This is a genomic window from Neobacillus massiliamazoniensis (genome assembly GCF_001048695.1).
GTDB lineage: Bacteria > Bacillota > Bacilli > Bacillales > Cytobacillaceae > Neobacillus > Neobacillus massiliamazoniensis.
Window position 1 is genome coordinate 576717 of record NZ_CVRB01000003.1, and the last position, 115343, is coordinate 692059.

The following is a 115343-nucleotide window of genomic DNA, read 5'->3' on the forward strand; positions in this document are numbered from 1 at the left end:
GTATTATTGGGGCAATCCTTTGGTTCTTCACAGGAGTTATCTATCTACGCAAAACCAGTGGAGCTTGTGAATATTGTGGAAGGACAGAGACTGAAAAAGTTCCCTTCCTTGTCCGTTGGGGATCTTGGATTACCATTATTGCTGCTGTAGCCCCACTTCCTTATGCCTTATCCCGGTTTGCATGGGCATTGAATATTCCTTTTGGAGTAGATAAACAGTTTTTCAAGGATTTTTCTACCATAAATCCGGGGCATCATTTAACAGAATGGGTATTTGGATCACTTTGCATAATGGGAGGAATCCTTACACTTGGATTGATTCAGAAATGGGGAGAAATTTTTCCTCACTGGTTCCCGTTTATTGGCGGTAAAAGAGTCCCGATTTTATTAGCGGTAATCCCTGCATCTATGGTTTCCATTGCTGTTACCTCTGCTGGTTTTGTCTTTACCTTCGGTTTTTTAGCTGTCACTCTTCATCTAATATCAGTAGAAAATATTTTAGTCAACAATATCTGGGGAACGATCGGGCCGATGATTTTTTGGGTACCTTGGGGAGTCAGCCTCGGACTTGCAACTATTGCTTATTATTATCGCAGGAGAAATAAGTGTTCGAAATGCAGTAGAGGAGGGGCTTAAATATGGTACAGAATGAAAAAGAAATGAAAAACATCCTAACTAACGAAAAATTACCATTAGAAAAATTAAATAAATTTGAGCGCTTTACCATGACATCTGTTTGGCCGGGTTATCTTGGTTTCCTTTGGGCTCTATTGTATGCAGTGTTTGTTAGGTTTTATCAAGCTGCAGGTGGATCGGTAGGAATGCCTGGTCAATTAATGGACCCTAAATCAGGATACATGGCAAGTTATGTTGCAGGTGTTGTCATTATGTTCTGTGGATTTGCCTTGCTTTTACTAATCAAGCCCTGGGGGAAAGTTGTTCCAAATTGGGTGCCGGTGATTGGAGGCAGAAAAATTCCTTGTCTACTGTTATTGTTCCCAACTCTAGCAGGGACTGCGTTCTTAATTGCTCATGGTATTAGTGGAATCATTACAAAAATCCTTCATTTGCTAAGCATCATTACCATTGACATTCATGGGTGGAGTGTACTCAATATGAAAAGTTTAGTTTTATGGGATCTTTTATTTTATGAGCCGTGGTTCATCATAATGGGAATATTAGCTGGGTTGACTGCTTTTCATTATGCGCAAACATCAGGTATATCAATATCTATGTTAAGAAGGGGTACAAAAATTTATCTAACATTTCTATTTCTCCTAAGTTCGCTTTTTGTATATGAGATCATTTCTACTCTAACAATTTAAAAGCTTTTCAAATAATGTGAAGAAGTTAAGGGAGGGGATGTATTTGTCTGAATTCGGCGAAATCATTCCAAGTAATTATGAACAGAAAATCGTAAGGCACTTCCATTTTCGCTTGAGGGCTTCACTAGGAATTTTCTCTGTAATGTTCGTGTTAATAGTTTTGAAGTTCATTTTACCTGAAGGACCAAATTATACGAAGGGGTTTGCCCCGATTTGGGTGACGATTTTTGCTTCTTTGTTAGGATCGATTGTAGTTATGCTTGAAAAGAGGTGGCTTCGTAACCAATTTTCGCAAAAAGGGTTCGTGAAAATCATTGCATGGGGATCCTGTATATTACTAATCTGGTCATCTGCAGGAATCGTTTTCGACTTTCTCCGAGCAGCTGCGGTAATGGGAATCCCAGGATTGCCTCCAGTCGTAGACTGGTTAGGCTTCGTTTTTCGTACAGTTAGCCTCATTGCGGCAATCCTTATTGCTACAGCAACTATTACTTTTCAACGAATTTCTCGAGGTGCATGTGTTCTATGCGGTAAAGGGCCACAATTCACAATGCGATCTAAAAAATGGTACGGTTATGCAGCGTTTGTACTCTCATTTCCATATCCTTTGCTAAAAATTTATTGGTCGCTTGGAGGACCATTATGGGGTGGTAATAGTTTCGCCCATAATTCCGCTTATGGGGAAATAATTGTATTTGGCATAAGTGCCTTGCTTTCCCTTGCACTTGTACAAAAATGGGGTAGAGTTTTTCCGAACTGGTTTCCGATTTTTTCGGGTAAAAGAGTTCCACGATGGTTACTTATTACAGGAGGTTGGATTGCTGCAAGTATGACGACTACATTGGGAATATTAGCGATTTTCGGTTCCATCCTACAGGCATTAGGATTGGAGGAAGGACCAGTGGGTACAGGTGGAAATCCGTGGATCGTTTCCTTTGTGTACGTTAACTGGCTTTTATTAGGAATTTCAATGGGAGCTGCTACATGGTTCTATCAGCAATCCAGTCGAGGGAAATGCCTAGAATGTAAAAGGTGAATGTATAAATGACATTAGATGTATGCATCATTTGGAGAATTTAAGTAGGATGTTTATTGTCCAAGAATAACAAAAATAAAAAGATGAACATTTTAAAGACACGGCAGGTTATCAATACCTTTATAAAAAAGTTAGATTTTTGATGTATTCTTTCATAATAGACTTGTATTTAAAGTATGAATTAAAAATGACTACCTTTTTAAACAATACAGGAAGATAAGGAGAGATTAAATTTGTTAAAATCGGAAAAAAATCCACTTTTAATTGCGATGGAAGAATACTTGAATGCAGGTCTTGAAATGGATCTTGAGAAATTGGAGACTATTTATGCTCCTAATTTTGAAAACATTCGCTTCGATACAAGTGGGAGAACTATTAATATAACTAAAGAACAGTTCATGCAACGATTTCGCAACATGAACGATCAAGGTAAAAAATTGGACAGTATTGATGATGTCGAGTTTCTTACGACAACCATCTATGATAACCACGGATCGGTTATTATGCGACGGATCAAAGACGGATCTCCAGTCCTTTATAACTTTGTTTGGATTATGAAAGATGGATTACCTTTTTCACTTGTTCGTGAATTTACTTTTGTTGAGGACCTCTCATACCTCATTAACATGATCCATAAAAGTGATTAATTCCCATTCATGGGGTCTAAACCTACGCGCTTTAGCCGGGCAGCCTCCATTGACACAATTAGAGGTGGTTTAAAAAGCTATCATCGTCCGCATATTGTCATTCTTCAAGACCGTCCAAGGAATGAACCTTAAAATAAACTTAAATTTCTCAACAAATGGGCGTATTTCTGGGGCATGAAATGCGCTCTTCTTAATGAATGGGGGATTTTTGTTCGGTACCTCTTTGCAAGAGTGAAGGAGGGAATGGAGTTTTTAAACAGGTTAGCTATTTTTTCATAACTAATTTTGAGTCAAATTCAGGTAGTTGAAATAAGACTATTTCCTCATTTTACCAATAGGTAAAATGAGGAATAGATGAATATGTATTATTTTTCCATTTTTGTTATAATTCCTATGTATCAAAATAATTTTTAAAGGGGAACTTTGATAGCAAGAAAAGTAATACCTGTTCTAACCTTTCCTGTAGTGGCTTTGGCGTAAGTATTTTCTTTATCTTATGGTTTTGAAGAAAAAGCAAATGCAGCTAATCCAACATTAAGTTCCATTTAAAATCTAAAAATTGACACAATAGAGGGAATAAATACTCACGAGATAAACATAAAAAAATTCAATGGATTGCAGTTATTACTTATTTAGCAATCTAACTTCGTGGACCAACGGTAAATAATAGAACGATTACTCTATTAAATCTGGATATTTAAGGAGTGAACAAAAATGTTAAGTAGGTTTCGAAATCTAATGAAAGTATGTGTTCTTACTATAGCGGGTATTGGGCTGATATTTGGTTTTCATGGGAATGCACTTGCTGTTTCCGATTTAAGTAGTTACTATGATGGGAAAAATCCAACGACAACTAAGGTCTATGGGGGGAGTACTACATGTGATTCTGATGCATTCAATGCCAAATCTGCTGTAGTATACGAAAAAGGCAAAAGAGTGGGGATCATATACCTCAGGTACAGTAATCAATGTCATGCAGCGTGGGCTAAGTTGGTTCTTGATAATCCTGCCCCTTCGGTAGCTGGAGGCGTATATGCCTATGCTGTTGTAAATAAGTATAAAAATGGGGTATTCCAAAAGTCAATTGATTCTAATAACGGTAACGGAGCAATTAAAACCGGACAGACAAGTTGCTATACTGGTATGGTGTTTGATGAAACTCCAACCTGGGGATATACGGCTACGGCTGAAGGTGTTACTTATCCCGGAACCGGATACGGGAAGACTGCTCCTTACTAAAGAGGTAAAGGTAGCATCTATAAAATTGGGGGCCTTGTTATTGTTAGCTAATGAGAGATGTTGATGCAGATAAAGCAGTTACTCCTCATACATAAGGAAACCTCCAAGTTATGATGTATTTAAAACCTAATCGATAAATATATTAGAAGGAAAACTTATTAAGATTCTTACACTCGTTTGTATACCACACGCTTCATGAACCACCAAACAAATTCCTTTATGGAGAGGAAGATTTAAAATGACAAACCACCAAGAAAATCTGATAGCTATCGGCATATTGTTTGCAAAGCTGATCGAAGCTTGGAACCAGGGTAACGGAGAGCTTTTCGGTAGCTGCTTTACGGAGGATGCCGATTATGTAACGTTCATGGGACAGCATCTGAAGGGAAGAAAGCAAATTGCCGATGTACATCAAATGCTGTTCGCGGGTCCGCTGAAGGACTCCGTCATGGTATCAAGCACCACTGCCGACTTGCAGCTGCGCTTCATCACGCCCGATGTAGCCGTTGTACACGCGATCGGTGAAGTACACCTCCCCGTGCCTTCCGATGACCCTAACGACAGAGGATCGATTAATACGAATGTAGTAGTTAAGGAGAATGAAGAATGGAAGCTGACCGCTTTCCATAATTGTCGCATTCAAGAGATGCCAAGAGGAGCGCGGTAAGATAGATTATGGTTTAAATGGAAAAGTGGTCATGATTACTGGCGGATCGCGCGGTATAGGCAAAGCAGCCGCCCGCAAATTCGCAGGCGAAGGAGTGCATGTCTTCGTCACGTATTCCGGCAACCGGAACCACCAGACTGCCTAAGAAATTCATCGGCAGCCCGGTGGTTCTTGCAGCAAACTGCTTGATTTTGTAGTCCACAGTCGAGCAATACTTCATGAAGAGTCAAAGAAATTAAGATAATATGGAAATCATTTAACTAGAAACCCTACAGAACAATTCAGAGTAAGCATTCCATCCATTTGGAAAGACATGTGGGTAATCCAAAATAGCCAAAAACACTCTTCCACAAAACGGGCGCAATTCCGCAGCAAGAATTGTGCTCTTTCTTTATGTTAAGGGCCATATTGTTGAAAATGAACAGGGAATATTCACACATTCGCTGAAAAATATAGATATGGACTTTAAATAAGTTGGGTTTCAGAATTAGGGATAGAATTTTTAAGAATTACGAAGATTGTATAAGTATGAGGTATTGAGAGCAGAGCTTTTCTATGCATTTGTTAATATTAATAACTTTTAGGATGCAGATCATTTGAGTGGTTTGTGAGACTAACTAAGCAGTATTACCTCAAGGAATAAATTGAAATCAAAAACGCGTGGGAGGATAGCTTATGAAGAATAAAGACTTTAATTATTATCAACCGTTTATTATGGTTGTGCAGGACAGCCCTATATCGGAGGGAGGCTTCATATATTGAAAGTCCATCGTCTCCTTTCGATCGTCATGCATCTGTTAAGCCGCAAAAGAATGAGTGGTCAGGAGCTTGCCAATTTGTTCGAGGTATCACTAAGGACCATCTATCGTGACCTGGAAGCCATCAATAGCGCCGGTATCCCAATTGTCTCTTATTCAGGTGCGAACGGCGGTTATGAGATCATGGAGCAGTATCAAATCGACAGACAAATCGTCACTTTCGAAGACCTCCATTCCATTATGAATGCGTTAAAGGGTATTCAATCTTCTCTTGACGATCCTGATTTGGCCGATCTGATGGTGAAAGTCGGCGCACTTTTGACCAAATCTGAGCAAAGCCAGCTTGAGGAAGCTGGCGAAACACTCATATTTGATACGAACATCTGGCGAGGCGGACATGTTGACAGGTCAATGATTGCAAGGCTCCGGCAAGCAGCCAGAAATCGATTCGTCGTTCTCTTCGTGTATACGAATTCTGAAGGGATGGTTGAGCTGCGGACTGTGGAACCCATCGGCTTGGCATGGAAAGGCTATGCATGGTACTTATACGCCTATTGCCAGCTTCGAAGTGATTATCGAACCTTCAGACTCTCCAGAATGAAAGAAGTTGTTGTATCGGATGAAAGCTTTATACGCAGAGATATGAGCTTGGAGGACCTTAATGCCAGATGGGGAAAAATAGATACGGCCAATCTGATCAGAATGGTACTGCGCTTCCACCCTCGGGTGCAGATCAAGGTCGAAGAATACTTCCTCCCTGAGGAAATTACTATCGCAGAGGATGGCTATTTCATTGTGAGAACCGATCATGCCGAGGATGTATGGTTATATGGAACCTTACTAAGTTTTGGTACAGACGTTACGGTCCTTGAGCCGAAGCATTTGGCCGACAGCATCAAAGAGCGTGCACTACAGATTTATAGCCTTTACGAATAAAAATTTTACGCCTCTGATGACACTTTGCCATATCTTCGGATCTGAGTCGATTCTCCGCTTGATCGTCCGATACATACACTGTTACGCTTCACTAATACCATTTATATTCACTCTATTTTTATTTTAAAGTGAAGAAAGCGCGCATCTTTAACGTCACCATAGAGAGCGCGCTTTCATTTATGTTTAAACAGGGGCTTCCATCCCCATGCTAATCCACTCTTCTTTGGAAGGACCGTATATTCCGATAACTGGAAGTCCCGCTTGGCGCATCAACATGGTTAACTGTCCGCGGTGATGAATTTCGTGCTTGATAAAGATCGCTAACGTGAAACCGTTCTTCCATTGTTGACCGAACATATTTACGGATTCCTGAAGCTTCTCATCTGTCCACTGTGTCTGTATCGCCTCGATGAGAGCAGCGGAAGTGTTGCTGTAGACTCGAACAATCTCATCTGCGGATTCAGGAGCCTTGCTGTCCTCGGGCGGTGCTTCGAAATCGAGACCGGTCGGTTTCAGAAGACCGCCAGATGGCACCAAATGCCACGCTAATGTTCCAAGCGTACGGAAGCCTGGTGCGATCTTTTGCTTCAATGACGCGTCCGTCAAGGAACTCAGAAGTTTCTGCGTAAACTTGGACTCATTCTGGTACTCGGTAATGAAGCTTTGAACGGATTGATACATGGGGGAAAACCTCCTAATTAGTTGTTAGTTGAGTTATATTTGAACTCATTTACAATTCCTATTATAGGAAGCACCGACTGACAACTGTGTGTCAGCAAATTTTAAATCAAACAAAAAAGATGACAGAAAATGAAAAAGTTCTTATTACACTAAATGATACGATAGCTCAATAAAAGCAGCGACATCCTAGGTCTTTCGGGTACCTAGTCCCTCGCTGCTTTTTTTTTAACGAGTCAATCTAGTAAGTGGAATTTGACATTCGACTTGTCGGGTGACTCGTACCGGATCAACATAGGGTAAGAGAAAACGCCAAACCCGACATGTTCATGGGCTTAACGTATATTTTCGTTAATATGTTGGCATGACTCCTATAAGGAATGTACTTAAAGTAACTGGGGTTTATGTTGAATAAAGGGGTCGCAGCTGCGAACCCCATTTTTATTGAACTTAACCAGTTAATATTTTTTCAATATTTTTCAAAAAAACTTAAAGTGTTTTATTTTATATTCATTAGGAAAGTAATTAAGTAAGAACGAAGTAACCCACTAAAATATGAAAAACTTTACTTTTCTTTTTTTCTCCAAGATGATGTAGAAACCATCACACAAGTTTGTTTTTTTCCCTCTTATTTTAAAAATAAAAGATAGATTCTAAGAAAATTCTAATAAACAGTTATTAAACTTAATCATGAAATTGACATTAATTTTTGGAAGAAACAAAATGCAAAAACACAAGGAGATGAAATGATAATGGAAAAAAAGATAACAAGTCAATTAGTTCTACCTCTTCTGATTTTGGTTATCGCTTATCAATGGTTAATTGCTTTCTTTAATAAGGTTGTAACCAAACACTATTTCAACGAATTACACAAACAAATGAAGGATTCTTTATCAAGTATTACAATTCATCCGTATGCAACTTTATTCAAAAATGTAGGTATTCCACACTTTCATTTATTTGGAACATTAGTAATGCTAGGAGAGTTGTTTGTGGGTGCTATTTTCCTTCTTTATGCAATTCAAAAACTGATGGGGAAAAATAATAAGGTAATCGCAATATTGGGTTTAATTGCAACGGTCATTGGTGCTTTTATGAATTTGAATTATGCCCTTTTAGGCGGGGATACCCTTTTTGTTGATCCAGGTAATGCTTTTCAAGAAGCTATTTCTGTTGACTGGTTCATGTTTCTTATGCAAATCATTTTAATCGTTTATTTTTATACCGTATCCTTTAAAAGAAATGAAGAGGCGGAGTTAAATAATCAAGCAGCATAAAAAATTGTAAAAACCTAACAAATTCCTTTCTTATGGAAAAACTCTATTTTTGCGGGAAAAACTACTTAAATAAACGCCCGTAAAAGTACCGTAATCGAAGAAAGAAGGAGAAGTGAATGCAAAATAGAAAAGAGTTCTATGCTGATGATAATAAACGGTTTCCAATTGAACGAAACAAACGGATGACGGCAATTGCTGGAACTGTGCTTTTTGTACTCATCATAGCGGAACTTGTCATTACTGCGAACTTAGCTGCACTAAGGTCTGAACATATTTTCGTTGGTGTCCTATTAGCTGGACCCTTAGTCGTCAAAATGTGTAGCACCGGATACCGATTTTTTCGTTATTATACAAAATCCCCTGAATTTGTCAGGGCAGGTCCACCTAACATATTACTTAGGCTTTTAGCCCCGTTCCTCGTTGTAATTACCATTTTGGTGTTTATTAGCGGGTTTGGACTCGTGTTGGGTGGACATGCCCATGAGGAATTGTTTATTAAGATCCATGCCGTTAGCGTAACTTTATGGTTGCCGTTGCTCGCAGTCCACATATACGCCTATATTCGCAAGGCTTCAGGTCTAATTGCAAATGATTGGACCGGAAAATCCAAATACCGAGTACCAGGTCGCGAAGGGCGTCTCGGTATTAACGTTGCAGCAATAATAATGAGCGGGATTGCCGCTATCATCATGACTCCGTGGAAGGCTGGGGAGGGTGATCATGGAATACCAAGTCCACTTATTGTAGGAATTATGGCTGCTGTAATTGCGGTCTTGATCTTTAAACTGCTATTACGTAAAACTAATAATAAACCACAGTTATGAAGAAACTTTACCTCCTTTGGAGCAGGTATAATGGTGTGTGCTGAGGTACACTGACTCGATATTAGCAGGAAAGCTTTCAGGATTGGCGCCGTTTCATCTTGATTCCTGAGAAATTTAAAAATTTTATTAACTGAAGAAAACAGTCCTTCTGTTTTACCTTTTAATAAAAAGAAGAAGCTCCGCAGAAATTTTCTCTGCGGAGTCTTTCTTTTAATTGTAGCAAACTTCGGGTTTAATGCTAATTGAGCGGTTGTTGTTAATATTAGATTTATTTAAAATATTCCCCGAGGATAATTAGTTTAGTAAAAGATTTGCGAGCTATTTCACTCAAAGCTTCGATCTTTTTTCTTATTCGACTAACGTCTCAGGTTGATGAAGGATATTACAATAGGAAATAGAATTTGAACCTCACACGGCTAAGGACACGTGATTCTTTGACGAGACTACGATGTGATTCTGCTTACCAGTAGAAATCAGTCGTATTCTCGTTGGGAACGTCAAAATCCCCTTAGCCACTTCTTCCAAATGGAATTCGTGGTTACTTTTTCGCAAAATATTAGCGGCTCCGTTAACATCTGCATTTATTTTAATAGAAGCTTTTGTTTGATATAGACCTCTTTTTATTCGTTTTCCAGAGAACAAATGTATTTTATCCTCTTTTTCGTTGTAGGCTGGTAAATGGTCTTTATCGATAAAAGAAGCTTTAGATGTATAGGATTCTTCTTGTTTCACAAGCTCAATCCCGTAACGTTTACACATTGACTCGATTTTATCTATCAGTTGACTATGTGGGATTTGAACAAATTTTTGATTGCTTTGTTTTCCTAAATTTATGTTTTGCTTCCAGCCCTGATTATAACCAATAACTATTTTGCCGATATTATGATCAAGGCAATAATTAATAATGTAACGAGTAGTTTTATTTAAATAATCTCGAACAAAGTTCCTCCTCTTTTCCAATAGACGAATCTGACGATTCGTTAAAGTCTTAATTCCTTGTTTATCTTTAATAGACTGTAATCTTGCATTTTGCTGGTTATACCGTTGGTTAACAGATTTTAATTTTCTCCCATCAATAATAAATGATGTCCCAAGGGTAGTGACACAAGTGGCTAGATTATTAATACCAAGATCGATAGATAAAGCGTGTTTGTGATTCAGTTTAGGTTTGATGGTTTTTACTTCATAAACATATTCGATTTCAAAATAAGAAGCATTGTATTTTGGTAAAATTCTAATTTCGCAAATATCATTTGAGTTTAAATTACTTGGAAATTTAATATTGATTAATCCAAATTCTTTTTTGAATTTTGGTGACATTGGAACATTAAAACTTCCATCAGCCTGAAGTTTAAACTGGGGATAGGAAATTTCGAAAAAACCATCTTTTTTAAGATAGCGTGGAATTCTAGCTTTTTGTCCTTCTATTTTGATTAAACTAAAAAATGATTTAAAAGCTTCTTCTACTTTTTTTAATGTTTGTTGAGAAGCAGCAGATCCTAGTAATTTATAATTTTCGTTTTGTTTAGCTATTTTATAATTTTCTTCGTAACAAAGATATTGCTTTGTTTCAAAAAAATGTTGTCTGACTTGATACAAACCAACATTAAACATATTTTTGGATAACCAACACAATTGTCGCAAAGCCAAATATTCTTTTTTATTCAAGTGAAGTTTTTCTTTTTGAATACCGTATTGTTTACTCACAGTTTTCACCTCCTTGTAAAATAATTTTACCAAATATATGTTCGCCTTTCATTTAATTACTCCAAAATAGAAAACGGCGAAACTGTATCCCATCACTAAAGAAAAGGGTGTTAGTTTCGCTTTTCATAAATAAAATATTTAATAAGGAGGGATATAGTTGTCAATTTTAAAAACTATTGGGAGTTATATTGTGCGTACTGGAAAAATAGAAGATGCAGAAGTAACTTTAGACATACAAAGGTCAGTAGTTAGCGAAGGTGAATATCTAATTGCTTATCCAGAAGAGTTTACTAATACTCTAAACCAACAGAGAGAATATATACAGAACATATTAGAAAATGAAAATGAAACAATTAATGTAGCTGAAAAAGATGGTGAGGTTGATGGGTGGATTGTATTTGAAAGTACCCAAAACAGAAAACGAATGTCACATACAGGTTCTTTTGGAATGTTAATCAGAAACAATTACAGAGGACTAGGGATTGGAAAAATGCTGCTACAAGTTTTATTAGATTGGACAGAAAAGAATCCTTTAATTGAGAAAGTAAGTTTAGGAGTTTTTGCAACAAATCATAGGGCAATATCTTTGTACAAAAAAATGGGGTTCATTGAAGAGGGACGTAAAATTAATGAATTTAAATTTGATGATAATGAATATGTGGATGATATTCTTATGTATAAATTAGTTTAGCATTGATTTATCTTTTTTCTGTTAATGCGTTTCTACATTAAGTTGAAACGCATTTTTTTATTAAACGAAAGGACAGGTTTATTAAAAAAGGAAAATAGAAACTTTTGTTGAATTATTAGGATTAATTTAATGAAAGGAGAGATTCATTTAGTCATGGAATTATCAATTGCCCAATTATTGGCTTTAGAAAATATTACAAAGTATGCAAGGAAATATAGACAAGAAGCGAATAAAACAATAAATCACATACTTAAGATGTCTAATATCTCAGATGAAATTTTTGAAAATGCTGTCTATAAAATAAAGGCTCACTCAAAGATAGGATTACATTTTCATCCAGATAGACCAGATTCAACTATGAAAAGCGTTGCTGAAGCACTGCTAGAGGATGGAATATATAAGAGCCAATTTGAAACTTTAATATCTAATGGTAGTGTATCCGCTTACCCTGGTGGTGAACGCGACATTTGGGAGGAGAGAATTTTTGGTGGGGCATATCAACTAGAGGGAACAACCGATAATCAACGTCCTAAATATGGTGCTCTAAATTTGATGTTGCACTCAGATGGACCTGCTCCACGTTTTGGATCATGCTATTTTCTTCTATCCCCCAAGGTCTCATATCGTTCTACATACACTTACTTAGATTCGCATCAAGACCCAAAAGAAAAGGGTACCTATAAAGAGTTTGACCTCATTTTAAGTGCACTCTTAGAAGAGGCGTTCTTAAGAGATTTTGCAATTGGCGAAAGAAATATTACGCCAGCAAGTTTAATCAATCATTTCCTGGTTAATCTTGAAAGGCCGTATACTAATCCAGCAAACAAAGAGCCAAACCGCAATCTTAATCACTATATTGAAGCTCAAATTCATGGAGAAATTTCACTTAAAGAAGACGTGGAAGTGCTTGTTGCAGATCCTTCTTTCAAGGAAACTTATGTAGGGAGAATCTTAGAACAACTATGCCTTAAGTATTCCATTGATCTGTATTGGCACAAGGGCTTTGCACTTATGGTAGACGAAGTTCCTTCTGATTTTAGAGGTCCATCTATGTCCTCCTTAGCAAAACGCATTGGACAAAATAATTTTATCGATGCAAGCATAATTGGATCTGCTGTAATGGACTTGAAACGCAATCCAGCTTCTTGGTGCGATCGAGGAACTTATAAGGAAGTATTTCAAGAATTAAAACTATTGTGGCACGTTTTAGTAAGGTATGGAAAGCCATTTAGTAGTTGAACGAACAGGTGTTTTAGTTTTAGATCAGAGCTATCATCGAGGTAGCTTTTTCTTTTTGAACTACTTTTTGAACTACTATGTGAGAACTTAACTTTTTTACATTATCTGTTGTATGCTCTACTTCATAGATGGCTAACTGGAAGCAGAGTCCAGTTAGCAAGCCGTGAATATTGCTACGGAAAAAGGATGGCTCTAATAAAGGGTGGAATACCAAAATTTTATAAAACTCGATAGTGGGAATCAATTGACTTAGATATGTATAAAGAAACTCCTTTATCTTTTAAATGATCAACTGGTTAAAAGGGATTTCGCCTTCCTTAACATAGTTTTTTATCAGTTGAATAAGTTTAAGATGATTAATTAACTTCAAACTATATGTCTGTATTGAAAAGAGGCGAGACGTTGAACTTTGTTGCATGGATGATTGTCACCTGTGAAATTATGTTCTGGATCGTAATTGTATTAGGGTTGGTAACACGGTATGTGTTCAAGCTGAACAGATTAGGAATATTCCTTTTAGCATTAACCCCAGTAATTGATTTAATTTTATTAATTATAACTGGTATTGATTTATACCTTGGTGCGACTGCAACACAAGCGCATGCGATCGCTGGAGTTTATATTGGTGTATCTATTGCGTTTGGAAAAAGTATGATTCAATGGGCAGATCAGCGGTTTCAGTATTATGTAACAAAGCAAGGTGCAAAACCAGCAAAGAGGTTCGGAATGGAGCATGCAAAGCATTATATGAAAGGCTGGTTAAGGCATGTCATCGCATATCTTATTGGCGCTGGATTATTAGCCGCGATGATCTATTTAATAAATGATCCAACTCGGACTGAAGCATTAAGCGGGATGATAAAAATTTGGTCAATAGTTCTAAGCATTGATTTGATTATTACAATCAGCTATTTTATTTGGCCGAAAAAAGCAAAAAACCGTGCAGGTTGAAGAAGGATATTACAATGGGGAAAAGAATATAAATAAAATATTTAATAAGGAGGGATATAGTTGTCCATTTTAAAAGCTATTGGGAGTTAGTTGAAGAGGGACGTAAAATTAATGAATTTAAATTTGATGATAATGAATATGTAGATGATATTCTTATGTATAAATTAGTTTAGCGTTGATTTGTCTTTTTTCTGCCAATGCGTTTCTACATTAAGTTGAAACGCATTTCTTTATTAAAAAAGGTTAGTTCAAGAAGGACCGACCTACTTGGAAGGAGTAAATTGGAGGAATGTTAACCAAACAAAATCCCAGCTTTAGGTCATAAAGGGGATTTTGTTTAGAAGACCTTGGGAATAAGTTACTTATAAGTGTGAATGGTATAGCTTCTATTTTTATGTTGAATATCTGTTAGTCTTCACCTAATCGAAAAAGCATAGACAACTGTTTAGCAAGAAATTGCGGTGTATAAGGCATATCCCTGCGCAACCAAGCTGAAATCGTTCCGATTAAAGCTGAGGAACCGTACCAGATCGCAATATCCTTTTGAATGTCTTTCGCAGCGGGTAAGGAGACATTCTCCGATCTCTCTTTTATTGTTGCAGAAATGATATTTAACAAACGCTCCATAAAAATTGATGTTCGTTTGGTACTAAGAACTACTTTATAGAATTTGGCATTCTTGGCAATATACTCAAGCAAGGTTTCAAGCTTCACCCCTCCTATATCCTCAACGGAATTTTGATTCGTTGATGTACTCATCAAGATAGACTCAATATCCTCGGCCATTTCCTGCGCCATTTTCTCCAGCATATCTTGAATGTCACTATAATGGAGATAAAACGTAACACGGTTAATTGTTGCGCGTTCTGCGATTCGATTAACCGTTATTTTATTGATTTCCATCTCCTGTAGCAAATCTATAAATGCATCTTTGATTAATTGGCGTGTACGAAGAATCCGAGGATCTATTCGTTGCTTTTGATTGTTCATACTACTAATCCCCCTTCTATTGGAAAATTTACAATTATTATTTTTCTGTCTATTATCCTCAGTATTTACTACAAAATTGAAATAAATGATAACTAATATACATTTTTTCAGAAATTGTTGGTTGTAAGAACCAACTTTATATCTATAATTTAATTTATACAATGTTAATTATTCAACACATTGTAAAATAAGTCTACATTAAAATTAGAAAGGATAGAAGAGAATTGATTCATAATTCTAAAACTGTTAACAAAGCTATCATAATAGGAGGATAATTTATGAGTAATAAACGTTTATTATTATTAAACATTATTATTTTACTTGTTTTAGTCGGTGGAGGTTTCGGTGGTTATGCCTATTATAATAGTTCTGTAAACTATTTATCGACAGATAATGCTCAAATTGCCGGACAACAAGTAACAATTGCTGCAACTGCCAGCGGGAAATTAACAGATTGGAATGGCAAAGTTGGTTCCACATTATCGAAGGATTCTACAGTTGGGACGATAGTAACAACAGATGCAACAGGAAAACCTGTAAATATCGATGTTACTGTTCCAACCAACGGAACAATCGTACAAAATAATGCAGTTCAAAATTCATTCGTTGCTGCAGGAACACCACTAGCGGTAGCATTTGATCTAAATAATTTGTGGGTAACAGCAAATATTGATGAAACAAAAATTAACGAAGTAGCCGTAGGACAAGACGTTGATATTTACGTTGATGCATTCCCAAATAATACGTTAAAAGGAAAAGTACAACAAATCGGCTTAGCAACTTCCGGGACATTTTCCTTGTTACCTAGTTCAAATACTACAGGTAACTACACAAAAGTTACACAAGTTGTCCCTGTAAAAGTATCTATTGATGATAATAAAGGTATTGCAATAGTTCCTGGTATGAACGTAACCGTGTGAATTCATAAGTAGGTGATAATATGTCATTATATATCACGGTATATGTTATTTTAGCCATTTTGCTGTTACTTTTGATCAATTTTAGGTTGATCAATCAAAAGAATTCTAGCAAGGTTCGGGGAAAGAAGAATATTAAAAGGGTTAAAGAAGTTCATTCCAATAGTGGAGCCAAGGAGAATCTTGCTAAATCTGAAAAAGAGGATATAAAGATTCAGGAGAACCCTTCGCCGGATTTATCTAATCAAGAGGTGGAAATGCTGAGAGATTCAGCTATTACTAAACCGACATTGGAAAATGCAGAAGCTGATGTTCAACCGAAGGAAAGCTTAAACAGACGGGAAAAATCTACTGCTACTGACAATGAAAAAGTTTCAGGAACAGGAAAAATTTTAGTTGCTATTATGCTTGGTGCGTTTGTTGCCATTCTTAATCAAACCTTATTGAACGTTGCCATTCCACATATAATGAATGATTTGGGCATTACCGCTAATACAGTCCAGTGGCTTTCAACTGGTTATATGTTAGTAAACGGAATTGCTATTCCAATTACAGCCTTTCTTACTGAAAAATTAGGAACAAGGAAGCTATTTATTTCTGCGATGTCCCTATTCACTTTAGGTTCGTTAGTATGTTCCTTATCACCAAATTTTAGTTTATTAATGACTGGGAGGATTATCCAGGGTTGTGGTGCTGGAATTATTATGCCTCTTTTAATGACCGTTTTTTTCACGGTGTTTCCTCCGGAAAAACGAGGAAAGGCCATGGGGATCATGGGTACTGTCATAATATTTGCTCCAGCAATTGGTCCAACCTTATCCGGTTGGCTAATAGGACATTATTCATGGAGATTTTTGTTTGATATTGTTATTCCATTTGGAGTACTTGATTTAATTCTTTGCTTTTTATGGTTGAAGGACGTTACTAAAGTGACGAATCCTAAATTTGATTTCCCAGGATTTATATTTTCCACTTTAGGATTTGGGTTTTTATTATATGGATTTAGTGAAGCAGGGAATGATGGCTGGACTAGTACCACTGTAATCATTTCATTTGCTATTGGAATCATTTCTTTAGCAGCCTTTGTCTGGCGTGAATTAACTGTTGACAAACCAATGCTTGATTTGCGGGTCTTTAAATATGATATTTTTACATTAACAACCATTATTAGTATGTTGGTTAACATGGCTATGTATGGTGCAATGATCATGCTTCCAATATATCTACAAAATATACGGGGATTTACGGCATTACAATCTGGCTTATTAATGCTTCCCGGTGCTGTAATAATGGGAATTATGTCACCAATCTCTGGAGCTCTTTTTGATAAAATTGGTTCAAGATGGCTAGCAGTGATTGGGTTAACGATTACGGCACTTACCACATGGCAATTTACTACTCTAAGTATGACAACGAGTTTTAGTAGAATAGTATTTCTATATTCCATGCGGAGTTTTGGTATGTCATTTATCATGATGACGATCATGACGGAAGGTCTTAATCAGCTGCCCCGTCACCTTGGTTCCCATGGTACTGCGGTATCCAATACAGCAAAGCAGGTTGCAGGCAGTATTGGGACGGCACTTCTTGTTACAATCATGAGTACAAAACAAGGGGTCCATTATGGTGAGTTTACGAATACTGTCACAAGTACCAACCCATTTATATCCGGAAATTTTTCTCATATTGCTCAAACCTTATCCGGTTACGCACACTTACCGCCAGCAGCAGGAAGAGGGCTTACAACCTATTTGATTTATGGTCAAGCTATGCAGCAATCTACAATTGATGGGATTAATGATACTTTTATTTTTGCAACAGGAATCGCAATCGTAGGCTTAATTCTATCATTCTTTATTAAACGCGCAAGAGTAAAAGAATAGCTTTAACTATAGTGTGTTTATAGTGTGCTTGGCATGGGTTATTTTAACCACAGTGGACGTTTCTGTAATAAACAGGAAGATTTTCTCTAACGGATCAGTTTAATAAGGATATTGACGAAAAATTATGATATGAAAAGTTTTGTATAAGTAGAAAACAAATGGGATCATAAAATAAAGCTGTTAAAATATGAAACCAATAAATGAGGGAATCCTAAAAGTTTAACTTTTAGGACTCCCTTTTTTGTACATTTTTAACCAGAATATATATAAAGAACACACTAAAACTAAGGTTAAGGTGGATTCGAAATGGATAAAAGAGTTCTATTCGACTTTGAAATCAAGTTTACGAATGGCGGTGGACTTCACGGACAGGAATTACGTCTTGATATTGCTGGTTGTTAAAGTAGGGGATCTATAGGTAGGGATAGCAGTAAATGTTTGGTAGCATTCTAATAACATTGAGAGAAGTTTGGGAACAGATGTACTAAAGCTATTAGGGGGGCGATGTATAAATAAAGTATTGCCTTTTCCCATGTTCGACTATTATGGCTTCGTTTTAAAAAAATCTGGCTAACCTTATATTATGAACGGGTACAAGAGTTGAAGATGAAAGGTTGACTCATCAACCCAATTTTTTTCTTAAAATTAAATTATTTTGGCATACTATACACATCCTTCAAATAAAAGGAGTAGTAATATGAGCGGAAATACTAATGCACCTAATAAAAACTCAGTATCTGCTAGTGACTTATTGGCAATGGAAAGAACCAAACTAACCAATATTCAGACACTCTTATCCTATATTCGAACATCCCTAACATTCTTTGCGGTTGCTGCAGCCCTAATAGAATTTTTTAATAAGAACATAAAATTCGAAATTACAGCGTACATATCCATCACATTAGGAGTAATTCTCCTTTTGATAGGGTTTTATAATTATTACCGTTCAAAAAAATTGATCAAAGCAGTGCAATGGATTAAATAATATGTAATACTTAAAATATTCTTTCTATATTTTTTCACCATTCGATTTTTTAGGTTTATGCTTCATTTAAAAGTTTTCTAAATATACTATAAATATTCTTGTTTACCCAATTTCACGAACCGTTTGAAAGTCATTTCAAAAACCACAAATTGATAGTTTTTAACTGATATATAGTATAAAATAAAATGGTAAAAAGTGTTTGACAAAGAATATTTTGTGAAATAGATTTATAAATGTAATGAATTTATTGTTATCTTATAATAGTAAATTTACAAAAAATCATGGATCTATTTATAAAATATAGTATAGAAAATGTCGAAAAAGGTTGGCATAGAGTATGAAAACTATTAATAGGCTGAATGTAGATTTGAATAGCTCAAAGTATTATAACAATAGAGAGCTAAGCTGGCTTGCGTTTAACGAACGTGTCTTGGAAGAAGCGATGGACGACAGAAATCCATTATTGGAACAATTAAAGTTTTTATCTATATTCAGTTCAAATCTCGATGAATTTTTTATGGTCCGTGTTGCCGGGCTTTTAGATCAGGTTAAGGCTGGGTTTAACAAACCAGATAATAAATCTGGAATGACTCCTTCGCAGCAATTACGTGAAATTGCCAAAAAAGCTCATGACTTAGTTGAACTACAGTATAAAACATTAAAACATATTCTGTTGCCAAAACTGTTGGATGAACAAATTGAATTACTAAGTATAAAGGATCTAACCAAAAATCAACTAAACAAACTGGAGGAATATTTTGACGAACAAATTTTTCCGGTTTTAACTCCGATGGCTGTAGATGCATATAGGCCATTCCCTATGCTTTTAAACAAAAGTTTAAATTTAGCGATTATCCTTGAAGACAAAAAAACGGAGGAAGAAACGAGCTTTAAAATGGCAATTGTACAGGTTCCTTCGGTATTGGAACGATTAGTCCTATTAGAGACGGAAACCTCTCTGAAAAAAGTCCAATTGATCCTGTTAGAGGAGATCATCAGTTATTTCATCCATAAATTATTTAAAGGATATAAGGTCGTTTCCGTTTCTGTTTTTCGCATCACAAGAAATGCGGATTTAACCATCCACGAAGAGGGAGCACGTGATTTGCTTAGTGAAATTGAAAAAGAATTGAAAAAACGCAAATCCGGTGCTGCAGTTAGATTAGAAATTCAGCAAAGAGGTTTAGATAGCAATATTTTGCAATATTTAACAGATGAATTAGAAATTCAGGAAGAAGACGTTTATAAGATTGATGGACCTTTAGATATAACCATGTTTTTTCGTTTTTATAAGAGAATGAAAAAAAAATACGAACATTTAGTCTATCATCCACTCGTTCCACAGCAACCCACTGCCCTTGGTGTAGATACAGATTTATTTAACAAGATTACTCATGAAGATATACTGATTCACCACCCATACGAATCGTTTGAAACAGTTATTGAATTTATTTCACAGTCAGCAGATGACCCGGAAGTTTTGGCAATCAAACAAACGCTATATAGGGTAAGTGGAGATTCACCCATTATCGATGCATTAAAACGGGCTGCTGAAAATGGAAAACAAGTAACCGTTTTAGTGGAGCTTAAAGCGCGCTTTGATGAGGAAAACAATGTTCAATGGGCAAAGGAACTTGAAAAAGCCGGCTGTCATGTTATTTATGGAATGACCCATTTAAAAACACATAGCAAAATAACTCTGGTTGTACGGAGAAAAAATAATCACATTGAACGATTTGTCCATCTGGGGACAGGCAATTACAATGATCAAACGGCGAAAATTTATACGGATATGGGCTTATTCACCTCAAAACGAAAGTTTGGCATAGACGCTACCAATTTTTTTAATTATTTAAGCGGATTTTCAGAAAAGCCGGAGTTCTTTCACTTATCCGTAGCGCCTTTTGATATCCGAGAAGACCTGATTGAACTCATCGATAAAGAAATCTACTTTCATAAAAGATTTACCCATGGTCGAATTATTGCTAAAATGAATTCCATCACGGATAAGAAATTAATTATGAAATTATATGAGGCGTCGATTGCAGGTGTGAAAATTGATTTAATTGTTCGTGGGACTTGTTGCCTCCGCCCTGGAATTCAAGGAGTTAGTGAAAACATTAAAGTACGCAGTATTGTAGGTCGATTTTTGGAGCATAGTCGAATCTTCTACTTCCATCATAATGGGGAAGAAAAAATTTACCTTTCTTCTGCAGATTGGATGACAAGAAATATGGAAAAACGCGTAGAAATTTTATTTCCTATTTTTGAGGGGAGTATCAAAATCCGGGTGAATCATATTTTACAGAGTTATTTAGCAGATAATGTAAAATCTCGGGAACTTGACTCGAATGGCAAATATCACTATGTACCTATTGGCGAGAACAAACAGGAAATAGATAGTCAATTACGATTGTTCAACGAAGCATATGAGAAAAATCAAACTTTAAATATTTAATCATCAATAAAATAAAAACGGGGTGAATTTGTATGGAAAATCAAAACCAATTATGCTGTATTTGTGACAGTGAACATTCTCTCATTGAGGTTAAAGAAAAGTGGATATGTGAAGACTGTTTACATGCCGGAAATGAAAAGCTTGTTTTCCCTTGGAAGAATGTATTAGAAAAACTAATGAAGGAATATTCAGAATCCTGTTCGAAATTTATTGCATCATATGACCCAAGGGAGATTCATAAAGCAAAAATAGTTGGTAAAAAAATTAGTACCATTTTTGAATTTTTAGGGGTTCCTAAAAAACAATCTATTTTTCATGCATTTAGAAAAATGAATCAAGTTTTAAGTAAATTAAGGGTATTAGATGTACTACTCGATGAAATGTTGGGACAAACCGAAGAAAAGATTGTTTACAATGAGATGGTAAGATTAATAAGAAAAAATCAAAAAAAATTGCATAAATTAGTAACAGAGGAATTCCCGGCAATCATGAATGAATCCTTTTTTGAAAAAATAGAGCTTTTTCTACACAAAGAACTCAAAAGCTATGTTTTACCACTGGAAAGGAAGACTGGATTGGTGGAGTATGAAGAACGTTTTATCCGTCTCCAAGAGCACTACCATCAGTCTGCAAAGGAAAAGGGCAAAACAGCACTCGAAACCGTAGAATCCATACAATCAGTTCGGAAAATTGCAAAGTCATTGCGTTATCTTTTCAATATATTAAATGAGATATTTGGTGAAAACTATCAGGATAAAGAAACTTATTACAAAAGTTTACAATTACAGTTGAGCAAAATTAGAGATGTTGAGGATTGGCTACAGCAAATTAAGAAATTTCAAAACAAAATCGATGCTCCAAAAAAGGAAATTCAAAATGTTAAAAAGGAATTAAAAGCTAGACTTAAGCAACTTTTAGAAGAAGTGGAGTTACCTGAAATGTCCGTAGATGGTACGGTGGAAAGTCACTGATACATCTGGTGGATTAAAACGATTCAATGGACTACAAAGCTCTATGGAGGTGTCTTCATAAACTCTTTCAGGGCTTTTTTGTTTTTTCTAAAATGATAAAGCAGTTAATGAAAATAGTTCTTTACACACATATAACTTTTCATCATAGGAAATAGAGTTAGTTACTTGTATAATTTAAATTAAGGAATGGATTTGGAGGTTAAAAATGCAAAATGCCAATAGAAAACTTGCCATTATAGATATAGGTTCGAACACTATACGTCTTGTTATATACTGGAAAAATAAATTTGGAAAATATAAAGAAGAAGAGAACATTAAATCTGTTGCCAGGTTACGTCATTATTTAGTTGATAACGGGAACCTTCACGATCAAGGTATTTCGATACTGGTAAATTGCCTTAAGGGCTTTAAAGAAATTATTGAATTTCACAAGGTGGAAGTAGTAAAATGTGTTGCTACAGCAACGATCAGACAAGCATTAAATAAAGAAGACGTCTTAGATATTGTTAAAGAACAAACGGGTTTTAAAATTGATATTTTATCAGAAAAAGAAGAAGCATATTATGGCTACTTTGCTGTCATTCAAACTACTCCTATAACTGAAGGAGTCACGATCGATATGGGGGGAGGAAGTACAGAAATTACTTATTTTCAAAATCGCGAATTGAAGTACTCACATAGCTTCCCATTTGGAGTCGTATCGTTAAAAGAGCAATTTATAAAAGGAGATACCATATCCTTTGAAGAAAAAGAAAGCTTAATAAAGTATATCCAAGAAAGCCTTCAGCAATTGCCGTGGCTAAAAAACTTGCAAGTACCAATTATTGCTATTGGAGGTAGTGCTAGAACGGTAGCGCAAATTGATCAAAATTTAAAGAAATATCCGTTGGCCGGAATCCATCAATATACCATGTCTACCAGAGATTTAAAAGAGATTCTTGATATGGTAGAAAGATTAAATCCCCTTCAAATAGAAAAATTGGAAGGTGTCTCAAAGGATAGGGCTGATATTATTCTGCCTGCTTTAGAGGTATTTTTCACGATTAGCGAATATGTCCGAACAGAAAAGTTTATGTTTAGCAAAAAAGGACTAAGAGAAGGAATTTACCTTAAAGAATATGAAAAAAATCGAGAAATTACTGAGATCGAGGTGATTGTGTCATCTAACATACAAGAACTGGTGCATGATTATGGAATAAGTGCCCAGCATTCAAATCATGTAGCACAGCTTGCAAAACAAATCTACACCCAATTAGAAATTGTCAGAGGCTTACAATTGAGTAGCGAAATAAAGAAAATGATTGATTTGAGTTCTAGGCTTTATTATGTGGGGCAAATTGTTGATTCCGATGTCAGTAGTCAGCACACTTTCTATTATTTAGCCAATACATCGATTGATGGTTTGGAACATAAAGACCGTTTAAAGTTAGCCTTAATCGCTTCCTTCAAAAACAAAGCTTTATTAAAACAATACTCCGCGCCATTTGAAAACTGGTTTACCAGAGCGGAATTGCAAGAAATTAGGATAGCAGGTGCCATAACAAAAATTGCCTCGGCCTTGGATGCATCTAAAAGAGGAGTTATAAAAGATGTCTCGATTCAAAATGAATTTCAAAATAATAAATTAATCTTTACCATAGATGGCTCGGGAAATCTCTTCGCTGAAAAATATCAGGCAGAAAAACAGTTAAGACATTTAGAAAAAGCAATCAAAAAAAATATTCAGTTAGTCTTTATCCACTAAGAAATAACTGCAAAATATTTTTAATTTAATTAATAAAATATTTACACTTCCTTTACAATAAATTTACATTTTAATGGTATTTTAATAAATATAAATAATACATTCGTAATGGTGTGAAGGAGTTGTAAATACGTGGTATCGACAAGAAAAGACAACCTGACAATCAATCTAGAAGCACCATCTTTTTATAATAATCGTGAGTTAAGCTGGTTGTCTTTTAATAAAAGAGTTTTAGAAGAAGCAGTAGATGAACAGAACCCTTTACTGGAGAGATATAAATTTTTGGCGATTTTCAGCTCTAACCTGGATGAGTTTTTTATGGTCAGAGTAGCTGGTTTATTAGACCAGATGAAGGCCGGCTACAATAGACCTGAAAATAAAGCAGGATTGACACCAAAAGAACAAATCGCTGCTATTAGCAAAGTTACAAGTGAACTGGTTGAGGAGCAAGATCGAATTTTTTTAGAACTTTCCTCTTTATTAGCAAAAGAAGGGGTAAAAATAATTTCGATTACCGAAGTCAATACTTCACATCTATCTTTTTTAGAGACCTATTTTGCTGAACAATTATTTCCTGTTCTCACACCGATGGCGATAGATGCCTACCGTCCTTTTCCTATGTTATTAAATAAATCTTTGAATTTAGCCATTATACTGCAAGAAAATAGAGAAGGGAATGCCACCCCGTTCCCTTTTAATGGGAAATTAGCAATTGTACAAGTTCCGTCCATATTTGATCGCTTCATTGAATTGCCTTCAGAAAACGGGGAAAGAGTATTTGTCTTGTTAGAACAAATAATCTCCCATTTTATACATAAATTATTTAGTGGACAAGTTATTCATTCTGTCACTCCTTTTCGCATCACAAGAAATGCCGATTTAGAGTTTGATGAAGACGGAGCTGAAGATTTGTTACATGAAATTGAAGAAGAACTAAAGAAACGTAAGAGTGGTGCAAGTGTAAGGTTAGAAGTCCAACGTCATTGTTACGACGGTCAAGTGGTCGATTATTTAAAAGAAGAACTTGAAATCGACAATAAGGATGTATATTTTATAGAGTCTCCTCTTGATTTGACGTTTCTCTATTCATTTTACAAAGTCATTCATTTTACACATGACCATTTGGTTCTAAGATCCTTCATTCCCCAGCCTCCACAAGATTTAGATCGTCGGGAAGATATTTTTTCTAAAGCACTTAAGGAAGATATATTGCTTCATCACCCATATGAATCGTTTGAGCCGGTTATTCAATTTATTTCCGAGGCCGCCAATGACCCAGATGTACTTGCTATTAAACAAACTCTCTACCGGGTAAGCGGAAATTCTCCTATTATTAAAAGCCTTAAGAGAGCAGCAGAAAACGGAAAACAAGTAACTGTTCTCGTTGAATTGAAAGCCCGTTTTGATGAAGAAAACAACGTCCAATGGGCGAAAGAATTGGAACAGGCCGGCTGTCATGTCATTTACGGTATGACACACTTGAAAACCCATAGCAAAATTACGCTTGTTGTTCGGCGTAAACTTGGAAAAATTGAACGTTTTGTGCATTTGGGAACAGGAAATTACAATGATGCCACAGCTAAAATTTACACAGACATGGGATTAATTACCTCAAATCGGGAAATTGGCATAGATGCCACTAACTTTTTTAATTATTTAAGCGGGCATATGGATATGCCGGAATATAATCAATTGTCTGTAGCGCCGTTTGAAATAAGAAATACTTTCTTAGAGTTAATTAACCAGGAAATAGATTTTCAAAGCAAAAATGGGAATGGGTATATCATTGCTAAAATGAATTCCTTGTCCGACAAACAAATTATCCTGAAGCTGTATGAAGCTTCCAATGCAGGGGTAAAAATTGATTTAATTGTCAGAGGCATCTGTTGCTTGCGTCCTGGCATAAAAGGAGTTAGCGAAAATATTACCGTCAAAAGTATTGTAGGGATTTTTTTAGAACACTCGCGAGTTTACTATTTTCACCATAATGGGGTAGAGAAGTTATTTTTATCTTCTGCAGATATGATGACGCGGAACATGGAAAATCGAGTGGAAATCCTATTTCCGATCTTGAAAGACCATTTAAAGGAACGAGTTAAGGGATGGTTTAAACTAATGCTTGCAGATAATGTAAAGGCGCGTGAACAAGATTCTGAAGGGGAATATCATTACGTTAAAATAGCTGACCATGACGCTGTGGTTAATAGTCAACTTCTATTATGTAAGATGGCTTACGATAACAAAAATGAGAGGCAAGTAGCCAAAAATAAATTGACCAGGAACGGATATGAACCATTCGGAAAAAGTGATATTTTAGAATAACAAAATAACGACAAAACATGAAGGAGCCTGTCATCGAGGGTTAAAATGCCCTTTGGTAACAGGCTCTTTTTGTGTTCAATGGGAGAGGTGATGAAAAAAGAAATAACGATTATTTGTTTGAATTAACCCTTAAATAAAGAATCTAAAAAAATAACCCGTATACATTGAGGGGATTAAGATACCTTTGGATTATCGGAAGTGTAAGAATGTTTGTATCTATCTATTCCGATGCCTCTCTCGAAATCTATCGCGATAACTATAGCGTTCTCTGTCATTTTTCTGTGCTTTTATAACCTCCATGGGGCGCATCATTTCATAATCTTCATGCTCCAACAAATGACAATGCCACACATAACGCCCAGTGTAGGGTCCAAAACGGCTTATAATGGAGGTAACGTATCCAAAGGGACTCTGAACTGTATCTTTTAATCCCATTTCATAAGGTTCAGGAGGAATAGAAGGTCCTGTAAAAATAAGGTTTCCGGTTTTTTGAAAATGGGAAACATCAAACGGCTGGCGACCGAGAATTTGAAAGCCCACCAAATGAATATGGATAGGGTGGGGAACATCATTGATCACATTGATAATTCGCCAAACTTCTATACTATCTACTTCAATATTTTCAGTTATTCGGTCCATCCACAATTTTCCATCCAATAAATTCAAGGAACGACCATACTGATCCTTAATTCTGACAAGTGTTAAATCTCTCGTTCTCTTTGCCATACTTATTGGAAAACCTTTGATTTTCCTTAAAAAGTTAGGTATGGAGCTCGTATCTTTCCTTTTTAATGGTACGGTTACCCTGAATTGCATGACATCTCTTGTTTCCGGGGATGCACTTTGGGTGACATTCTTTAGAATAATGGTTTTACCGTAGTATTTTGAAAAATCAATGATCACATCTACCCGCTCGGCGCTCATAAGTATAAACTCATTTATTTTTACCGTTCTCTCAAGAAAGCTACGATCTGTACCAATTTGATAAAAAGGTTGATTGGAGTCCATTCTTAAAGTAAGGATTCGGCTATTCGATGCGTTTAAAATGCGGAATCGATATTTTCTCGGTTCAACTTCTAGATATGGATAAACCTTACCATTTACCAAGATCGTATCCGCATCAAAAGGAGGAACAATTGAAGGATGGGGAAGAGGAAGATTTGCATTACTTTGCTGAGAATGACCAGCATTGTTTTGTTGAGATGTAGCCTCACTATTTTGATGAGGTTGACCTGCATTACTTAGAGACGGTTCACTAGGGTAGTAAAGTGATCCATCTGGGTTAATCGAACGGTCTACAATTAAAAGAGGGATTTCATATTTTCCTCTTGGAAGATTAAGGATTTTTTCATTTGCGTCTCGTATGAGATAGAATCCCGCGAGTCCAGCGTAAACATTCAATCTTGTAATTCCTATCGTATGGTCGTGATACCATAACGTTGTAGCTGGTTCAATGTTTGGATACGAATAAACCTCTTGTTTGAATAAAGGTCCCGTTTCTTCAAAATTTCTTGTAAACCACGCTTCAGGGTAACCATCACTATTGGCAGGTGTTCTTCCTCCATGTAAATGAACAACGGTTCTAACCTCTGGAACCGTTAGTTCTGACCCATGAACCGTTATATCAACGGGAAGAAAATGCTTATTCGGTAGATCATTTATCCATTTAACAAACACTGTTTCATTACGCATCACATCGAATGTGGGACCCGGAAATCTTCCTTCATAACCCCATAAACGGGTTGGAGGAAGGTCCCTGTGTAGCTTCTGATAAAACTCCTTCATGGTCACTTTATAATATGAGCCTTGCTCGTCTCGTTTGATTGGTGAAATAGTTTTGGGAATCGGTAGTTTATCAACGAATTTTATCAGATTTACTTTTGCAGGCATTTGAGTCAGCCCCTCCTTACAATTAATACTCTAAGTAAGTTTATGAAGGAAAACTTGTTCATTATGTTTTTAACCAAACACTAGGGATGAATTTTTCCTTATTCCCTTACCGTGGTAGTTGAAGAGAAAATTTGAATTTTATGGTAAAGGTTATTTGCGAGATGGAGTGGGAATCTCTTATTTTTAGCTTTTGTGAATCTGATAAGGTCTTACTGGCATACGTATAATAAGAGGTGATCGGTATGCCAAGAGTAAAATATACAACTGATGACGTAGATTTATTGGCAAGAATGATCAGAGCCGAAGCAGAGGGTGAAGGCGAACAAGGAATGCTAATGGTTGGAAATGTTGGTGTAAATCGTATAGTGTGCAATTGCTTGGATTTTAAAGACATTAGAACTGTCCACCAAATGGTTTATCAAATTCAAGGTGGAAATTATTCCTTTGAATGTGTTGAAAAAGGCTATTTTTATCAGCGAGCTAGATCACAAGAAAAAAGATTAGCCAAAAAAAATTTAGATTATTATAGATTATATCCAGCAACATATTCATTATGGTATTTTAACCCTCCAGGGGAGGCAGGACAATGCCCACCACAATGGTATGATCAAAAATTAGTTGATGGTTTTAAAAACCATTGTTTTTATCAACCAAGTCAACAAGATTGTCCAAATGTATTTAATGGATAAATTTTAGGCTTTATATCAAACTCTTTCCAAGATCATTTTAAAAAACGAAGGATGACTTTTATTTTTGTTAAAGATATGTTGAAATATGAATCCAAAAAATGAAAAGCACAGTTGTACTGTGCTTTTCATTTTTCCATTCAATTATTTTACCTTGTACTTATTAAATCCCAAATCAATAAATAATTGTTAAAAAATTATGAATAAAAAATTAATAAAATTGTAAATATTCAGGAATTTATTGTTTGATATGTTGAATTTTGCTAATGTATTTACAAAAGTGGAAATTATTATTTTTTATAATTTATCCTGAAGGAGTAATTTATGAAAATCAGGTTCCTTTATCAATTAGTTTTAAGTCATTTAGGTGTTATCTTGGTTGCATTTTTATTATTAAGTACCTTATTTACACATTATATTGAAACGGTAGTTTATCAGGATAAATCTAAAGAATTATTATCGTATGGAAAAAATATTCTGCTTGCGTTAGAAAATAATGAATTCGGTCCAGAAAAAGTAATAGGACAATATGAAGAGGTTTTAGCTGGTAGAAACATTAATTTTTCTCTATTTAATCAAGATGGAAATATCCTATATCCTAAAGGACTCCTAGTTCCAGATGTAAAACTAACGGATGTTGCCCTTGGAAAAATTAAAGGTGGTTCACCACTTGTAGTTAAAGATAGGATTAGAGGTTCTAATAACGAAGTTACCCTTGTGGCATTACCTTATTTAATAAATAACAAGTTAGTTGGGGGAATATTACTAACGTCTCCTATTAGTGGCTCTAATGTGATGATAAATCAAATTAATCATTACTTGATTTATGCCATTCTTATAGCCTTATCAGTATCTTTATTATTGAGTTGGTTACTATCTAGAATACACGTTAATAGAATTAAACGTATTCAAAAAGCAACATCAATTGTTTCTTCTGGAGATTATTCTGTAACAATTCCGACTTCCCACTTTGATGAGATAGGTGAACTAGGAAATGACTTTAACCAAATGGTAGACAAAATTAATCGTTCAATGGAAGAAATCAGTGCCTTGGAAAGCAGAAGAAGGCAATTTATGTCTGATGTTTCACACGAATTAAAAACCCCACTTACTACTATATGTGGAGTTTTAGATGGATTAAATCAAAATATGATCCCCGAAAAAGAAAGACAAAATGGGATTGCACTTGTTACTAAAGAAGCAAAAAGATTAATACGTCTTGTGAATGAAAATTTGGACTATGATAAAATCAGGTCCAATCAAATTAAGCTATTTATACAAGAAATTCAAGTGTTAGAGATAATTGAGGTAATTAAAGATCAATTATACATTCAAGCAGCAGAAAAAGATAATGAGATCATTATTGAAGCCGATGAACACTTAATAATTTTTGCTGATTTAGATAGATTACTACAAATTCTCATTAATATTGTTAAAAACAGTATTCAGTTTACAAGTGGTGGAACAATTTTCATTCGAGGGAAAGAAGATGAACAGGAGACAATAATAGAGGTTGAAGACACCGGTATTGGAATCGAAGCAAGTGAAGTGGAAAATATTTGGGGAAGATTTTATAAAGCAGATGTTTCAAGAACCAATAATCCATTTGGAGAATTTGGACTGGGATTATCTATTGTTAAGAAACTTGTAGAACTGCATAATGGTAAAATTGAGGTATTTAGTGTTAAGAATGAGGGTACAAAATTTGTTCTAAGATTTCCAAAAATGAATTTAAATTCATAAATGTAGAATTCATTTGTATAGGTTGATTTTGGATCACATTTGTGAAACTGACTTTGTGACACAAACGCTTATGTATCAACGTTTGTGTCACAAAAATAATAAAAAAAATTGATTAATAGTGTACCAGTGTCATTACAACAACCATATATTAAATTTTTTTACTAAATCAATATGTTTTTTATAGTCCAATTAAAGATATTGGTACAAGCAAATTCTTTGATTTCCCATATTTTAAAATAACAACAAATATGAGGTGATAAAAATTGAGTTCCCATTCCACTCGAAATCGTGATCATCACTGTAAATGTGGACCTGATTGCGATTGTGATTCTGAATATGGTTGTGACTCTCGTTGCAATTGTGGACCAAATTGTAAATGTGGCTCTCGATGCAATTGTGGACCAGACTGTAATTGTGGTTCTCATTGCAAATGCGGTCCAAGCTGCAAATGTGGCCCAAATTGTAAATGTGGCTCCAGCCAAGTCTGGCTCAATTTATAATTGTCGTGCTAACTATAAAAATTGGTATAAAAGAAAGAAGGACTTAAATGCTAGAAAAGAATGACTGGAGACTAACTAACCAAGAATCATCTTTAATCGGTGCACAACTTTACCTTAAAAAGTTTATATCTAGATCAAAAGACCATGAGCACTGTGTGTTTTGTTTGAGAAAGATTATGGATGATAACAGTAAAGATGATTTATACAGAGAAGCGTATACCACACAGGATGAACAGCATTGGGTGTGTAAATATTGTTTTATTGACTTTAAAGATATGTTCAAATGGAAATAATGAAACCCATTCAGCTGAATGGGTTTTGTATATAATGGTTGTTTTTAAGATAGATAGTCAAATCCATCACACTTTTCTTATAATTCTTTTCTCATTGTATAAGTTAACTAACTGTTATGAATCAACCTAAAATAATTTAAAATTAAAATTTACAAGTAAAACCAATAATAATAAAAGAGCAATGAAAACAATGAGATTGACTTTATTTTTTTTATGTGAGTATTCTTTGTGGTTTTTTATTTCTTCATCCATTATACGAAGTAGTAAAACACTTATCGAAAAATCAATTATGTCAATAAAGTAAACTGTGACTTCTGCAGATTGGGGTGACAACATAACTCCTAACATGGCACCCATCATACCACCCATTATTCCTGCAGTTATTCCCTCTAATGAAGCCATTAAAGAAATAGGTCTTCCAGTTACATATCCCACAAAAATGCCTATTAATACAGAAAAAATTGTTGGTATGGCTATATCCTTTTCTTGAATCAGAACACCTATAAAAGTACCTATTGCAATACTTGTCATCATTGAGTTTGTCATACTTCCAATCATGGTTGAAAGATATTTTCTATTTTTGTAAGTATAGTAAGCTACAAAACTTGACAAGAGAAATATTAGCAGAAAGCTAATCGGAAGCAACATTTTGGTACAATCACCTGCTTTCCAAAAAAAGGAGCATTCTTGTTACCCCTTAAGTCAATTTCGTAACTATTTTCCTCATTAGCGAACCCCTAATTATATATTTAATAAATACGTCCCTTACTAATATGATAAATAAAGCTTGTTAATGCATAGTGCATTATTTTGTGTAATAAATTGTGATATGTTGATATTTCTTAACACATATTTCACATTTTCATTTTGTTAATCAAAATATAACGATTAGTGCTAAGTTAGTTTATTTTCTATTGGATCCAGGTTTTTAGTTAAGTTGTTGCTAACCGCAGGTACTAGCATTTGAAACATCAAAATATGTGGAACAATTTCAGAAAGGCTTTGGTGGTGTGATCTCCAAATATAATGAAGCAGATGAAATCATCAATAGAATGAATGGTGAAAGAGGTTGTATATGCCATAGATAGGAGGAAGAGTCGGCTTGAATAATAGAAAGTGCTTTAGCATAGTAATTTCAGTCATATGTTTAATTCTATTTTCATTTCCTCCTTTAATTTATGCACATGCTTACATAATAAAATCCAATCCATATAATAACGAGGTACTCAAACAATCACCACAGAAGGTTTCCATCCAGTTTAATGAGACCATTCAATCAGTAAATAACTCAATTCAAATTTACGATGAAAAAGGTAATCGAGTTGATCAGAAGAATGGGGGTATTAATCCTAAAAACTCAACTATTCTTGAATGCGGGTTAAATCACAACCTTCCTAATAGTGCCTATCGAATCCAATGGAAGGTTATATCAAACGACGGACATCCGGTTCAAGGAGTAATTTCTTTTCAAATAGGTCCTGGAAATAAAGCCAAAGATGGAACGACGGTAAGCCAGAAGTCAAATGGATATACACCTCTTTTAGACCTCATCATTATTCGTTGGATTCAGTATTTTAGCAACGCTTGCTATGTCGGAATCCTTTTCTTTTATCTATTGATAATGCCAAATGAATTAGCACAAAATGAATTTGTTAAAACAAGATTTTTAAGAATAATAAATTTTTCATTTTTATTTTTACTTTTTAGTATTTTATTGAATTTACCCTTAATGGCATCCATTGAATTAACCACATCCTGGAGTAATGTGTTAAATGTCCAAACGTTAATGGACATGGTCAGGAATACAGCGCTCGGAAAAATATGGATTTTACAAGTGGATGATTTGTTTTTCCTATCGATTTTTACTTACCTTTTAAATGCAAAAAAGTTTAATAAACCATTGTTTCCTTGGATTTCTTTCATTTTCGGAATAGGTTTGTTATTAACAAAGGCTTTGACAGGTCATTCTTTTTCACGGCCAAACCCAACGTTGCCAATTGGCATGGATTTTTTACATTTACTTGCAGCATCGATATGGATAGGGAGTTTGGTTGGTATAATCGCTTTCTTTTCATTGAGCAAGATGATGGAAACCAAGAATCTTTACTTTGAAATACTCAGAAGGTTTTCTAAATGGGGAACCGTCATCGTATTAGTTTTAACGACTACCGGTGTTTTTGGAGCTTTTTTAAACATTCCTAACCTTTCTTCACTTGTTTATACCGATTATGGAAATACATTGTTAGGTAAGGTTATACTGCTTGTGGTCATGATCATTATTGCAGCAATAAATTTTTTAAAAGGAAAACGCAAAAAGGAAAAAGGACTATCAACATCATTATGGAGTGAATTAATAACCGGGATGATTGTGTTACTCCTTTCAGTTATATTAACCAATTTACCAACAGCAATGGCGTCTCCGGGACCGGAAAACGTAACGAAAATAGTTGAACATGCAGGTAGCATAACACTGAATATAACACCCAACGCAATTGGTGAAAATACATTACAAGTATCCTTGAAAGATCAAAATGGGCAAGCAATGAGTAATATTGAGCAGGTTACCTTAACCTTAACTTCTATGGAGAGGGGTATGGGAGATGACACCATTACCTTACACAAAGGAACCGATGGTATATATAAAGCGAAGGGTATGGATTTAAATATGGCAGGTCGATGGAACGTCCATGTACACGTTCTAACAAAGGAATTAAATACCATTGATACAGACATTCGAATTATTGTAGGAAGCCAATAAAAATAATAAATTTTGTTAACCCATTAAAAAATTTTTTGATAGCCCTGTCCAATAAATCAACATTGAATATATGAGTGTGCTTACTAATTATGAAGTACGTCCATCATAAAAGAAAAAAATAAAAGAAATACAAAAATTTAGGATGAAATCAAAGCGTTGGGCTTTTAAATACCCGAAAAAATAATCAAATGAGGACATGATTGCTCTCTTGTTTGTTTTATATTTCGATTCAATTAAATCCAAGAAAGAGATTTATCAGGTATTAAGTAGAATTTTTTAGTTATCATGGAACAATTTCAAAAACAGTACCTTGGTTAAAATCAGTCACTTTCATAGAGCCATAAACACCTAAATATAGTCTGGTTTGATCCAGATTCGTTCCCAAACTAACATAATAAGCTGATTGAGGCCCAAAATTATAATCGGTTTCAATAACACTAAAATCATTTAGTTTACCATCTGTTCTTACCCTGCTATAAGCTAAAACCCCTCTAACTGGAGATTGAGATTCTTCAACTCGGGCAAAATCGGTAAACACAACACTTCCCGTTAAATCAGGGATTCCATTCCCCATATATGGCTGCACTCCTGTAAGAGCGGTTCCTCCAAACTTATCAGGCCTTTGATCATTATGAAAATAACTAGTTAAAGGCTGAAGACGCCTCACTGAAGTTTTTAATGCTTCATCGTAATAAGCAATCGTTTTCTCATTCAAAGCCGGATTCTCTGAGCAGCCCCTTATAAACGAAGTAGGAAAAGCACCTTCCCATCCTCGCCATCCAAAGTTAATAAATCCTTCTTCTTCAGATTTCATTAAAGAAGCTTGAATAAGCTGAGTAACCGGTATTGATTTATAATGAAAAAATGAATAAATCGACTCTACCAAATCCTGTCCGACATTTCCCACATATTTGATATATTGATTATAAAACCTTTGAAATGAAATGCCTGGCATATTGCGAACCCCTTTGGCAATTACCGTAAGCGTTTCCTGAATGGGTACGGGAAGTTCATTAAAACGGGTGACCACGGGTGGATTATTGATAAATGTATTCTTAACTACGTCAATTTCAATTATTTTACCGGCTATTTCCATAATATCCTGGCTTAAATTAAATGGATCATAGCCTGATCCACCATCTCCGGTTGTTAAAACAAGTCTTCCTGTTTCAGGTGAAAAGTTTAAGCTATTGACACCATTATGATTTAAAAATGGTCTTCTTAAGTTAAGTAATGTCCGTCGTTTTTGAGGTTGACCATTCGATTGTAAAATCCATTCTTCAACTGTATCAATATGATCATATTGAGTTTCTCTATTTATCCACTTCAGGTTTAAGGTTCTGGGATCACACGGGTTAGGCATAAAAGGTTCAGAAAGAGCACCTGGACCTTGTGTTCCAGCCATTGAAAAATGAAGATAAAACAGACCGTTATAATAAAATTCGGGATGAAACGCTAGACCTAGCAATCCCCGTTCATCATATCCACCCCCAAAATCATATCCACCACCAGAAACACCTAGTTTTATGATTCGCGGGCGAATATCTAAAAAAGTCCTTAAACTTGAGTTTCCTATGTAAAAGATCTCTCCTACCTGGGTTGCAATAAATAATCTTTCAATTGAGTCACCCGGAAGTATAGTTGTTTTCAAAACAGTGGGTAAATTTACCCTACTAACAATGGGCCGTAAACTAACCTTAACTTTTATCAACTAACTTTACACTCCCTCTTATTGTTTTCTTTTACAAGAATATGTTTAGAACTGTTCTATTAGTACCAAAATAGCACCGAGGAATCTGACAAGGCATTACTCCATTTGCCGCACCAGCGTATTTAAAACTAAACATACTTTTCGGATGTGCCCCCCAAAAAAGCTATTTGTTTCGATTGATGAAATGGTACATGAAGATCACCTTCTTCGTATGATTGATAAATATATTAATTTTTCTTTTCTTCTTGAGAAAGTCCGTCCTTTTTATAGTGATGATAGTGACCGTCTCTTGAGGACAGCTTTTGCTTTACCAGACGCGGTTCTTGAACTCAAGAATGCCACATGAAGGCAGTTTTGCATCTAATTGACGTCATACAAATCAAAAGAAAAAATACTTGATATATTCTAATAATTAGACTAGTATGGTAATTATCATAAACTTGCAAAAAATTTAATAGTGTTTTGTTACATATTAGTTAAGATGCCTTTTGGGCTTAATAGGGAATCTGGTGAAAGTCCAGAACTGTCCCCGCAACTGTAAGTGTGGACGAAATAGACAAACCACTGTTTCGTATATTAATAGATATACGAAAACGGGAAGGATCTAAAGTAGGAAGATACACAAGTCAGGAGACCTGTCTTAACTTGTAAAGTTTCGATTTCTTCGGGGGTTGAGAAGATGGAACGTTCGCGGTCAAAAGTACTGTTTCATTAACTTTTCTTAACGCTGACGTTTTATCCGTTCAACTCTTGTTGAACGGATTTTTTGCTTTTCAGATTGTTAATGAAAATTGAATACGTTTAGGATAGGTGCGCATCAAAGGAAAGAATTGCGCTGAAAAGGGAAGTACGGTTAAAATCCGTCACGGTACCCGCCACTGTATGGGGGAGTTTATTGCAAATGTCACTGAAATTTTTTCGGGAAGACGCAATCGAACGATGAGCCTTAGTCAGGAGACCTGCCTGTGCCTAATGACTTCATGAACCTACGGGACCATAGGTAGAAGTGCCGGGAAATATATCATTATTTTATGTGTATTTGCTCTGCACCCCTATGTGTTCATAGGGGTGCTTTTTTGCGTAATAAAAATAGAAGGAGAGTGTTTTATGACAACCTGGAATTTAAATGGGACGAAACACCATGTGCTAATTTGTAACGGCAGCAGCTGCATGAGAAAGGGAGGGGAAGAAGCGACACAAGCCATTCGGAATGAAATCGCTAATTTAGATTTGGATTCATTCATTCATACAACACGGACACGGTGCAATGGAAGATGCAATGATGCCCCTGTTGCCATTGTTTATCCAGAAGGAACCTGGTATAAGAACGTGACGCCGGTAGTGGGAAGTCAGATTGTTCGTCAGCATTTGTCAGGGGGATCCTGTCTTCCGGAATATGTCATCTATCAATATGACCAGGAAGGGTTTATCGCGCCAGAAAGTACTGAATCGATTGAAGGGGTGTTAAAGCCTGTAAAAAGTAATGTCTAGCACCGAACTTTTTTAGATTCATAGGCGACAATTGGAAAGAAATTTTTCGAAGGAGGAGGAACAAGAGTGAAAGGGAAACTGTTGGTTATTGGCTTTGGCCCTGGTGATGAAAAACATATTACCGGACGGGCAAAAGAAGCCATCCAGGAAAGTGATATCATCATCGGTTACAAAACTTATGTCGATTTGATTAAGGGATTAATTGGAGGAAAGCAAATCATCAGTACTGGAATGACAGAAGAAGTAAGCCGGGCTCAAGAGGCAGTGAAACAGGCCGAACTCGGTTACACGGTAGCCGTGATTTCGAGTGGTGATGCTGGTGTTTATGGAATGGCAGGACTTGTCTACGAAGTGTTAATCGAAAAAGGCTGGAAAAAAGCGTCGGGCGTAGAAGTCGAGGTAATCCCTGGTATTTCCGCTATCAACTCGTGTGCCGCATTATTGGGAGCACCAGTGATGCACGATGCCTGTACCATCAGTTTAAGTGACCATTTAACCCCGTGGAATTTAATTGAGAAGCGGATAGAAGCGGCGGCTCAGGCTGACTTTGTGATTGCTCTATATAACCCAAAAAGTGGAAGAAGAACGAGGCAGATCGTGGAAGCGCAAAAAATCCTGTTAAAATATCGCTCTCCAGATACGCCGGTGGGATTGGTAAAGAGTGCCTACCGAGACAGTCAAAATGTCGTCTTAACCAATTTACAAGACATGCTTGAACATGAAATCGGGATGTTGACGACTGTCATCATCGGAAACTCATCTACCTTTTTCTACGATGGCTTAATCATAACCCCGCGCGGTTATCAGAGAAAATATACATTAAATCATGCGATCCAGCCATTGAAACCGCATCAACGTCTACAAAAGGAAGCGGAACCATGGTCATTAGAGCAAACGGAAGATGTTCTGCCATCGAAAAACAAATCAGTGACGGCGATTGCCGTTAAAGAATCACCAAGAGCTCTTGCAGAGGAAGCCTTACAAATGATTCTTGGTGAAATTCAAGTCCATTCTTCCGATCAAGTGGTTAAGCAGGACTTTCAATCGATTTTTGAGATTGCGGTCAGTCCTGGTGTAGCCAATAAAAAATTTACAGCGAAACAGATGATGACCCTTTCCGAGATTGTCGGAGAAGAAGGGTCCATGGAATACACGCAGGACCATTTTATGAAGCTGCAAATTCTAACTACCCAGCCAGATGACATTGTAGAAAAACTAACTTCAACCAATTTTTTGATTGCTCCAGTTGGGGACGTATTAACCGTCAAAGCGTGTGACTTTTGTGACGGAGAAAAAAAGGATTCTATCCCTTTTGCAAAGGAACTGCATGAAAGGCTTGGAGGAATGGAACTTCCAAAGGAATTAAAACTCGGCGTGAACGGCTGCGGTATGGCCTGCTACGGAGCAGTAAAAGAGGATATTGGCCTGGTCTACCGCAAAGGGGCTTTCGATTTATTTTTAGGAGCAAAGACAGCTGGTAGAACGGCCCATCCCGGCCAAATCGTAGCGGAAGGGATCGCACCGGATGAAATCGTCGAAGTAGTGGAGCGGATTGTCCAGGAATACAAACAGAAAGCCTATCCAAATGAACGGTTCTATAAATTTTTTAAGCGGGTTAAGCAAGTTCAAGGTTTCATGCACCAGGACATAACACCGAATATAAAAATTGAAGTTCCAATATGTGGGGAGTAACCGGGCAATCATTAGGATTAGCACAACAAACAAAGGGGGAAACATTTTGAAAGCCATTTTATTTGTGGGTCATGGGAGTAAAGATCATGAGGGGAATAATCAGGTTCGTGAGTTCATCGAAACGATGAGAAGTACATGGGACGATAGCATCCTGATTGAGACGTGCTTTTTAGAATTCGAAAGACCAACGGTGAACCAAGGAATTGAGGTTTGTGTCGCGAAGGGGACCGACCATATTGTGCTGATTCCAATTATGCTCTTACAGGCAGGGCATTCCAAAATTCATATTCCAGCGGCGATTGATGAGGCCAAGAAGAAATATCCATTCGTACAATTTACTTATGGCAGACCGATTGGTGTCCATGAGGAAACATTTGAAATTTTAAAAACGAGATTAACAGAAATTGGGGAGAGCTTGGATCTTCCAGAGGATGATACCGCCGTCCTTTTGTTAGGGCGCGGTGGGAGCGATCCGGATGCTAATAGTGATTTATATAAGATTGCTAGATTATTATGGGAAAAAACAAACTATAAAATCGTCGAACCTGCTTTTATGGGTGTTACCAATCCCCTTGTCGATGAAGGGATTGAGCGATGTATAAAGCTTGGGGCCAAGAAAGTGGTTATCCTTCCATACTTTTTATTTACTGGCATTTTGATAAAACGGCTGGATGAGATGATGAACCTCTTTCAAACTCAATATTCAGCGGTTGAATTTAAATTAGCTGACTATTTTGGTTATCATCCGAAACTGCAGACGATTTTAACGGAACGGGTGGAAGAAGCACTCCGCGATGAGGTGAAGATGAACTGTGATACGTGCCAATACCGCCTGAATGTGATGGAACATATCCATCATCACCACCACCATGATCATGACCATGACCATGATCATGACCATGACCATGATCATGACCATGACCACGATCATCATCATCATCATGACCACGATCATCATGATCATGATCACCATGAACACGCAGTGCAGAAGGTTGGGGATAGAGGATGATTTTAGTATTAGCCGGAACAAGTGATGCACGAGCTCTTGCTTTGGAAATAAAGAAGGATGGCTTTGATCCCCTTGCTACGGTTGTCACTGAAAATGCGGCAACTGAATATAGGGAGACCGGGATCAAGGTTCAAACAGGAAGATTAACCGATGAAGAGATGGTGCGTTTGATTGAGACGAAAGGAATTCAAGCCATCGTCGATGCAAGTCACCCTTTTGCCGAAGAAGCTTCCAAAAACGCGATTCATGCGGCTAAAACGGTGGGAATCCCCTATATCCGTTACGAGCGGGAGTCGCAAACGTTCCAATATGAAAAGATGCGAGTTGTCGATAGCTATGAGCAAGCAGCGGAGATCGCAGCCGCCAAAAAAGGTGTTGTGATGCTGACGACCGGCAGCAAGACCCTTCAGATCTTTACGGAAAAGTTATTAGGCGACCCTGAAATCCGCTTAATCGCCCGGATGTTGCCGCGCGTTGAAAATATGGAAAAATGCGAGCAACTAGGCCTGCCACAAAAAAATATTGTCGCTATCCAGGGCCCATTCTCAAAAGAGTTCGACCAAGCGCTTTATCAGCAATATGGCGTGACTTTAATGGTGACAAAAGAGAGTGGGAAAGTCGGATCGGTCGATGAAAAGGTCGAAGCGGCAAAGGAACTGGGAATTGAGATCATCCTGATAGCCCGTCCAAAACTTAATTATGGAACGGCATATGCCAATTTTATCGATGTCATTCAGGAATTACATAAAAAGGTTGGTTTCACCCCAACCGTCACAACACAACATTCATTTTAGTATAGGAGTGAGAGAAATGGATTTTCGTACCGAATTTAAACCGTTAACGGTCCAACCTGAACAGATTGAGGGAAGAAGTTTTGAAATGATTAATGAAGAAATTGGTGAGCACCCTTTTACTGAGGAGCAATATCCGATTGTCCAGCGCATCATTCATGCGTCAGCTGACTTTGAACTCGGAAAAAGCGTCCTCTTCCATCCAGACGCCATCCAATCAGGAATCCGGGCAATTCGAAGCGGGAAAAAAGTGGTCGCGGATGTTCAAATGATTCAAAGCGGAGCCAATAAAGCACGGATTGAAAAGTACGGTGGAGAAATCAAAGTGTATATTTCCGACCCCGATGTCGTGGAGGAAGCCAAACGCTTAAATACTACAAGGGCGATTATCTCGATGCGCAAGGCGATTAAAGAAGCGGACGGCGGGATCTTTGCGATTGGAAATGCCCCAACAGCCCTATTGGAACTAATCCGCCTGATTAAAGAAGGGGAAACGAAACCAGGTCTTGTCATCGGGCTACCGGTTGGATTTGTTTCCGCCGCTGAATCAAAGGAAGAACTAGCCAAGTTGGATATCCCATTCATCACCAATATAGGCCGGAAAGGCGGCAGTACCGTTACCGTTGCGGCATTAAATGCTATTTCCATTATGGCGGACCGGGGATAACCCATGCAGGAAGTACCAAAAGGAAAGCTTCGTGAGGGATATACGACCGGGGCATGCGCAACGGCTACAACCAAGGCGGCGCTTACGGCATTAATTACCTGTGAACCGCAGACAGAGTCAACCATTTACTTACCAGTAAAGCGGTTTGCTACTTTTCATATCGAAAGCTGTGAGGTCACAGAACAAGAAGGGACAGCCAGTACGATTAAAGACGCGGGGGATGATCCTGATGCCACCCACGGGGCCTTAATCGTTTCAACCGTGTCGTGGTCAGACGTACCCGGCATCGTGCTTGACGGGGGTGTCGGGGTTGGCCGGGTCACAAAGGACGGCTTGCCCGTTCCCGTCGGGGAGGCAGCGATAAACCCTATGCCACGGAGGATGATCCGTGAGACGGCGGAAGGGGTTTTAAAAGAATTTGGCATTACGAAAGGGATTAAGATTGTGATTTCTGTACCAGACGGTGAAGAAATTGCCAAAAAGACCCTCAATGGACGCTTAGGAATTATCGGCGGAATCTCAATACTCGGGACTCGCGGGATTGTCGTCCCCTTTTCAACAGCAGCCTATAAGGCCAGTATCATTCAGGCCATCAGTGTCGCCCGGGCGAGCGGCTGTGAGCATATCGCAATTACGACGGGTGGTCGGAGCGAGAAATATGCGATGAAGCAATTCCCCGAACTCCCTGAGGAAGCCTTTATCGAGATGGGAGACTTTGTCGGCTTTACCCTTAAACAGTGCAAAAAGCAAGGGGTAAAAAGAGTTTCGATGGTGGGTATGATGGGGAAATTTTCTAAAGTTGCGATGGGCATCATGATGGTTCATTCGAAAAGTGCACCTGTAGATTTTGAATTTTTAGCTGAGGTTTCAAGCCGTTCAGGAGCAGATGCCACTCTTGCCGAGGAAATTAGAAAGGCGAATACCGCCTCACAGGTTGGAGATTTGATGGCAGCACAGGGCCATCTATCCTTTTTTGAACTGTTAAGCGATAATTGCTGTCTTGCTGCCTTGAAAGAAGTCGATGGCGGGATTGAGGTAGATACGACCCTTTATACGATGAAGGGGGAATTATTAGGAAAGGCGGTGCGAAATGGTGGTATCGATTAAAATGATTGGCATTGGGGATGAGGGGAAAGAAAGCTTGCTCCCAATGTATGAAAAATGGATTTATGAAAGTGATGTATTAATAGGAGGAAAGCGTCAACTTTCCTTTTTTTCTGAATTCCAAGGCGAAAAAATCGTCATTGAGAGCGGACTTTCAACACTCGTGGAACGGTTGCAGTCGGAGACAAGAAACGTTGTCATTTTGGCCTCTGGCGACCCTTTGTTCTATGGAATCGGAAGCTATTTATCTACAAAAATTGATTTGGAAATCTATCCTTACTTAAGTTCTGTCCAGCTTGCCTTTGCCAAAATGAGAGAGAGATGGCAGGATGCTTATTTCACTAGCGTTCACGGCAGGAGTATGAAAGGACTGGCCCAGCGGATTGATGGAAAAGAGAAAGTCGCGATTTTAACAGATACGGAAAATTCCCCGAATAAAATCGCTCAGTATCTCCTTTCCTTTGGTATGACTGAATATCAGGCGTTTGTGGGAGAGAACTTGGGAAGTGAACAGGAACGATGTCGCTGGTTCAGTCTCGACGGAATGAAGGATGCGGAGTTTTCACCGCTCAATGTCGTAATACTTAAGAAAACAGGAGAAAATCCTAAGTGGTCCACCGGCATTGACGATGAGGAGTTTTATCAGCGTAAACCGGATAAAGGTTTAATCACAAAAAAAGAAATTCGTACGTTAAGCATCAGTGCCTTACGGTTAAAGGAAGACAGCATTGTTTGGGATATTGGTACGTGTACGGGTTCTATCGCGATTGAAGCGGCTAAAATCGCCCGGGAAGGACAAGTCTTTGCGATTGAAAAGAACGACGGAGACCTAGAAAACTGCAAACAAAATTTGGCTAAATTCCGCGTCGATGCCACAATCGTTCATGGGAAAGCACCAGAGGGATTAGATACCTTCCCCAATCCAGATGCAGTCTTTATCGGCGGGACAGCTGGCGGGATGGAGGAAATTTTGGATATCTGCTGCAGCTGCTTGAAGGAGGGTGGACGCATCGTCTTAAATGCCGTCACCATCGAAAATCTTTCGGAGGCCATGGCGGCGTTTAAACAGCGGAGTTATCACACCAATATTACGCTCGCACAAATTTCCAGAAGTAAGCCGATTTTGAATCTTACAAGATTCGATGCGTTAAATCCGATATACATAATAGAAGCTTGGCGTCAGGAAGGGGAGTTAAGATGTTAGGGACATTATACGGCTTAGGGGTCGGCCCGGGGGATCCGGAACTGATCACCGTAAAGGCGTTTCGAAAATTAAAGGAATCACCAGTCATTGCCTATCCAAAGAAACAAAGGGGTAGCAAAAGCTATGCCCATCGAATCATTGATGCCTATATTCAGCCGAATGAAAAGGAGATGCTGGGCCTTGTCTTTCCGATGACAAAGGATCCGGTGACATTGGAAAGAAAATGGACGGAAACAGTGGAAAGTGTCTGGGAGAAGCTGCAGGAGGGGAAGGATGTTGCTTTTGTAACAGAAGGAGATCCCCTGCTTTACAGTACTTTTATCCATATGATGCGCCTCATGCAGGAGAAACATCCGGAGGCCCCGATTGAGGTAGTCCCTGGAATTTCTTCAATAAATGGAGCGGCCTCAAGGCTCGGGATTCCATTAGCAGATGGTGATGAGCATGTGGCGATTGTTCCGGCTCGGGATGACTATGAAACAATGAAAAAAGTAATCGAAGAGAATGATTGTGTCATTTTTATAAAAGTAGCGAAAGTAATCGATTTAATGCTGGAAGTTTTACGTGATTTAGGTCTGCTTCACAAGGCTTCGGTCGTTACAAAGGTGACATCGGATGAAGAGATTATTTGGCGGGCTGACGAGCTGGAAGGAGCCGAGCTTGAATACTTAACGTTAATGGTGGTGAGGAAATGAAGTTATATATCATCGGAGCTGGTCCCGGGGATCCGGATTTAATTACGGTAAAAGGACTGCAGCATCTTCAGGATGCAGACGTTGTCCTATATGCAGACTCCCTTGTCAACGAAGAATTGATTGCCAAAGTGAAGCCGTCTGCGGAAGTGCTGAAAACTGCAGGTATGCATCTGGAAGAGATGGTGGACATTATGGCCGACCGCATCAAGCAAGGTAAAAAGGTTGTCCGGGTTCATACCGGAGATCCAGCGGTCTATGGGGCAATCATGGAGCAAATCGTTCTTTTAAAAAAGAAGAACATAGAAGTAGAAATCGTTCCGGGTGTTAGCTCCGTTTTTGCCGCAGCTGCGGCGGCACAAGCCGAGTTGACGATTCCCGATTTGACGCAAACCGTGATCCTGACAAGAGCCGAGGGCCGGACCCCGGTGCCGGAATTTGAAAAGCTTGCGGATTTAGCGAAACATCATTGCACGATTGCACTCTTCTTAAGTGCGACGTTGACGAAAAAGCTGGTTAAGGAATTGACCGGGGCCGGTTGGAGTAAGGATACCCCTGTTGCGGTCGTCTATAAAGCTTCATGGCCGGATCAAAAAATTGTCCGGACGACACTTGAACGGTTGGACGAAGATATGCGGATAAACGGGATTCGCAAGCAGGCGATGATTTTGGCCGGCTGGGCCTTAGACGAAAACATTCATGACCGAGATTACCGTTCAAAGCTCTATGACAAAACGTTTACGCACGGATTCCGCCGGGGGGTGGAGGCTTGATGATCGAGCTTCAGGAAGCGCAAAAAGCCCAGATTAAGCAGAAGGGTAACTATGCTGTTGTCGCGATTACAAAGCATGGGGTAGAACTGGCCCGTAAGCTGGGAAATACGTTTCAAAATGCCGACGTGTACTATATGGGGAAATTTGAAAAAGGGGATGAGAAGGAGAAGGAGATACAATTATTCACGGGCAGTGTCCGCCTCCTTCTGCCTTCCCTTTTCGAGGCATACAAGGGACTGATCATCATTATTTCCCTTGGAGCTGTGGTGCGTATGATCGCTCCCCTGTTAAAGGATAAAAAAACAGATCCTGCCGTCGTCGTGATCGATGATAAGGGTGAACATGTGATAAGCGTGCTGTCAGGACATATCGGGGGCGCTAATGAACTTACGAAGGAAGTAGCAGCCGCGCTTAAGGCTCGTCCCATCATTACGACGGCTTCGGATGTCCAGGAAACGATTGCTGTTGATTTGTTCGGGAAACGGTTTAGCTGGGTCTGGGACTCGGCAGAAAAGCTGACTCCGGTGAGCGCTTCAGTCGTGAATGAAGAAAAAATCGCCGTCGTTCAGGAGTCGGGTGAAAAAGATTGGTGGCAATATGGCCGCCCGCTCCCAGAAAACATCAAGTCATATCAATCAATTACCGAAGCGCTTGCGGCAAAGCCGGATGCGGCACTTGTGGTGACTCATCGGAACTTATCAGATGACGAAAAGCAAATTTTACATAATGGTGTCTTATATCGGCCAAAGGTAGTTGTCCTTGGGATGGGCTGCAACCGTGGTACTTCCACAGAAGAAATTGAAGCAGTGATCGACGAAACGCTTGAAGAATTAAATTTTTCGAAAAAAAGTGTCAATGCACTATGTACGATTGATTTAAAAAAGGATGAAGCAGGGCTGTTGGAAGTGGCGAATAAAAACCGCTGGGAGTTTATTTATTACATACCAGATGAACTAAATTCCATTCCAATTAAGAACCCTTCAGAAACCGTCTTTAAATATACCGGTGCATACGGCGTCAGTGAACCAGCTGCACTGCTGTACAGCGGCGCAGAGACCTTAGCGTTAATGAAAAAGAAATCAGGTAATGTAACCATTTCAGTAGCGGTCATTCCCTATTGATTAAGGAGGGATATGGAATGTCAAGTCGCCGACTTGTGATTGCAGGGACAGGTAGTGGTGTCGGGAAAACAACATTGACGATTGGGCTTATGTCGGCTTTAAGGAAAAAGGGGTATACCGTCCAGGGCTTCAAATGCGGTCCGGATTATATTGACCCCACCTACCATACAGCAGTAACCGGGAGAATTTCGAGAAACATAGACAGCTGGATGCTCAACCATGAGATGGTCAAGGAGATTGTCATCCGTGCGAGTGAAGGTGCGGATATTTCCATCATTGAAGGAGTTATGGGATTCTTTGACGGAAAAAATCCATTGAATAATACTGGCTCGACAGCTGAAATCAGCCTTATTACGGAAAGCCCGGTGATCCTCGTGGTCAATTGTGCCAGCATGGCCCGAAGCGCCGCCGCCATCGTCAAGGGTTTTCAAGAGTTTCTCAAGGAAGCAAATATTGTCGGCGTGATTGCCAATCGGGTAGGCAGTGAAGGCCATTTTAAAATCGTCAAAGCCGCGATTGAACAAGAGTGCGGGATATCTGTCCTTGGGTATGTGAAAAGAAATGATGAACTTACGATCCCGGAACGGCATTTGGGGTTGATCCCTTCCGTTGAACGAGGAGAATTGGATCCATTTTTTGACCAGCTCGGCGATTCAATTCTTGAAACCATAGATGTTGAGACTTTATATGAGTTAGCAAAAGCCACTCCTCTGAAAGTTAAAGAATCACAGTTTAGGAGAAAGGAAAGGGCAACCGTAAGAATGGCGGTTGCAAGAGATGCTGCCTTCAATTTTTACTATCAGGAAAATCTTGACATGCTTGAAGCTTATGGAGTTGAACTGATCGAGTTCTCCCCATTAAAGGGGGAGACGTTGCCGGAACAGGTCGATGGCTTATATATCGGAGGCGGATTTCCCGAGGAATTTGCTCAAGAACTGGCTGAAAATACACGTGTAAAGAACTCGGTTCAATCCGCGATTGAAAATGGGCTGCCAACCCTGGCCGAATGCGGCGGTTTTATGTACTTAACCGAATCGTTGGAAACAACTAATGAAAAGAAATATGAGATGGTCGGGATCATTCCCGGTGCTGTGAAAATGCAGCCTAAGCTGGCCGCCCTCGGATATCGTGAAATCACAGCAGAGGAAGGAAATTTCTTGTTAGCAGGAAATCTGACAGCCCGAGGACATGAATTCCACTACTCCACCTTTCAGCCAAGAACCGATTTTCAGCCTGCCTTCCAAACGAAAGGAATGCGCGGCTTTAAACAAGAAGGATATCGAAATGGCAATTTAATCGCTGGTTATACCCATTTTCATTTTGGCTCATGCCCTGGTCTTGTCGAAAATTGGGTGAACAAATGTAAGGAGTTCAAAAAAAATGGCTAAGGCGCTTCCACTAATGTTCCAAGGAACTAATTCCGATGTCGGCAAAAGTGTCGTCGTCACGGCCTTTTGCCGGATTTTCGCCCAGGATGGACATAAAACGGTCCCGTTTAAATCACAAAATATGGCGTTAAATTCCTATATCACCATAGACGGAAAAGAGATAGGAAGAGCCCAAGGAGTTCAGGCAGAAGCGGCAGGGATTATGGCAACTACGGATATGAACCCGATTTTACTCAAGCCGAACAGGGATAATCAAGCACAGATTGTCGTCCATGGAAAACCGTACAAGAATATGGAAGCAGGTGCGTATCGCAGGGAATTCTTCCAAACAGGATTGGAGCTCATTCAGCAATCGCTTTCCACCCTGTCAGAAAGATATGAACGGATCGTCATTGAAGGGGCGGGCAGTCCGGCCGAGATTAATCTGAATGACCGGGAAATGGTCAATATGAGGGTTGCCAGAATGGCGGACGCCCCTGTGATCTTGATTGGGGATATCGAAAAAGGCGGGGTGTTTGCCAGTTTAGTAGGAACCCTTCAGCTGATGGAACCGGAGGACCGCGATCGGGTAATTGGCGTCATCATCAATAAATTCCGCGGCGATATCCGCCTGCTGGAATCCGGATTAACGTGGTTTGAGGAATATACAGGAAAACCAATTCTCGGTGTGGTCCCTTATATGGAGAATTTAAACATCGATGCCGAGGATTCGGTGATTTTAAATCAATATACCTCTGTCCGAAATGCCGAAAAAGAACTCGATATTGCTGTCATCCAGTATCCGAAAATCTCCAATTTCACCGATGTCGATCCGTTTTTTGCCGAGCAGGATTGCCACGTCCGTTTCATCACAAGGGCGGATCAATTGCACGAGCCAGACTTGGTGATTCTCCCCGGCAGCAAGAATACCATTGAGGATTTACTGTTTTTACGAAAAAGCGGCATCGCCCAAAAAATAGCGGAATTACAGAAAAAGAAACATACCATGATATTCGGGGTTTGTGGCGGCTATCAAATGCTCGGTGAAAAAATCGCCGACCCATTTGCGATCGAATCACTCAATCAAGAAGTCGAAGGACTTCGCTTCCTGCCAATCAAGACGGCATTTACGAAAGAAAAGAAGACCGTATTATCGAATGGATCCTTAAACCTCTACGGAAAAAGTTTCAACGTGACAGGTTATGAGATTCATATGGGAGAAACGCGTGTGACGGTAGAGTCGCGGGGGTTAATTGAAACAAAGAACGGATGGGATGGCTGTAAAGCCCTGGACGAAAAAATCATCGGCACCTATTTTCATGGGATTTTCCATAATGATGAATTTCGGAAGGAACTGCTCAATCAGATTCGCCAAATAAAGGGACTAGCACCGATCTATCAGCGCGTATCGTTTAACCAATTGCGCGAGGAAGCGTTTGATCGGTTGGCGGACCATGTAAGAGGAAATGTAAAACTCGATGTCATTGAACAATTAATGAAAGATTACCAAAAAAGGGGGATTACCCAATGAATGGTTTGAAAACGTCTATTCAGCCTCTGGATATAGAAATGGGGCAACAGGTTCGCAATTATCTCGATACCTTAACGAAACCACCCGGGAGTTTGGGCAGATTAGAGGAGTTAGCGATTCAACTAGCAGAAATCACTTCTGAAGCATTTCCTGTCGTGTCGCCAGCAGGCGTGATTGTGTTTGCCGGGGATCACGGAGTGGTTGAAGAAGGAGTCTCCGCTTTCCCGCAGGAAGTGACCGTGCAAATGGTAATGAACTTTTTAAACAACGGTGCAGCCATCAATGTCTTTAGCCGACAAATTGGAGCAATGTTTGAAGTAGTCGATATCGGTGTTGCTGCCGATATTGCGGCTGAAAGTGTCGTGAAACGAAAGGTTCGCTATGGTACAAATAATTTTTGCAAACAGGATGCGATGACGAGAGAAGAAGTCGAACTTGCCATCTCTGCCGGATATGAACGGGCTGAAAACATGATTCAGCAAGGATGCAAATGCTTAATACTTGGTGAAATGGGAATCGGCAATACCACTCCGAGCAGTGCGATCTTAGCAGTTTTAAGCGGTCAGGACATCAGTAAGCTTGTCGGAAAGGGAACAGGGATTGCCACAGAAAAAATCATCCATAAACAAGAGGTGATTGTACGGGCACTAACGGAAAGAAAGCCTGATCGGAAGGATCCGATCGATATTTTAGCCAAAATAGGCGGCTTGGAAATAGCCGGAATGACAGGAGCGATGCTGGCGGCAGCAGCGAACCGGATCCCGATTTTGGTCGATGGGTTTATTTGTACGATTTCTGCCCTGTTGGCAAGGGGAATTTGCGATTCCGCCAGTGATTATATGATTGTCGGGCATCGTTCCGTTGAACCGGGGCACGAAATTGCCCTTAAGTTATTAGGAAAGAAGCCACTGCTAGATTTAGATTTGCGTCTAGGAGAAGGAAGCGGGGCAGCGGTCGCCTTTCCAATCTTACAATCGGCGACATTGATGCTGAAAGAAATGGCCACCTTTGCATCTGCTGGCATTTCAAAAGAGTAATAGTAAAAGGAGAAAAATTATGACTAAAGGAAAAGTGTATCTTGTCGGTGCCGGTCCGGGAGATCCCAAGCTAATTACAGTCTATGGGATGGATTGCATCCAGCAGGCCGATGTGATTTTATATGACCGCCTAGTGAATGAAGAACTGCTAAAATACGCAAAACCGCATGCTGAGCTGATTTTTTGTGGCAAACAGCCGGGAAAACATCACATCATCCAACAACAAATTCATGAACTGTTACTTGAGAAAGCCACGGAAGGGAAGACGGTTACTAGATTAAAAGGGGGCGATCCCTGTATCTTTGGCCGCGTTGGGGAAGAAGCAGAATTACTCGCTGAAAACGGCATCAGCTATGAAATCGTGCCGGGGATTACATCCGGAATCGCCGCACCTGCCTATGCCGGAATTCCTGTTACCCACCGCGATTATGCTTCCTCTTTCGCCATCGTCACCGGTCACAGCCGGGCGGAAAAGGAACAGGATGAATTGAATTGGCCAGCCCTCGCCCAAGGGATCGATACGATTGCCTTTTACATGGGGGTAGGGAATTTAAACTATATATGTACTAGGTTAATAGAAAATGGAAGAAGCCCTGAAACGAAAGCTGCGATTATTCAATGGGGGACGAGTGACCGTCAGAGGACGATTACCGGAAGTTTAAAAGATATCGAAGAACGCGCCCTTGAAGCCGGCATCGCCCATCCAGCGATAGTCCTTGTTGGCGATGTTGTTGGTTTAAGGGATAAGTTGCGGTGGTTTCCAGAAACGGAAGTAAAACATGCAGCAGGTATAGGGAGGGAGTAAGATGTCGATTATAGCGGAAATCAAAAATCGGAGAGCGATTCGTGATTATGCGGCACGAGAAGTCGAAGATGAAAAGATTCACACCTTATTAGAAGCCGCGACATGGGCTCCAAATGACCGGATGCGAGAACCATGGGGCTTCTATGTGATTAAAGGGGAAGCCAAAAAACGCTATGAGAATTTGGCCAATGAATATTTGCAGGAACGCTTTCCGACGAAACCAAATTTGATAGAAAGCTCATTAAAGGTACTGGAAACGACACCAGTTCACATTGTTGTGACAGCCGACATCGTTCCAGGGGATGAAGAAGCCTCAATCGATAATGAATATGCAGTATGCTGTGCCATCCATTCGATGTGGCTTGCCGCAAAAGAATTGGGCTTGGGACTGGTCTGGCGGACAAGGGGTGTAGGTCTGGTTCGGGACGAGAGAATGTACGAGTTTATCGGATCACCGCAAAATAAAAAAATCATCGGAAACCTGTTTATCGGTTATCCGGATGACGAAGCGCTAAAAAAAGCCAAAGCACCGGCCCGCACTTCATTTGAAGAAAAAACAGTCTGGCTATAACGAGGAGGAAATGAGATGACAGGGTTAGTAGAAGACAAAGCCAAGCGCGGATTAACTTTAGTATATACCGGCGATGGAAAGGGAAAAACGACGGCGGCCCTTGGGCTCGCCATCCGGGCTGTCGGAAGAGGGAAACGTGTGCTCATAATTCAATTTATTAAATCACATGAAAGAACGTATGGGGAAAAAATCACGTTCGAAAAATTGGGGATTGAAATTGTTCAAACAGGAGTGGGCTTTACCTGGACGAAAACACCAGAGGAACATCGGGAGGCCTTAAAAACAGCATGGGCCTTTACGAAGGAAAAGGTGCTGTTTGGCGGATTCGATGTCGTGATTTTAGATGAATTGAATAATGCTCTGGCTATCGATAAATTTCCGATTGAGGATGTCCTTCCATTAAACGAAGTCCTTGAGTTGATCCATCACCGACCAATGGGGATGCATCTGGTGATTACGGGACGGTCTGCCAAGGAGGATATCAAGGCATGCGCTGATTTGGTAACCGAAATGAGGCCAGTGAAGCATTATTATAATGAAGGAATTCCTGCGGTGAAAGGAATTGAGTTTTAATGTCCTACATAGAAAAGTATGGACATGGCGGAGACCTGCTTACTGCCCGTCAGCTTTTTCACAAAGATACCACCCATCTGTTAGATTTCAGTGCCAATATCAATCCACTCGGCCCGCCTCCTAGAGTAATAGAGTTGTTAAAGGAGGGAATGGATTCCATTGTCCATTATCCCGATCCTGCCCAGCGAGTCCTAAAACAAAAGCTGGCGGAGAAGCATTTAGTTTCACCGGAACAGATTTTGATAGGCAATGGAGCAGCTGAGTGTATCGCACTGGTCATTTTGGGTTTGCAGCCAGAAATAGCGGGAGTGAGCTATCCTTGCTTTTCGGAATATGAGCAGCTGTCAGCAGCCTATGGCGTAAAAATTAAGCCATGCTATGGTAAACTTGCAAATGATTTTAAGCCTGATCATTCGGAGCTTCTCCAGTTGATTGCTGAAACCGATATTGTTTTTGTTGGACATCCCAACAATCCCACTGGTGTCACTTTTTCAAGAGATGAACTGTTCGAGATGGCAGAACAGGCAGAGAAGACAAGTACATATTTAGTAATAGACGAGGCATTTATTGATTTTCTTCCGATAGAAAAACAAATTACCCTCCTTGGGGAATTAAATCGATGGAAAAAGGTTATCATCATTCGCTCGATGACAAAGTTCTATGCGATTCCCGGTCTACGGCTTGGATATGTCCTGGCTCATCCAGACCTCATTGCTAAAATGCAGGAGAAACAAGTAACGTGGAGCGTAAACCAAATGGCCTTGATCGCCGGAGAAGCTGTCCTTAATGAAAAGGAATACGAGGAAGCAACGATTGCCCTGATTGACGAACAAAGAAGCTATGTAAAACACTACATCGAATCGAATTTAAGGTGGAGGGTATTCCCGGGACAGGCTAATTTTCTGTTAGTAAGAACGACAGATGAGATCACATCGGCTGATTTACAGTGGCTCATGGGACAAAAAGGAATCTTAATCCGTTCCTGTGCGATGTACCCGGGATTAACGAATCACGATTTTCGAATTGCGATTCGAACGGAAAAAGAAAATCAGTGCCTTGTCCAAGCCTTAATCGAAGTAAGCAAAGAGGGGAGTAGACTGTAAAGGTCATGAAAACAACTTCCTTCATTTGTCTCATTATACTGACGGACATTCCTATATGTTGATGGGCAATGGCCGGATGGGAGCCTATGAAATGAAACTTGGCAAAGGATGTTGTCATGGCACATTTGGTGAATTGGTACAAGGGAGGATGGGAGACCATTACTTTTTAATCACCCTACCGATCCCAAGTTTAAGAAGCGAGGCGAACTTTATTCCAGAACCAGCCGTGTCGGGTTTAAGAGTCACAGATTGCAAGCTGAAAGCAAAGAGAGCAGGAGAATGGTTACTCCAATTGTTTGGGGTAAATGGAGGCGGTGATCTTGAGATACACTCAAATATTCCAGTTGGAAAGGGACTGGCAAGTAGTTCTGCGGATATTATTGCTGCAATAAGAGCCATTGCTGACGGCTATTCGCTTCCTATTTCAAATGAACTGATCTCGATGATTGCTGCAAAGGTCGAGCCCACAGATGGGGTCATGTATGACGAGATAGTGGCCTATGACTATATTCATGGGCAGCTTATCGAAAGCTTGGGGACGTTACCTCCATTTATCATTGTTGGCATCGACCTCGGAGGCACTGTCAATACAATCGAATTTAATAAAGCTCAAAAAGCATATAGCCGTCATGATCTAAAGCAATTTTTAAAAGCCTATGATTGCGTCAAAAAAGGCTTCAAGGAAAAAAGTTTAGCTTATATTTGCCAGGCAGCAACGATGAGTGCCCGGATAAATCAAAAAATACTGCCTAAGCCTATTTTTCATCTATTAGAAAATCTGGCTCAGCTCTACCAGGGAGGAATCGTGGTCGCCCACAGCGGAACCGTCGCTGGAATTTTACTAGATAGGAAAATTCCGAATCGTCTTGAGGTGGTTTCACACTTATCAAGGGAAATGTTGCTGTTTAGTAAGGGCTTGAATACCAATCTTTTTCTTTATGATAGCGAAGAGAGAATATTGGTTTGATAGAGTTATATTGAAGAGTTGATGTACGTGCCCGAGATACAACGAGAAGAGAAATAGTGGTCACGTAGAAACGGTCTACGTGACCCGAAACAGACTAGAAAATAAAATTGTATAAATTAATCAAAAAGACAACTTGTTTAAATTCAAACACAAAGACTAACAGGTACTGAAAAAAGGCTAGATCAGAATATGTTATGACTAATCCTTTTACTTACTTAAAATAAGGCTTTGTTAATAGATAAAGTTGATATTAGAGAAGGCGAATATGAGGTGAGAACAGCATTTGCTGAATATTTGATGGACAACAGGTAATTGAAGCAGTACAAAAGTACTAAAAATGAAAACGTCTAAATTATAACATTTACAATTAAATATTAAGTACTTTTGTGTCAAAACTAATGACACAAAAGTACTTAATCCCTTGCCGATTGACACAAAAGTACTTAATACCTTGTAAAAATACTAATGAATGTGTTAGTAGTAAATGATGACAGTTTTATCGATTTTACAACCTCATTTAGTTACAGAGATTGTTATTGGGAAAATGAGAGGCATATACAAGGTTAGGGTGCTAAAGAAAAAAGTTATCCTTACATAAATTGTATTAAGTTATATAATAATCTAATACAAAATGGTATTGATTTAGTTAACATTTTAGAACGATTGCCTTTTACATATAGCCTCTATTGCTTAGAGGCTATTTTTATTTTGTTCGTTAAAATATGGTCATCATTGTAAAAGTTTTCACTTAAACTAACGTGGCAGTTTAGTTGAACAAGAAATTGACTAATTAATGACGCATTGGACCCATAATGTACATCAGAACAATGTCGCTGGATCTTACATCAGAAATTAACTGGAATATTAGGAATTGAAAATAGGTACCCAGGAGGTACCTATTGTATGAGCACCTAAATTTAAAGGGAAAAGGTGGCTGTTCAATATTAAATATATGAAAAAGTTTATTATTTACTTGGGTATTAACAAATGGATAAAAGTAGGAAAATCCATCCCTGGAGGTTAGTTCTGGGATGGACTTACCGTAATCCACCAAGTATTAAGAGGATACTGGGCTAACTCAATATATTCTAAAGGTTAAAAACTTATTCGGCTATTTTTGTATTTGATCATAATGCGAAGGAATAAGCACAAAATTGTTCCGTAAAAAAGTACCGTGTTAAGGTACCAAAGAGTGGTCTAATAACTCAAGCTAATATCCCCGATGATGTAGTAAATGTATTAGTAAGATATTCGTGTGTACAAATATACACAATAAGTAAATAAAATCAAGGATATTCATAAGTAATACACATTACGAACTAAATGTGTACCAAAAAGGGTCCTTGTGTAGAAGATTCAGCGGCCATTTGGGGGCTTTTCTTATTAAGTATCAGGTTAGTTAATAAGGGATATCGTGAGGACACTAACATTTTCAGCAACATGCTAATTTATTGGTGTCCTCTTTTGTTTTAGAGAGGGAAACACACAATTGAACTGAAAAGGAATAAGATTAACAAAAGAAACACTTATTGATAAAGGTGTGATTTTTTATTTTCTATATCAATTACCAATTGGAATAGTTTATTTCAAAATAATTTGGGATCGACTAAAAGTTCCGGGAGCTTTATTTTATATTCTTAATTTTTAATTGCCGAATTTCTGTGTATCAAAGTTTTTTATCTTAATATCTACATCGATTAATTTGGGAATTTACTAGGACTGTCGTATACGATGTCAATCTTTGTATAAATATCAAACATTTTAAAAAAACTATGGGTAAAATGAATTCCTTTAGGTGGGAACGATGACAAATCAGAAAACATACATTGAAAAAAGTATCGATAAAAACATGCAGAAAACCATGATGCTTTTTTCCCATGTATTTGATATCAAAACAAGAACACTTCTTTTCAACAACAAACGACTATGTGTCGTGTATATCGAAACCATAACCAACAAAGATATCATCAATGAAAGAATTATAAAAGTGATATGTAAAGTAAGAAAAGGTAACATTTTAACCGACATCCCCGTCTCTGACATTACATTAACCAATCATTTTGAAGAAATTGAAATGGCGCTTGCCAATGGGAATGCCGTCCTTTTTTTAGACAGTGAAAGAGAAGCGTACATCGTAGGGACGAATCAATTTCATCCTAGAAACTTTTCTGAGCCTTCGGCTGAGAGAACCATTATCGGATCCCATGACGGATTTGTAGAAAGTCTGAATCTCAATATTTGTGCCATTAGGAATCGAATCCGATCATCGAATCTAAAAATAGAAATCATACCAGTCGGCAAAGAAGTCACAACAAATGTTGGCATTGTCTACCTGGAAAATGTGGCGAACGAAGAAATTGTTCGAAAGGTAAAGGAGCGTGTCGATTCAATCCGTATCGATTTCGGACTCACTTCGGGAAAAATAGAAGAATATATTGAAGATAGTTCCTATTCGCCGTTCCCTCAAGTCCTTAAAACGGAACGGCCGGACCGTGTAGTCGCAAATATAGTCGAGGGTCGTATTGCGGTATTGGTCGAAGGGGATTCATCCGTTTCTATCATGCCTGTTTCCTTTTTTTCCTTTTATCAATCACCGGATGATTTCGATGTAAGACCACTCATTTCTTCCTTTTTACGAATCATTCGAATTATTGGGTTTTTCTTGAGTGTTACCTTGCCTGCTCTTTATATTGCCATTGTGTCATTCAATTATGAAATTATTCCCGTTGACTTGTTAACGGCACTCAAAGGAAGTGTCGACTATATCCCTTTCCCTCCAATAATAGAAGCCATCATCATGCAGTTAATATTGGAATTATTGAGGGAAGCATCCATTCGCCTTCCCAGTTCCATCTCACAAACAATAGGTGTCGTAGGAGGTCTCGTCATTGGAACGGCGATTGTACAAGCAAACTTAGTCTCCAATCCAATGGTCGTTATCGTGGCGCTGACAGCCATATCCTCCTTTGTCGTTCCTATTCACGAAATGAGTTTTTCCATTCGGATTTTAAGTTTTCCAATGATTGTTGCAGCGGCACTATTCGGTATCGTGGGGATTGCGTTTGGTTGGGTATATTTCTTTATGCACTTAATCAAACTTGAATCTGTTGGAGCACCTTACTTTTCACCTGTCGCACCCATTCGACTCACTGATTTAAAGGATACGCTTATCCGAATTCCTATTTGGAAGATGAATACATCGCCAAGCACATCAAACTCGCCAAAACGTATATTATCCAACAGAAAGAAAGAGTGGAAAAGAGATGAATAAAGATTCTTATTCCATCTCTTCATTTCAGCTATTTTTCTTTGTTGTTAAGGCTCAGCTAGGCGTGGGGGTCATCACATTACCGGCATCCGTTTATCTATATTCAAAACAAGGTGCCTGGATATCCGTCTTATTGTCAGGAGCCATTTGCGTTACCCTTGTACTGATGTATTTTGTTTTATTTAAACGATTTGACGGGATGAATGTGTTGGAGATTTGCAACTTGGTGCTTGGAAAGTGGATGGCGAAGTTTTGCGCAGTGGGATATCTTATCTATTATCTATATGCTTCATTCTTGGTCGATTATTCTTTTACAGCGACAATGAGAAGATGGATACTGCTGAAAACCCCTCACTGGATTATTTTATTTTTGATGATGCTATTTGGAATTTATTACGGGAAAGAAAAATTGCAAAACATAACACGTTTTTGTCAACTTACATTTTGGATTGTTATTCTTCTTTTCTTCTTTAGCTTTGGTGCCTATAAAAATGTGGATTGGGATTATTTATTCCCTGTCCAAGATGTAAAAGTAATGGGGATTTTGCAAGGGGCAAAAGCATCCGCATTATCTTTTTTGGGTTTTGACAGCATCTTGATTATTTTTCCGATGGTGAATGCAACGTTAAAAACGAAAGTGAAAACCACCATCGTGTCTATTTTATTCGTTACATTTGTGTTTCTTTATATGACTGTTCTTTGCACGGTCTATTTCAGTCCAAAGGAACTTGAAAAAATTATTGAGCCCACCTTATTCTTGCTAAAGACAGTGACATTGTTTGGAATTATTGAAAGGCTCGATCTAATCTTCCTTTCCATTTGGGTTTTCATGATCGTTGCGACCTACGTTATTTATTTGCATTTAGCCAATTCGGTCATCGACCATTTACAAAAAGAAAAGGAAAGGAAAATAAATTTAAACTTTCTGCTTAATTTCATTATTTATTTATTGGCTGTATTTGTTCCGGAGATAAAAGAGACGGCAGACCTTTTATTTGAAATCTTAAGCTATGTCAGCGCTTTGTTCGTTGTTGTTATCCCTTTGTTTATCTTACTGTTTTCATTGATTTCAAAAAAGAAGCGAAACGGGGCGAATCAAACATGAATCAAAGACATTTGTTTCTTTTTTTGCCTCTTTTCTTATTAACGGGATGTTGGGACCAGACTCCCTTGCAGAAAGAGGCTATGATCATGGCAGCGTCAATTGATAAAGTGAAAAAAGATTCTATTTTAAGCACCGTTGCCATTCGAGGCAGTGAGCAAATGATGGGAGGTCAAACCCGGCCGATCAATACCATTATTAGTGAAACAGGACATAATCTAAAAGAAACCCGTTTGAAAGTCAATAAAATAACCGTCGGAGAGTATTCATCTAATAAATTGCGTGTCATTTTATTGGGCGAAGAATTAGCGAAGGACAGTATTGTTCCATATATCGATTCCTATTTGCGCGACCCAAAACTCACACTGTCTGCAAAAGTGGCAGTCGTAAAGGGAAAAGCATCTAAAATTATCAAGGAAAAAACCTATCAACACAAATTAATTGGAGAGGCGCTGGCAAAAGAATTAGAAACAATGGAGAAAAATTCAGTGATTCCTATTGAAAATCAACAAACCATACGAAATAAAATAAGTGATGAGGGGAAGGATTTAGTCCTTCCTTATATAGAGAAAAAGAGTGATAATACAATTGGGGTAACAGGAGTCGCCTTATTTCACGGGGACCGGTTCACAGGTGCGACATTAAAAAATTATGAACCTGAACTTTTGATCTTACTGCTGGGTAAAAAAAAGGAAGATTCAAGGATGACCGTAAAATATCGCAATGGGGAGAATATGAAGGATTTCCTTTCTTTTAACGTACATCGATTCAAAAGAAAGATGAAAATAAACCTCCGTGATGGAAAACCGCAAGTGGTCTTGAATACAAAAATGATGATTGAAATCAATGATTATTCAGGTAAAAGCTTACAAGACAAAAAAGAGTTGGATAAGTTCAATCAAAATCTATCTTATATCATCGAAAAAGATATGAATAATGTCGTCTATAAATTACAAAATGCAAATTGTGATGCTTTAGGAATTGGAAGAAAGTTAATCGCTTATCATCCTGACACATGGAAAAAAATGAAATGGAATGAAGAATACCCCAAAATCCCTATCACCGTACACCTCGAAGTAAAAACCATTAATAGAGGCATTATCTATTAAAGACAGCGGATGATTCCACTGTCTTTTCTTTTATGCCTCTTTTTTATAAAAATGTCGTTTCCGGTGTATCCATATGCTGAGGATTCACCGCGGTAAGGTTAAGTTACTAAGGTTTTATTATTGCTAATTTAAAGATTGTGAAGCATTGCACTTACATTTAACGGGTGAGTTGATCCAAGAAGGATTAACGCTTATTTTACGAATTAACGCTTATTTTTGTGGAAATTCTTCAACAACAGTCAGTTTAGTGAAAGAATCGACTGTAGCTCTTATTCAACAATCGGGCCATATTGCTGAATAACATTTTTAATTGTTTCGTGAAGATTGTGAAGAAATGTACTTAAGCTAACGGTCAGGTTACTTGAAGAAGGAAACATCTCCAGTCTAATTGTATAATCATAAAAAAGGGGTGATTGGGCATTGAGAAGCATTCCGAAAAAAGAGGAAATATTACTCGATGTAGAAATTGATGAACAAGAGTTTGTTAGCATAATCAATAGCATTTACAAGCAAGATTGTTATATCTATGCGATTATTCCTGAATATGAACAAGACCTATTAAATGAACTTTCAAATGACTTTATTGAAGTTAATAAATTCCCGTTACCACATACTTTTCCAAGGGAAATGGGCTATATGGGTTATGTAAAAGACAGTCAAAAACGATATATTTATGAATTTTATTTACGGTCTACTACAATGGATTATCTGATTTTTTCCGAGACTGATGTATCAGAACAATTAAGTAAATTATCCAAGAAGAATTTGGACATTTACAAAATGTTTCAATTAAATAAGGTTCCTCATATAACCGTTGGTCCCGATGGTCAATGGCTAAATATAGTTAAGTATTGAGTAGTTTCGTCTTCAAAGGGTGGAAGAGTAAAAAAGGAGTTGCGGCAGCAACTCTTTTTTTATTTGAATAAACTCGATGGTAGGTTAAGGGGTGAAGGAAATATCTAATATTATCTAGAATATTTTTATTAATGTAATGTAATGAAATTATTAAGGTGTTGATTATTTTGGATGAAAAGCTGATTTACAAACCACTTGAAGAGTTTTCTAATGACCAAATAAGAGATATTCTCAATAGGAATGTAATTGATGAACTAATTACCTTCCTCTTTCTGTTGGAGAGTATCATATAAACTGGAAGTATGCACAGGACTTATGTGCTAGGTTATCTGAACACGAGAATCCACTAATAAGAGCAAACGCTGTGTTAGGATTTGCATATATCGCAAGAACAAAATGTATGTTAGAAAAGCACATTGTTAAACCAATCGTATTAAAAGAACTTCGAGAAAATCAGAAATTCAACCGGAGAATAATTGATGCAATAAAAGACATAAACCCTTTTATGAATTGGAAAATTGGAGCTAAATCAATTTTTGAATAGAAATTGTGTTTATTTTGCAAGCAGGGCAATAATTCAAGATCATAGTGAGTTGCGGCAGCAGCTCATATTCTTATTGTGCTAACAGGGCAGTTTAATTTAAGTGCAATTATTCACAATCCGTATTATTAAATGTCCTTTTCCTCCACACAAAAAGACTCCCACCGAAGAAAAAGGAGAATGAATTCATTATGAAATCATCCCCTCAAATAGTTTGAAAATGCTTATACTGATATTACTCATCAATGACTCGCTAAACGTTTTTCAAAATCCGCCTTAAACAACAGAATAGCATCAATATTTACAGCAAAATCGTGGTCACTGATATTAAAATTAGTTATAAACTCGTCAGTCCTCTCACGAACCATAATTGTCGGACGGATATTGTCTCCAATAGTGTCCTGAGTTACACCGCTTCCATAAATATACCAGTTAGTTTCAGTAGGCTTATTTGCTGCATTTTTAGATAAGTCATTTTTTATTATTTCGCATAAATTATTCATAAAATCTTCATTAAGATTAATGGTTTTTCCATACTTACCATCAACTGATATATCAGCATCTCCATACCAAATATTCCTGCTTGCTCGCTTTCCGTCATTTGAAGTGTATGTTTCATCAAACAAAATCTTCATTTTTATTACCCTCCGTTAAAATAAAATTACTTCACACTATTATACACCAATTAGAAATTGTAAAGTTATTGACCTAAGATAATGAACAATACGACCATATTGTGAAGAAATATACTTAAACTAATGGGTGCTTGAGTTAGATAAAATTTTTAAGTAAAACTGAACATGATAATGTTCGATTACGATAACAAAAATTTAGGAAGGGAAAAAAATTATAACTAAAATGGAAAAATATCATCTATGTTATCAAAATATTCTTGGTCACTAACTGTCAACAAATTGTTCTCTTTTTCTAACTGAACTGTAAAGAAGCTTGGATAACATAAATACATAATATTTTTGTTATTCCATTATACGGCGCGATTGTGGAGCAACATGGATATGAAATGATCAAACTTTTTTATTAAAGAATGAGCCAATTAAAAATATTAAGAGCGTGTTTTGATCAATCTATTTTCAAAACACGCTATTTTCTATGATCGTTTATCAAGGTTATTAGTATCAATTTGATCAAACTTTAATTTATAGCAACACCGACTGTTTTCCTCACATTAATGCCAAACAGCTCCTCCAAGGTCTTTTTGAATAGTTTCGGTGACGGATACATTCATGTATCCGTTTTTTCTTCAGCTCTACATACCATCCCCATATATTTTTATTTATCAACTCGATTCACATATTAGCTCGAATGTGTTCTTTCAACTTCCTTCGCAATATTTTTTGTATTTAATTGACTAGAGTGCTTTTCTTAAAGAGGTATCTAAAAGTATAGAAAATACAGTTTTTGATAGATATGTTTACATGTGGAAATCTGCAATAAATACCAAATGATGGATATCATATAATCAGGTTTACTAATTGGAGGAATTGTATGTGACAGAAAAGGAAACGGTGATTCAGCTATATTTAGATGTATTAAAGGGGAAAAAAACTCGATTTCCTAACCATTTTTTTGTAGGGGATCAGGGGAAAAAATACTTGGTCTGTATTACACGTTATTTATTAGAAGAGTATTTAGGTATCTCTAAGGGACAAATTCCATCTTTAGTTAGTGCAAAAACATTATGGGATTATCGTTTACGCCCCCCAGCTAATGTACATGGATGGAACTTTATCGATGTGATACAAAACGCGTATCCCGGAGAATTTCACCCTCTAGAGTTTAAACAAGTTTCGTATGGGTACTGGCAGGGAGAAGAGGGGCGCAAAAAAGCATTAGAAGCTGTTCGGTATGTCATTGAAAAAAAACAATCCATTCCCTTTCAGGAAATTCCTCTGAAGATCAATCGTCAATTTTTTGAACAGAATAGGCTCATGGGCATCCTAGAGATCTTTGGGGATTCTCCCTATCTAATTATTCAGACTCTTTATCCTAACCAATTTAAACCGTGGGAATTTACATCCGTTCCAATGAATTTTTGGGAAAGTGAGGACCATATTAAATGGCAATGGAATGGCTCCTTTTTCAAAAAATGAGTTATCTTCATATCAAGAAGCCCTTCAAGTATTATCTCGCAAGCATTTTACCATCTATCGAATGACAGGGCTATATCAAAGAGCCTTTAGTCAACGATTATATAAGGTGAAACTATGGATAGAAAAACAGATTGAGCAGTGCTCTTCATATACAAAAGAAAACACAAACCAATGTATTATTTAGAAGGTTGAATAAATTTCCAGTTATAAAGAATAATGTTAATGGATACAACACAACCTAGGAAAAGTTAATTACATAACGAATTTCCATTCGACCTTGAAAAAATAAAGGAGTTGCATATATTGTTTCGAAAAATCCGAAAAAAGTTCCAAAAGGAAGTTCAACCGCTGCAAGTACCTGGACAACAAGAACAGCTTTCATCTGACTTAGATGAAAACTTAGATGTTCTTCGCTCAATGTATCAGGATTGCTTTGATGTAGTTTTCAAAACGTTTTTAATTGGTGGACAAACAAACGCTGTGCTTGTTTATATAGATGGTTTATCTAATATCATGGAAATTGATGCTCATGTGCTAACTCCACTTATGTCAGAAGGGAAGGATCATAGTTTATTTAAATTGTTGAAGGAAAAAATTCATATTTCAAAGACAAAAGAAGTTAAGACATTTGTAGAGTGTATTGAAAATATCTCCATCGGAAATCCTGTACTTTTAGTGGATAAAGAAGAATGCGGAATCGTCTTGGGGTTGCCCAAGTTTGAAAAGCGATCAATTGAAGAACCATCTGCAGAGAGTGTTGTACGTGGACCAAGAGAAGGTTTTGTGGAAACAATAGCGATAAATACCTCCCTACTACGGAGAAAGATTAAAAGTCCAGAACTTAAAATGAAACCGATGAAGATCGGACGATATACGGAAACGTTAGTTGTGATTGCTTACATAAAAGGACTTGCTGATCAAACCCTTATTGAGGAAGTCGATAACCGCTTAAGGCGCATTGAAATAGATAGCATATTGGAAAGTGGTTATATCGAGGAATTGATTGAAGACAATCCACGTTCCCCTTTTCCTCAACTCGTTAGTACGGAACGTCCTGATGCAGCCGCGGGTAGTCTCATGGAGGGGCGAGTGGTGATTCTAGTGGATGGGACTCCCTTTGTCCTAATTGCACCTGTTACTTTTTTTTCCTTACTACAGTCTCCGGAAGATTATTATCAACATTACCTGATTAGTTCCACCATTCGCTTATTACGTTTTGTATTTATGGTGTTTTCTCTTGTTTTGCCTTCACTCTATGTAGCGATTCTTACCTACCATCACGAGATGGTGCCGACGACCTTACTGATTAGTATATTTGCTTCACGGGAAAGTGTTCCCTTTCCAGCGCTGGTAGAAGCATTAATGATGGAGATTTCATTTGAAGCACTTCGGGAAGCCGGAGTGAGGCTGCCGAAACAAGTTGGAGCTGCGATTAGTATTGTCGGCGCTTTGGTTATCGGTCAAGCTGCCGTGCAAGCTGGTCTGGTTTCTGCTCCAATGGTTATTGTAGTTGCGATTACTGGCATAGCATCCTTCATGGTGCCTCACTATACGCAAGGGATCGCACTAAGGATGCTTCGCTTTCCTATTATGTTACTTGCTGGTTCGCTAGGATTACTTGGGATTATGCTTGGCGTGATAACCATCGTCATCCACTTATGTACGTTACGTTCTTTGGGTGTACCCTACCTCTCACCAGTCGCTCCGATGAAAGGTTATGAATTAAAAGATGCCTTGATTCGTGCTCCATGGTGGAAGATGAACAAACGGCCGCATTTAACCGGTGAATTCAACCCATACCGACAGTCAAATGGGCAAAAACCGGGTCCAAACAAAGGAGACGAATAGTAGAACAAAGACACGATAAGAAGGATATGAACAAAAAAATGAATCCAATTCTAGTCCGCTTCACAAAAACGTTTACCCTTCTTTTCTTTTTAGGGGCTTGCTTCCTGCTTTCAGCTTGCTGGGACAGAAGGGAAGTGAATGATACGGCACTGGTGTTAAGCGCCTCCATTGACAAAGCAAAAGGAAAAAATATTGAGCTTACCACTCAAATTTTGATTCCTCGGGCTGTTAGCAGCGGACAGCAGGGAGGGGGGGGAGGCGGAGGAGGAAGTCCTGAGGTCACGACAAGATCAGCGATTGGAGAAAATATGACAGATGCTGCATCAAAACTCCAGTTAAAACTTTCACGCAAAATCTTTTGGGGACACTGTGCAACGTACATAATCGGAAAGAATCTCGCTAAAGCAGGAGGTATTCATAAGCAAATTGACTTTTTGCTTCGTCACCCAGAACCTCGAGAACGAGCTTATTTGTATGTTAGTGATGGAAAAGCTGAAGAATTTCTAAAAATTATGCCAACAAAAACTGCGTATATAGAGCCATACGAGGGAGAAGCGCTTCGAAAGTTAACTGAGATGCGTATTGGCACGATTGTAACAGTGAAAGATTTTGAACAGATGTTAACAGGTGATGCGGAGGCGGCGATACTGCCTTTGATTGGAAAGGTACCGTCCATAGCTGGGCAAAAAGAAGATATGATTACTAGTATCACTGGGTCTGCTATTTTTAAGAAAGATAAAATGGTTGGTCAAATTGCTACCGATGTAACAAGAGGATTGATGTGGTTACGAAATGAAATCGAAGTGACTAGCGTTACAGTAAGCCCAAAAAAAGGAGATACTTTAACCTTAGATCCTATTCGGGAAAAAACGAAACTACTCCCTACAATCAAGAATGGAAAGTGGAATATCCTAGCGAAGATCACATCGGAAGGTACGATTGTGCAAAATGGAAGCAATCTTGATATTATGAATCCTAACATTACGAAGAGGATTGAAAAAGCCCTAGAAAAAGACATCAAACAACGAATTAATCTGTCCTTGACACAGGTGAAGAAAGGGATGAATGTGGATGTGTTCGGTTTCGCAGATGCGTTTCATCGCAAATACCCGAAAGAATGGAAGAAAGAGAAAGATCATTGGGATGAAATTCTCACTCAGGTGGATGTGAAAATCGATATTAAAACAAAGGTCCTTCGGCCTGGTTTGACTACTACTCCAGCGGGATTAAAGGAAGAAGAGGTAGAAAAGAAATGAAATGGATAATGCTCTTAGGAATAACAGTATGCCTGGTTCTTATTAGTTTGTTCGAATGGCAAAAATTGACTCGAAATCAGAAAAAGGAGAAAGCAACCCTAGTAACCTTAACAACAATGGGATGGTTCCTTGCCATCCTCCTTGTTTTCTTTCCAGAAATGCCGGGTCCTACGCAGATGATAGATAAGCTTTTCAAACCGTTTGGGAAGCTCCTTGAGAAATAGGTAGGGCCATAATGTGGTTATTAAAAGAAGGGGACAAGAGAATGATTGAAAAAGAAAAAATTTCTGCATATCAAATGGCGCTTATGATATATCCAACGATATTAGCAACGGCAATTCTCATGGTGCCAGCCATAACTGGAAAGTATGCTGAGCGCGATATGTGGATTTCTCCGATTCTAGGTTCTCTCAACGGATTTTTTACAGCGTTTATCCTTTATCAATTACATAAGATCTACCCAAAGGAATCCATTATTCAATACAGCAGACATATTATTGGTCCGATTCTAGGAAAGATACTTGGATTTGTCTACTTGTTCTTTTTTCTGCAGACGGGTGGCATCGTATTAAGAGAGTACGCAATTTTCATTAGTATTTCCTTTTTACCAAAGACTCCTCCAACAAGCGTAATCATTGGAAGTATTGTTCTTGTTTGTGCGTTCGCTGTACGTGGAGGATTAGAAGTTTTAGGTAGAGCTGCTCAATTGTTCGTTCCAATATTTATCTTCCTTATACCGATGACACTTATCCTGCTGCTAAAGGACTTAGACCCGAAAAATATGGTTCCGATCATGGAACATGGTTTGATGCCTTCGATCCTAGGAGCGGCTACACCACAGGCTTGGTTTAGCGAAGTCTTTTTTATCTCTATGATGCTTCCGTTTTTAACCGATCGTGAAAAAGGGATGAAATGGAGCATGATCACGGTACTAACCATAATGTTTAGCTTGGTTAGCCTTAATTTGCTCGCTGTTTTCTTATTTGGAGAAACTGCAAACAGTTATATTTTTCCAATATTTACTGCAATTCGATACATCAGCATTGCTTCTTTTTTTGAACATCTTGAGTCATTCATCATCGTTATTTGGGTTTTGGGTGCGTTCATTAAAATATCCGTATTTTATTATGCGCTTGTCTTAGGAACGACCCAATGGTTACATCTTTCTGACTATAGGCCCCTTGTATTCTCGTTAGGTTTTCTGTTGGTTTTGTTCGGTAAATGGGGATTTTTTAATCTACAGCAAATGACTGAATGGCTTGGAACCATCTACCCTTTTTATGCAACATTTCTTTTAACTTTAATTCCAATGGTCCTATTATTTATTGCTATGATTCGAAAAAGAATTTCTCAGAAGAGGGGGTAAGAAAAAGTAAGAGCAATTGTAGGATTCTTAGATCACGCTTGATGATAAAAAGTTGATGAAAGAAGTTTAGTCCTTTTTTGTTAGAAGGAGGTTTTCGTTACATGTATATTTTGCTACCTTTTCTTAAAGATCAGAAAAAAGGAAGAAAATGGGGAATCCTTTCCGTTATGGCTGTTACACTGACCATGGTGATTTCCAATTTGGCCACAGTTTCGGTATTCAACGGAACAAGCTGGGATTTAACTTATCCGGTGATGACCCTTGCAAAATATGTCAGCATTGCTCATTTTTTCGAGCATATTGAATCAGTTATAATGGCGGCATGGATTACTGGGGTATTTATAAAGTTTTCGGTATTTTATTATTCTCATGTACTTGGAACAGCACAGAGGTTAAGAATATCAGATTACAAAACAGTTATTCTTCCGCTTGGTTTTCAAAAAAGTAGTATTAAGCATATGGTTAGCTTCAAATTTTCAGCAATTCTCATACTTCATGCCTGCAATTACAGCTTTTCCCTTTTTATTCGTACAAATTATACTTCCTCTATTGCTTATGCTTATTACTTTTAAAAAAGAAAATGGGACGGTAAAAACCCTACTTCTTCAAACGTTCGGTAACTTTTCAAAATGTAAACTAAAGTAACCGTTCCATAGCCCGGAATGGCTTTCAAATTGCCAGTATTTGATTTTTAAGGAGTATCACGGACACAAAGTGGTGTTCGTAAGCACCAAATAAGTCCTCAGCTTAAAAAGCTAGAAAAATTTTTAAGCAGTTGCTGAGGATTATATTGAACAGCAAAGAAGGTTTTGTTGAACGAAATTGGAGGTCAATGAGGAAGACTTACAGGAAATTATTGAAGATTATTTACGAAGGAATGCTGATTTTGATTTTGATGAAGTCAAAATCGTTAATAACCGTCCAATGAACATGTGACTCTATGCTAAGTGGAGGACAAATATTAATCAAGAAGATCCATAACAACATGAAGAACTTCTTGATGGGAAGTGGAGATTACTGGGAGACTTTGATGGAAATCATTGATAACTTTCCCACACGCTTAATGAACCTTTTCGAGGAGATGTGTAAAAATATCTACAATGTGAATAAGAAATAAAAAACTAACATTATGTATAGAAGTAAATTTCCAGTGATCTAGAATATTTTTGATTAATAAAACAGAAAATACGGATGGGTTTTCCATGATTTTCCTGCACATTTGCTTTCGCTTTACTTATGAAAATTCAAACGAAGAGAGAGGCATAATTGGTTATTTCATCAATTAAATAACAATTTGCGGGTGCGTTGAAATCCATTGCTCTATTTGAAAGTGTTATTATCTTAAAAAAAGGAATGAAACTTAATGATTGAAAAAGGGAAAATTTCTCCTTTCCAAATGGCATTAATCATGTATGTGACCGTTGTAGCAACCGCTATTCTTTATATTCCATTTGTAAATGCACAACAGGCGAATCGTGATCTTTGGTTATCACCTATTTGGGGTTCTTTAAGCGGCTTTTTAATTGTTTTTATTATGATTAAACTATATAAGATTTACCCGAAAAAAACACTTATTCAATATAGTGAAATCATTCTCGGTAGAGCTTTGGGCAAGATCATAGGGTTCATCTACTTGTTTTTTCTTTTACATGATACTGCAATAGCTTTTAGAGAGTACAGTGAATTTATTGAAAGTTCTTTTTTGTTTAAAACTCCGATGGTCGTTATTATTGGTAGTATTGCACTTATTTGTGCTTATGCGGTTCATGGGGGCTTAGAAGTAGTAGGAAGGTGTGCTTTGGTTTTCTTGCCAATTGTTTTGTTTTTTTACGTAATGATTTATTTTCTCCTTATACCCGATTTAAACGTAAATAATATGTTCCCAATAATGGAAGATGGATTGATACCTTCTATTAAAGGTTCTATTGCACCACATGCATGGTTAAGTCAATATTCATTAATGTCTTTTCTTATTCCATTTTTAACAGATGAAACAAAAGGAATGAAATGGGGAATCGCTTCCGTATTTGCAAGTGTCATAACTATGGTATTTATGAATTTAGGTAATCTCTTCCTTTTTGGACAAAGCATTACAAATATTCCATTTCCAGTATTTGTGGCAGCGAAATATATTAGTGTCGGAAAATTTTTTGAACATGTTGAGTCAATTGTTATATCAGTTTGGGTTCTTGGTGGTTTTGTTCAGCTCTCTGCCTTTTATTATATGCTCGTACTTGGCACTTCACAATGGCTGAAACTGTCCAGTTATAAGCCAATCGTTTTACCTATTGGATATTTGATTATCCTTTTCTCAATTTGGTCAACATCATCGTTACAGGAGATGCTCCAAAGTATGGGAACAACCACACCTTTTTATTTTTTAACAATTCAGCTCCTTATTCCTATTTTACTTATATGTATGGCTATTATAAAAAAACAAGGACATTTGGGCAAAAACCACATGCATAAACTCAAACCTAAAGATTAACAGGAATAGAAAAAAATTAAGAACAGAATATGGTTATGAGCAAGCATATGAGACAAGGGAGTTGCCAATTTTATGAAAAAGAAATATTGGTATTACAACTTTTAAATAATTAATATTCAAGGATAAAAAACTTTTGTGTCAATAGTCAGTAGAAAAAATGTCATTAGAGATTTGCAGGAAATGAAAAAATAGATCAAAATATGTTAAATCTAATCCAAATTCTGTTCCAGACTTAGAATAAAAGTGGAGAGGACGAAAATTTCATCCGGACTTTTGTGTCACTCATCCTTAACAAAAAGGGGAAATGAGCATGTTATTGCCTTTTTAAATATTATTACGTAAAATATAAATTTGACGAAATAAAAGAAGGATTTTCAAAAGAGAGGGCGAATATATAATATTGAGGTGAAAAAATGAGTAATCAATCTAAGCAGCAACATTATGATAAACTTCAAAAATTACTTAATGAGTTGCCATGGTATGTCGAAGAATATATCAATCACAAGTTAAGAAAACTTTCGACTGCTTCCTTATTCAATTATTGTCATGACTATAAAATCTTTTTTAACTGGATGATTCAGGAGCAATTATGGACCGGTACGATTAAGGATATTCCATTAGAACGATTAGAACTAATGACCGTTATAGAGGTTGAAAACTTCTTAAACTATCTACATTACCAATTAAATAATAAAGAACTGACAGTCAATCGTAAGCTATCAGCATTAAAATCACTCTTTAATTACATGCAAAATATCGCTGAAACACCTGATCTCAAGCCTTATATTAATCGAAATGTGATGGCTAAGATCGAATTCAATGAAAACAAAGAAAGTATGGAAACAAGAGCCAATAAAATGGAAGGAAAAATATTACTTGGTGATGAATATGAGCGATTCCGCTTATTTGTCGCACATGATTATGGAGAATATAACAAAGATAATAAAAAAATCTCGAAATTTTATCAGTTAAACAAAGAACGTGATACAGCCATTATCTCGTTAATTTTAGGATCCGGGCTTCGTCTTTCAGAATTAGTCGGTCTGGATTTAGAAGATATCGATTTCAGCAAGTATTGTGCAAGGGTAATCAGAAAAGGAAATAAAGAACAATTTGTTTATTTTAGCCAAGTTGCAATGGCCGATCTACAAGAATACTTATCTGTCAGGACCACTAAATACCAGGTAGAGAAACAGAACAAAGCGCTATTTATTTCTGCACCAATGGGACCTAAAGGAAAATCAAGAAGACTTACAGCTAGATCGGTTGAAAAACTAGTCGAAAAATATGCGGTCGCATTTGGCAAACCGGCATTATCAGTTCATAAATTAAGGCATTCATTTGCAACCAGATACCATTTTGAAATCAATGATGTGCCAAAATTAAGACGGCAATTAGGTCATTCATCGATTCAAACTACAATGATTTACACGCATATCAAAAACGACGATTTAAAAATCGCGGTCGATAAAATGGATATGCCGAAGGAACAATGAATAAATGACAAGAAGGAGCGTGAACTGTCACCTTTGTGGCAGCCTCTTTCAAGTTATTTATCAGTTTACATAACATTGTTATAATAAACAAACATGAAATGGTCTCAATTGAAAAGTATACTTAAGATAATGAGACGGAAGAAATTTTTTCATTTTTTATCTAAATGAATCATAATTTGAGGATTTTTCTCCAATAAAATTTCACAAAACCTCTCTTCATTTTTAGGCGAAATTAAAACAAAATCCCATTTTCCATACTTAATTTCTAAACGATCCGTTGATAAAGCTGGGCTTGATAACGGATTTCTAGTCCTTTTAACACTGGTAATCTTTTGGATTTCTACTTTCATTCTAATCGGCCCAGATACAATTTTTAGGAACTCCTCCCCAATTTCATAGTGGGTTCCAAACCAGAGCCATGAAAAAAAGGCTAGCAATACCCCATTAATCAGGATCCCAACTATGTATCCCGCTACCCCTTTTTGTCCACTATATTGAAAAAGAAATGAACATACCATAAATGCCATTGCACCCCAGATAATGATGCCGAGAAATAGTCCTTTTTTTGAATAAAACCGCATTCACTTCCTCCTCCCTCTTCCACCTGAAACGGATCCTTCCTACTATACGAATTAACAATCAAAAAGTGACAAAAAAGGTATTTAGAAAGCCGTGTAAATGACTTCTAAATACCTCTTTTTCTAGTTTACTTCCTTTATGCTGACTCTACTGAAAATTGGCTGTTATACAAATCTGCATAGAATCCGCCTTTTTCTAATAATTCTTCATGGTTACCTTTTTCAATTACCTTTCCATGATTCATTACGAGGATGATATCGGCGTCACGAATGGTTGATAAACGATGAGCGATGATAAAGCTCGTGCGCCCTTTCATTAAGCGTTTCATTGCCTTTTGGATTTGGACTTCTGTCCGTGTATCCACACTGCTCGTTGCTTCATCAAGAATCAAAATCTTAGGGTCGGCCAGGATTGCTCTGGCAATGGTTAATAATTGTTTTTGCCCTTGCGAAATATTTGAAGCTTCCTCATTTAAAATCGTTTCGTACCCTTCAGGTAAAGTACGGATAAAGTGGTCGGCATAAGCAGCTTTGGCTGCCGTAACAATTTCAGCTTCGCTAGCTCCCTCTTTTCCGTACGCGATATTAGCACGAATCGTGCTATTAAAGAGCCAAGTATCTTGTAGTACCATTCCAAACAAGCTCCGTAAATGCTCGCGTTTTACTTCTCTTGTGTCAATTCCATCTACTAAGATTTTTCCGGAATTGATTTCATAAAAACGCATTAATAGATTAATCAATGTCGTCTTTCCAGCTCCAGTAGGTCCTACGATTGCGACGGTTTGACCGGATTTGACATCAATATTCATCTCTTCAATCAGTATTTCGTCTTCCTTATATCCGAAGGAAACATTTTCGAATCGTACTTCTCCTTTTGGATTAGAAATTTCCTTAGGAGCAACTGCTTCTGGTACCTCTTCTGTTTCATCTAAAATTTCAAACACCCGCTCTGCGCTCGCAACGGTTGACTGGATGACGTTCGCAATCATCGCTGTTTGCGTAATTGGCTGGGCAAATTGTCGTGCGTATTGAATAAATGCTTGAATATCACCGATTTCAATTGCCTTTTTCGTAACCAAGATTCCCCCTGCTACTGATACAAGTACATAACCAATATTATTGATAAACGACATTAGTGGCCAGATCAAACCGGAAACAAATTGGGCCTTATAAGCAGATTGATAAAGGGTTTCATTGATATCCTGAAATTTTTCGATCGATTTCTCTTCATGACCAAACACTTTAATGACTTTATGACCTGTGTACATTTCCTCCACATGTCCGTTTAGCTGTCCAAGGGTCGTTTGCTGTCCTTTAAAATATTTTTGCGATTTTTTTGCAATATTGGCGGTGGCCAAAAAGCTAAGTGGCAGTGTCAAAACGACAATTAGGGTCATTAAAGGGCTAATCGAGAGCATCATGACGATTACGCCAATTAAGGTAACAACAGCAGTAATAATCTGTGTTAAGCTTTGCTGCAGTGTTGAACTGATATTATCAACATCATTGACGGCCCTACTAAGAATCTCTCCATGTGTTCTTGAATCGAAATACTTTAGGGGAAGCCGATTAAGCTTATCTTCAATCTCTTTACGAAGGTTGTAGACCGTCTTTTGGGCAACACCGGCCATAATATATTGCTGTAAAAAAGAAAAGATCGCACTTAATATATAGAGTCCAATTAGTAGTAAAATAATTTGCCCGATATAATCAAAATCAATTTTCGCTCCGGGGACGCCTCTAAGCTTCATCATAACACCTTCGAACAGCTTCGTAGTTGCTTTCCCCATGATTTTCGGGCTTACAATTGCAAATATCGTACTAATGATGGCTGTGATGAGAACAGCGAAAAGCTGGAGTTTATATGGTTTTAGATAGCCTATTAGTCTTTTTAAAGTCCCTTTGAAGTCTTTTGCTTTTTGGACTGGCATCCCCATTCCCATAGGACCGAAGCCTCCGCCTGGCCCCCTACGCGGACCTGGTCCTTGACGATGGTTGTTGGTTTCTTTACTCATGCGATTTCCTCCTCTGACAGCTGTGACATCACAATTTCACGATAAACCGCACTTGATTCCATTAATTCCCTATGTTTGCCGATTCCTGTAATCCTTCCTTCATCGAGAACGATAATCTGATCTGCATCGATGATCGTACTTACACGTTGGGCGACAATTAAAACCGTAGCATCCACGGTTTCTTTCTTTAAGGCCGCGCGAAGCTTGGCATCAGTTTTAAAATCCAGAGCAGAGAAGCTATCATCAAAAACATAGATTTCCGGATTACGAACAAGAGCCCTTGCAATCGATAAACGCTGTTTCTGTCCACCGGAAATGTTCGTACCACCTTGAGCAATGACTGATTGATAACCTTCAGGCATATTTGCGATAAATTGACTTGCTTGGGCTATTTCCGCTGCATGCTGAACTTCTTCATCACTCGCATCTTCTTTGCCATAACGGATATTTTCCGCCATCGTACCCGTAAAGAGGACTGCCGTTTGTGGTACAAAACCAATTTTTTCACGTAAATGCTTTTGGGTCATTTCGCGAACATTGACACCATCAAGTAGGATTTCTCCCTTTTGTACATCGTAAAAACGTGGTATTAAATTGACTAGTGTAGACTTTCCTGAACCCGTCCCTCCAATAATGGCTGTTACTTCCCCAGGTTTCATAGAAAAAGAAATGTCTGAGATTGCTGGCATTTCGGCACCAGGATAACTAAAGGTTACATTTCTGAACTCAACCGTCCCTTTCGTACCTTCCGCGCCAAGTGAGGAGTTTGGGTCTTTAATATTTGTTACGGTATTTAATACCTCGTTAATCCTTACGGCTGATACAGATGCTCTTGGAATCATCACAAACATCATCGAAAGCATAATGAACGAGAACATGATCTGCATAGCATATTGGATAAAAGCCATCATATCTCCGACCTGCATATGACCGTTACTAATTCTGATCCCACCAAACCAAACAATGGCCACTGTAGTCAGGTTAAGAACGACCATCATGATTGGCATCATCGAGGCCATGATTTTATTGACTTTGATGGCTGTACTCATTAAATCGAAATTGGCTTCATTAAAGCGTTTTTTCTCATGCTCGACTCGGTTAAAAGACCGAATTACTCGAATACCTGTTAAATTCTCCCTTAAAACACGATTGATAGTATCAAGTTTGATTTGCATTGCTTTAAATAGAGGAATCCCACTTTTGGCAATAATCACAATGGCTAGCACCAGAATAGGTATAGCTACGGCTAAAACTAAAGTTAATTTGGCGTCTTTTGAATAGGCCATGATAATTCCGCCGATACACATCATCGGTGCACTGGCCATCATTCTGAGCATCATCACTAATACTTGCTGGACTTGCGTGATATCATTTGTTGTCCTTGTTATCAATGATGCTGTTCCGAGTTGATCGAACTCTTGTAATGAAAAATTACTTACATGGGAAAAAAGCTTGCTGCGAAGGTTTCTACCGAATCCCGCTGCAATCCTTGCAGATAAATAGCTTGCAAAAATGGAGCAAACCATCCCGCCAGCAGCGACCAATAGCATAAAGCCGCCAATTCTCCAGATATAGTTTGTGTCCCCATTAACAACCCCTTTATCCACAATATCTGACATTAGCGTTGGTAAATATAGATCAGATAATGACTGGACGAGAACAAGAACCAATACGAGAAAAACCATAGCTCGAAATGGTTTTAGAAATTTGCTTAATTTGATCAAAATGAGTCATCTCCCTTCCTGATTATGACTTTGTTGATTAAAGTATTGCTGGACCTTTGATAGTAAATTTGCCAGCTGTTCACTTTCCTCTTCGCCTAGGAAATCAATTAATCCGAGAAAGGTTTCGGAAAACGCGAGTCTAGCCTTTGCTGTTACTTTAAGACCTTCCGGAGTTAGTTTAATTTTAACTGCTCGTCTGTCATCCGGATCAATGGTTCGTTCAACTAAGCCATCTTTCTCAAGAACATTGATGATTTGCGTAATAGTCGGCGGTGTAACCTGCAAAAATTGACTAATTTCAGAAATCTTCATCTCTGTCTTTTTTTCATTTGCTTCACGCTGAATCGTTACCAGAACCTTAAATTCGCTGGGATTGTAGCCGGCGATTTTCTTATTATGCCAACTTATTTTCCTAAATTCCATGAATGCCTTGAGCAGTTTCTGAACAGTCTCATTATTATAACTAGCCATGTTTTCACCTCGATTTCTTTTCTAATCCTAATAATTAGGTAACCTATTTATTTACCTACCTAATTATATTCTTGACTCCATTTACCGTCAATTTTTAACAAAACAAAAAACACAGGAAAACCTGTGTTTAACTTACGGGATAAGAAAATATAAATTTGACTACGAGAAATGTCCAGCTTCAGGCGCTATCGGCTCGAGGTCCCAAGCCGATAAGCGGGCGCCTTCCGCTTTTCTTACTCATTTGGATCTTCCTTTAGAACATCAGCCTGTATTAGTTTCCATCTGCCTCCCTCGTATAGCCATGAGGACTGAATATAACCTATCGTATCGGCATTTGCGATACCAGTTACTCTTTGTACCCCTATTAACCCCGTTTCATTCCCTTTAACGAGAGCAGGCTTTAATGTACTATATGGATTTACTGTTAATTCCGTTGGTTCATTTAATTTTCCATTATGGTAAAGACCAAGTTTTTTATAATAATCCTTTCTGTCTTTTAAATCGAACTCATAACTTTTAGCCGTATCTTTTATAATGATCTTCGCTTTATAGTCATTCATAAACTGGCTTTCCGCTTCTAATGGCTCAGGAACAGGTATTTTCTTTTTCGAAAAATCCTTTAAAGAAAATAAATAAGAATGTATGATTCCGCTGCTACCGCTTGTCAGCACACTTGCATATAAATCTTTTACGTTATCATGATTTAAATCAACAAGTTGAATGGAGGCTTTTGACCCTCCTTCTAACGAGAAGAGATAGGTTTTATCATTTGAGGCTACCGTTTCAATATAAATTTTTTTAAAATAGGGGTTCTCTTTACCGTATGGTTCGCCCTTTAAATAAATTTTTTCCTCTTTACCATCCCCAGTAATATCCTCCCTTGCTTTTGAAATGGTAATAACACTGGTTGTTTGTCCAATCGCATAAACACCAGTTAAAGCCATTAATGATACAAGAATACTTGATGTAATAAGCCTAAACATCTTTTTTTTCATACTATTCCCCTCCTCACGGTGATAAGAACAGTATGCCCATTTTTAGGAAAAAAATAGACTCTCCATTAATGGGAGAGTCGATAATAAAAACTATTCACTTGGTTTTTCAGGTGCTTCTTCTTTCCAGATGGTGGTTACTTTTCCGTTGTCTCCTTCATCAAGGATGAAAGAGCCATTGGAGTATCGATCGCTAAAGCGGATATTTGCTGTTCGGATTGATTCTGTAAAGCCTTTTTCCGTTTGAACAACAATCGAATCCGATTCCTTTGCAGTCAAGAAACCGACGACGCGATGCGGATTTGACTTCAGCTCTCTGAGAATAACAACCCCACGTTTCGCGCGCGATGTCTTTTCAAACTCTTTTAGCTTCATCCGTTTGATTGATCCGCGCTGGGTAGCTATTACAATCGTATCATCACTGGTAGGATCGATGATTTTTCCACCCACAACAAAATCATCGTCTTTCAGGTTCATCCCTTTTACCCCAGCAGCGCGGATACCAACAATACTGATCTCTTCCTCGTCAAACCATAAGGAATAGCCTAATTGGGAAATCAAGAAGAGTTCTATTGTTCCGTCTGTCATATGAACGTCAATGACCTGATCATCATCCTTTAGATTGATGGCGACAAGTGATTTCGAGTAGCGCTGTGCTTTATAGGCCTTTAATTCGGTTTTCTTGACCATTCCGTTTTTCGTAATAAACACAAGGAAGGAGTCAGTTTCAAAATCTTTCACAGGAATGGCCTTAATAATTTCTTCGTCGCGTTCAATGGCGATGATGTTAGCGACGTGCTGACCTAAGTCCTTCCAGCGAATATCTGGGAGCTCATGTACCGGACAGAAAAGATAGTTACCCTTATTCGTGAATAGGAGGAGAACATCCTTTGTATTCATATCGAGCTGTGCCAAAAGGCGATCAGAATCCTTCATGGCAAGATCCTGGCCATTTGAGGCTGCATAGGAACGTTGGCTTGTCCGCTTTACATAACCATGCTTCGTGACCGTGACAATGACATCCTCGCTTGGTACCATGACTTCAAGATTGATTTTCAGCTCTTCAATTTCCGCCTCGATTCGTGAGCGGCGATTGTCAGCAAACCGTTTCTTTACGTCCTTTAATTCTTTTTTTATAACGGAAAAGAGTTTCTTTTCACTAGCTAAAATACTGGTCCACTCTTCAATTTTTTGCGCTAATTCTTCCGCTTCATTCCTTAATGCAGTAATATCTGTGTTTGTTAAACGATAAAGCTGTAAGGAAACAATGGCTTCTGCCTGCAATTCTGTAAAGGCGAACTTCGCAATTAAATTATCTTTGGCGTCGCGTTTATCCTTTGATGCTCGAATCGTGGCTATCACTTCATCAAGGATTGATAAAGCTTTCATTAAGCCTTCAACGATATGCTGGCGCTCCTTGGCCTTATTCAACTCAAACCGGGTTCTTTTTGTGACAACTTCCTTTTGATGCTCAATATAGGCATCTAGTAATTCGCGTAGCCCCATTAATTTTGGCCGCTTATTATGGATGGCAACCATATTAAAGTTATAAGCTACCTGCAGGTCACTGTTTTTATATAAAAAGGTTAACACACCTGCTGCATCGGCTTCTTTTTTTAACTCAATCACGATTCTAAGGCCGGTTCGGTCCGTTTCATCGCGAACTTCGGAAATTCCTTCTACCTTACGATCGAGGCGGAACTCATCAATTTTTTTTACTAGATTTGCTTTATTCACTTCATACGGGATTTCCGTGATCACAATCTGTTGCTTGCCGCCACGCATTTCTTCAATATCTGCCTTAGAGCGAATAATGATTTTCCCTTTACCAGTTTCATAGGCCTTCTTTATGCCATCAATCCCTTGAATGATCCCGCCTGTAGGAAAATCTGGTCCTTTAACGACTTTCATTAACTCTTCAACAGAGGCATCGGGCTGATCCATTTTCAGGATGACCCCATCAATAACCTCACCAAGATGGTGCGGCGGTATATCAGTAGCATATCCCGCAGAAATTCCTGTTGAACCATTTACCAGCAAATTCGGAAACATCGCCGGCAATACAGTTGGTTCTTTGGAAGTATCATCGAAGTTTGGAATAAATTCAACCGTTTGTTTTTCAATATCTCGAAGTAATTCAGCTGCTATTGCTGATAAACGTGCTTCGGTATAACGCATCGCTGCCGGCGGGTCACCATCGACACTACCGTTGTTTCCATGCATTTCGACTAGAACATTCCGAACCTTCCAGTCTTGACTCATCCGCACCATTGCTTCATATACGGAGGAATCACCGTGTGGGTGGTAATTACCAATAACGTTACCGACGGTTTTTGCTGATTTTCGGAATCCTTTATCATGTGTATTTCCTTCAACATGCATGGCATAAAGAATTCTTCGTTGAACTGGCTTTAAGCCATCACGTGCATCAGGTAAGGCTCGTTCCTGAATAATGTACTTACTGTATCTTCCAAACCGATCGCCAAGTACATCCTCTAAAGGTAAGTCACGGAATTTTTCAGTTGGACTCATTCTCCAGCTTCCTCCTCTGCGATCGTGATATTTTCATTTTCTAAAATGGTGTCATCTTCCTCTAGGCCAAAAGCGACATTGGATTCAATCCATTTACGGCGCGGTTCGACTTTGTCACCCATTAGAGTTGTGATGCGACGCTCTGCCCTTGCAACATCATCTATTTTTACGCGGATCAGTGTCCGGGTTTCTGGATCCATCGTGGTTTCCCAAAGTTGATCAGCGTTCATTTCACCAAGACCTTTATAGCGTTGAATGATGTAGCCGCGGCCCACTTTTTTCATGGCTCCTTGGAGCTCATCTTCGTTCCATGCATATTCAATTATTTCTTTCTTGCCGCTTCCTTTACTTACTTTGTATAAAGGAGGCAGCGCAATAAACACTTTACCGGCTTCAACAAGTGGTTTCATATACCGATAAAAGAAAGTCAGCAATAACACTTGGATATGTGCCCCGTCTGTATCGGCATCAGTCATGATGATGACTTTATCATAGTTCACATCTTCAAGCGTGAAATCAGTGCCAACACCAGCACCGATGGCATGGATGATCGTATTGATTTCTTCATTTTTAAAGATATCCGCAAGCTTGGCTTTTTCGGTATTAATGACTTTACCACGCAACGGAAGTACAGCTTGGAAGCGGCGGTCGCGTCCCTGTTTCGCCGAACCACCTGCTGAATCACCCTCAACAAGGTATAGCTCATTCCTTTGCGGATTACGTGATTGTGCCGGTGTAAGTTTACCGGATAGAACAGTTTCTCCCCGTTTTTTCTTTTTCCCGCTTCTCGCATCCTCACGGGCCTTTCTTGCCGCCTCGCGCGCTTGATAGGCTTTGATTGATTTTTTGATCAGTAGGGAGCTGATATCAGGATTTTCTTCAAGGAAGTAGGAAAGATGCTCTGATACGACAGAATCAACCGATGAACGGGCTTCGCTTGTGCCTAATTTTCCTTTCGTTTGACCCTCAAATTGAAGAAGCTCCTCCGGGATTCGTACCGAGATAATCGCAGTTAATCCTTCACGGATATCTGCACCGTCTAGATTTTTGTCTTTTTCCTTTAAAAGTGAAACCTTGCGGGCATAATCGTTAAATACGCGTGTCATAGCCGTTTTCGAACCAGCTTCATGTGTTCCTCCATCCTTTGTACGGACGTTGTTTACAAAGGATAAAACATTTTCCGAATAGCCATCATTGAATTGAAAGGCAAATTCGACTTCAATGCCATTTTGTGCCCCTTCAAAGCTGACTACGGGATGGAGAACATCCTTCTCTTCGTTTAAATATTCAACAAAAGCTTCGATTCCATTTTCATAATGAAACACTTCATGAAAATCATTACGGTCATCGATAAGTTCAATTTTTAATCCTTTTAACAAAAAGGCTGACTCTCTTAACCTCTCAGATAAAGTTTCAAAATTATATGTGGTAGTCGAAAAAATGGTTGAATCCGGTTTAAAGTGAATAGTTGTACCTGATTGATTCGTTTTCCCGATTTTTTCAAGAGTAGTTACCGGCTTGCCGCCATTTTCAAAGCGCTGTTCATAGACAAATCCATCTCTCTTAATAGTGACGGTTAGCCTTTCAGACAGGGCATTAACGACAGAGGCCCCAACACCATGAAGACCGCCACTCGTTTTATAACCGCCTTGGCCGAATTTTCCGCCGGCATGAAGAACCGTTAGGATAACTTCGGGTGTTGGTTTTCCTAGTTTATGCATTCCTGTAGGCATCCCGCGTCCTTTGTCAATGACGCTGATTGAATTATCTTTGTGTATTCTTACAATGATGTGATCCCCAAATCCGCCGAGTGCTTCATCAACGGAATTGTCGACAATCTCATATACAAGATGGTGAAGACCTCGTGAATCGGTGCTGCCGATGTACATTCCAGGGCGTTTTCTTACAGCTTCTAGCCCTTCGAGTACCTGTATGGCATCATCATTATACTCAAAAGCTTGTTGATTTCTTGCCAACTAAAATACCCCTTTCATACCTTACAAAAAGAAAAAAGCTTCTCATTGCTAAAAATTACGATTTAATAATCATTCGATTTATGAACTCGTTTTTCCTTTAAAATAAGTAATTAGAACAGATGTTTGCCACATACATTTTATCATAACTTCCTGCGGCGTCTATGCTATATTTTAGCGATTTATTTCAATTTGGCAAATCCGTAATGGAAAACTCCATCATTTTTACTACATTTTACGAGTCTTATTGCGCAAAAAAAAAGAAAAAGCTGCTAAAAAATAGCAGCCTTTACCTATTTTTTGTTATTGCATGTTCGACTTTTATGCATCGATCCATTATTACTGTAAAACCCTTCTCTTTAAGGAATTCGTAGGCTTCATCATTGAAAAGACCTTGTTGCGCCCAGAAAACATCGGCATCCATTTCTGCACATTCTTTTGCGACATCAAGCAATTGCTCGGAACGGCGGAAAACGTTGACAATGTCGACATGCCCATTAATATCTTTTAAGGAAGCAACAGCCTTTACACCTAGTACCTCGTCAATCGTTGGGTTAACCGGGATAATCTCATAACCAGCTTTTTGCATCGCCTCGGAAACCATATAGGATGTGCGTTCAGGGTTATTACTTAAACCAACCACTGCAATTCTTTTTGCCTTTTTTAATATGTCTCCAATTTCCTCGCGGCTCGGATTTTCAAATTCCATGAAATTCACTCCTACACTCTTTTTCTTTATTTTACCTTTTTCTTCACAAATTACCTAACAAATTATTTAGAAGAGTTATATAAAATTTCAAAAAAACTAGGATAGGGTATTGAATGCTTGGTTTACTCCTGTTGTAACCTTTGGCACAGAAAGGCTGATTCGAGCTCCATCCCCTTTATTTTCAACGATTACCTTCCCATTCATATTCTCCATAATCATTTTGGTCAAATAAAGTCCAAGCCCAGTTCCATGCGGTCTAGTTGTGAAATACGGATTGAACACCTTATCAAGCATTGACGGTTCGATCCCTCCAGCATTATCGATAAATTCGGCAACAAAAAACTCTGTTGTTTCCTTGATTATGATCCGAAGTTGTCGATTTTTAATGTCTTTGGCTACAAAGGCATCAAGGGCATTAATTAAAATATTAAGAACCACCTGGCTAAATTCATTTGGATTGCCAAAAGCCATTTGCTGACCTCTATATTCAAATTCCAATCGTATATTATGACTTTTTAAACTAAAGGCAAAAATAGCTAAAGCATCTTCGATTGAATCCGATATGGAGAAAGAGCATTTTTCAATATTTGGTCGGTAAAATTTACGGAAATCATTAATCGTTTGTGTCATATGATTGATTTGAATCATACTTTCTCTCGTAAACCAATCAATGTATTGATTGTTGATTTCGCCATATTCCGAGGCTTCTCTTACGTCCTGGATTAATAATGACAAGCTATTTAACGGCTGGCGCATTTGATGTCCTATGTTGGCAACCATTTCTCCCATAGCTGCTAGTCTTGATTGCTCGAGTAAGATACGATCTTTCCTTCTGTTTTTCGTAATCTCTTCCTGGATTCGTTGCTCTAAATTTCGATTTATTATTTCTAGCGCTTCATACTTTGCTTCTAGGTCTTCATACTTTTCTTCTAGGGATCGATAGTTCGCTTCTAGTTGATTATTGTTTTTCATAAGCTCACTTCCCATAACGTTTTCTCTATCATCACTAAGAAATTGCTTAAAATATTTTCCCATTGTACATCATCCTTTTGACTGCATGCTCTAATTTTATGAAAAACCGACCAATGAGTAGTCTTGGCCGGATTATAATCTAGCTATTGCTTTTTGTTATGTAAATTATATTCTCATCAATTGCTGCCTTCAATGAACATTCTATGAATTTGAAAACTCTTCATATTTTTGTAATAAAAATTTCCCTATTTGTTCTTAGTTTTGTCAGAAAATGAAAAAGGATGAGGATCTCTCTATGGGGTAAAACCATAGAGGATATCCTCATCCGCTTATTTTTGCGTAACAGTCTTATTAGTATTTAAGTTTAAAGCAGTCCAAGCTGTTTGGTCGCCAAAATTTCTCGACCAAGTTCCCAGCCCGGCTAAATGATATTTTTCTACAATCGCAGCTCGCTTATTTAAGGATAACTCATCTTCAATCCAGATTTTATAGGTGGCTTTTTCGTCGGTTGCAACATATTCTGCAAAATTTTGACCACTTTTCGCATCATAAGTTGGCGTTATACCCTTTTCAGCAAGCCACGCTTTTACCTTCTCCATTGTTAGGGCCTTGGAGGTAATGGTTGTTGTCCCATCCGCATTATGCTGTTCTTTCCACAGTCTCGAATATAATGGGACACCAAGAATCAATTTTTGATTTGGGACTTCTGTTAATAATTTCTCCGTATTCTTTTCAACCCATGGCAAGCTTGCCACGCTTCCTTCTCCAGAAGCGGCGTTAATATGTTCGTCATAGGCCATGACTATTACATAATCCACTATCTGCCCGAGATCTTTTCTTTCAAAAAAGGATGACCAATTGTTGTTCTCACCTGCAGCGAAAGTAATATCTATCGACACTACTAAACCGGCTTCATGCAAATACGGCGCGGCTTCTTTGATGAATTGTGTGACAAGAGGTCCATCTTCTTTCTTGACATTTTCAAAGTCAAAATTAATTCCTTGCAGTTGGTACATTTGACTATAGTTTAGTAATTGCCGAATCATTGCTTGTCGCGTATCAAAATCCTTCAAGGCTTCATGTGTCAATTGGGGGTTAAAGGAATTGGAAATCAATCCCCATACTTGATAACCTTTTGAATGTGCCCAGTTACTATAATCAAGCGAAGCTAAATTTTTTATCGTTCCATCATTCGAAGCTATAGAAAACCAAGTTGGTGACACGACATTTACACCAGGCATATCCTGAATATCCTTTGGGTCAGGATTTTTTGTATAAACTCCTTCCCAAGTTAATTGAACCGGACCATTAATTTTTGGCGTTTGGAATTTTGGGGTTTCTCTTGTTATTTTCACTTGAACGGCATCTTTACGATTCACGTACTTCTTCTGAATGTACCCACTAATCCCTTTAGAATTACGAACGAGATAGAAATCGTCCTTTTCTCCCTCAATCATGACAGGTTCTTTCTTGTTTACTTCGTCAGTGTAAGGTGATTGTAATGTCGGTTTTGTCCGAAGCCTAAGCCTTTCTTTATTAACGTCTTCGGATGTGATTTGTCCGTTAACATATTTTTGCCCATCCTTTTGAATCCAAATAGCCCCGCTTCCAGCCATTTTTTTATAATCAATCGGATAATAGGTTCGAATCGGATCGATTGCAACATAGATTTGCCCATTCCTTGAAAGAATCGGTGATAGCTGAATGTTAACGGGCTTTTGATTGACAAAGTAAGTAAGGGAATCAGTCGGCATTTGCACGACCTTATCTGCAGTTGTAATGATGACAGATTTTGATTTTTCATCATATATAGCATACTTGTCAATATTCTTTTGTATAAATGTTAATGGTATATACAAAGTATTTTCTTCTATTAAAGCATTCCCCTCTTGCTTGCCATTAAATAATATGGGATTTTCCCCGTAGAAAAACTCTTTTTTCTCTTTCGAGGCAAACGGATAGAGTAAGAAGAATACTGAAGAAGAAATAAGCAAAACAGCGAGGAGTAATCCTCCAATGATCCATTTCTTTGATAGTCGATTTTTTTTATAGTAATTCAGTTGTGCCAATTTCTTTATCCTCCTCCTACTCTATGGTACGGTATCAAGCAAGAATTGAGAAGATATTTTTTTATAGTAGAAACAGTTCGTTGAACAAAACCTGCATCTTTTTTTAAGACATGAAAAAACCAATGATGGTGTTTTCGCAAATCCGTGTTAAAATAGAAGAACTGGAACTTTTATTGAAGGAGAAATTTTTAATGGTTCAAATAATTTTAGTTTTGATCCTAGCCTATTTACTAGGCTCCATCCCATCTGGGCTAATTGTAGGAAAGGTTTTCTATAAAACCGATATACGTAAACATGGGAGCGGAAATTTAGGTGGAACGAATACCTTTCGCACTCTTGGTGTTAAAGCAGGTCTTACTGTTACAATTGCCGATATATTAAAAGGTACATTAGCTGCCTCTTTACCTTTTCTTTTCCATATACACATACACCCATTGCTTGCGGGAGTATTTGCCGTAATCGGACATACCTACCCAATCTTTGCTGGTTTCCGTGGAGGCAAAGCAGTTGCTACTTCAGCTGGAGTCCTGCTGTTCTATACACCATTAATGTTTGTGATACTGATCGGCGTCTTTTTTCTAAGTTTATACATAACGAAATATGTTTCGCTCTCATCTATGCTTGCGGGAGTAATTGGTGTTATTTATGCGCTTATTATTTGGGACATCCCCTTAATAATTGTCATAACTTTGCTGGCTTCCTTTGTTATTTACCGCCATCGAGCCAACATTAAAAGAATCATAAATAAAACAGAACCGAAAATTAAATGGTTATAAGGTCAAGCGCCCATTTAGCGACGAATATATGTCGTTAAATGGGCGCTTTTCCATTTTTCCTTAAATTCTTTGTCATTTTTAGTAGAAAAATACTATAATGATAGAAAAAGGTTGTAAAGGGAGAATCCATGAAGAAAAGAGTCATTGTTCCATCTGTTTTACTTTTAATGGTGTGTAGTGTCGTTGCCTATGTTCTTTATTTCCAGCATCAAAAGAGTTCAATAATAGAAAAAGTCAATGATCAAGTTGCTAAATTTAATGAAACGAAAACCGCAAAGGCTGTTAACAAGGAATTTACCGAAAAAGTGACCATCGGTGCCATTGGCGATATTTTGATTCATGAATCGGTTTACAAAGATGCCTTCAATGGCAGCAAGTATAATTTTGACCCGATGTTTGGAAATGTAAAAGGGTTACTTGAAAAGCCAGATATTTTAACGGCGAACCAAGAAAGTATAGCTGGGGGAACAGAGCTTGGTCTTTCTGGTTATCCTAGCTTCAATAGCCCTTATGAAGTGTTGGATGCACTTGTCCATGCAGGGGTAGATATGGTTTCAACAGCCAATAATCATTCATTAGACAAAGGGGAAAAAGGCATTCAATCAGAAATTCACTATCTAGATAGCATTGGCTTACCTTATGTGGGGAGTTTTAGAAACGAACAGGATCAAAAGACACTAAGAATAATAGAGAAGAACGGAATTAAAGTAGCCTTCCTTGCTTACACATTCGGAACAAACGGTATAAAAGTCCCTCCTGGTAAGGATTATTTAGTGAACATCATCCATCAAGATAAAATGAAAGAGGAAATTGGACGAGCGAGAAACCAAGCTGACGTCGTCGTGATGAGCATTCATTGGGGCATCGAGTATCAAAGACTACCTAATACAGACCAAAAGGATCTAGCCCAATTTTTGGCTAATCAAGGGGTAGATATAATCTTCGGTTCCCACCCTCACGTTTTAGAGCCGATGGAATGGATTAAAACAAATGATGGTAGAAAAACATTGGTCGTCTATTCACTTGGGAACTTTATTTCGGGACAAACGAATGACTATAAGGATATTGGTGGAATGGCAACAATCGATATTACGAAGCATGTGACGGCTCATGGTGATTCTATTGAATTATCTAATCCTACTTTTTACCCTACCATCGTCTCTAATCAAAACTTAAGAAACTTTCGTGTCGTACCGTTAGAGAAGGCAGGCACTTTTGGTTTTCAAAATGCAGAAGCAAAATATAAAGAAATCCAAAGTTTTATGAACCAGTGGCTTCGCTAATGCGGGGCTTTTTTAACTTGTTTTTTTCTAGTATAATAGGAATATTGGAGCCTAAAGTTCATTGCATTAAAAATTAATAACAAGCCAATATTGGAAGGTGTACCATATGAACATTCTTATTGATCGTGAAGCAGCAGCTTGGTATAAAGAGGAGTTAGGGCTGACAGAAGGAGATTTCGTCCGGTTCTTCGTTCGCTACGGTGGATGCAGTACGGTCCAAAGCGGCTTTTCCCTTGGTGTAACTAAAGAGGATGGAACAAATGATATCGCAGTTAAGGTAATTGAAAATGGAATCACGTTCTACATCGATGAAAAAGACGTTTGGTACTTTGATGGACATGATTTAATTGTAAAGTTTAATTCAGCAATTGGGGAACCTGAATTCGAGTATAATAAATAAAAAAATGGCAGACGGATTATTCACCGTCTGCTTTTTGTTTTATCTATCCAAAGATTGAACGATTTTTTCACAAATTTCATGAGTCTGTAAGGCATCTTCTGCTGTAATCGATGGCATTGTATTAGTGCGGACGGCATAAATAAAATCGGCTATAATTTGCTCAAAGCCTCGTTTGTAGAGGGTAGGATCCCAATCATTAAATGTAATTTTCGTCTCTTTTTTATCCTGATAAATCAATTGTTCCGCTAAGTTTTTGACTAGTCTTTTTTCACTAGGTCCCATAATTTCAAGCTTTTCCTCAACTGTACCGCTGTCCCGATTCATAATTGCGATTCCTGTTGCACTTTTTGTCATTAATTGAGCTACCACATGATAAAGCTTGTCCCCTTCTTTTCTTCCATTTACCAAAAGATCCTGAATTTTATCTGGAAGTAGGAATCGTACCGTATCAATGACATGGATGAAATCATCATAGACAAAGGTGCGAATATCGTTTGGATGAGAAAGGCGGTTTTTTTGCAAGATAATCATGTTCGGTTCCGATACGTCCTTTAAGGCATGATAGAATGGTGCAAACCTCCGGTTAAAGCCTGTCATTAAAATTAACTTTTTGCTCGCAGCTAATTCAACTAATTCTTTGGCCGTTTCATAATGATAAGTAATCGGTTTATCCACGTATACATGAATATTTTCGTTTAACAGTTCTTTTACAATTTCATAATGAGACTCAGTTGAGGAATGAACAAATGCTGCTGAAATCCCACTGTTAATTAACGATTGTAGGCAGGAATGCTTAAAAGGGAATCTGTATTTTTGGCTAATTTCCTTCAATTTTGTTTCATTTCTTGTATAAAGGTGCAGCTCTATATCACTTATTCCACTAATGACAGGAAGATAGGCTTTTTGAGCAATACTTCCCAGTCCAATCATACCTATTTTTAACATCCCTTCACTCCATTACTTTTTCTTAACTTCTTCGTATTTTACATACCAATCAGGAAATGCTTTTTTGAAGGAGGTCGGAAGGAAATTCTCTTTTTTTACAAGAATGTGTGTCGATGTTCCTTCAGCACAGATTTCATCCTTTTCGTTTACGATGGAATAGCCATAAATCGTCTTAATTCCATTATTATAATCAATCCAAGTTTTAACGAAGCCTCTATCTCCGTAACGCAGAGGTTTTTTATAGGTGATTTTAATATCATACACTGGTGCATAGTACCCGGCATCTTCCATCCCAACATAACTAAATCCCAAATCCTCTATTAAACCAGAACGTCCTAGCTCGAAGTATTTTAAATAATTGGCGTGATAGATTACACCCATCATATCGGTATCTGCATATAAAAGCTGAATTTCTCTAGTTGAAATAAAAAAATTGTTCACTATCCATCATCCTCTCATATTGGTAACCTTTTGGATTGCGTTTCTTATATCTTCTTCTTCAAGGAAAAGGGCTTTTGCAGCTAAATCTTGATCTTGTTCTCTAGACATTAATCTCATCGCTTGTGCCTGGATCATTTCATCAACGAGATTCGTGGCAAATCGGCCATTTCCATTTATCGTCTCGACATTGAGCATTTCTATAAGTAGCTTTCGTGCATCATCTGTCAATTGGTATTGATAGCTTCCCGCATATGCCTCCATTATGGCTAGAAGCTCCCCCTGATTATAATCTGGGAAAATAAAATACTTCTTAAATCTTGAAAGCAGTCCAGGATTGCTTCCCAACAATTTGTCCATTTCATTTGGATATCCGGCAAGGACCACGACCAGATTTTCATTATGCTTAGTCATTTCATCTACAAGTGTATCAATGACCTCTTTACCATAATCGCCGACTGTTGGCCCAGATGCAATAAGGGAATAGGCCTCATCAATAAATAAAACTCCGCCAAGCGCTTCTCGAATTTTCTTCTTTGTCTTTCCAGCAGATTGTCCCATATATCCTGCGACAAAATCTGCACGGCTAGCCACTATCAAATGACCCCTTTTTAAGATCCCGCATTCCTTTAAAAACGCAGCATAGATCTTAGCAACCGTCGTTTTCCCAGTCCCGGGGTTACCGGTAAAAACAGCATGCAGCTGAATAGGGACCGGTGGAAGTCCGTTGCTTCTTCTATACTGTTGCATTTTTACAAAAGAAATAAGTGACTTCATTTCTTCTTTAATCGAATCGAGACCGATTAAGCGGTCAAGCTGATCGGACGGTGATTCCTTCCGTTCCCTATTTTCTAAGCTAAAGTCTTCCTTATTTAAAAAAGTATAGTGAAGAATATCCTGGTTATCTCTTTGTATAACAGAGCCTTTTTTAAAAATAGCATCTAACACTATATTCCGAACAGTTCTCGCGTTTCCAAAGGTATTATCCACCCGCTCCCGCTCGATCCGTTGACAGAGCTCCAGCTTCGCTTCGTCCGTCAAAATATAATCATTTTCGCCAGCGATTTTTTCTGATATCATGATAAGCTCTTCATTAGAATAATCGGGTAAGTGAATAAAATTGGAATGGGGGAAGCGGCTTCGCAATCCGGGGTTGGCATCAATAAAGGAGCGCATCTCTTCAGGATACCCGGCTAAAATGCAGGCGAATTTTCCGCCAAACTCATTTCCTGTCATCAGTGAGACAAGCGTATCAATGGCCGTTTGACCGTAATCATTCCCAGATTGACCTTCACGTTTGAGACTGTATGCTTCATCAATAAACAAGACCCCGCCAACTGCTCTCTCCACAAACGTACGGACATTTTCTTCAGTCTGTCCAACAAAAGCCCCAATTAATTGCGACCGATTCGCTTCAATGACTTCATCACGTGGCAGGACACCAAGCTCGTGGTAAATTTTCGCGAAAAGCCTGGCTAGAGTTGTTTTTCCCGTTCCTGGGTTTCCAGTTAAAATCATGTTTAAACTTAATTCGTCCTTAATTTGAAATCCTAACTTTTTCCGCTCTTTTTGGTAAAGCAAAAATCGATAATAATCATTGACCCGGGCTTTTACCTGTTCTATTCCGACCATATCCTGTAATTGCTCCAAGGCTTTTTTAGACGGTGCTGCTGTGGCATCTTTGGGGTCATCGAATAGTAAATGCCATTTTTGCTTTATTTCTTCGAGATTTGCCATTTTCAATTTTAAATCTTCGTAATAGGTAGCGGTATGAAAAACTCCTATGATCGACTGATCGTATTCCTCTGCTGCTTTTAAAAGTTGACCCACTGCTGAAACAGTATTCTCCAGCAATTCTAACAGCTCTCGGTATTGAATATGTAGTGCTTCACTGCCTGATTTTTCTACCCATTCCACTTTTTCTTGGATAGCATGAACATGATCGTCCACATCGACTAAAAATGTTTTGCAGATCAGTATGTATTGTTCAGCCGTTTTCTTTTTAGCCGTGCGATTATCCGTTTCTCTGATGGAAGGAAACGAGAGGACAGCTAAAAAATCTTTCCATTTATACCATTCAGATGTTAATACATATTCTTTTGCTTTTGGATTATTGGGATCAAGCTGAAGTGCTTTTTCCATCCATACTTCCGCTAGTGAATCAGCCTTATTTCGCCAAAGTCTGGATAGGGCAGCCAATATCAATAGCTTTGATAAGGTAATTGGATTTGTTTCATGACTTAAGGCTAATATTAACGCCGCTTCATCGGAAATGAATCCCTTTTCATCCAGTTCTTTCTCCCACTTATGTAATTGTGTATATTCTATTGAAAACTGATTATCCTGCTGGTTCATCAAACATCACTTCTTTATCAAAATTTCCATTCTATCTTACCATTAAGGACTGGTACAGTAAATGAGAAGGTTTTGCATGATGTGGCTTTAGAAACATCCAATAGCATAATAATTAAAAACTCAAAAAAGGAAGGACCTGTTTCCAAAGAACAGGCCCTTTCCTCGTTTTATCCTTGTGTGTTATTTGCTTCATCTTTAATTTCCGAGCGGAATGATTCAATGCTTTCTTTTCTCCGTTCGTTTTTCTCTTCGATTTGCTGCCGCTGCGTCTCACTATCAGTAAACTTAAGTGATTCTTCGGCCGCTCTAATGTTTTCCTCAGTATTTTGAAGCATCGATTGTAATTTTTCAGCGTTATCGCTTCGATCGTCCGGTTTTGGTTGGTTGTTATAAGGCATGGTAAGTCCTCCTTGTGATGTAAATGGTACGAATATAGTTTGTATCAAAGGAGAAAAAATATCACAGAATTTTTATAAAAACAGCATAAAGACCCGCAGGCACAATGTCCGTCGAGTCTTAGTTCATTATTATTATTCACCTTTAGTCTGAATTACTTGAGCGTGTTCATTGCTTTTATTCTGCATTTGCCTTCCTTTGTTCCCACCAAATCCCCTTGGCTGAGTTCCGAGATGGTTCGGGACAAAGTGTTTTCGGCTGCCTTTTGGATTACTCATCAAGAATCCCTCCTCTATCACAGTTTAACCAGATAGGGAGAAGAACATAATTGGTAATCTATGTGAGTTTATTCAGCTTTGCCAAGGCGTTTATTTTCTAAACGTTGTTCAATTTTTTCCATTGCTGCACTGTCTTTTAAAAGCTGACTTTTATTTTCTGAAACAAGTTCCGCAAAAGAGCGTTTTCGAGGCTTCCTCATGGATATCACCTACCTTATGTCCTATTTTAACAGTTATTATGTCCGATAAAGCTTTTAATTATTACAACTTTTTGAAAATTTTATTGTATTTCAATAATTTTAATTAAGAAAAAAGACACTGGTTATAAAAACCAATGCCTACTTCCTGTTATTTTAATTCACTTGTATATTTTTTCATCATGTCAAGATTCATTCCGCCAGTAAATTTATTTTGGATAGTTCCATTACTGTCTATAAAATAAGTGGTTGGGATCGATAAAATTTGATAAACCTGATTTACATGATCTTTTTCGTCAAGTAGAATCGGAAACGTGATTCCATTCTTGTCAGCAAACCCCTTTACATCATTTTGCGGGTCAATATTAACAGCAAGGATGACGATATCTTTTCCGGCTGATTGATAAAATTTTTCCATCTCAGGCATTTCAGCCTTACAAGGCGGACACCATGTTGCCCAGAAATTTAACATTACTTTTTTTCCTTTTAAACTTGAAAGCTTGACTGTTTCACCTGTTAACGTTTTCAATTCAAAGTCAGGCGCCTTGGCTCCGATTTTCAGGCCATTGGCAGTTGGCGTTGTTGTTTGCTCGTTGTTTTGGGGCTCATTTTTCTTCTCCATGGCTTGGACTATAGCAACCGTAAGAAGGGAAATCAACACGATTGCTGCAATTACTTTTTTCACCAAAACAAGTACCTCCTTTTCAATCCACTGTTATTACAATTTTACACTATCAGTAAAGTTTAAATGAAGTTTGTATATGCCAAATATGTGACATTTTTCTAGATAGCTGATTATTTAAATGATTAGATCTCTTTTTTTCTTAAGAAGATCGTTAAATTCCTGATCTAAGAGCAGGTAATTAGGGTCTATTTTATTTATTAGTGATAGTTCTCCAAGAATCGATGCCAACTTATTTTCAATTATCATCAATTTCTCTTCTCTACTACTATTTGTCTTGCCCCTATTTAAATATTCCTCAAGCTTCATATCAACCCGCTTAATGAATTGTTTTTCAAATATTAGCAAACGGTCACAAAGCTTATTTAAAAAGTAATAGTCATGAGAAACCGTAATAATCGTACCCTTAAATTCACTTAATGTTTTTTCCAACTGCTCTCTGCTTGGTAAATCAAGGTGGTTTGTCGGTTCGTCTAAGATCAGCACATCGTATTCCTTCATTAACATGTCAACAAGCTTAACTCTTGTTCTCTCACCGAGACTGAAGGTCCTAATCGGTTTTAAAATGACGGTTTCCTTTAAACCAAGATTGGCAAGCAATGTCCGGGCCCGGAATATATCCTTTTGCTTCGTTAATCCTAGTGCTTCGATCGAATTCATATCTTCTGGTAAATCGCTAACATCCTGACTTAAATAAGCGATTTTTACCGATCCGCTCCTCCAAAGTTCCCCAGCTGATGGATTCTCATCTCCAAGAAAAAGCCTTAATAATGTCGTCTTGCCACAGCCATTTTCTCCTATAAGGCCAATCCGTTCGCCATGATTAAGATAAAATTGACTATCCCGAAAAAGAGTCCTTCCTCCGAATGTTTTGGCTAACTTTTTAGCTTCGATTACCCTTTTTCCTCTTTTTCCTTGGCTGTCAAATTGAAATTGGACATTTGCTTCTTCAGTTGGTTTTTCAACTTTATTTTTTTCCAGTTCGCTTTGCAGTCGTTTCATTTTGGATTTCACTTGTATATCCATCTTCTTTGCTTTTGCCCTGTGGTATTCCTTATAGCCAATTTGTCTACGCTCACTAGCTGAGCCTTGTTTGGTTGAATCTCGATGTCCTTTTTCTGACCAGTTTTTTAATTGTTCCATTTGCTGTTCGATTTTTTCTTTATAACGTTTTTGGACGTTGTATTGGTGGAGCTGATTTTCCACCCTCTTCTGCTTTTCCTCTCGATAATCACTATAGTTACCATTGTAAAAATGGATCTGTCTATTTTCTAATTCAAAAATTCGATTAACGGTTCGATCTAAAAAATGGCGGTCGTGAGAAATAATTAGCACTGGTCCTTGAAATTTCTCAAGTTCTGAAATAAGCCATTCGATTCCTTTATAATCCAAATGATTCGTCGGTTCATCCAGAATTAGAAAATCTGGTTTTGAAGCCCAGACCATTGATAAGGCGAGTTTTAATTTTTCTCCTCCACTTAATTGATGAAGACGTTCTTCTTCCCATTCATAAACCTTTTGAAGACCGATCTGGCTAGCATACTGCAATAAAGAATCATTTCCATCAAGCAATTCATGAAATTCACTAAATTCATAATCAACCGATTGAGTTAGGTAACCGATTTTGCAATCTTTTGCTTTCTCAATTATTCCTTGATCAAGACTAATTTTCCCGAAAAGGATATTAGCCAATGTTGTTTTACCTGTACCATTAAACCCAACTAAGCCAATTCTATCTCCTGTTTTTATTTCAAAATGGACATTTTCCAATACCTTCAAATCAACAAAACTCTTCTCTAATCCTTTTACTTTTATTACCGTTCGCATAAAAAAACTCCCTTCATGAACCTGAAGTGAGTTATCTGTCATAAAAATTCATCACCAAATAAGCCTAAAAAGACTTATGCAAAAGGGTATGATTATAAAAAAGGACAGACTAATCCTATTCTTCAGGTTCATCATTTTTCGAATATTCGAATCATGGCTGAAAAATAAGATCATTATTTCATCGTCCCTTAATCATTCCTTTTCGTTTATTAATTTCATTGTAGGTGATATTAACCGATATTGTCAAACAATTCCTAAAAATTAATTGGAGAATAAGAATGTCCTGCTCAATTTAAAATTTTTTAATCCTTAAGAGTCTATTATAAACCGTGTAAATGCATTTATGAGCGAATTTACTCAGTTTATGCGCGAATTTTTCAATATATGCGCGAATCCACATGTTTTATGCGCGAATTACTAATTATATGCGCGAATCGATTTCGACCTAAAAAAACACCATGCCAATTCAGACATGGTGTTTTTCATACGTGTAATTATCCTTGTAATTTTTCACGAAGAACCATTTGCAGGATACCACCGTGACGGTAGTAGTCAATTTCGACTTCAGAATCGAAACGGACAATTACTTCAAATTCTTTCTTATTACCAGCTTCATCAGTAGCTGTCACTTTTAGAAGATCACGTGGTTTTACGTTTTCATCTACTTGAACTTCAAATGTTTCTTTACCTGTTAAACCAAGTGTTTCAGTGCTATCGCCTTCTTTAAATTGAAGTGGTAGCACACCCATTAACACAAGGTTTGAACGGTGAATCCGTTCAAAGCTTTCAGCCAGAACAGTTTTAATACCAAGAAGGTTTGTTCCTTTAGCAGCCCAGTCACGTGAAGAACCCATTCCGTAATCTTTACCTGCAAGAACCATTAAACCAGTTCCATTTTCTTTGTATTTCATGCAAGCATCATAAATGGACGTAACTTCGCCTGTTGGCCAGTAAGTTGTGAAGCCGCCTTCTGTACCAGGTGCAATTTGGTTACGAATACGAATGTTTGCAAATGTACCACGCATCATGACTTCATGGTTACCACGGCGAGATCCGTAAGAGTTAAAGTCACGAGGCTGAACGCCTTTTTCTAATAGATATTTTCCAGCTGGAGTATTTTTACCGATCGCTCCTGCAGGAGAAATATGGTCTGTAGTAACAGAATCACCAAATTTACCAACCACACGAAGTCCAACTAATGGTTCAACTGTACCTGGTTCTGGTGATAAGCCTTCAAAGAACGGTGGGTTAGCAATGTAAGTTGAATTCTCATCCCAAGTATATAATGGCTCATTGCTTGTTTGAATTTCGTTCCAACGCTCATTGTCACCGAACACATTCTCGTACTCTCTACGGAATAGTTCAGGCGTTACTGTACGTTTTACGACGTCTTTAACTTCAGCTGTTGATGGCCAGATATCCTTGATGAATACTTCGTTGCCATCTTTATCTTTACCAATGGCTTCTGTCGCGAAATCAATGTTTACTGTCCCTGCAAGGGCATATGCTACGACAAGAGGCGGTGAAGCCAAATAGTTTGCTTTAACAAGTGGATGGATACGTCCTTCAAAGTTACGGTTACCGGATAATACGGAAGTAACTAATAGATCGTTTTCCGAAATTGTTTTTTCGATTTCTTCTTTTAATGGACCAGAGTTACCGATACATGTTGTACAACCGTAACCAACAAGGTTGAAACCGATTTGCTCAAGGTATGGAAGCAATCCGGAATCACGAAGGTAACCAGTTACAACTTTTGAACCTGGTGCTAAAGAAGTTTTAACGAATTTTGGAACTTCCATTCCTAATTCAACGGCTTTTTTCGCAACAAGTCCGGCTCCAACTAGAACATATGGGTTAGAAGTGTTCGTACAGCTTGTAATAGATGCAATAGCAACTGCACCAGTTTTAATTGCCGCTTCGTCACCGTTGTTAAATTTCACTACTGCTGATTTTTCAAGCTCGTCTGCTTGTAATCCAAATCCTTGGTTACCTTGTGGAGCAGAAACAGCATTCACGAATTCTTCCTTCATTTTTGAAAGTGGAATCAAATCCTGTGGACGCTTTGGACCAGAAAGATTTGCTTCAATAGTAGTAAGATCAATTTCAATAACATCTGTATATATTGGCTCTTCAGATGGATTGAAGAATAAGCCGTTTTCTTTGCAATATTGTTCAACCACTTTCACTTGCTCTTCATCGCGACCTGTTAAGCGCATGTATTCAAGTGATTCGCCGTCAATAGCAAAGAATCCGCAAGTTGCGCCGTATTCAGGAGCCATGTTGGCAATCGTTGCACGGTCAGCTAATGGTAATGTCGATACCCCTGGTCCGAAATATTCAACGAATTTACCGACCACGCCATGCTTACGTAGTACTTGTGTTACTTTAAGGGCAAGGTCAGTTGCGGTTGCTCCATTTGGAAGCTCACCAATTAGTTTTACCCCTACTACTTCTGGAACTGGGAAATATGAAGGCTGACCAAGCATACCTGCTTCAGCTTCAATACCACCTACGCCCCATCCAAGAACACCAAGACCGTTGATCATGGTAGTATGGGAGTCAGTACCAACTAATGTATCAGGATATGTTTCAAGTTCACCGTCAGTTTCAGCAACGTGAACAACATCTGCTAAGAATTCAAGGTTTACTTGGTGAACGATACCGGTTGCCGGTGGAACAGCACGGTAGTTGTTGAATGATTTTTGCGCCCAGCTTAGGAACTGATAACGCTCAGCATTTCGTTCAAATTCGTAATCCATATTAATTTTTAAGGAATCAGAAGAACCATAGGCATCAACCTGAACAGAGTGGTCGATAACAAGATCAACGGTTTTCTCAGGATTAATTTTGTCAGGGTCGCCACCAAGGTCAGCCATTGCTTTTCGTAAGGAAGCAAGGTCAACTACTGCAGGAACACCTGTAAAGTCTTGAAGAATAACACGAGCTGGCTTAAATGGAACGTCCACTTCTTTTAACTCGTTTGTTCCCCATTTTGCTAAGTTTTCAACGTGTTCTTTTGTGATCACACGGCCATCATATTGGCGAAGTACAGATTCAAGTAATACTTTTACGGAATAAGGCAATTTAGATACTTTGCCAATTCCTGCTTCTTCCAAAGCATGTAAACGGTAGTAGTGATAGCGCTTGCCATTTACTTCAAAAGAAGAACGTGCGTTAAATACATCATTTTTTACCATGATTAAATCCCCTTTCATTTGGCGTAAGATGCCAAAATCAATGAAAAGTTGTAAAGTTTGAACTTTTCCCATCCAACCCTACTTTTCTCACAATTCTAATCTTAATACAACCTTTTACATAAGTAAATAAAAAGAAAGTTATTGCGATTAATAAGTTTTTCTTATGTTTTATTACTGAATCGGTCCGAAATATTTCGAGAACATAGGAAGTGCTTACCTATTATATAGCATATCAATATTTATTATTTTCACAGTTATTATCTCAAAAAACTTTTTATTATTATTTTTTATGATAAAAAGTAAATAATAACGCGAGGGGGTGAAAGGATGGTTAAAAATAAAGCTAAGCATGTAATCCCAGGAGCTAACGCTGCAAAAGCACAAGGACAAGGTGCAGGGTTTAATCAAGAAATGGCAAACGAACCATTAACGACAAACGAAAGAATGAACAATACAAAGCGTAAAAAAAATAAATAAACATAGAAAAGCGGAAAACGCCTGTTTAGCGAAGTTCACTAGTCGCTGGGCGCCTAGAGCTGGATATTTCTCGAAGTCAAAATGTACTATCCTATAAAAAAAAGAAAAGCGGGTTGCTTCCCGCTTTTCTTATTCCGTTTGATTTACCTCGACAACGATGGATTGTAAATCCTGCTGAAAGCGCTCAAGTTGAGCTCTTTGTTTTTCAGATGCAACCTCAAGGGCATTTTCGATTTGCTGATACGCCTCATTTACCTCATCCTTTAAATGTTTAAGCTGATGGCCGTAGCTGGCGCTATCCTCGATAATCGTTTCATATAAGCCTTGTGCATTTTCAAATCCTTGCTGCGCTGCTTGAAAAGCCAATTGCTTGTCCTTATGGTAAGGATACTTTTGCATTTTTTCTCATTCACTCCTTCCATTTGTATAACGTTAAATTGCACAGATACTAAGAAAATATTCAGCATAAAAAGGGCATAAGACTGCATCCTAATGGTTGAGGAGGGATATAAAATGAACAAAAACGACGGCAAGGATATGCGTAAAAATGCTCCGAAGCAATCGGGTCAGCCAGAACCAATGAGTGGTTCACATAAAGTGAAAAATCAACAACATTCAAGAGCCAAACATAATAAACATCATGATATGTAAAAGAAAAAGCGGAAGCATCCGTTTATTGGCAAATCATTAGTTTCGCTGTTCACAGGGGCTGACATATAAAAATTTCAGCCCCTTTAAAGACAGCTTTCTTCTATTAAATAAAAAAGAGATAGGATTCCCCTATCTCTTGTAACTAAATTATTCTACAATTAATTTTCCAGTCATATTAGCATGTCCAGATCCACACATTACAGAACAATGGTATTCAAATGTACCAGTTTTATCAGCAACAAATTCTGCACTATTATTTCCTTGGATGTTTACATTATAAGCTGGGATCGCTAAACCGTGACCACCATCATCACTTTGAAGTGTGATCTTTACCTTATCACCTTTTTTAACATGTATTTCTTTTTTGTCATATTCAAAATCCTTTGCATTTACCTTAATGTCTACAACATTTCCAGTTGCAGCATTTGATGAATCGGCTGTTTTAGAAGAATCTTGCGTTTTTTGAGCGCTTTTATCTGCTGTTTGGGCAGAAGAAGAGGTGCTGTTTGATGATTGATTGGTTGAATTACTTGTGCTTCCACAGGCGCTTAACATAACTGACATTAATACCGTCGCAGACAATAAAAGAATTGATTTTTTTTTCATATAAAAAACTCCTCTCAAAAATTTTCCTTTTCTACACTAACACTCTTAGCACAAAAAAATGATTAATATTTTATTAAAGAAAGATTAAATTTTTATATAGGAAATAAGAATAAAGAAAAGAAGCAGGTGCTTCTTCAGCACCTGCAGGTTATGCAATAATAAATTATTCTAGTTCTTCAGATTAACGTAATCCCTTAACATTGATTAAAGCTTTTAACAGATGATCTTCCTCTTCTTCTGAAACTGTTCGTAAATCAAGTACCAACTCATCCTTGTTAATTCGTGCTATAATGGCTGGCTTTGCATTAATCCGTAATGTTCTACCAAGTTGTTCTGCAGTTAATTCAGAATGGGTTAAACTAATTAGCATCGAAGGGAGCTCAACTTCTGGCATCGTCCCCCCACCCACTTGACTAATGCCTGAAATTATCCTTGCCTGAAATTCTGTTGAATGTTTTAGAAGTTGTTCCACAAATAATTTGGAGCGGTTTACTAATTCTTCTATAGATACAAGCATATCGCGAATGGTTGGAATATTGCGTATTCCCGTTTCACCCCGAGCATAATCTATTAATGTACCTTCTAATGCAGCCAATGTCATTTTATCAACACGAACTACCCTAGCAAGCTGATGTTTTTTCAATCGGTCGATGATAGTTTTTCTTCCGCAAATTATCCCTGCCTGGGGTCCTCCCAGCAGCTTATCCCCGCTGAAGGTCACGACATCTGCTCCCATTTCGATTACTTCTTTTACTACTGGCTCTTCTCCAATACCATGCTTTTTAAAATCATATAGAGCTCCACTTCCAAGGTCTTCATAATAAATGACATCCTTTAATTCTTTCGTTAACGAGATTAATTCTTCGGATTCCACCGTATGTGTAAACCCGATGATCTTAAAATTGCTCGTATGAACCTTCATCACAATCGCTGTTTCCGGGGTAACTGCTGTTTCATAGTCGTATAGATGGGTTTTATTAGTTGTGCCGACCTCTACAAGCTTTGCACCGCTTTCTTCCATAATCGAAGAAATTCGAAAGGATCCGCCAATTTCAACAAGTTGACCTCTTGATACAATGACTTCCTTCGATTCTGCGAGCGCTCGTAAGACAAGATAAACTGCTGCTGCATTATTATTAACCACCATCGCGGCTTCTGCACCAGTAATTTCCTTCAAAATTGCTTCTATATGACTATGGCGGGAACCACGCTCCCCTTCGGCTATCTTATACTCAAGAGTGGAATAATTTTTTGCTATTTTCACCACATGTTCTATGGCTTGTTCGCTTAGTCTTGCTCTTCCTAAATTAGTATGTAGTATCGTTCCCGTTGCATTAATGACTTTTTCTAATGTATAGGAAAACTGTTTTTTGACATTGTTCTCCAGGATAATAAATATATCATCAATAAACATTCTTGTTCCTGGTTTGGCACCAGTCCAATTGTCGTTTATGATTTCATGTCTAATTTTTTCGATGACTTCCTTTAATTGTCTGGTTAATTGAATAAAGTCTAGCTGACTCGTTTCAAGTAGACTTATAAAACAGCCATGATTTTGAAGCTCATGGACAGGTGGAATTGAACGCAGCCATTCTTTCACCATTAAAAACTCCTTCGCTTATTATTCGAGCACCATTATACCATGTTTTCACACATTTTTAAGATGATGGAATAGAATAAATCATGTTTAAGGAGGAAACCAAAATGATTGCAAAAAATGATGATTCCATAAATTACGCCGAGATGGAAAAGTGGCTTAACAATTATTTCCTAGATCCTCTTACTTCCTATTTAGATCAGACACAATTCCAGATCGATCTTTATGAAACGAATAAAGAGTGGATTGTTGAAGCGATTCTTTCTGAATACGATGCATCTGAAATTACTGTTCTTATTGAAAAAGAAAAACTAACGATTACTGCCATGATACCCACTCCATCCAAACAGAGTCAAAAAAGAATCCGAGTGATTGAATTTCCATTTCAAGTGATTAGTCAAAAGGTTACCGCTACATTCATGGAAGGGATTTTAGAAATCTTTATTTCAAAGACAGACGGAGAGGTTGCAAATAATCGCTATATTACCTTGCAATAAAATCTTTTTTATTTATCAGTTTACATAACATGATTATCGTTAATAATAAAACCCTCAACTCTTGAGGGTTCCCTTTTTACATTGTTTCGATTATCTTTATCATTTCTTCGATTTCAGGAAATACACCTGTATCCATCTTTGAATAGATCTTCTCTCCATTAACAGTAACTTCGAAAACTCCTCCTGAGCTTGGAATTAGATCAAATTTTTCAATGTCATGGCGAAAATGAATAATGAGTTTTTCCGCGAAACTCGCGGCTCTTGGTGCGTAGTTTCATTGCATACAAAATTCAACGGTTATTTGGTATTTCTTCATAAATAAACCTCCAATTGTATTTATTTTTAAACTATTGACAAAATTTTATCCTATTAGACAGTCCTAAGCAAATGTTTGCCTCTATTAGTGCTAAAAATCCTTGGAAGAGGTATACTGAAATTTATGGAGGTGGACACGTTGAGTGAACAAGAAAAAATTCGCCTAACCTCTTTATCCACAAAGGCTGGTTGAGGCTGCAAAATTGGTCCTGAGGACCTGGCGCAAGTTTTGCGCCTTTTACCAAAACAAGAACCTGTACCTGAATTAATCGTCGGACATGAAACATCTGATGATGCCGGGGTCTATCGTTTAACTGATACGATTGCCCTAATTCAAACTATTGATTACTTTACCCCGATCGTGGACGACCCGTATATGTTTGGTCAAATTGCTGCGGCAAACGCCTTAAGTGATGTCTATGCGATGGGCGGAGAACCGAAAACCGTTTTGAACATTGTCGGTTACCCAATTAAAAAGCTTGGGCCCGATATACTGTCTGAAATTCTCCGTGGTGCTTATGATAAAGTAAAGGAAGCAGGAGCTATCACGGTTGGTGGACATTCGATTGATGACCAAGAGCCAAAATTTGGTCTCTCCGTAACGGGAATAGCACATCCAGATAAAGTTTGGAAAAATATTGGAGCAAAACCGGGTGATGTACTGGTTTTGACAAAACCTATAGGTGTTGGGATTATTACTACTGGAATCAAAAGGAACGCTGTTACTCCAGAACAGGAGCAAATCGTAACGGACACCATGGCGATGCTGAACAAAACAGCAGCTCAGCTATTAAGTTCATTTCAGCCTCACGCTGTTACCGATGTAACAGGATTTGGCCTCTTAGGTCACGGGAGTGAAATGGCACGCGGCAGCGATGTCAGCTTAGAAATATCCTTTTCTAATGTACCCATTCTTGAAGGCGCAGTGGAGTTAGCTAAAAATGGTGTTGTTCCAGGTGGGTCAAAGTCCAATCATAAGTGGTTAAACGAAGATATTTTCTATGAAAAAATTCTTCCAGAAGAGCAATTGGTTCTTTGCGATGCGATCACTTCAGGTGGACTCCTTGTCGCGTTAAATGAGGAAGATGCCATGAGCTACATAGAACAACTTCAATCCAATGGACTATCTCATGCATCTATAATCGGACGGGTCACAGAGAAAAAAGAAAAACTGATTTATGTAACACGATAACTGCGAAGCAACCTCTGCTTCGCAGTTTTTCATAGAAAGAATTTTTTGTTTGAAGGGTTAACATTTACATTAATAGGATTAATAGAAGAAATTAATTGAATTCGGAAGAACTGCATCGTTTAACTGATAGGTCGTTGAAACCGTATAAGTATGTAATCTAAAATTTTTAAGCAAGGAGGAATAAGAAGTGCCTACTTGTCAGAACTGTGAAAAAAAATGGTCCTGGTTTGATTCTATAAAAAAATTATTAAAATTCCGTAAAAGTATGAAATGTAGTCATTGTGGAGAAATTCAATACCAGAGTAAATCATCAAGAAATACAACCTCTTTATTTATACTTCTTCCTATGATTATTCTCCCATTTTCTGTAATCTTTAATTTGTCATCCTCTTCTGAATTATTATGGGAACTCGTCTTTATACCTGTAGTGATATTCATAACACCATTTTTCTTAAAATTATCTGATAAAAATGAACCATTATGGTGACATCCGAAAACAAAAAGTCAGACTCCTCAACCAAGCGAGGGTCTGACTTTTGTTTTAGGACATCGTTTTACATTTCAAGGATAACTTAAGACGAAGCTTTTCAAGCATATCCTTGGTCATTTTATCTAAATCATATTCGGATTTAAAGCCCCATTCTTCTTTTGCAGCAGATGCATCAATCGAATTTGGCCAGCTGTCAGCAATGCTTTGACGAACAGGATCGACTTGATAATTCATCTCAAAGTTTGGCATATATTTTCGAATACTTGCGGAAATATCTTCTGGTTCAAAGCTCATCGCTGTTACATTGAAAGAATTGCGGTGAACAAGCTTTGCAGGGTCTGCTTCCATTAAATCAACAATTGCTTTTAGTGCATCAGGCATATACATCATATCCATATAGGTACCCTTATCGATATAAGAAGTGTAGTGCCCGTTTTTCACTGCTTCATAGTATATTTCAACGGCATAATCCGTCGTACCCCCACCTGGCATAGCTACGTAAGAAATCAGACCAGGAAAACGTAATCCACGAGTGTCGACTCCAAATTTATGGTAATAGTAATCGGCCAGAAGCTCTCCAGCCACTTTATTTACACCGTACATCGTAGTCGGACGCATAATCGTATCCTGTGGAGTGTCATCCTTTGGAGTCGATGGACCAAAAGCACCGATGGAACTAGGTGTGAAAAATTGCGCCTTTTGCTCTCTTGCCGTTTCAAGGGCATTCATGAGACCACCCATATTTAAGTTCCAAGCAAATACAGGCTTCGCTTCAGCCGTTGCTGATAAAAGAGCAGCAAGATGCATGATGGTGTCTACCTTGTATTTTCGTGCGATTTCACCCATTGTTTGTAAATCGGTTACATCCAAAATTTCAAATGGACCACTTTCAGCAGCCTCTGTGTCCGATTTCTTAATATCTGTTGCAATGACATTATCGGCACCGTAGGTTTTTCTCAGCATCATCGTTAGCTCTGAACCGATTTGTCCTAGTGCGCCTGTGATTAGAATTTTTTTCATTTTTGTTTCTCCATCCTCTTTGGTGTCTGTTAAATAATACCTAATTCTTTTCCGACTTTTTCATAAATTGCAATGGCTTTATCGAGCATTTCTGTTGTATGAGCAGCTGTTGGCATATTGCGGACACGTCCTGTTCCTTTAGGGACAGTTGGGAACACAATCGCCTTCGCATAAACGCCTTCTTCATTTAAACGTCGACTAAATTGCTGGGTAAGGCTCTCATCTCCAATAATACAAGGAGTAATCGGTGTCTCACTATTTCCAATATTAAAGCCTAATTCCTTCAAGCCTTTTTTTAGATAGTTGCCATTTTCCCATAATTTCATATTAAGCTCTGTGCTTTCCATTAATATTTCAATCGATCGCTTACTTGCGGCCACATCAGCAGGAGTTAACGAAGTAGAAAACAAGAATGGACGACTGCGCACTTTTAACCAATCAATTAGATTTTTCTTCCCGGCAACGTAGCCACCAACAACACCAATCGCCTTTGATAAGGTTCCGATTTGGAAGTCGATTTTATCAGATAGACCAAAATGCTTGACGGTACCTGCCCCATCGCCAAGAACGCCAGATCCATGAGCATCGTCTACATATGTAATCAAATCAAACTCTTCAGCGATTTTTACGATTTCCGGTAGTAAGGCAATATCACCATCCATAGAGAAAACGCCATCGGTGATAACCATTACTTTATTAAATTGGCCTGATTCAGTTGCTTCTTTTGCTCTAGCACGTAAATCTTCCATATCGGAGTGATTGAAACGAATAATTTTTGCTCTCGAAAGACGGCAGCCATCAATAATGGAAGCATGGTTTAATTCATCTGACAAAATGGCATCATTTTTATCCATTACGGCAGAAATCGCTGCCATATTACAGTTGAAGCCTGATTGATAGGCAATAGCCGCTTCTGTATGCTTAAATTCTGCAAGTTTTTCCTCTAATTCTACATGCAGCTTAAGGGTGCCGTTAATGGTACGAACTGCACCTGCACCAACGCCATATTGTTCTATGGCATCGCGTGCTGCTTTTTTCAAGCGTTCATCTGTAGCTAAACCAAGATAGTTATTGGAAGAAAGATTAATTAACTCTTTACCATTAATCGTAATTAATGGACCATTTGGACTTTCGAGTGGGTCAATCACATTATAAAGACCTTTTCCTTTTAAATCCTCAAGGTTATCATTTAAAAAATGTTCTAAAGTATGGCTCGACACAACCCATTCCCCCTAGTAGAAAATAAACGCATGATTGTTGTTTTCAAAAACACAACTGTCCGCTCCACGTGGACAGCAATCTTTTGATTTATGCCCATGATAACGGATTCATGTATAATACTTTAACATATTTTTTGCAGAATGTTCATACCTAGTGGACATTATAGCAAAAAAATTTTTATAAAGTTAGAATTACCTATTTCATCTTCTTTTAAAAATAATTAAAGTAGACTATAGTAAAATAATACTTCCTGTAGTCTTAGAAAGGAATGTTGTTTTTGCAATACTTATCTTCTTTCATTTACACCGCCATCGTCGGCGGAATTTTTATTTATTTATCGATTTTAGCCTTTGATTTCTTTTCTGGTGAAAAACCAGAAAAACAAGTGAAAAAAATCCACAAGTATTTTCGCAAAGAAACAATAAAACAAGTTGAACTACTTGAACATGTCCCAAGAATATACACCTTATACCAAATCAAAACAGACAATGAAACCAAAAGGGTAAAATTGAAGCCAGGATATAAAGTAGTAAAAATGGTCAAAAAGAAAAAAAAATAAAACCTATCCAGATAACCGGATAGGTTTTTTGCATAACTGAATTAGTCTTCACTGACAACAACTAATAAATTTCATTTAGCTTTACTTTAGATAATTTTCCAGCACTTTCATTTACTTGTTTCAATGCTGCTTTGTATTCCTTCTCTAAGCTTTCGATGATTTGGGCAACGGATTCAATTCTATTAATTGCACCAACCCCATGTCCCGCGGACCAAATATCACGCCATGCCTTCGCATTCATCTCTCTTTGCATATCATCAAAGTCAACCTTATCCTTTTTTACCAAAAGTTCAGGATCAAGTCCTGCCTTTACAATACTTGGTTTCAGCATATTGGCATGAACTCCGGAAAAAGCATCGGTTAAAATGAGATCTTCTTGTGTGGATGAAATGAGCATTTCACGATACTCATCACTCGCCATACTCTCAGTTGCTACGATAAACCTTGTCCCCATATAGGCAAGATCTGCCCCAGCCGCTTGAGCTGCTAAAATGCTTTTCCCTGTCGAAATCGCACCTGCCAGAACAATAATTCCATCCCAGAAGGTCCGTACCATATCAACAAAGGCGAAACTATTAATTTGACCAGCATGACCACCTGCCCCGCTTGCAACTAAGATGAGGCCGTCAACACCAGCTTCGGCTGCTTTTTTTGCAAATTTCAAATCACTGACGTCTGAAAAAACTAAGCCACCATATTCATGAACAATATCTACAACATGCTTCGGGCTTCCTAATGAAGTGATGACTAATGGTGGTTTATGCTTACTAATTAACGCAAGTTCGTCCTGAAGCCTGCTATAGGAACTATGTACAACCATATTCATGGCCCATGGAGCAATTTTACGATTAGGATCTTTTACTCTTTCAGCTTCTAACTGTTCGTTCAATTTCTCCATCCACTGGTCAAGTACTTCAATCGGCCGTGCATTGGGAGCAGGAAATGAACCAATCACCCCATGTAAACAGCAATTTTTCACTAACTCAGGTCCGGATACTAAAAACATCGGTGCGGAAATTACAGGTAATCGAAGTTGATTCCACCATGTTTCGGGAATAGACTTTGTCATTTTTCCACCTCTTAATTTTAGAATTTTCTGACTTGCTATTATTTTACCTTAAAATGAATGAGTATTCAATCATTGGATATACGTAAATTTTCCAAGTTTTAAAACGTTTTCAAAAAAACGAACGTTTTACTTAACAAATGATTGATTATTCGTTTTTTATAAAAAAAGAATTGATTTCGCTGCCGGTAATCCGTATAATGTGTAATAAATTCATATGTTTCGCTCATATAATCGCGGGGATAGGGCCTGCAAGTTTCTACCGGATTGCCGTTAACAATCTGACTATGAGTGGGTAATGAGAACAGCACTCGCTTCTCTTTCGTGCATTCTTTCTTATTCCTTTCGGACATACAGCCCAAAGGTCATTGCCTCACTCTAGTAAGTGAGAAATGTCCTTTGGGCTTTTTATTTTTTTATTGGAGGCAAAAAACATGAGATTACTAGAAGAAAAAATCAAAACGGATGGAAGGGTTATTTCAGAGAATGTTTTAAAAGTGGATTCATTTTTAAACCATCAAGTAGATCCATCATTAATGAATGAAATTGGTAAAGAATTTGCAGAAATTTTTTCAAATGAAGAAATTACTAAAATTGTCACGATTGAATCATCAGGTATTGCTCCTGCAGTCATGGCTGGTTTACATATGAATGTCCCAGTCATTTTCGCAAGAAAAAGAAAATCGTTAACTCTCTACGAAGGTTTGCTATCTGCAAGCGTACATTCATTTACAAAAAATGAAACAAACGATATCTCCATTTCAAAAAAATATTTAAATGAGAACGATAAAATTCTTATTATTGATGATTTTCTAGCAAACGGCCAGGCTGCACTTGGTTTAGTGGATTTGGTAGAACAAGCAAATGCAAAGGTTGTCGGAATTGGGATTGTGATCGAAAAATCCTTCCAACCAGGCGCTCAGAAATTAATAGAACTAGGTTTTAGGGTTGAATCCTTAGCGAGAATTGAATCATTGTCAAATGGTGAAGTTTTATTTATTAATGAAAAAGTGAAGGGGTAAATCTTATGAAACGAAATCCTTTTAAAGTTGCCTCATTAGGAATACAACATGTGTTAGCAATGTATGCTGGTGCAGTTATTGTTCCTCTTATCATTGGCGGAGCATTGCATTTGTCTGGTGAACAATTAACCTATTTAGTTTCAATTGATATTCTAACAAGCGGAATTGCAACTATTTTGCAAGTTTGGCAGAACCGCTTTTTCGGAATTGGGCTTCCGATAGTTCTAGGATGTACGTTTACTGCAGTTGGACCCATTATAGCAATCGGTGGACAATATGGTCTTTCAGCAATATATGGATCTATTATCATGTCAGGTATTATCGTTATTTTAATCTCGAATTTTTTTGGTAAGCTAGTTAAATTCTTTCCTCCAGTTGTTACCGGTTCAGTTGTAACGATAATCGGGATAACCCTTATTCCTGTTGCCATGAATAACGTTGCAGGTGGCCAAGGCAGCCATGACTTTGGATCAGGATCTAATCTTGCACTTGCTTTTGGTACATTATTATTTATCATTTTGCTCTATCGATTCTTTAATGGCTTCATTCGTTCGATTGCCATCTTAATTGGATTAATCGTTGGAACAATTGCTGCATCGTTTATGGGAAAAGTGAATTTGTCTGCTGTTGGAGAGGCATCGTGGTTTCATATGGTAAGACCCTTTTATTTTGCGACACCTTCTTTTGAGCTTGCACCAATTATCACGATGACATTAGTGGCTATCGTAAGTCTTGTAGAATCATCGGGTGTATATTTTGCGCTAAGCGACATCACTGGAAGAAAGTTGACTGAAAAGGATTTGGTAAAAGGTTATCGTGCTGAAGGTCTTGCTAGTATTCTTGGAGGATTGTTTAATTCTTTTCCATATACAACTTACTCACAAAACGTTGGACTCGTTCAGCTTTCAGGCGTAAAAGAAAAAAATGTAATTTATACAATGGGCGGCATTTTAGTGGTCCTTGGTTTCATGCCAAAAATCGCTGCCTTAACTACTGCTGTTCCAACCCCTGTCCTTGGCGGTGCCATGGTTGCAATGTTTGGAATGGTAATTGCAGCAGGAATTAAAATGCTTAGCAAAGTTGATTTTGCATCACAGGAAAATCTTTTAATCATTGCTTGTTCAGTTGGGATGGGACTTGGAGTAACAGCAGTTCCTGATTTATTTTCTCATATGCCAAATACGGTAAAAATTATTTCAAATAGCGGTATCGTTGCGGGCAGTTTAACAGCTATTTTCCTTAATTTAATCTTTAATGTTTTTAAACCAGTGAAGGAAAATCATGCAACAACTAATGGTCAAAATATTAAGGTTTCCTAATGACAATATTTTTTACTACCTACCTTTAGTTAAAGTTAACCGTAAAGGTAAATTGAGATAATAATTAACCACCAGTTGTCATGACTGGTGGTTTTAAATTAGCACCTCAAATGGATGTCTCATAATAGTTATTTAAAATGTACTGTAATCAAATTTTACAGTATTAATTTCTTCTCTCGTTACTTTCATAATGCTTTCCGCTTCTTCCTTACTAATTAACTCTTTATCAATTAATAAGTTCATTAAACGATCATTTATTATTTTAGTTTTAATAACCTTATTATTTATGTTTGCTGTAAAATCATCTTCATACCTGGTACGTTTATAATGAAGGTCATAATTTTCTCCTACTAATGCCCCCCTTACAACATATCCTTCTGGTGATCTAGAATGCCTAACTAAACCAAATCTTAGAAAGTAAGGTTCACCATTAATTTGACAACTAAAATATTGCTTTTCGCATGCAGCACTTTTAATTACAAATTCCCTATATCTCTTAAATTCTATTTCAGATAAATCCTTCTCAAATTCGTATGTATTTTCGTATTCTTTATACAAATTAAGATAAATATCTGTTTCAGGTAAATAAATTTGTTTCATTTTATATGCCTCCCCCAAAGGAAAATATTAACTTTACCTATATTATACTTTAAACAATTGTTCTAAAGGAGATATTTATATGACATGTTTTTGACAAAGTAAAAGCAAATCCCGAAGGACTTGCTAAGTGATATTAACAAAGTGTTTCTCCACTTCTTCGATTCCTTTGAAAGCAATCTCAATTTTTTCAAACCAAATCATTACTACATTGTTTTTATACTTTTCATGGTTTAATTCACCAGTATGATAAACGTCATTTTCATTAAAATGAATATAATCAAGGTTTCGAAGCTTGTTAAGATGGTATGCAACATGTTGGTAGTTTTCAAATCCTAATTCCGAGAAATTCAATTTATTACCATAAGTTAAATGCATTTGATATAGAGCAATTAAAATTTTTATATCTAATTCATTTAACATTTGTTCTCACCTCCCATCACTTAATTATTTCTAGATGATATGAACTTATCCCTTTGTAAAAATCAAATACTTAACAATTTAGACAAAATCCACACACAAAACAAAAAAGCCTCCACAATTTATTGTAGGAGGCATTTATTCTAATCGTAAAAAACTTATAGTATCTCCACTTTCATTCCGCTGTAACTCAGTAAATCTATTTTCAGGATAAAACTTTCGGAATATTCCTAGAGTGAAAACCTCATTTATTTATGGTATGGTTCACCACTATTAATGCTGAACTACATCCTCTACAATCTGCCCATACATGAAACAGGCGCGCTCGTTCATCTTTCGATAATAGCGCCCGTTCGTGGAAGACTGAAAAAACTTTAAGAAAAATTTGTGTTGTATGGCATCAATAAAAAAGCTGCTATACAAAGTTTTCCTCATACTAAGCCCCACTTTTGCACGTATCTCGGACATAACCTTTTAGACTCCCCTCTCAATCACCATATTCGTCGTGTAGGCGCCACCACGTATAAGGTGGGGTTTGCGGCCACCCCTCAGGTGAATCCTCCCAGTCTTCCTGTCGACCGAAGGGTGTCAGGTCGAGGAAATTGAAGTCGGATCTGATCCTGTCGACTCCACGCGCCGTCGTGTAATAGGTGCGAAAGACGCTGTTGCCATCACGGAGGAAGACACTCAGGCCGAATCCCCTGCCCGCACCGCAGTCGACATTGAAGTTGTCGCCGTTCGAAGAGAACCAGGGCACAGTCCAGCCCATTCGCTTCTTGTAGGGCTCGATCTGTGACAATGGTGCGGGGGAGACTAAAATTAAGGTGGTATCACGTGCATGTAAATGAGCTAGATGGCCAATGTTGTCTACGAAGGACGAGCAGCCCGGGCAACGGTGGTCAGAGCCCGGAACCATCATGAAGTGGTAAACGATGAGCTGGCGACGTCCATCGAAAAGATCAAGCAGGCTCGCTTTGCCATTTAGGCCTTCGAAGACGTACTCTTTGTCAATCCGGACCATCGGCAGCCTTCTACGTTCTGCGGCCAGAGCGTCCAACGCACGAGTGAGTTCCTTCTCCTTAATGAGCAATTTTTCGCGAGCAGCCCGCCACTCGTCTTCTGACACGACTTGCGGAAGTACTGATTTGTTCTTTGGCATATGAATTCTCCTCTCTAACTAGTGCTTCACTCTGCTTGATTCCCCTCAAAAAGGGATTCATCCTGCTTGATATAATTTTCTTATTCCTTAATGTCCTAATGCTAAACTAAATAACATCTTCTGAATTAACTTCGATTTACTTACGAATAATCCCTTCTCTTTTATTCAAGAAAATGGCCCGATTGTTGAAAAAAAGCTAATGACGATTGTTCAACTAAAATCCCTTTCGTTGAAGAAGAAATGGGCTTTACTCTTAATTGAAGTAAAGCACCCTATAGTTTAAGTGATTTATATAAAAAAAGCCGATCTCCACATTTGGAAAGTCGGCCATATTGATGTATTGAGTGGAGTTGGATCGGTAACTATCATTTTTAAGTAAGCACCACCGATAAAGTTGGCTTCAATTTTTTGTCCCAATGGAAAGATTATAAGACACCGCTCTGGTAACCACTCGAGCGGTGCTACTAATTAAATCTAGACGTATTCAGCAATTACAATATTTCGATATACCCTTCTGTTCCATGCACGCGAATTCGTTGCCCATCTTCTATCAGTTTGGTAGCATTTTCCACTCCAACAACTGCTGGTAAGCCATATTCACGTGCGATAACTGCTCCATGGGTCATCAGTCCACCAACTTCGGTGACTAGGCCTTTTATGGATACAAACAATGGTGTCCAGCTAGGGTCAGTAAAGGAGGTGACTAATATATCTCCATCTTCTAAATCAGCATCTTTCATGTTTAAGATGACACGAGCGCGTCCCTCTATAACTCCGGAAGAAACAGGCAGGCCTACAATAGCTTCGGCTGGGAGATTTTCTCGGTTGTACTCACCTGTAATGATTTCACCATCAGACGTGATAACACGTGGGGGAGTTAGTTTTTCATATAATTTGTACTCGTCTTTTCGTTTGCTGATGATCTGGTAATCCAGTTTATTTGTGCGTACGACTTCGCGAAGTTCTTCAAAAGTAAGATAGTATATATCTTCTTTTTCATGAATAACGCCCTCTTGTACGAGTTTTTCGGCTTCTTTCAATAATGCCTGTTTATAAACAAAGTAGCGGTTTATCATGCCGTATTTTGGATATTCACGATAACCAATGTAATTCCGGATTAGGTCGATCATACGTTTTGTTTCTTTGGCTTTTTGTTCAGCATCCGGTAATTGCTTCAATCGATCTAATAACTCTTGTTCTTTTTTCGAAGCTTCGAGACGCCCTTGCTCAAATTTCCGATTGCTAGCATTAGGCTCAAAGTTTTTGATATTAATGAGAATCAAGGGGACAAGTGTAGTTGGTTTTTCGCTCCAACGACTTCTGGTAAGATCGATTTCTCCGGCACATCTCATTCCGTATTTGTTGAGAAAAGCATAGATAGCGTCTTGGGTATCCTGTCCACCTTCAAACTTAACCAGTTCATCCAAAAAGTTATCTTCTTTTACGTGTTGTAAATAATCAATTACTTCTGGATAAGGACGAATCACATCTGCGACATCCAATAATGCTAGACCCATTTCCGAAGTAATATTGTTTGGTACAGATTGAGAAAGCGTATCTGCTACGTTTTTTTCACCTAACCACTTCTCCATTTTTTTATTAATCCATGATGAAGCATCCATAGCTGCCATAAATACACGCGAACTCTGTGGGTTAAATAATATCTTCTTTAATTCCTGGATATCTTCTAGAATAAAATGAAATAAATCCGATCCTGATTTCGTTTGGATGTTTTGTTTTAACTGTTCTATCGATGTTTGACTACTTTTGATCAAATCAGTAACGATTGTCGGATCGTTATCAATTTCTGCCAGCATATCTGTATTGTTTCTGCTGGGACTCGGTGCTTTTTCATCATCTGGTAACGATTTAATAAAATTTTCTCGCTCGACTACTGTCATAAGTGCGTCTTTCATGAGCGGATCGTGTTGTCCCATGGCATCTAATAACATTTTTCTGCTGACAGGCGAAGCCAGATTATGTGTAATATCAACAAACAACCTTCCACCAGCTTTACGCATGGGTGCACGAGTCGTTAACAGGAAAAAAGACAATCCCAGTGGTTTCATGGAATCAGTCATCATTTGTTGATGACCGACAGATATATAGACGTGATTTTCTTGATCATTCGCTTCAGGGATGGGGTATAAAGTCGTGATTGGACGACTCTGGACAATATAAAAAGTATCATCAACCAAACACCATTCGATATCTTGTGGGCAACCAAAATAAGCTTCGATCTGTCTTCCGATGCGTGCCAGTTGTAATATTTGTTGTTCAGTAAGTGTTTGAGTCTTTTGCTGATCAGGATCGATCTGCTGTGTCTCTGTTCCGCCTTCTTTTCGTCCATAGATAGCCAATTTTTTGGTTGCTATCCTCTTGTCGACGATTTTCCCTTCCTGTACTTTATAACAATCGGCAGATACCAAGCCAGAGACCAGTGCTTCTCCAAGTCCAAAACTGGCATCGATTGATAATAACTTTCGGTTTGAAGTAATCGGATCAGCGGTAAATAAAATCCCTGAAGCCTGTGGGAAAACCATCCTTTGAACGATAACGG

General features: G+C 38.0%; 103 protein-coding genes, 1 pseudogene and 3 riboswitches (2 of these 107 cut by a window edge). Of the genes and pseudogenes, 67 read left to right on the top strand and 37 right to left on the bottom strand.

Annotated features, from left to right (window positions below; translation table 11 throughout):
* From BN1082_RS15490 to BN1082_RS15525, 8 genes are all read left to right on the top strand, one after another.
* Window positions 1-635, top strand: partial view of a hypothetical protein gene (locus BN1082_RS15490; RefSeq protein WP_176699824.1) — the 3' portion only. Its footprint begins 415 nt before the window's first position; 635 of the gene's 1050 nt are visible here — the last part of the coding sequence; its start codon lies off the left edge, out of view; the stop codon is at window positions 633-635.
* 2 nt (window positions 636-637) lie between these two features.
* Window positions 638-1324, top strand: a complete 687-nt coding sequence (locus BN1082_RS15495; protein ID WP_245640448.1) for a DUF3995 domain-containing protein — start codon at window positions 638-640, stop codon at window positions 1322-1324.
* 43 nt (window positions 1325-1367) lie between these two features.
* Complete coding sequence (locus BN1082_RS28250; RefSeq protein WP_245640449.1) at window positions 1368-2360, top strand: hypothetical protein; 993 nt, start codon at window positions 1368-1370, stop codon at window positions 2358-2360.
* Window positions 2361-2593: 233 nt separating this feature from the next.
* The gene (locus BN1082_RS15505; RefSeq protein WP_245640450.1) at window positions 2594-3007 is read left to right on the top strand and encodes a nuclear transport factor 2-like protein; all 414 of its coding nucleotides are present in this window, start codon (window positions 2594-2596) and stop codon (window positions 3005-3007) included.
* Between the two features lie 714 nt (window positions 3008-3721).
* Window positions 3722-4246 (top strand): DUF2690 domain-containing protein, encoded by a 525-nt coding sequence (locus BN1082_RS15510; protein WP_090635489.1) that lies wholly within the window; start codon window positions 3722-3724, stop codon window positions 4244-4246.
* Window positions 4247-4484: 238 nt separating this feature from the next.
* Window positions 4485-4913, top strand: a complete 429-nt coding sequence (locus tag BN1082_RS15515; protein WP_090635490.1) for an SgcJ/EcaC family oxidoreductase — start codon at window positions 4485-4487, stop codon at window positions 4911-4913.
* Between the two features lie 31 nt (window positions 4914-4944).
* A complete protein-coding gene (locus tag BN1082_RS15520; RefSeq protein WP_090635492.1) occupies window positions 4945-5058 on the top strand; it encodes an SDR family NAD(P)-dependent oxidoreductase in 114 nt (37 codons plus the stop codon).
* Window positions 5059-5671: 613 nt separating this feature from the next.
* Window positions 5672-6607 (top strand): helix-turn-helix transcriptional regulator, encoded by a 936-nt coding sequence (locus BN1082_RS15525; RefSeq protein ID WP_090635495.1) that lies wholly within the window; start codon window positions 5672-5674, stop codon window positions 6605-6607.
* A 183-nt stretch (window positions 6608-6790) separates the two neighbouring features.
* Here the strand turns inward: BN1082_RS15525 and BN1082_RS15530 are convergent, their stop codons facing one another.
* Window positions 6791-7288: a DinB family protein gene (locus BN1082_RS15530; protein ID WP_090635497.1), complete on the bottom strand. Its 498-nt coding sequence runs from the start codon at window positions 7286-7288 to the stop codon at window positions 6791-6793.
* Between the two features lie 749 nt (window positions 7289-8037).
* Between BN1082_RS15530 and BN1082_RS15535 the strand changes: the two genes are divergently transcribed.
* Together BN1082_RS15535 and BN1082_RS15540 are read left to right on the top strand one after the other, a co-directional pair.
* Window positions 8038-8562 carry a hypothetical protein gene (locus BN1082_RS15535; RefSeq protein ID WP_090635500.1) on the top strand — a complete coding sequence of 175 codons (525 nt, stop codon included), beginning with the start codon at window positions 8038-8040 and terminating at the stop codon, window positions 8560-8562.
* Between the two features lie 116 nt (window positions 8563-8678).
* Window positions 8679-9386 carry a hypothetical protein gene (locus tag BN1082_RS15540; protein ID WP_090635502.1) on the top strand — a complete coding sequence of 236 codons (708 nt, stop codon included), beginning with the start codon at window positions 8679-8681 and terminating at the stop codon, window positions 9384-9386.
* Between the two features lie 408 nt (window positions 9387-9794).
* On the opposite strand, the gene BN1082_RS15545 is transcribed toward BN1082_RS15540, so the two are convergent.
* Complete coding sequence (locus BN1082_RS15545) at window positions 9795-11093, bottom strand: RNA-guided endonuclease InsQ/TnpB family protein (protein WP_090635504.1); 1299 nt, start codon at window positions 11091-11093, stop codon at window positions 9795-9797.
* A 157-nt stretch (window positions 11094-11250) separates the two neighbouring features.
* On the opposite strand from BN1082_RS15545, the gene BN1082_RS15550 reads away from it, so the two are divergent.
* The 3 genes from BN1082_RS15550 (at window position 11251) to BN1082_RS15560 (ending at window position 13974) form a co-directional block, all read left to right on the top strand.
* A complete protein-coding gene (locus BN1082_RS15550; protein WP_090635506.1) occupies window positions 11251-11784 on the top strand; it encodes a GNAT family N-acetyltransferase in 534 nt (177 codons plus the stop codon).
* Window positions 11785-11937: 153 nt separating this feature from the next.
* Window positions 11938-13023, top strand: coding sequence for a DUF3626 domain-containing protein (locus tag BN1082_RS15555; RefSeq protein WP_090636521.1), 1086 nt, complete (start codon window positions 11938-11940; stop codon window positions 13021-13023).
* 402 nt (window positions 13024-13425) lie between these two features.
* Window positions 13426-13974: a hypothetical protein gene (locus BN1082_RS15560; protein WP_090635510.1), complete on the top strand. Its 549-nt coding sequence runs from the start codon at window positions 13426-13428 to the stop codon at window positions 13972-13974.
* 408 nt (window positions 13975-14382) lie between these two features.
* Here BN1082_RS15560 and BN1082_RS15565 read toward each other — a convergent pair whose 3' ends face one another.
* On the bottom strand, window positions 14383-14964 hold the full coding sequence (locus BN1082_RS15565; protein ID WP_090635512.1) for a TetR/AcrR family transcriptional regulator: 582 nt from the start codon (window positions 14962-14964) through the stop codon (window positions 14383-14385).
* Window positions 14965-15242: 278 nt separating this feature from the next.
* On the opposite strand from BN1082_RS15565, the gene BN1082_RS15570 reads away from it, so the two are divergent.
* From BN1082_RS15570 to BN1082_RS15605, 7 genes are all read left to right on the top strand, one after another.
* Window positions 15243-15884, top strand: a complete 642-nt coding sequence (locus BN1082_RS15570) for an HlyD family secretion protein (RefSeq protein WP_090635514.1) — start codon at window positions 15243-15245, stop codon at window positions 15882-15884.
* 20 nt (window positions 15885-15904) lie between these two features.
* Window positions 15905-17764: a DHA2 family efflux MFS transporter permease subunit gene (locus BN1082_RS15575; protein WP_090635517.1), complete on the top strand. Its 1860-nt coding sequence runs from the start codon at window positions 15905-15907 to the stop codon at window positions 17762-17764.
* A gap of 697 nt (window positions 17765-18461) precedes the next feature.
* On the top strand, window positions 18462-18749 hold the full coding sequence (locus BN1082_RS15585; RefSeq protein WP_090635520.1) for a DUF202 domain-containing protein: 288 nt from the start codon (window positions 18462-18464) through the stop codon (window positions 18747-18749).
* Between the two features lie 337 nt (window positions 18750-19086).
* A complete protein-coding gene (locus BN1082_RS15590; RefSeq protein WP_090635522.1) occupies window positions 19087-21207 on the top strand; it encodes an RNA degradosome polyphosphate kinase in 2121 nt (706 codons plus the stop codon).
* A gap of 32 nt (window positions 21208-21239) precedes the next feature.
* Window positions 21240-22178 (top strand): CHAD domain-containing protein, encoded by a 939-nt coding sequence (locus BN1082_RS15595; RefSeq protein ID WP_090635524.1) that lies wholly within the window; start codon window positions 21240-21242, stop codon window positions 22176-22178.
* Window positions 22179-22383: 205 nt separating this feature from the next.
* Window positions 22384-23922, top strand: a complete 1539-nt coding sequence (locus BN1082_RS15600) for a Ppx/GppA family phosphatase (protein WP_090635527.1) — start codon at window positions 22384-22386, stop codon at window positions 23920-23922.
* Window positions 23923-24054: 132 nt separating this feature from the next.
* On the top strand, window positions 24055-26244 hold the full coding sequence (locus BN1082_RS15605) for an RNA degradosome polyphosphate kinase (protein WP_245640451.1): 2190 nt from the start codon (window positions 24055-24057) through the stop codon (window positions 26242-26244).
* Between the two features lie 216 nt (window positions 26245-26460).
* Here the strand turns inward: BN1082_RS15605 and BN1082_RS15610 are convergent, their stop codons facing one another.
* Window positions 26461-28134 carry a multicopper oxidase family protein gene (locus BN1082_RS15610; protein ID WP_090635529.1) on the bottom strand — a complete coding sequence of 558 codons (1674 nt, stop codon included), beginning with the start codon at window positions 28132-28134 and terminating at the stop codon, window positions 26461-26463.
* A gap of 242 nt (window positions 28135-28376) precedes the next feature.
* On the opposite strand from BN1082_RS15610, the gene BN1082_RS15615 reads away from it, so the two are divergent.
* From BN1082_RS15615 to BN1082_RS15630, 4 genes are all read left to right on the top strand, one after another.
* Window positions 28377-28823, top strand: a complete 447-nt coding sequence (locus tag BN1082_RS15615) for a cell wall hydrolase (RefSeq protein WP_090635531.1) — start codon at window positions 28377-28379, stop codon at window positions 28821-28823.
* A 321-nt stretch (window positions 28824-29144) separates the two neighbouring features.
* Window positions 29145-30563: a sensor histidine kinase gene (locus BN1082_RS15620; RefSeq protein ID WP_090635534.1), complete on the top strand. Its 1419-nt coding sequence runs from the start codon at window positions 29145-29147 to the stop codon at window positions 30561-30563.
* A 288-nt stretch (window positions 30564-30851) separates the two neighbouring features.
* A complete protein-coding gene (locus BN1082_RS15625; protein WP_090635536.1) occupies window positions 30852-31127 on the top strand; it encodes a hypothetical protein in 276 nt (91 codons plus the stop codon).
* On the top strand, window positions 31111-31356 hold the full coding sequence (locus tag BN1082_RS15630) for a hypothetical protein (protein WP_090635538.1): 246 nt from the start codon (window positions 31111-31113) through the stop codon (window positions 31354-31356). The genes BN1082_RS15625 and BN1082_RS15630 overlap by 17 nt, the downstream gene beginning before the upstream one ends.
* Before the next feature lie 126 nt (window positions 31357-31482).
* On the opposite strand, the gene BN1082_RS15635 is transcribed toward BN1082_RS15630, so the two are convergent.
* On the bottom strand, window positions 31483-31902 hold the full coding sequence (locus BN1082_RS15635; RefSeq protein WP_176699825.1) for a hypothetical protein: 420 nt from the start codon (window positions 31900-31902) through the stop codon (window positions 31483-31485).
* Between the two features lie 556 nt (window positions 31903-32458).
* Here BN1082_RS15635 and BN1082_RS15640 point away from each other — a divergent pair.
* A complete protein-coding gene (locus tag BN1082_RS15640) occupies window positions 32459-34114 on the top strand; it encodes a FixH family protein (RefSeq protein WP_090635543.1) in 1656 nt (551 codons plus the stop codon).
* Window positions 34115-34397: 283 nt separating this feature from the next.
* On the opposite strand, the gene BN1082_RS15645 is transcribed toward BN1082_RS15640, so the two are convergent.
* Entirely contained in the window at window positions 34398-35825 is a 1428-nt protein-coding gene (locus BN1082_RS15645; RefSeq protein WP_090635546.1) for a PQQ-dependent sugar dehydrogenase, read from the bottom strand.
* Window positions 35826-36287: 462 nt separating this feature from the next.
* Window positions 36288-36482, top strand: a riboswitch (cobalamin riboswitch).
* Window positions 36483-36616: 134 nt separating this feature from the next.
* Window positions 36617-36806: riboswitch (cobalamin riboswitch) on the top strand.
* A 126-nt stretch (window positions 36807-36932) separates the two neighbouring features.
* On the opposite strand from BN1082_RS15645, the gene BN1082_RS15650 reads away from it, so the two are divergent.
* The 23 genes from BN1082_RS15650 to BN1082_RS15755 all read left to right on the top strand — a co-directional run bounded on the left by BN1082_RS15650 (window position 36933) and on the right by BN1082_RS15755 (window position 60657).
* Window positions 36933-37316, top strand: coding sequence for a (2Fe-2S) ferredoxin domain-containing protein (locus BN1082_RS15650; RefSeq protein ID WP_090635548.1), 384 nt, complete (start codon window positions 36933-36935; stop codon window positions 37314-37316).
* A 66-nt stretch (window positions 37317-37382) separates the two neighbouring features.
* Window positions 37383-39008 (top strand): precorrin-3B C(17)-methyltransferase, encoded by a 1626-nt coding sequence (gene cobJ, locus BN1082_RS15655; RefSeq protein ID WP_090635553.1) that lies wholly within the window; start codon window positions 37383-37385, stop codon window positions 39006-39008.
* Window positions 39009-39054: 46 nt separating this feature from the next.
* A complete protein-coding gene (locus BN1082_RS15660; protein WP_090635555.1) occupies window positions 39055-40017 on the top strand; it encodes a sirohydrochlorin chelatase in 963 nt (320 codons plus the stop codon).
* Window positions 40014-40811, top strand: coding sequence for a precorrin-6A reductase (gene cobK, locus BN1082_RS15665; protein ID WP_090635557.1), 798 nt, complete (start codon window positions 40014-40016; stop codon window positions 40809-40811). The genes BN1082_RS15660 and cobK overlap by 4 nt, the downstream gene beginning before the upstream one ends.
* Before the next feature lie 16 nt (window positions 40812-40827).
* Window positions 40828-41475, top strand: coding sequence for a precorrin-8X methylmutase (locus BN1082_RS15670; RefSeq protein WP_090635560.1), 648 nt, complete (start codon window positions 40828-40830; stop codon window positions 41473-41475).
* 3 nt (window positions 41476-41478) lie between these two features.
* Entirely contained in the window at window positions 41479-42582 is a 1104-nt protein-coding gene (locus BN1082_RS15675; protein WP_090635562.1) for a cobalt-precorrin-5B (C(1))-methyltransferase, read from the top strand.
* The gene (cbiE, locus tag BN1082_RS15680) at window positions 42566-43783 is read left to right on the top strand and encodes a precorrin-6y C5,15-methyltransferase (decarboxylating) subunit CbiE (RefSeq protein ID WP_090635564.1); all 1218 of its coding nucleotides are present in this window, start codon (window positions 42566-42568) and stop codon (window positions 43781-43783) included. Before BN1082_RS15675 ends, cbiE begins: the two co-directional genes overlap by 17 nt.
* Window positions 43777-44478 (top strand): precorrin-2 C(20)-methyltransferase, encoded by a 702-nt coding sequence (gene cobI, locus BN1082_RS15685; protein ID WP_090635567.1) that lies wholly within the window; start codon window positions 43777-43779, stop codon window positions 44476-44478. Before cbiE ends, cobI begins: the two co-directional genes overlap by 7 nt.
* Window positions 44475-45248, top strand: a complete 774-nt coding sequence (cobM, locus tag BN1082_RS15690; protein ID WP_090635569.1) for a precorrin-4 C(11)-methyltransferase — start codon at window positions 44475-44477, stop codon at window positions 45246-45248. The genes cobI and cobM overlap by 4 nt, the downstream gene beginning before the upstream one ends.
* Complete coding sequence (locus BN1082_RS15695; RefSeq protein ID WP_090635571.1) at window positions 45248-46369, top strand: cobalt-precorrin 5A hydrolase; 1122 nt, start codon at window positions 45248-45250, stop codon at window positions 46367-46369. The genes cobM and BN1082_RS15695 overlap by 1 nt, the downstream gene beginning before the upstream one ends.
* Before the next feature lie 17 nt (window positions 46370-46386).
* Window positions 46387-47757, top strand: a complete 1371-nt coding sequence (locus BN1082_RS15700) for a cobyrinic acid a,c-diamide synthase CobB (protein ID WP_090635574.1) — start codon at window positions 46387-46389, stop codon at window positions 47755-47757.
* Window positions 47750-49267, top strand: a complete 1518-nt coding sequence (locus BN1082_RS15705) for a cobyric acid synthase (RefSeq protein WP_090635576.1) — start codon at window positions 47750-47752, stop codon at window positions 49265-49267. Before BN1082_RS15700 ends, BN1082_RS15705 begins: the two co-directional genes overlap by 8 nt.
* A complete protein-coding gene (gene cobT, locus BN1082_RS15710; RefSeq protein WP_176699826.1) occupies window positions 49264-50304 on the top strand; it encodes a nicotinate-nucleotide--dimethylbenzimidazole phosphoribosyltransferase in 1041 nt (346 codons plus the stop codon). Before BN1082_RS15705 ends, cobT begins: the two co-directional genes overlap by 4 nt.
* A gap of 19 nt (window positions 50305-50323) precedes the next feature.
* Entirely contained in the window at window positions 50324-51109 is a 786-nt protein-coding gene (gene cobA / locus BN1082_RS15715) for a uroporphyrinogen-III C-methyltransferase (protein ID WP_090635578.1), read from the top strand.
* Between the two features lies 1 nt (window position 51110).
* Window positions 51111-51680 (top strand): nitroreductase family protein, encoded by a 570-nt coding sequence (locus BN1082_RS15720; RefSeq protein WP_090635579.1) that lies wholly within the window; start codon window positions 51111-51113, stop codon window positions 51678-51680.
* Window positions 51681-51695: 15 nt separating this feature from the next.
* Entirely contained in the window at window positions 51696-52253 is a 558-nt protein-coding gene (gene cobO / locus BN1082_RS15725) for a cob(I)yrinic acid a,c-diamide adenosyltransferase (RefSeq protein WP_090635580.1), read from the top strand.
* Window positions 52253-53356: a threonine-phosphate decarboxylase CobD gene (gene cobD, locus BN1082_RS15730; protein WP_090635582.1), complete on the top strand. Its 1104-nt coding sequence runs from the start codon at window positions 52253-52255 to the stop codon at window positions 53354-53356. Before cobO ends, cobD begins: the two co-directional genes overlap by 1 nt.
* A 25-nt stretch (window positions 53357-53381) precedes the next feature.
* Window positions 53382-54323, top strand: coding sequence for a GHMP family kinase ATP-binding protein (locus BN1082_RS15735; protein WP_090635583.1), 942 nt, complete (start codon window positions 53382-53384; stop codon window positions 54321-54323).
* A 1804-nt stretch (window positions 54324-56127) separates the two neighbouring features.
* Complete coding sequence (locus tag BN1082_RS15740; protein WP_090635584.1) at window positions 56128-57594, top strand: spore germination protein; 1467 nt, start codon at window positions 56128-56130, stop codon at window positions 57592-57594.
* Window positions 57587-58696, top strand: a complete 1110-nt coding sequence (locus BN1082_RS15745; RefSeq protein ID WP_090635585.1) for a GerAB/ArcD/ProY family transporter — start codon at window positions 57587-57589, stop codon at window positions 58694-58696. The genes BN1082_RS15740 and BN1082_RS15745 overlap by 8 nt, the downstream gene beginning before the upstream one ends.
* Window positions 58693-59802, top strand: coding sequence for a Ger(x)C family spore germination protein (locus tag BN1082_RS15750; protein ID WP_090635586.1), 1110 nt, complete (start codon window positions 58693-58695; stop codon window positions 59800-59802). Before BN1082_RS15745 ends, BN1082_RS15750 begins: the two co-directional genes overlap by 4 nt.
* 145 nt (window positions 59803-59947) lie before the next feature.
* Window positions 59948-60103: a hypothetical protein gene (locus tag BN1082_RS27655; RefSeq protein ID WP_176699827.1), complete on the top strand. Its 156-nt coding sequence runs from the start codon at window positions 59948-59950 to the stop codon at window positions 60101-60103.
* A 119-nt stretch (window positions 60104-60222) separates the two neighbouring features.
* Window positions 60223-60657, top strand: coding sequence for a hypothetical protein (locus BN1082_RS15755; RefSeq protein WP_090635589.1), 435 nt, complete (start codon window positions 60223-60225; stop codon window positions 60655-60657).
* Between the two features lie 783 nt (window positions 60658-61440).
* Here the strand turns inward: BN1082_RS15755 and BN1082_RS15765 are convergent.
* Window positions 61441-61833 (bottom strand): hypothetical protein, encoded by a 393-nt coding sequence (locus BN1082_RS15765; RefSeq protein ID WP_090635590.1) that lies wholly within the window; start codon window positions 61831-61833, stop codon window positions 61441-61443.
* An 873-nt stretch (window positions 61834-62706) separates the two neighbouring features.
* Here BN1082_RS15765 and BN1082_RS15770 point away from each other — a divergent pair.
* From BN1082_RS15770 to xerS, 8 genes are all read left to right on the top strand, one after another.
* The gene (locus BN1082_RS15770; RefSeq protein WP_245640452.1) at window positions 62707-63309 is read left to right on the top strand and encodes a DUF4046 domain-containing protein; all 603 of its coding nucleotides are present in this window, start codon (window positions 62707-62709) and stop codon (window positions 63307-63309) included.
* Between the two features lie 300 nt (window positions 63310-63609).
* Window positions 63610-65157 carry a spore germination protein gene (locus BN1082_RS15775; RefSeq protein ID WP_090636528.1) on the top strand — a complete coding sequence of 516 codons (1548 nt, stop codon included), beginning with the start codon at window positions 63610-63612 and terminating at the stop codon, window positions 65155-65157.
* Between the two features lie 38 nt (window positions 65158-65195).
* Window positions 65196-66413 carry a Ger(x)C family spore germination protein gene (locus BN1082_RS15780; protein ID WP_090636530.1) on the top strand — a complete coding sequence of 406 codons (1218 nt, stop codon included), beginning with the start codon at window positions 65196-65198 and terminating at the stop codon, window positions 66411-66413.
* Window positions 66410-66637 carry a hypothetical protein gene (locus BN1082_RS15785; RefSeq protein WP_090635591.1) on the top strand — a complete coding sequence of 76 codons (228 nt, stop codon included), beginning with the start codon at window positions 66410-66412 and terminating at the stop codon, window positions 66635-66637. The genes BN1082_RS15780 and BN1082_RS15785 overlap by 4 nt, the downstream gene beginning before the upstream one ends.
* Before the next feature lie 41 nt (window positions 66638-66678).
* Window positions 66679-67779, top strand: coding sequence for a GerAB/ArcD/ProY family transporter (locus BN1082_RS15790; protein WP_090635594.1), 1101 nt, complete (start codon window positions 66679-66681; stop codon window positions 67777-67779).
* Window positions 67780-67856: 77 nt separating this feature from the next.
* Window positions 67857-68351 carry a GerAB/ArcD/ProY family transporter gene (locus tag BN1082_RS15795; protein WP_281177020.1) on the top strand — a complete coding sequence of 165 codons (495 nt, stop codon included), beginning with the start codon at window positions 67857-67859 and terminating at the stop codon, window positions 68349-68351.
* A 791-nt stretch (window positions 68352-69142) separates the two neighbouring features.
* Window positions 69143-70267: a GerAB/ArcD/ProY family transporter gene (locus tag BN1082_RS15805; RefSeq protein ID WP_090635596.1), complete on the top strand. Its 1125-nt coding sequence runs from the start codon at window positions 69143-69145 to the stop codon at window positions 70265-70267.
* Between the two features lie 413 nt (window positions 70268-70680).
* Window positions 70681-71763 (top strand): tyrosine recombinase XerS, encoded by a 1083-nt coding sequence (gene xerS, locus BN1082_RS15810; RefSeq protein ID WP_090635597.1) that lies wholly within the window; start codon window positions 70681-70683, stop codon window positions 71761-71763.
* Window positions 71764-71912: 149 nt separating this feature from the next.
* Here the strand turns inward: xerS and BN1082_RS15815 are convergent, their stop codons facing one another.
* The 10 genes from BN1082_RS15815 to BN1082_RS15860 form a co-directional block, all read right to left on the bottom strand.
* Window positions 71913-72344 (bottom strand): PH domain-containing protein, encoded by a 432-nt coding sequence (locus BN1082_RS15815; protein WP_090635598.1) that lies wholly within the window; start codon window positions 72342-72344, stop codon window positions 71913-71915.
* Window positions 72345-72478: 134 nt separating this feature from the next.
* Complete coding sequence (locus tag BN1082_RS15820; RefSeq protein WP_090635599.1) at window positions 72479-74356, bottom strand: ABC transporter ATP-binding protein; 1878 nt, start codon at window positions 74354-74356, stop codon at window positions 72479-72481.
* Window positions 74353-76080, bottom strand: a complete 1728-nt coding sequence (locus BN1082_RS15825) for an ABC transporter ATP-binding protein (protein ID WP_090635601.1) — start codon at window positions 76078-76080, stop codon at window positions 74353-74355. Before BN1082_RS15825 ends, BN1082_RS15820 begins: the two co-directional genes overlap by 4 nt.
* Window positions 76081-76086: 6 nt before the next feature.
* Entirely contained in the window at window positions 76087-76551 is a 465-nt protein-coding gene (locus tag BN1082_RS15830; protein WP_090635604.1) for a MarR family winged helix-turn-helix transcriptional regulator, read from the bottom strand.
* Between the two features lie 233 nt (window positions 76552-76784).
* Entirely contained in the window at window positions 76785-77546 is a 762-nt protein-coding gene (locus BN1082_RS15835; RefSeq protein ID WP_090635606.1) for a hypothetical protein, read from the bottom strand.
* 90 nt (window positions 77547-77636) lie between these two features.
* Entirely contained in the window at window positions 77637-80075 is a 2439-nt protein-coding gene (gene parC, locus BN1082_RS15840; RefSeq protein ID WP_090635608.1) for a DNA topoisomerase IV subunit A, read from the bottom strand.
* Window positions 80072-82051, bottom strand: coding sequence for a DNA topoisomerase IV subunit B (gene parE, locus BN1082_RS15845; RefSeq protein ID WP_090635610.1), 1980 nt, complete (start codon window positions 82049-82051; stop codon window positions 80072-80074). Before parE ends, parC begins: the two co-directional genes overlap by 4 nt.
* A 286-nt stretch (window positions 82052-82337) precedes the next feature.
* Window positions 82338-82757, bottom strand: coding sequence for a CoA-binding protein (locus BN1082_RS15850; protein ID WP_090635617.1), 420 nt, complete (start codon window positions 82755-82757; stop codon window positions 82338-82340).
* A gap of 96 nt (window positions 82758-82853) precedes the next feature.
* Window positions 82854-83792: a sensor histidine kinase gene (locus BN1082_RS15855; protein WP_090635618.1), complete on the bottom strand. Its 939-nt coding sequence runs from the start codon at window positions 83790-83792 to the stop codon at window positions 82854-82856.
* Window positions 83793-84058: 266 nt separating this feature from the next.
* Window positions 84059-85798 (bottom strand): glycosyl hydrolase family 18 protein, encoded by a 1740-nt coding sequence (locus BN1082_RS15860; protein ID WP_090635619.1) that lies wholly within the window; start codon window positions 85796-85798, stop codon window positions 84059-84061.
* Between the two features lie 191 nt (window positions 85799-85989).
* Here BN1082_RS15860 and plsY point away from each other — a divergent pair, with 191 nt between their 5' ends.
* From plsY to BN1082_RS15875, 3 genes are all read left to right on the top strand, one after another.
* Window positions 85990-86574, top strand: coding sequence for a glycerol-3-phosphate 1-O-acyltransferase PlsY (gene plsY, locus BN1082_RS15865; RefSeq protein ID WP_090635625.1), 585 nt, complete (start codon window positions 85990-85992; stop codon window positions 86572-86574).
* 128 nt (window positions 86575-86702) lie between these two features.
* A complete protein-coding gene (locus BN1082_RS15870) occupies window positions 86703-87857 on the top strand; it encodes a CapA family protein (RefSeq protein WP_090635627.1) in 1155 nt (384 codons plus the stop codon).
* 106 nt (window positions 87858-87963) lie between these two features.
* Entirely contained in the window at window positions 87964-88257 is a 294-nt protein-coding gene (locus BN1082_RS15875) for a HesB/YadR/YfhF family protein (protein ID WP_090635630.1), read from the top strand.
* Between the two features lie 39 nt (window positions 88258-88296).
* Here BN1082_RS15875 and BN1082_RS15880 read toward each other — a convergent pair whose 3' ends face one another.
* The 9 genes from BN1082_RS15880 to acnA all read right to left on the bottom strand — a co-directional run bounded on the left by BN1082_RS15880 (window position 88297) and on the right by acnA (window position 98575).
* Complete coding sequence (locus BN1082_RS15880) at window positions 88297-89202, bottom strand: Gfo/Idh/MocA family protein (protein ID WP_090635631.1); 906 nt, start codon at window positions 89200-89202, stop codon at window positions 88297-88299.
* 12 nt (window positions 89203-89214) lie between these two features.
* Window positions 89215-89643: an acyl-CoA thioesterase gene (locus tag BN1082_RS15885; protein WP_090635632.1), complete on the bottom strand. Its 429-nt coding sequence runs from the start codon at window positions 89641-89643 to the stop codon at window positions 89215-89217.
* Between the two features lie 6 nt (window positions 89644-89649).
* The gene (locus BN1082_RS15890; RefSeq protein WP_090635633.1) at window positions 89650-91995 is read right to left on the bottom strand and encodes an AAA family ATPase; all 2346 of its coding nucleotides are present in this window, start codon (window positions 91993-91995) and stop codon (window positions 89650-89652) included.
* Window positions 91996-92162: 167 nt separating this feature from the next.
* Complete coding sequence (gene tlp / locus BN1082_RS15895; RefSeq protein ID WP_090635634.1) at window positions 92163-92393, bottom strand: small acid-soluble spore protein Tlp; 231 nt, start codon at window positions 92391-92393, stop codon at window positions 92163-92165.
* 132 nt (window positions 92394-92525) lie between these two features.
* Window positions 92526-92669 carry an acid-soluble spore protein N gene (locus BN1082_RS15900; RefSeq protein WP_090635636.1) on the bottom strand — a complete coding sequence of 48 codons (144 nt, stop codon included), beginning with the start codon at window positions 92667-92669 and terminating at the stop codon, window positions 92526-92528.
* Between the two features lie 68 nt (window positions 92670-92737).
* The gene (locus tag BN1082_RS15905) at window positions 92738-92869 is read right to left on the bottom strand and encodes an FbpB family small basic protein (protein WP_090635638.1); all 132 of its coding nucleotides are present in this window, start codon (window positions 92867-92869) and stop codon (window positions 92738-92740) included.
* A 148-nt stretch (window positions 92870-93017) separates the two neighbouring features.
* Window positions 93018-93551: a peroxiredoxin family protein gene (locus tag BN1082_RS15910; RefSeq protein WP_425412174.1), complete on the bottom strand. Its 534-nt coding sequence runs from the start codon at window positions 93549-93551 to the stop codon at window positions 93018-93020.
* Window positions 93552-93665: 114 nt separating this feature from the next.
* Window positions 93666-95375: a ribosomal protection-like ABC-F family protein gene (gene abc-f / locus BN1082_RS15915; RefSeq protein ID WP_090636533.1), complete on the bottom strand. Its 1710-nt coding sequence runs from the start codon at window positions 95373-95375 to the stop codon at window positions 93666-93668.
* 494 nt (window positions 95376-95869) lie between these two features.
* Window positions 95870-98575, bottom strand: a complete 2706-nt coding sequence (gene acnA / locus BN1082_RS15920) for an aconitate hydratase AcnA (RefSeq protein ID WP_090636535.1) — start codon at window positions 98573-98575, stop codon at window positions 95870-95872.
* Window positions 98576-98902: 327 nt separating this feature from the next.
* Between acnA and sspO the strand changes: the two genes are divergently transcribed.
* A complete protein-coding gene (gene sspO / locus BN1082_RS15925) occupies window positions 98903-99052 on the top strand; it encodes a small acid-soluble spore protein O (protein ID WP_090635641.1) in 150 nt (49 codons plus the stop codon).
* 129 nt (window positions 99053-99181) lie between these two features.
* Here sspO and BN1082_RS15930 read toward each other — a convergent pair whose 3' ends face one another.
* On the bottom strand, window positions 99182-99451 hold the full coding sequence (locus BN1082_RS15930) for a hypothetical protein (protein ID WP_090635642.1): 270 nt from the start codon (window positions 99449-99451) through the stop codon (window positions 99182-99184).
* Window positions 99452-99565: 114 nt separating this feature from the next.
* On the opposite strand from BN1082_RS15930, the gene BN1082_RS15935 reads away from it, so the two are divergent.
* On the top strand, window positions 99566-99703 hold the full coding sequence (locus BN1082_RS15935; protein WP_090635643.1) for a small acid-soluble spore protein P: 138 nt from the start codon (window positions 99566-99568) through the stop codon (window positions 99701-99703).
* A 147-nt stretch (window positions 99704-99850) separates the two neighbouring features.
* On the opposite strand, the gene BN1082_RS15940 is transcribed toward BN1082_RS15935, so the two are convergent.
* Both BN1082_RS15940 and selA read right to left on the bottom strand, forming a co-directional pair.
* Window positions 99851-100309 carry a cupredoxin domain-containing protein gene (locus tag BN1082_RS15940; protein WP_245640455.1) on the bottom strand — a complete coding sequence of 153 codons (459 nt, stop codon included), beginning with the start codon at window positions 100307-100309 and terminating at the stop codon, window positions 99851-99853.
* A 181-nt stretch (window positions 100310-100490) separates the two neighbouring features.
* Window positions 100491-101909, bottom strand: a complete 1419-nt coding sequence (gene selA / locus BN1082_RS15945) for an L-seryl-tRNA(Sec) selenium transferase (RefSeq protein WP_090636539.1) — start codon at window positions 101907-101909, stop codon at window positions 100491-100493.
* Window positions 101910-102013: 104 nt separating this feature from the next.
* Here selA and BN1082_RS15950 point away from each other — a divergent pair, with 104 nt between their 5' ends.
* The gene (locus tag BN1082_RS15950) at window positions 102014-102403 is read left to right on the top strand and encodes an Hsp20/alpha crystallin family protein (protein WP_090635644.1); all 390 of its coding nucleotides are present in this window, start codon (window positions 102014-102016) and stop codon (window positions 102401-102403) included.
* A gap of 76 nt (window positions 102404-102479) precedes the next feature.
* Here BN1082_RS15950 and BN1082_RS28575 read toward each other — a convergent pair.
* Window positions 102480-102665 (bottom strand): annotated as a pseudogene (locus BN1082_RS28575) (SelT/SelW/SelH family protein); the annotation flags it as partial.
* Between the two features lie 177 nt (window positions 102666-102842).
* Here BN1082_RS28575 and selD point away from each other — a divergent pair.
* Window positions 102843-103910, top strand: coding sequence for a selenide, water dikinase SelD (gene selD / locus BN1082_RS15960; protein ID WP_425412163.1), 1068 nt, complete (start codon window positions 102843-102845; stop codon window positions 103908-103910).
* Window positions 103911-104097: 187 nt separating this feature from the next.
* Window positions 104098-104397, top strand: a complete 300-nt coding sequence (locus tag BN1082_RS15965; protein WP_090635647.1) for a TIGR04104 family putative zinc finger protein — start codon at window positions 104098-104100, stop codon at window positions 104395-104397.
* Window positions 104398-104451: 54 nt separating this feature from the next.
* On the opposite strand, the gene BN1082_RS15970 is transcribed toward BN1082_RS15965, so the two are convergent.
* Together BN1082_RS15970 and BN1082_RS15975 are read right to left on the bottom strand one after the other, a co-directional pair.
* Window positions 104452-105420 carry an L-threonine 3-dehydrogenase gene (locus BN1082_RS15970; protein WP_090635648.1) on the bottom strand — a complete coding sequence of 323 codons (969 nt, stop codon included), beginning with the start codon at window positions 105418-105420 and terminating at the stop codon, window positions 104452-104454.
* 29 nt (window positions 105421-105449) lie between these two features.
* The gene (locus tag BN1082_RS15975; protein WP_090635650.1) at window positions 105450-106640 is read right to left on the bottom strand and encodes a glycine C-acetyltransferase; all 1191 of its coding nucleotides are present in this window, start codon (window positions 106638-106640) and stop codon (window positions 105450-105452) included.
* A gap of 278 nt (window positions 106641-106918) precedes the next feature.
* Here BN1082_RS15975 and BN1082_RS15980 point away from each other — a divergent pair, with 278 nt between their 5' ends.
* On the top strand, window positions 106919-107200 hold the full coding sequence (locus BN1082_RS15980; protein WP_090635652.1) for a hypothetical protein: 282 nt from the start codon (window positions 106919-106921) through the stop codon (window positions 107198-107200).
* A gap of 61 nt (window positions 107201-107261) precedes the next feature.
* Here the strand turns inward: BN1082_RS15980 and BN1082_RS15985 are convergent, their stop codons facing one another.
* On the bottom strand, window positions 107262-108269 hold the full coding sequence (locus BN1082_RS15985) for an NAD(P)H-dependent flavin oxidoreductase (protein WP_090635655.1): 1008 nt from the start codon (window positions 108267-108269) through the stop codon (window positions 107262-107264).
* 203 nt (window positions 108270-108472) lie between these two features.
* A riboswitch (purine riboswitch) is annotated at window positions 108473-108574 on the top strand.
* 126 nt (window positions 108575-108700) lie between these two features.
* Here BN1082_RS15985 and BN1082_RS15990 point away from each other — a divergent pair.
* Both BN1082_RS15990 and BN1082_RS15995 read left to right on the top strand, forming a co-directional pair.
* Window positions 108701-109288, top strand: coding sequence for a xanthine phosphoribosyltransferase (locus tag BN1082_RS15990; protein ID WP_090635658.1), 588 nt, complete (start codon window positions 108701-108703; stop codon window positions 109286-109288).
* 5 nt (window positions 109289-109293) lie between these two features.
* Window positions 109294-110607 carry a nucleobase:cation symporter-2 family protein gene (locus BN1082_RS15995; protein ID WP_090635661.1) on the top strand — a complete coding sequence of 438 codons (1314 nt, stop codon included), beginning with the start codon at window positions 109294-109296 and terminating at the stop codon, window positions 110605-110607.
* Window positions 110608-110739: 132 nt separating this feature from the next.
* On the opposite strand, the gene BN1082_RS16000 is transcribed toward BN1082_RS15995, so the two are convergent.
* From BN1082_RS16000 to ppsA, 4 genes are all read right to left on the bottom strand, one after another.
* Window positions 110740-111207, bottom strand: coding sequence for a hypothetical protein (locus tag BN1082_RS16000; RefSeq protein ID WP_090635663.1), 468 nt, complete (start codon window positions 111205-111207; stop codon window positions 110740-110742).
* A 123-nt stretch (window positions 111208-111330) separates the two neighbouring features.
* On the bottom strand, window positions 111331-111627 hold the full coding sequence (locus BN1082_RS16005) for a hypothetical protein (protein WP_090635667.1): 297 nt from the start codon (window positions 111625-111627) through the stop codon (window positions 111331-111333).
* A gap of 484 nt (window positions 111628-112111) precedes the next feature.
* Window positions 112112-112783, bottom strand: a complete 672-nt coding sequence (locus BN1082_RS16015) for a DUF899 domain-containing protein (RefSeq protein ID WP_090635672.1) — start codon at window positions 112781-112783, stop codon at window positions 112112-112114.
* A gap of 491 nt (window positions 112784-113274) precedes the next feature.
* Window positions 113275-115343, bottom strand: partial view of a phosphoenolpyruvate synthase gene (gene ppsA, locus BN1082_RS16025; RefSeq protein ID WP_090635675.1) — the 3' portion only. The gene runs 532 nt beyond the window's last position; the window shows 2069 of its 2601 coding nt (coding positions 533-2601); the start codon falls outside the window, past its right edge — the gene reads right to left on this strand; the stop codon is at window positions 113275-113277.

Excerpts from the sequence above, each read along its gene's own strand:
- BN1082_RS15495 (WP_245640448.1), top strand. The coding sequence starts at position 638 with ATGGTACAGAATGAAAAAGAAATGAAAAACATCCTAACTAACGAAAAA.
- BN1082_RS15510 (WP_090635489.1), top strand. The coding sequence starts at position 3,722 with ATGTTAAGTAGGTTTCGAAATCTAATGAAAGTATGTGTTCTTACTATA.
- BN1082_RS15515 (WP_090635490.1), top strand. The coding sequence starts at position 4,485 with ATGACAAACCACCAAGAAAATCTGATAGCTATCGGCATATTGTTTGCA.
- BN1082_RS15520 (WP_090635492.1), top strand. The coding sequence starts at position 4,945 with ATGATTACTGGCGGATCGCGCGGTATAGGCAAAGCAGCCGCCCGCAAA.
- BN1082_RS15530 (WP_090635497.1), bottom strand. The coding sequence starts at position 7,288 with ATGTATCAATCCGTTCAAAGCTTCATTACCGAGTACCAGAATGAGTCC.
- BN1082_RS15535 (WP_090635500.1), top strand. The coding sequence starts at position 8,038 with ATGGAAAAAAAGATAACAAGTCAATTAGTTCTACCTCTTCTGATTTTG.
- BN1082_RS15540 (WP_090635502.1), top strand. The coding sequence starts at position 8,679 with ATGCAAAATAGAAAAGAGTTCTATGCTGATGATAATAAACGGTTTCCA.
- BN1082_RS15555 (WP_090636521.1), top strand. The coding sequence starts at position 11,938 with ATGGAATTATCAATTGCCCAATTATTGGCTTTAGAAAATATTACAAAG.
- BN1082_RS15565 (WP_090635512.1), bottom strand. The coding sequence starts at position 14,964 with ATGAACAATCAAAAGCAACGAATAGATCCTCGGATTCTTCGTACACGC.
- BN1082_RS15570 (WP_090635514.1), top strand. The coding sequence starts at position 15,243 with ATGAGTAATAAACGTTTATTATTATTAAACATTATTATTTTACTTGTT.
- BN1082_RS15575 (WP_090635517.1), top strand. The coding sequence starts at position 15,905 with ATGTCATTATATATCACGGTATATGTTATTTTAGCCATTTTGCTGTTA.
- BN1082_RS15585 (WP_090635520.1), top strand. The coding sequence starts at position 18,462 with ATGAGCGGAAATACTAATGCACCTAATAAAAACTCAGTATCTGCTAGT.
- BN1082_RS15590 (WP_090635522.1), top strand. The coding sequence starts at position 19,087 with ATGAAAACTATTAATAGGCTGAATGTAGATTTGAATAGCTCAAAGTAT.
- BN1082_RS15595 (WP_090635524.1), top strand. The coding sequence starts at position 21,240 with ATGGAAAATCAAAACCAATTATGCTGTATTTGTGACAGTGAACATTCT.
- BN1082_RS15600 (WP_090635527.1), top strand. The coding sequence starts at position 22,384 with ATGCAAAATGCCAATAGAAAACTTGCCATTATAGATATAGGTTCGAAC.
- BN1082_RS15610 (WP_090635529.1), bottom strand. The coding sequence starts at position 28,134 with ATGCCTGCAAAAGTAAATCTGATAAAATTCGTTGATAAACTACCGATT.
- BN1082_RS15615 (WP_090635531.1), top strand. The coding sequence starts at position 28,377 with ATGCCAAGAGTAAAATATACAACTGATGACGTAGATTTATTGGCAAGA.
- BN1082_RS15620 (WP_090635534.1), top strand. The coding sequence starts at position 29,145 with ATGAAAATCAGGTTCCTTTATCAATTAGTTTTAAGTCATTTAGGTGTT.
- BN1082_RS15630 (WP_090635538.1), top strand. The coding sequence starts at position 31,111 with ATGCTAGAAAAGAATGACTGGAGACTAACTAACCAAGAATCATCTTTA.
- BN1082_RS15635 (WP_176699825.1), bottom strand. The coding sequence starts at position 31,902 with ATGACAAACTCAATGATGACAAGTATTGCAATAGGTACTTTTATAGGT.
- BN1082_RS15650 (WP_090635548.1), top strand. The coding sequence starts at position 36,933 with ATGACAACCTGGAATTTAAATGGGACGAAACACCATGTGCTAATTTGT.
- cobK (WP_090635557.1), top strand. The coding sequence starts at position 40,014 with ATGATTTTAGTATTAGCCGGAACAAGTGATGCACGAGCTCTTGCTTTG.
- BN1082_RS15670 (WP_090635560.1), top strand. The coding sequence starts at position 40,828 with ATGGATTTTCGTACCGAATTTAAACCGTTAACGGTCCAACCTGAACAG.
- BN1082_RS15675 (WP_090635562.1), top strand. The coding sequence starts at position 41,479 with ATGCAGGAAGTACCAAAAGGAAAGCTTCGTGAGGGATATACGACCGGG.
- cbiE (WP_090635564.1), top strand. The coding sequence starts at position 42,566 with ATGGTGGTATCGATTAAAATGATTGGCATTGGGGATGAGGGGAAAGAA.
- cobI (WP_090635567.1), top strand. The coding sequence starts at position 43,777 with ATGTTAGGGACATTATACGGCTTAGGGGTCGGCCCGGGGGATCCGGAA.
- cobM (WP_090635569.1), top strand. The coding sequence starts at position 44,475 with ATGAAGTTATATATCATCGGAGCTGGTCCCGGGGATCCGGATTTAATT.
- BN1082_RS15695 (WP_090635571.1), top strand. The coding sequence starts at position 45,248 with ATGATCGAGCTTCAGGAAGCGCAAAAAGCCCAGATTAAGCAGAAGGGT.
- BN1082_RS15700 (WP_090635574.1), top strand. The coding sequence starts at position 46,387 with ATGTCAAGTCGCCGACTTGTGATTGCAGGGACAGGTAGTGGTGTCGGG.
- BN1082_RS15705 (WP_090635576.1), top strand. The coding sequence starts at position 47,750 with ATGGCTAAGGCGCTTCCACTAATGTTCCAAGGAACTAATTCCGATGTC.
- cobT (WP_176699826.1), top strand. The coding sequence starts at position 49,264 with ATGAATGGTTTGAAAACGTCTATTCAGCCTCTGGATATAGAAATGGGG.
- cobA (WP_090635578.1), top strand. The coding sequence starts at position 50,324 with ATGACTAAAGGAAAAGTGTATCTTGTCGGTGCCGGTCCGGGAGATCCC.
- BN1082_RS15720 (WP_090635579.1), top strand. The coding sequence starts at position 51,111 with ATGTCGATTATAGCGGAAATCAAAAATCGGAGAGCGATTCGTGATTAT.
- cobO (WP_090635580.1), top strand. The coding sequence starts at position 51,696 with ATGACAGGGTTAGTAGAAGACAAAGCCAAGCGCGGATTAACTTTAGTA.
- cobD (WP_090635582.1), top strand. The coding sequence starts at position 52,253 with ATGTCCTACATAGAAAAGTATGGACATGGCGGAGACCTGCTTACTGCC.
- BN1082_RS15740 (WP_090635584.1), top strand. The coding sequence starts at position 56,128 with ATGACAAATCAGAAAACATACATTGAAAAAAGTATCGATAAAAACATG.
- BN1082_RS15745 (WP_090635585.1), top strand. The coding sequence starts at position 57,587 with ATGAATAAAGATTCTTATTCCATCTCTTCATTTCAGCTATTTTTCTTT.
- BN1082_RS15750 (WP_090635586.1), top strand. The coding sequence starts at position 58,693 with ATGAATCAAAGACATTTGTTTCTTTTTTTGCCTCTTTTCTTATTAACG.
- BN1082_RS15765 (WP_090635590.1), bottom strand. The coding sequence starts at position 61,833 with ATGAAGATTTTGTTTGATGAAACATACACTTCAAATGACGGAAAGCGA.
- BN1082_RS15780 (WP_090636530.1), top strand. The coding sequence starts at position 65,196 with ATGAATCCAATTCTAGTCCGCTTCACAAAAACGTTTACCCTTCTTTTC.
- BN1082_RS15785 (WP_090635591.1), top strand. The coding sequence starts at position 66,410 with ATGAAATGGATAATGCTCTTAGGAATAACAGTATGCCTGGTTCTTATT.
- BN1082_RS15790 (WP_090635594.1), top strand. The coding sequence starts at position 66,679 with ATGATTGAAAAAGAAAAAATTTCTGCATATCAAATGGCGCTTATGATA.
- BN1082_RS15805 (WP_090635596.1), top strand. The coding sequence starts at position 69,143 with ATGATTGAAAAAGGGAAAATTTCTCCTTTCCAAATGGCATTAATCATG.
- xerS (WP_090635597.1), top strand. The coding sequence starts at position 70,681 with ATGAGTAATCAATCTAAGCAGCAACATTATGATAAACTTCAAAAATTA.
- BN1082_RS15815 (WP_090635598.1), bottom strand. The coding sequence starts at position 72,344 with ATGCGGTTTTATTCAAAAAAAGGACTATTTCTCGGCATCATTATCTGG.
- BN1082_RS15820 (WP_090635599.1), bottom strand. The coding sequence starts at position 74,356 with ATGAGTAAAGAAACCAACAACCATCGTCAAGGACCAGGTCCGCGTAGG.
- BN1082_RS15830 (WP_090635604.1), bottom strand. The coding sequence starts at position 76,551 with ATGGCTAGTTATAATAATGAGACTGTTCAGAAACTGCTCAAGGCATTC.
- BN1082_RS15835 (WP_090635606.1), bottom strand. The coding sequence starts at position 77,546 with ATGAAAAAAAAGATGTTTAGGCTTATTACATCAAGTATTCTTGTATCA.
- parC (WP_090635608.1), bottom strand. The coding sequence starts at position 80,075 with ATGAGTCCAACTGAAAAATTCCGTGACTTACCTTTAGAGGATGTACTT.
- BN1082_RS15850 (WP_090635617.1), bottom strand. The coding sequence starts at position 82,757 with ATGGAATTTGAAAATCCGAGCCGCGAGGAAATTGGAGACATATTAAAA.
- BN1082_RS15855 (WP_090635618.1), bottom strand. The coding sequence starts at position 83,792 with ATGGGAAAATATTTTAAGCAATTTCTTAGTGATGATAGAGAAAACGTT.
- plsY (WP_090635625.1), top strand. The coding sequence starts at position 85,990 with ATGGTTCAAATAATTTTAGTTTTGATCCTAGCCTATTTACTAGGCTCC.
- BN1082_RS15870 (WP_090635627.1), top strand. The coding sequence starts at position 86,703 with ATGAAGAAAAGAGTCATTGTTCCATCTGTTTTACTTTTAATGGTGTGT.
- BN1082_RS15875 (WP_090635630.1), top strand. The coding sequence starts at position 87,964 with ATGAACATTCTTATTGATCGTGAAGCAGCAGCTTGGTATAAAGAGGAG.
- BN1082_RS15880 (WP_090635631.1), bottom strand. The coding sequence starts at position 89,202 with ATGTTAAAAATAGGTATGATTGGACTGGGAAGTATTGCTCAAAAAGCC.
- BN1082_RS15890 (WP_090635633.1), bottom strand. The coding sequence starts at position 91,995 with ATGAACCAGCAGGATAATCAGTTTTCAATAGAATATACACAATTACAT.
- tlp (WP_090635634.1), bottom strand. The coding sequence starts at position 92,393 with ATGCCTTATAACAACCAACCAAAACCGGACGATCGAAGCGATAACGCT.
- BN1082_RS15900 (WP_090635636.1), bottom strand. The coding sequence starts at position 92,669 with ATGAGTAATCCAAAAGGCAGCCGAAAACACTTTGTCCCGAACCATCTC.
- BN1082_RS15905 (WP_090635638.1), bottom strand. The coding sequence starts at position 92,869 with ATGAGGAAGCCTCGAAAACGCTCTTTTGCGGAACTTGTTTCAGAAAAT.
- abc-f (WP_090636533.1), bottom strand. The coding sequence starts at position 95,375 with ATGCGAACGGTAATAAAAGTAAAAGGATTAGAGAAGAGTTTTGTTGAT.
- acnA (WP_090636535.1), bottom strand. The coding sequence starts at position 98,575 with ATGGTAAAAAATGATGTATTTAACGCACGTTCTTCTTTTGAAGTAAAT.
- sspO (WP_090635641.1), top strand. The coding sequence starts at position 98,903 with ATGGTTAAAAATAAAGCTAAGCATGTAATCCCAGGAGCTAACGCTGCA.
- BN1082_RS15930 (WP_090635642.1), bottom strand. The coding sequence starts at position 99,451 with ATGCAAAAGTATCCTTACCATAAGGACAAGCAATTGGCTTTTCAAGCA.
- BN1082_RS15935 (WP_090635643.1), top strand. The coding sequence starts at position 99,566 with ATGAACAAAAACGACGGCAAGGATATGCGTAAAAATGCTCCGAAGCAA.
- BN1082_RS15940 (WP_245640455.1), bottom strand. The coding sequence starts at position 100,309 with ATGAAAAAAAAATCAATTCTTTTATTGTCTGCGACGGTATTAATGTCA.
- BN1082_RS15950 (WP_090635644.1), top strand. The coding sequence starts at position 102,014 with ATGATTGCAAAAAATGATGATTCCATAAATTACGCCGAGATGGAAAAG.
- BN1082_RS15970 (WP_090635648.1), bottom strand. The coding sequence starts at position 105,420 with ATGAAAAAAATTCTAATCACAGGCGCACTAGGACAAATCGGTTCAGAG.
- BN1082_RS15985 (WP_090635655.1), bottom strand. The coding sequence starts at position 108,269 with ATGACAAAGTCTATTCCCGAAACATGGTGGAATCAACTTCGATTACCT.
- BN1082_RS15990 (WP_090635658.1), top strand. The coding sequence starts at position 108,701 with ATGAGATTACTAGAAGAAAAAATCAAAACGGATGGAAGGGTTATTTCA.
- BN1082_RS15995 (WP_090635661.1), top strand. The coding sequence starts at position 109,294 with ATGAAACGAAATCCTTTTAAAGTTGCCTCATTAGGAATACAACATGTG.
- BN1082_RS16000 (WP_090635663.1), bottom strand. The coding sequence starts at position 111,207 with ATGAAACAAATTTATTTACCTGAAACAGATATTTATCTTAATTTGTAT.
- BN1082_RS16005 (WP_090635667.1), bottom strand. The coding sequence starts at position 111,627 with ATGTTAAATGAATTAGATATAAAAATTTTAATTGCTCTATATCAAATG.
- BN1082_RS16015 (WP_090635672.1), bottom strand. The coding sequence starts at position 112,783 with ATGCCAAAGAACAAATCAGTACTTCCGCAAGTCGTGTCAGAAGACGAG.